The 115343-nt window shown below is 31.7% G+C and carries 125 protein-coding genes and 1 other annotated feature (2 of these 126 only partly in view); of the genes, 30 read left to right on the forward strand and 95 right to left on the reverse strand.

Features of this window, described 5'->3' with window-relative positions; genetic code table 11:
* The 8 genes from gnd to AB1282_RS19100 all read right to left on the reverse strand — a co-directional run.
* Positions 1-719, reverse strand: the 5' portion of a protein-coding gene (gene gnd, locus AB1282_RS19065; protein ID WP_429899892.1) for a phosphogluconate dehydrogenase (NAD(+)-dependent, decarboxylating). Its footprint begins 175 nt before the window's first position; only the first 719 of its 894 coding nucleotides appear in the window; it begins with the start codon at positions 717-719; the stop codon falls past the left edge of the window.
* A gap of 88 nt (positions 720-807) precedes the next feature.
* A complete protein-coding gene (gene tkt / locus AB1282_RS19070) occupies positions 808-2802 on the reverse strand; it encodes a transketolase (protein WP_156339588.1) in 1995 nt (664 codons plus the stop codon).
* Positions 2803-4314, reverse strand: a complete 1512-nt coding sequence (gene zwf, locus AB1282_RS19075) for a glucose-6-phosphate dehydrogenase (RefSeq protein WP_056465975.1) — start codon at positions 4312-4314, stop codon at positions 2803-2805.
* 392 nt (positions 4315-4706) lie between these two features.
* Complete coding sequence (locus AB1282_RS19080; protein WP_390312244.1) at positions 4707-5897, reverse strand: DUF445 domain-containing protein; 1191 nt, start codon at positions 5895-5897, stop codon at positions 4707-4709.
* A gap of 200 nt (positions 5898-6097) precedes the next feature.
* Complete coding sequence (locus AB1282_RS19085) at positions 6098-6523, reverse strand: GNAT family N-acetyltransferase (protein ID WP_429899895.1); 426 nt, start codon at positions 6521-6523, stop codon at positions 6098-6100.
* A gap of 91 nt (positions 6524-6614) precedes the next feature.
* On the reverse strand, positions 6615-7433 hold the full coding sequence (locus AB1282_RS19090; RefSeq protein ID WP_429899897.1) for an SPL family radical SAM protein: 819 nt from the start codon (positions 7431-7433) through the stop codon (positions 6615-6617).
* A 30-nt stretch (positions 7434-7463) separates the two neighbouring features.
* A complete protein-coding gene (locus AB1282_RS19095) occupies positions 7464-7976 on the reverse strand; it encodes a methylated-DNA--[protein]-cysteine S-methyltransferase (RefSeq protein WP_429899899.1) in 513 nt (170 codons plus the stop codon).
* 428 nt (positions 7977-8404) lie between these two features.
* Positions 8405-8977: a DUF1836 domain-containing protein gene (locus AB1282_RS19100; RefSeq protein WP_429899900.1), complete on the reverse strand. Its 573-nt coding sequence runs from the start codon at positions 8975-8977 to the stop codon at positions 8405-8407.
* A 141-nt stretch (positions 8978-9118) separates the two neighbouring features.
* Between AB1282_RS19100 and trhA the strand changes: the two genes are divergently transcribed.
* Entirely contained in the window at positions 9119-9766 is a 648-nt protein-coding gene (gene trhA, locus AB1282_RS19105) for a PAQR family membrane homeostasis protein TrhA (protein WP_429899901.1), read from the forward strand.
* Between the two features lie 83 nt (positions 9767-9849).
* Here trhA and AB1282_RS19110 read toward each other — a convergent pair whose 3' ends face one another.
* The 6 genes from AB1282_RS19110 to AB1282_RS19135 form a co-directional block, all read right to left on the reverse strand.
* Positions 9850-10977: a Ger(x)C family spore germination protein gene (locus AB1282_RS19110; protein WP_429899903.1), complete on the reverse strand. Its 1128-nt coding sequence runs from the start codon at positions 10975-10977 to the stop codon at positions 9850-9852.
* Positions 10967-12070 carry a GerAB/ArcD/ProY family transporter gene (locus AB1282_RS19115; protein WP_056465995.1) on the reverse strand — a complete coding sequence of 368 codons (1104 nt, stop codon included), beginning with the start codon at positions 12068-12070 and terminating at the stop codon, positions 10967-10969. The genes AB1282_RS19110 and AB1282_RS19115 overlap by 11 nt, the downstream gene beginning before the upstream one ends.
* Positions 12060-13556 carry a spore germination protein gene (locus AB1282_RS19120; protein WP_082459320.1) on the reverse strand — a complete coding sequence of 499 codons (1497 nt, stop codon included), beginning with the start codon at positions 13554-13556 and terminating at the stop codon, positions 12060-12062. The genes AB1282_RS19115 and AB1282_RS19120 overlap by 11 nt, the downstream gene beginning before the upstream one ends.
* A 177-nt stretch (positions 13557-13733) precedes the next feature.
* A complete protein-coding gene (locus AB1282_RS19125; RefSeq protein ID WP_390312237.1) occupies positions 13734-15584 on the reverse strand; it encodes a PTS fructose transporter subunit IIABC in 1851 nt (616 codons plus the stop codon).
* An 11-nt stretch (positions 15585-15595) separates the two neighbouring features.
* The gene (gene pfkB / locus AB1282_RS19130; RefSeq protein WP_056466005.1) at positions 15596-16507 is read right to left on the reverse strand and encodes a 1-phosphofructokinase; all 912 of its coding nucleotides are present in this window, start codon (positions 16505-16507) and stop codon (positions 15596-15598) included.
* The gene (locus tag AB1282_RS19135) at positions 16504-17259 is read right to left on the reverse strand and encodes a DeoR/GlpR family DNA-binding transcription regulator (RefSeq protein ID WP_335412706.1); all 756 of its coding nucleotides are present in this window, start codon (positions 17257-17259) and stop codon (positions 16504-16506) included. Before AB1282_RS19135 ends, pfkB begins: the two co-directional genes overlap by 4 nt.
* A gap of 297 nt (positions 17260-17556) precedes the next feature.
* Between AB1282_RS19135 and AB1282_RS19140 the strand changes: the two genes are divergently transcribed.
* The gene (locus AB1282_RS19140) at positions 17557-18039 is read left to right on the forward strand and encodes a DinB family protein (RefSeq protein ID WP_390312236.1); all 483 of its coding nucleotides are present in this window, start codon (positions 17557-17559) and stop codon (positions 18037-18039) included.
* A gap of 168 nt (positions 18040-18207) precedes the next feature.
* Here AB1282_RS19140 and AB1282_RS19145 read toward each other — a convergent pair whose 3' ends face one another.
* Both AB1282_RS19145 and AB1282_RS19150 read right to left on the reverse strand, forming a co-directional pair.
* Positions 18208-18999: a DUF4931 domain-containing protein gene (locus AB1282_RS19145; RefSeq protein WP_429899906.1), complete on the reverse strand. Its 792-nt coding sequence runs from the start codon at positions 18997-18999 to the stop codon at positions 18208-18210.
* A gap of 39 nt (positions 19000-19038) precedes the next feature.
* Entirely contained in the window at positions 19039-20043 is a 1005-nt protein-coding gene (locus tag AB1282_RS19150; RefSeq protein ID WP_429899908.1) for a phosphotransferase, read from the reverse strand.
* A 277-nt stretch (positions 20044-20320) separates the two neighbouring features.
* Between AB1282_RS19150 and AB1282_RS19155 the strand changes: the two genes are divergently transcribed.
* The gene (locus AB1282_RS19155; protein WP_082459321.1) at positions 20321-20473 is read left to right on the forward strand and encodes a YpzG family protein; all 153 of its coding nucleotides are present in this window, start codon (positions 20321-20323) and stop codon (positions 20471-20473) included.
* A 216-nt stretch (positions 20474-20689) separates the two neighbouring features.
* On the opposite strand, the gene AB1282_RS19160 is transcribed toward AB1282_RS19155, so the two are convergent.
* The 4 genes from AB1282_RS19160 to AB1282_RS19175 form a co-directional block, all read right to left on the reverse strand.
* Positions 20690-20821, reverse strand: coding sequence for a DUF4023 domain-containing protein (locus tag AB1282_RS19160; protein WP_056466015.1), 132 nt, complete (start codon positions 20819-20821; stop codon positions 20690-20692).
* An 82-nt stretch (positions 20822-20903) separates the two neighbouring features.
* The gene (locus AB1282_RS19165) at positions 20904-21227 is read right to left on the reverse strand and encodes a DUF2085 domain-containing protein (RefSeq protein WP_390312235.1); all 324 of its coding nucleotides are present in this window, start codon (positions 21225-21227) and stop codon (positions 20904-20906) included.
* A gap of 368 nt (positions 21228-21595) precedes the next feature.
* On the reverse strand, positions 21596-21904 hold the full coding sequence (locus tag AB1282_RS19170; protein ID WP_056466018.1) for a hypothetical protein: 309 nt from the start codon (positions 21902-21904) through the stop codon (positions 21596-21598).
* A gap of 178 nt (positions 21905-22082) precedes the next feature.
* Entirely contained in the window at positions 22083-22838 is a 756-nt protein-coding gene (locus AB1282_RS19175; RefSeq protein ID WP_429899909.1) for a sporulation protein, read from the reverse strand.
* A 200-nt stretch (positions 22839-23038) separates the two neighbouring features.
* Here AB1282_RS19175 and AB1282_RS19180 point away from each other — a divergent pair, with 200 nt between their 5' ends.
* On the forward strand, positions 23039-23479 hold the full coding sequence (locus tag AB1282_RS19180) for a cupredoxin domain-containing protein (RefSeq protein WP_429899911.1): 441 nt from the start codon (positions 23039-23041) through the stop codon (positions 23477-23479).
* Positions 23480-23605: 126 nt separating this feature from the next.
* Here the strand turns inward: AB1282_RS19180 and AB1282_RS19185 are convergent, their stop codons facing one another.
* On the reverse strand, positions 23606-23986 hold the full coding sequence (locus AB1282_RS19185) for a FixH family protein (RefSeq protein WP_056466034.1): 381 nt from the start codon (positions 23984-23986) through the stop codon (positions 23606-23608).
* Positions 23987-24183: 197 nt separating this feature from the next.
* On the opposite strand from AB1282_RS19185, the gene AB1282_RS19190 reads away from it, so the two are divergent.
* Positions 24184-24648, forward strand: a complete 465-nt coding sequence (locus AB1282_RS19190; protein ID WP_429899913.1) for a hypothetical protein — start codon at positions 24184-24186, stop codon at positions 24646-24648.
* A gap of 58 nt (positions 24649-24706) precedes the next feature.
* Here AB1282_RS19190 and AB1282_RS19195 read toward each other — a convergent pair whose 3' ends face one another.
* The 4 genes from AB1282_RS19195 to AB1282_RS19210 all read right to left on the reverse strand — a co-directional run bounded on the left by AB1282_RS19195 (position 24707) and on the right by AB1282_RS19210 (position 27012).
* The gene (locus AB1282_RS19195) at positions 24707-25330 is read right to left on the reverse strand and encodes a histidine phosphatase family protein (protein ID WP_056466046.1); all 624 of its coding nucleotides are present in this window, start codon (positions 25328-25330) and stop codon (positions 24707-24709) included.
* A gap of 24 nt (positions 25331-25354) precedes the next feature.
* Entirely contained in the window at positions 25355-25507 is a 153-nt protein-coding gene (locus tag AB1282_RS19200) for a hypothetical protein (protein ID WP_156339590.1), read from the reverse strand.
* 70 nt (positions 25508-25577) lie between these two features.
* The gene (locus tag AB1282_RS19205) at positions 25578-26429 is read right to left on the reverse strand and encodes an alpha/beta fold hydrolase (protein ID WP_429899915.1); all 852 of its coding nucleotides are present in this window, start codon (positions 26427-26429) and stop codon (positions 25578-25580) included.
* Positions 26430-26547: 118 nt separating this feature from the next.
* Positions 26548-27012: a GNAT family N-acetyltransferase gene (locus AB1282_RS19210; protein WP_429899917.1), complete on the reverse strand. Its 465-nt coding sequence runs from the start codon at positions 27010-27012 to the stop codon at positions 26548-26550.
* Positions 27013-27229: 217 nt separating this feature from the next.
* Between AB1282_RS19210 and AB1282_RS19215 the strand changes: the two genes are divergently transcribed.
* Positions 27230-28057 (forward strand): 5'-nucleotidase, lipoprotein e(P4) family, encoded by an 828-nt coding sequence (locus AB1282_RS19215; protein WP_429899919.1) that lies wholly within the window; start codon positions 27230-27232, stop codon positions 28055-28057.
* Between the two features lie 126 nt (positions 28058-28183).
* Here AB1282_RS19215 and AB1282_RS19220 read toward each other — a convergent pair whose 3' ends face one another.
* A complete protein-coding gene (locus AB1282_RS19220; RefSeq protein ID WP_056466053.1) occupies positions 28184-28672 on the reverse strand; it encodes a hypothetical protein in 489 nt (162 codons plus the stop codon).
* A gap of 104 nt (positions 28673-28776) precedes the next feature.
* The gene (locus tag AB1282_RS19225; protein ID WP_429899921.1) at positions 28777-29394 is read right to left on the reverse strand and encodes a hypothetical protein; all 618 of its coding nucleotides are present in this window, start codon (positions 29392-29394) and stop codon (positions 28777-28779) included.
* 361 nt (positions 29395-29755) lie between these two features.
* Here AB1282_RS19225 and AB1282_RS19230 point away from each other — a divergent pair, with 361 nt between their 5' ends.
* Complete coding sequence (locus AB1282_RS19230) at positions 29756-30463, forward strand: 2OG-Fe(II) oxygenase (protein ID WP_390313147.1); 708 nt, start codon at positions 29756-29758, stop codon at positions 30461-30463.
* A gap of 565 nt (positions 30464-31028) precedes the next feature.
* On the opposite strand, the gene AB1282_RS19235 is transcribed toward AB1282_RS19230, so the two are convergent.
* Together AB1282_RS19235 and AB1282_RS19240 are read right to left on the reverse strand one after the other, a co-directional pair.
* On the reverse strand, positions 31029-31898 hold the full coding sequence (locus AB1282_RS19235) for a proline iminopeptidase-family hydrolase (RefSeq protein WP_429899922.1): 870 nt from the start codon (positions 31896-31898) through the stop codon (positions 31029-31031).
* Between the two features lie 55 nt (positions 31899-31953).
* Positions 31954-32193, reverse strand: coding sequence for a hypothetical protein (locus tag AB1282_RS19240; protein WP_429899923.1), 240 nt, complete (start codon positions 32191-32193; stop codon positions 31954-31956).
* 329 nt (positions 32194-32522) lie between these two features.
* Between AB1282_RS19240 and AB1282_RS19245 the strand changes: the two genes are divergently transcribed.
* A complete protein-coding gene (locus tag AB1282_RS19245) occupies positions 32523-33383 on the forward strand; it encodes an alpha/beta fold hydrolase (protein ID WP_429899925.1) in 861 nt (286 codons plus the stop codon).
* 106 nt (positions 33384-33489) lie between these two features.
* Here AB1282_RS19245 and AB1282_RS19250 read toward each other — a convergent pair whose 3' ends face one another.
* From AB1282_RS19250 to AB1282_RS19265, 4 genes are all read right to left on the reverse strand, one after another.
* Complete coding sequence (locus AB1282_RS19250) at positions 33490-34089, reverse strand: response regulator transcription factor (protein ID WP_056466079.1); 600 nt, start codon at positions 34087-34089, stop codon at positions 33490-33492.
* Complete coding sequence (locus tag AB1282_RS19255; protein ID WP_429899927.1) at positions 34086-35222, reverse strand: sensor histidine kinase; 1137 nt, start codon at positions 35220-35222, stop codon at positions 34086-34088. Before AB1282_RS19255 ends, AB1282_RS19250 begins: the two co-directional genes overlap by 4 nt.
* A 92-nt stretch (positions 35223-35314) precedes the next feature.
* Positions 35315-36340, reverse strand: a complete 1026-nt coding sequence (locus AB1282_RS19260; RefSeq protein WP_056466082.1) for a fatty acid desaturase — start codon at positions 36338-36340, stop codon at positions 35315-35317.
* A 271-nt stretch (positions 36341-36611) separates the two neighbouring features.
* A complete protein-coding gene (locus AB1282_RS19265) occupies positions 36612-37139 on the reverse strand; it encodes a hypothetical protein (RefSeq protein WP_056466083.1) in 528 nt (175 codons plus the stop codon).
* A 332-nt stretch (positions 37140-37471) separates the two neighbouring features.
* On the opposite strand from AB1282_RS19265, the gene AB1282_RS19270 reads away from it, so the two are divergent.
* A complete protein-coding gene (locus tag AB1282_RS19270; protein WP_429901183.1) occupies positions 37472-37864 on the forward strand; it encodes an NADAR family protein in 393 nt (130 codons plus the stop codon).
* 168 nt (positions 37865-38032) lie between these two features.
* Here AB1282_RS19270 and AB1282_RS19275 read toward each other — a convergent pair whose 3' ends face one another.
* From AB1282_RS19275 to AB1282_RS19285, 3 genes are all read right to left on the reverse strand, one after another.
* Positions 38033-38722, reverse strand: coding sequence for a response regulator transcription factor (locus AB1282_RS19275; RefSeq protein WP_429899930.1), 690 nt, complete (start codon positions 38720-38722; stop codon positions 38033-38035).
* Positions 38719-39825 (reverse strand): sensor histidine kinase, encoded by a 1107-nt coding sequence (locus AB1282_RS19280; RefSeq protein ID WP_390313156.1) that lies wholly within the window; start codon positions 39823-39825, stop codon positions 38719-38721. Before AB1282_RS19280 ends, AB1282_RS19275 begins: the two co-directional genes overlap by 4 nt.
* 228 nt (positions 39826-40053) lie before the next feature.
* Positions 40054-41094: an ATP synthase subunit B gene (locus AB1282_RS19285; protein WP_056466092.1), complete on the reverse strand. Its 1041-nt coding sequence runs from the start codon at positions 41092-41094 to the stop codon at positions 40054-40056.
* A gap of 373 nt (positions 41095-41467) precedes the next feature.
* Here AB1282_RS19285 and AB1282_RS19290 point away from each other — a divergent pair, with 373 nt between their 5' ends.
* The gene (locus tag AB1282_RS19290) at positions 41468-41848 is read left to right on the forward strand and encodes a hypothetical protein (protein ID WP_056466093.1); all 381 of its coding nucleotides are present in this window, start codon (positions 41468-41470) and stop codon (positions 41846-41848) included.
* A 198-nt stretch (positions 41849-42046) separates the two neighbouring features.
* On the opposite strand, the gene AB1282_RS19295 is transcribed toward AB1282_RS19290, so the two are convergent.
* Complete coding sequence (locus AB1282_RS19295; RefSeq protein ID WP_390313157.1) at positions 42047-42583, reverse strand: GNAT family N-acetyltransferase; 537 nt, start codon at positions 42581-42583, stop codon at positions 42047-42049.
* A gap of 269 nt (positions 42584-42852) precedes the next feature.
* Positions 42853-43743 (reverse strand): DMT family transporter, encoded by an 891-nt coding sequence (locus AB1282_RS19300; protein ID WP_429899933.1) that lies wholly within the window; start codon positions 43741-43743, stop codon positions 42853-42855.
* Between the two features lie 161 nt (positions 43744-43904).
* Between AB1282_RS19300 and AB1282_RS19305 the strand changes: the two genes are divergently transcribed.
* From AB1282_RS19305 to AB1282_RS19315, 3 genes are all read left to right on the forward strand, one after another.
* Entirely contained in the window at positions 43905-44879 is a 975-nt protein-coding gene (locus tag AB1282_RS19305; protein WP_056466104.1) for a ring-cleaving dioxygenase, read from the forward strand.
* A gap of 559 nt (positions 44880-45438) precedes the next feature.
* Positions 45439-46461, forward strand: coding sequence for a hypothetical protein (locus tag AB1282_RS19310; RefSeq protein ID WP_429899935.1), 1023 nt, complete (start codon positions 45439-45441; stop codon positions 46459-46461).
* A 20-nt stretch (positions 46462-46481) separates the two neighbouring features.
* Positions 46482-46736 carry a hypothetical protein gene (locus AB1282_RS19315; RefSeq protein ID WP_056466110.1) on the forward strand — a complete coding sequence of 85 codons (255 nt, stop codon included), beginning with the start codon at positions 46482-46484 and terminating at the stop codon, positions 46734-46736.
* A gap of 78 nt (positions 46737-46814) precedes the next feature.
* On the opposite strand, the gene AB1282_RS19320 is transcribed toward AB1282_RS19315, so the two are convergent.
* The 19 genes from AB1282_RS19320 to AB1282_RS19410 all read right to left on the reverse strand — a co-directional run bounded on the left by AB1282_RS19320 (position 46815) and on the right by AB1282_RS19410 (position 65468).
* Positions 46815-46940 carry a hypothetical protein gene (locus tag AB1282_RS19320; protein ID WP_286131552.1) on the reverse strand — a complete coding sequence of 42 codons (126 nt, stop codon included), beginning with the start codon at positions 46938-46940 and terminating at the stop codon, positions 46815-46817.
* A gap of 454 nt (positions 46941-47394) precedes the next feature.
* On the reverse strand, positions 47395-48720 hold the full coding sequence (locus AB1282_RS19325; protein WP_390311790.1) for a gluconate:H+ symporter: 1326 nt from the start codon (positions 48718-48720) through the stop codon (positions 47395-47397).
* A gap of 52 nt (positions 48721-48772) precedes the next feature.
* The gene (locus AB1282_RS19330) at positions 48773-49495 is read right to left on the reverse strand and encodes a GntR family transcriptional regulator (RefSeq protein WP_056466114.1); all 723 of its coding nucleotides are present in this window, start codon (positions 49493-49495) and stop codon (positions 48773-48775) included.
* Positions 49496-49513: 18 nt separating this feature from the next.
* Positions 49514-50527 carry a sugar kinase gene (locus tag AB1282_RS19335; RefSeq protein WP_056466118.1) on the reverse strand — a complete coding sequence of 338 codons (1014 nt, stop codon included), beginning with the start codon at positions 50525-50527 and terminating at the stop codon, positions 49514-49516.
* The gene (gene dagF / locus AB1282_RS19340; protein ID WP_056466122.1) at positions 50520-51272 is read right to left on the reverse strand and encodes a 2-dehydro-3-deoxy-phosphogluconate aldolase; all 753 of its coding nucleotides are present in this window, start codon (positions 51270-51272) and stop codon (positions 50520-50522) included. The genes AB1282_RS19335 and dagF overlap by 8 nt, the downstream gene beginning before the upstream one ends.
* Positions 51269-52378: a DgaE family pyridoxal phosphate-dependent ammonia lyase gene (locus AB1282_RS19345; RefSeq protein WP_429899938.1), complete on the reverse strand. Its 1110-nt coding sequence runs from the start codon at positions 52376-52378 to the stop codon at positions 51269-51271. Before AB1282_RS19345 ends, dagF begins: the two co-directional genes overlap by 4 nt.
* Positions 52356-53459 carry an amidohydrolase/deacetylase family metallohydrolase gene (locus AB1282_RS19350; protein WP_429899940.1) on the reverse strand — a complete coding sequence of 368 codons (1104 nt, stop codon included), beginning with the start codon at positions 53457-53459 and terminating at the stop codon, positions 52356-52358. The genes AB1282_RS19345 and AB1282_RS19350 overlap by 23 nt, the downstream gene beginning before the upstream one ends.
* A gap of 336 nt (positions 53460-53795) precedes the next feature.
* Positions 53796-54236, reverse strand: coding sequence for a GNAT family N-acetyltransferase (locus AB1282_RS19355; RefSeq protein WP_429899941.1), 441 nt, complete (start codon positions 54234-54236; stop codon positions 53796-53798).
* A gap of 177 nt (positions 54237-54413) precedes the next feature.
* Positions 54414-54953 carry a hypothetical protein gene (locus AB1282_RS19360; protein WP_429899943.1) on the reverse strand — a complete coding sequence of 180 codons (540 nt, stop codon included), beginning with the start codon at positions 54951-54953 and terminating at the stop codon, positions 54414-54416.
* Positions 54954-55002: 49 nt separating this feature from the next.
* Complete coding sequence (locus AB1282_RS19365) at positions 55003-55668, reverse strand: HAD family hydrolase (protein ID WP_429899945.1); 666 nt, start codon at positions 55666-55668, stop codon at positions 55003-55005.
* Positions 55669-55811: 143 nt separating this feature from the next.
* Positions 55812-59912 carry a S8 family serine peptidase gene (locus AB1282_RS19370; protein ID WP_429899947.1) on the reverse strand — a complete coding sequence of 1367 codons (4101 nt, stop codon included), beginning with the start codon at positions 59910-59912 and terminating at the stop codon, positions 55812-55814.
* A 493-nt stretch (positions 59913-60405) separates the two neighbouring features.
* Positions 60406-60864, reverse strand: coding sequence for a tRNA (N6-threonylcarbamoyladenosine(37)-N6)-methyltransferase TrmO (gene tsaA / locus AB1282_RS19375; RefSeq protein ID WP_429899949.1), 459 nt, complete (start codon positions 60862-60864; stop codon positions 60406-60408).
* Positions 60865-60973: 109 nt separating this feature from the next.
* On the reverse strand, positions 60974-61675 hold the full coding sequence (locus AB1282_RS19380; protein WP_429899951.1) for a hypothetical protein: 702 nt from the start codon (positions 61673-61675) through the stop codon (positions 60974-60976).
* The gene (locus AB1282_RS19385; RefSeq protein ID WP_056466147.1) at positions 61672-62544 is read right to left on the reverse strand and encodes an ABC transporter ATP-binding protein; all 873 of its coding nucleotides are present in this window, start codon (positions 62542-62544) and stop codon (positions 61672-61674) included. Before AB1282_RS19385 ends, AB1282_RS19380 begins: the two co-directional genes overlap by 4 nt.
* A 12-nt stretch (positions 62545-62556) precedes the next feature.
* The gene (locus AB1282_RS19390; protein WP_390311801.1) at positions 62557-62928 is read right to left on the reverse strand and encodes a GntR family transcriptional regulator; all 372 of its coding nucleotides are present in this window, start codon (positions 62926-62928) and stop codon (positions 62557-62559) included.
* Positions 62929-63098: 170 nt separating this feature from the next.
* Complete coding sequence (locus AB1282_RS19395) at positions 63099-63548, reverse strand: S-Ena type endospore appendage (RefSeq protein WP_429899954.1); 450 nt, start codon at positions 63546-63548, stop codon at positions 63099-63101.
* 155 nt (positions 63549-63703) lie between these two features.
* Positions 63704-64615 carry a BclA C-terminal domain-containing protein gene (locus tag AB1282_RS19400; protein WP_429901185.1) on the reverse strand — a complete coding sequence of 304 codons (912 nt, stop codon included), beginning with the start codon at positions 64613-64615 and terminating at the stop codon, positions 63704-63706.
* Positions 64616-64732: 117 nt separating this feature from the next.
* Positions 64733-65068, reverse strand: a complete 336-nt coding sequence (locus AB1282_RS19405; RefSeq protein ID WP_056466157.1) for a DUF3992 domain-containing protein — start codon at positions 65066-65068, stop codon at positions 64733-64735.
* Positions 65069-65093: 25 nt separating this feature from the next.
* Positions 65094-65468, reverse strand: a complete 375-nt coding sequence (locus AB1282_RS19410; protein WP_056466160.1) for a DUF3992 domain-containing protein — start codon at positions 65466-65468, stop codon at positions 65094-65096.
* A gap of 365 nt (positions 65469-65833) precedes the next feature.
* Here AB1282_RS19410 and AB1282_RS19415 point away from each other — a divergent pair, with 365 nt between their 5' ends.
* The 3 genes from AB1282_RS19415 to AB1282_RS19425 all read left to right on the forward strand — a co-directional run bounded on the left by AB1282_RS19415 (position 65834) and on the right by AB1282_RS19425 (position 68629).
* On the forward strand, positions 65834-67429 hold the full coding sequence (locus tag AB1282_RS19415; protein ID WP_429899955.1) for a peptide chain release factor 3: 1596 nt from the start codon (positions 65834-65836) through the stop codon (positions 67427-67429).
* 563 nt (positions 67430-67992) lie between these two features.
* Positions 67993-68196, forward strand: coding sequence for a helix-turn-helix transcriptional regulator (locus AB1282_RS19420; protein ID WP_429899957.1), 204 nt, complete (start codon positions 67993-67995; stop codon positions 68194-68196).
* A 91-nt stretch (positions 68197-68287) separates the two neighbouring features.
* The gene (locus AB1282_RS19425; RefSeq protein WP_390311807.1) at positions 68288-68629 is read left to right on the forward strand and encodes a hypothetical protein; all 342 of its coding nucleotides are present in this window, start codon (positions 68288-68290) and stop codon (positions 68627-68629) included.
* A gap of 116 nt (positions 68630-68745) precedes the next feature.
* Here AB1282_RS19425 and AB1282_RS19430 read toward each other — a convergent pair whose 3' ends face one another.
* Both AB1282_RS19430 and AB1282_RS19435 read right to left on the reverse strand, forming a co-directional pair.
* Positions 68746-68979: a DUF3953 domain-containing protein gene (locus AB1282_RS19430; RefSeq protein WP_429899959.1), complete on the reverse strand. Its 234-nt coding sequence runs from the start codon at positions 68977-68979 to the stop codon at positions 68746-68748.
* 243 nt (positions 68980-69222) lie between these two features.
* Positions 69223-71145 (reverse strand): pre-peptidase C-terminal domain-containing protein, encoded by a 1923-nt coding sequence (locus tag AB1282_RS19435; protein WP_429899961.1) that lies wholly within the window; start codon positions 71143-71145, stop codon positions 69223-69225.
* Between the two features lie 238 nt (positions 71146-71383).
* On the opposite strand from AB1282_RS19435, the gene AB1282_RS19440 reads away from it, so the two are divergent.
* Positions 71384-71566, forward strand: coding sequence for a hypothetical protein (locus AB1282_RS19440; protein WP_429899962.1), 183 nt, complete (start codon positions 71384-71386; stop codon positions 71564-71566).
* A 129-nt stretch (positions 71567-71695) separates the two neighbouring features.
* Here AB1282_RS19440 and AB1282_RS19445 read toward each other — a convergent pair whose 3' ends face one another.
* The 6 genes from AB1282_RS19445 to AB1282_RS19470 form a co-directional block, all read right to left on the reverse strand.
* Positions 71696-72208: a hypothetical protein gene (locus AB1282_RS19445; RefSeq protein WP_429899963.1), complete on the reverse strand. Its 513-nt coding sequence runs from the start codon at positions 72206-72208 to the stop codon at positions 71696-71698.
* Positions 72208-72381 (reverse strand): hypothetical protein, encoded by a 174-nt coding sequence (locus AB1282_RS19450; RefSeq protein WP_429899964.1) that lies wholly within the window; start codon positions 72379-72381, stop codon positions 72208-72210. Before AB1282_RS19450 ends, AB1282_RS19445 begins: the two co-directional genes overlap by 1 nt.
* Positions 72382-72528: 147 nt before the next feature.
* Positions 72529-75612, reverse strand: a complete 3084-nt coding sequence (locus tag AB1282_RS19455; RefSeq protein ID WP_429899965.1) for an MMPL family transporter — start codon at positions 75610-75612, stop codon at positions 72529-72531.
* A 20-nt stretch (positions 75613-75632) separates the two neighbouring features.
* Positions 75633-76142 carry a MarR family winged helix-turn-helix transcriptional regulator gene (locus tag AB1282_RS19460; protein WP_056466170.1) on the reverse strand — a complete coding sequence of 170 codons (510 nt, stop codon included), beginning with the start codon at positions 76140-76142 and terminating at the stop codon, positions 75633-75635.
* Between the two features lie 205 nt (positions 76143-76347).
* Positions 76348-77259 (reverse strand): DMT family transporter, encoded by a 912-nt coding sequence (locus AB1282_RS19465; RefSeq protein ID WP_429899966.1) that lies wholly within the window; start codon positions 77257-77259, stop codon positions 76348-76350.
* A gap of 14 nt (positions 77260-77273) precedes the next feature.
* Entirely contained in the window at positions 77274-77828 is a 555-nt protein-coding gene (locus tag AB1282_RS19470) for a GNAT family N-acetyltransferase (protein WP_429899968.1), read from the reverse strand.
* A gap of 347 nt (positions 77829-78175) precedes the next feature.
* Here AB1282_RS19470 and spxA point away from each other — a divergent pair, with 347 nt between their 5' ends.
* The 3 genes from spxA to AB1282_RS19485 all read left to right on the forward strand — a co-directional run bounded on the left by spxA (position 78176) and on the right by AB1282_RS19485 (position 79542).
* Positions 78176-78571, forward strand: a complete 396-nt coding sequence (gene spxA / locus AB1282_RS19475) for a transcriptional regulator SpxA (protein ID WP_056466178.1) — start codon at positions 78176-78178, stop codon at positions 78569-78571.
* Between the two features lie 94 nt (positions 78572-78665).
* Positions 78666-79070 carry an RrF2 family transcriptional regulator gene (locus AB1282_RS19480; RefSeq protein WP_056466181.1) on the forward strand — a complete coding sequence of 135 codons (405 nt, stop codon included), beginning with the start codon at positions 78666-78668 and terminating at the stop codon, positions 79068-79070.
* A gap of 136 nt (positions 79071-79206) precedes the next feature.
* Positions 79207-79542, forward strand: a complete 336-nt coding sequence (locus AB1282_RS19485; RefSeq protein ID WP_429899970.1) for an IDEAL domain-containing protein — start codon at positions 79207-79209, stop codon at positions 79540-79542.
* Positions 79543-79767: 225 nt separating this feature from the next.
* Here AB1282_RS19485 and AB1282_RS19490 read toward each other — a convergent pair whose 3' ends face one another.
* The 5 genes from AB1282_RS19490 to AB1282_RS19510 form a co-directional block, all read right to left on the reverse strand.
* On the reverse strand, positions 79768-80676 hold the full coding sequence (locus AB1282_RS19490; RefSeq protein ID WP_429899972.1) for an SH3 domain-containing protein: 909 nt from the start codon (positions 80674-80676) through the stop codon (positions 79768-79770).
* Positions 80677-80891: 215 nt separating this feature from the next.
* Positions 80892-82367, reverse strand: a complete 1476-nt coding sequence (locus tag AB1282_RS19495) for an MDR family MFS transporter (protein ID WP_429899974.1) — start codon at positions 82365-82367, stop codon at positions 80892-80894.
* A gap of 376 nt (positions 82368-82743) precedes the next feature.
* Positions 82744-82992, reverse strand: coding sequence for a DUF3243 domain-containing protein (locus AB1282_RS19500; protein ID WP_056466188.1), 249 nt, complete (start codon positions 82990-82992; stop codon positions 82744-82746).
* Positions 82993-83147: 155 nt separating this feature from the next.
* Entirely contained in the window at positions 83148-84011 is an 864-nt protein-coding gene (locus AB1282_RS19505) for a DegV family protein (protein ID WP_056466192.1), read from the reverse strand.
* 177 nt (positions 84012-84188) lie between these two features.
* Positions 84189-84857, reverse strand: coding sequence for a DUF6944 family repetitive protein (locus AB1282_RS19510; RefSeq protein WP_056466195.1), 669 nt, complete (start codon positions 84855-84857; stop codon positions 84189-84191).
* Between the two features lie 107 nt (positions 84858-84964).
* Positions 84965-85228 (forward strand) — a binding site (T-box leader).
* Between the two features lie 77 nt (positions 85229-85305).
* Between AB1282_RS19510 and lysS the strand changes: the two genes are divergently transcribed.
* Positions 85306-86874, forward strand: a complete 1569-nt coding sequence (lysS, locus tag AB1282_RS19515) for a lysine--tRNA ligase (protein ID WP_056466198.1) — start codon at positions 85306-85308, stop codon at positions 86872-86874.
* A 67-nt stretch (positions 86875-86941) separates the two neighbouring features.
* Here the strand turns inward: lysS and AB1282_RS19520 are convergent, their stop codons facing one another.
* Positions 86942-87094, reverse strand: coding sequence for a hypothetical protein (locus AB1282_RS19520; RefSeq protein WP_165347078.1), 153 nt, complete (start codon positions 87092-87094; stop codon positions 86942-86944).
* Positions 87095-87242: 148 nt separating this feature from the next.
* On the opposite strand from AB1282_RS19520, the gene AB1282_RS19525 reads away from it, so the two are divergent.
* The gene (locus AB1282_RS19525; protein WP_056466201.1) at positions 87243-87752 is read left to right on the forward strand and encodes a hypothetical protein; all 510 of its coding nucleotides are present in this window, start codon (positions 87243-87245) and stop codon (positions 87750-87752) included.
* Positions 87753-88397: 645 nt separating this feature from the next.
* Here AB1282_RS19525 and AB1282_RS19530 read toward each other — a convergent pair.
* The 5 genes from AB1282_RS19530 to AB1282_RS19550 form a co-directional block, all read right to left on the reverse strand.
* Positions 88398-89015 carry a rhomboid family intramembrane serine protease gene (locus AB1282_RS19530; protein WP_056466203.1) on the reverse strand — a complete coding sequence of 206 codons (618 nt, stop codon included), beginning with the start codon at positions 89013-89015 and terminating at the stop codon, positions 88398-88400.
* Between the two features lie 156 nt (positions 89016-89171).
* The gene (locus AB1282_RS19535; RefSeq protein ID WP_390311823.1) at positions 89172-90107 is read right to left on the reverse strand and encodes a serine hydrolase domain-containing protein; all 936 of its coding nucleotides are present in this window, start codon (positions 90105-90107) and stop codon (positions 89172-89174) included.
* A 187-nt stretch (positions 90108-90294) separates the two neighbouring features.
* On the reverse strand, positions 90295-90912 hold the full coding sequence (locus AB1282_RS19540) for an NUDIX hydrolase (RefSeq protein WP_056466209.1): 618 nt from the start codon (positions 90910-90912) through the stop codon (positions 90295-90297).
* 299 nt (positions 90913-91211) lie between these two features.
* The gene (locus AB1282_RS19545) at positions 91212-91976 is read right to left on the reverse strand and encodes an exodeoxyribonuclease III (protein WP_056466212.1); all 765 of its coding nucleotides are present in this window, start codon (positions 91974-91976) and stop codon (positions 91212-91214) included.
* Positions 91977-92121: 145 nt separating this feature from the next.
* Positions 92122-92433, reverse strand: a complete 312-nt coding sequence (locus AB1282_RS19550; RefSeq protein ID WP_429899979.1) for a hypothetical protein — start codon at positions 92431-92433, stop codon at positions 92122-92124.
* Positions 92434-92720: 287 nt separating this feature from the next.
* Here AB1282_RS19550 and AB1282_RS19555 point away from each other — a divergent pair, with 287 nt between their 5' ends.
* Positions 92721-93458, forward strand: coding sequence for a hypothetical protein (locus tag AB1282_RS19555; RefSeq protein WP_429899981.1), 738 nt, complete (start codon positions 92721-92723; stop codon positions 93456-93458).
* Between the two features lie 212 nt (positions 93459-93670).
* Here the strand turns inward: AB1282_RS19555 and AB1282_RS19560 are convergent, their stop codons facing one another.
* Positions 93671-94297, reverse strand: coding sequence for a 3'-5' exonuclease (locus tag AB1282_RS19560; RefSeq protein ID WP_082459326.1), 627 nt, complete (start codon positions 94295-94297; stop codon positions 93671-93673).
* A gap of 161 nt (positions 94298-94458) precedes the next feature.
* Here AB1282_RS19560 and AB1282_RS19565 point away from each other — a divergent pair, with 161 nt between their 5' ends.
* Both AB1282_RS19565 and AB1282_RS19570 read left to right on the forward strand, forming a co-directional pair.
* Positions 94459-94866 carry a CidA/LrgA family protein gene (locus tag AB1282_RS19565; protein WP_429899983.1) on the forward strand — a complete coding sequence of 136 codons (408 nt, stop codon included), beginning with the start codon at positions 94459-94461 and terminating at the stop codon, positions 94864-94866.
* Positions 94853-95542 carry an LrgB family protein gene (locus AB1282_RS19570; protein ID WP_429899985.1) on the forward strand — a complete coding sequence of 230 codons (690 nt, stop codon included), beginning with the start codon at positions 94853-94855 and terminating at the stop codon, positions 95540-95542. The genes AB1282_RS19565 and AB1282_RS19570 overlap by 14 nt, the downstream gene beginning before the upstream one ends.
* Positions 95543-95671: 129 nt before the next feature.
* Here AB1282_RS19570 and AB1282_RS19575 read toward each other — a convergent pair whose 3' ends face one another.
* The 6 genes from AB1282_RS19575 to AB1282_RS19600 form a co-directional block, all read right to left on the reverse strand.
* The gene (locus AB1282_RS19575; RefSeq protein WP_056466233.1) at positions 95672-95911 is read right to left on the reverse strand and encodes a hypothetical protein; all 240 of its coding nucleotides are present in this window, start codon (positions 95909-95911) and stop codon (positions 95672-95674) included.
* Between the two features lie 121 nt (positions 95912-96032).
* On the reverse strand, positions 96033-96920 hold the full coding sequence (locus AB1282_RS19580) for a GNAT family N-acetyltransferase (RefSeq protein ID WP_429899987.1): 888 nt from the start codon (positions 96918-96920) through the stop codon (positions 96033-96035).
* A gap of 16 nt (positions 96921-96936) precedes the next feature.
* The gene (locus tag AB1282_RS19585) at positions 96937-98166 is read right to left on the reverse strand and encodes an MFS transporter (RefSeq protein WP_429899989.1); all 1230 of its coding nucleotides are present in this window, start codon (positions 98164-98166) and stop codon (positions 96937-96939) included.
* 233 nt (positions 98167-98399) lie between these two features.
* Positions 98400-99017, reverse strand: a complete 618-nt coding sequence (locus AB1282_RS19590; protein ID WP_056466241.1) for a TetR/AcrR family transcriptional regulator — start codon at positions 99015-99017, stop codon at positions 98400-98402.
* A gap of 957 nt (positions 99018-99974) precedes the next feature.
* Entirely contained in the window at positions 99975-100379 is a 405-nt protein-coding gene (locus AB1282_RS19595) for a VOC family protein (RefSeq protein WP_429899991.1), read from the reverse strand.
* A 199-nt stretch (positions 100380-100578) separates the two neighbouring features.
* Entirely contained in the window at positions 100579-101526 is a 948-nt protein-coding gene (locus AB1282_RS19600) for a helix-turn-helix transcriptional regulator (protein ID WP_429899993.1), read from the reverse strand.
* A gap of 426 nt (positions 101527-101952) precedes the next feature.
* Here AB1282_RS19600 and AB1282_RS19605 point away from each other — a divergent pair, with 426 nt between their 5' ends.
* Together AB1282_RS19605 and AB1282_RS19610 are read left to right on the forward strand one after the other, a co-directional pair.
* A complete protein-coding gene (locus AB1282_RS19605; RefSeq protein WP_429899995.1) occupies positions 101953-102339 on the forward strand; it encodes a hypothetical protein in 387 nt (128 codons plus the stop codon).
* Positions 102340-102446: 107 nt separating this feature from the next.
* Positions 102447-102608 (forward strand): hypothetical protein, encoded by a 162-nt coding sequence (locus AB1282_RS19610; protein WP_172795384.1) that lies wholly within the window; start codon positions 102447-102449, stop codon positions 102606-102608.
* Positions 102609-102742: 134 nt separating this feature from the next.
* Here AB1282_RS19610 and AB1282_RS19615 read toward each other — a convergent pair whose 3' ends face one another.
* The 7 genes from AB1282_RS19615 to AB1282_RS19645 form a co-directional block, all read right to left on the reverse strand.
* A complete protein-coding gene (locus tag AB1282_RS19615; protein WP_056466252.1) occupies positions 102743-103054 on the reverse strand; it encodes an MTH1187 family thiamine-binding protein in 312 nt (103 codons plus the stop codon).
* A gap of 262 nt (positions 103055-103316) precedes the next feature.
* Positions 103317-104246 carry a D-2-hydroxyacid dehydrogenase gene (locus AB1282_RS19620; RefSeq protein WP_429899998.1) on the reverse strand — a complete coding sequence of 310 codons (930 nt, stop codon included), beginning with the start codon at positions 104244-104246 and terminating at the stop codon, positions 103317-103319.
* Between the two features lie 596 nt (positions 104247-104842).
* Complete coding sequence (locus AB1282_RS19625; protein ID WP_056466257.1) at positions 104843-105565, reverse strand: amino acid ABC transporter ATP-binding protein; 723 nt, start codon at positions 105563-105565, stop codon at positions 104843-104845.
* Complete coding sequence (locus AB1282_RS19630) at positions 105562-106218, reverse strand: amino acid ABC transporter permease (protein ID WP_056466260.1); 657 nt, start codon at positions 106216-106218, stop codon at positions 105562-105564. The genes AB1282_RS19625 and AB1282_RS19630 overlap by 4 nt, the downstream gene beginning before the upstream one ends.
* Positions 106219-106282: 64 nt before the next feature.
* Positions 106283-107092, reverse strand: a complete 810-nt coding sequence (locus AB1282_RS19635; RefSeq protein ID WP_056466262.1) for a basic amino acid ABC transporter substrate-binding protein — start codon at positions 107090-107092, stop codon at positions 106283-106285.
* A gap of 306 nt (positions 107093-107398) precedes the next feature.
* Entirely contained in the window at positions 107399-110479 is a 3081-nt protein-coding gene (locus AB1282_RS19640; RefSeq protein ID WP_429900001.1) for an AAA family ATPase, read from the reverse strand.
* 2 nt (positions 110480-110481) lie between these two features.
* Complete coding sequence (locus AB1282_RS19645; RefSeq protein WP_056466266.1) at positions 110482-111639, reverse strand: exonuclease SbcCD subunit D; 1158 nt, start codon at positions 111637-111639, stop codon at positions 110482-110484.
* Between the two features lie 201 nt (positions 111640-111840).
* On the opposite strand from AB1282_RS19645, the gene AB1282_RS19650 reads away from it, so the two are divergent.
* Positions 111841-112158 carry a thioredoxin family protein gene (locus tag AB1282_RS19650; protein ID WP_390311862.1) on the forward strand — a complete coding sequence of 106 codons (318 nt, stop codon included), beginning with the start codon at positions 111841-111843 and terminating at the stop codon, positions 112156-112158.
* A 202-nt stretch (positions 112159-112360) separates the two neighbouring features.
* Positions 112361-112660 carry a hypothetical protein gene (locus tag AB1282_RS19655; RefSeq protein WP_156339596.1) on the forward strand — a complete coding sequence of 100 codons (300 nt, stop codon included), beginning with the start codon at positions 112361-112363 and terminating at the stop codon, positions 112658-112660.
* Between the two features lie 76 nt (positions 112661-112736).
* On the opposite strand, the gene AB1282_RS19660 is transcribed toward AB1282_RS19655, so the two are convergent.
* On the reverse strand, positions 112737-113360 hold the full coding sequence (locus AB1282_RS19660) for a phosphatase PAP2 family protein (protein WP_429900004.1): 624 nt from the start codon (positions 113358-113360) through the stop codon (positions 112737-112739).
* Positions 113361-113458: 98 nt separating this feature from the next.
* Positions 113459-113635: a YozD family protein gene (locus AB1282_RS19665; RefSeq protein ID WP_069032035.1), complete on the reverse strand. Its 177-nt coding sequence runs from the start codon at positions 113633-113635 to the stop codon at positions 113459-113461.
* A gap of 153 nt (positions 113636-113788) precedes the next feature.
* On the opposite strand from AB1282_RS19665, the gene AB1282_RS19670 reads away from it, so the two are divergent.
* Entirely contained in the window at positions 113789-113944 is a 156-nt protein-coding gene (locus AB1282_RS19670; RefSeq protein ID WP_156339597.1) for a hypothetical protein, read from the forward strand.
* A 13-nt stretch (positions 113945-113957) separates the two neighbouring features.
* Here AB1282_RS19670 and AB1282_RS19675 read toward each other — a convergent pair whose 3' ends face one another.
* The 3 genes from AB1282_RS19675 to AB1282_RS19685 all read right to left on the reverse strand — a co-directional run.
* Positions 113958-114533, reverse strand: coding sequence for a hypothetical protein (locus tag AB1282_RS19675; RefSeq protein WP_069032034.1), 576 nt, complete (start codon positions 114531-114533; stop codon positions 113958-113960).
* Between the two features lie 62 nt (positions 114534-114595).
* Entirely contained in the window at positions 114596-114727 is a 132-nt protein-coding gene (locus tag AB1282_RS19680) for a hypothetical protein (protein ID WP_390311865.1), read from the reverse strand.
* 175 nt (positions 114728-114902) lie between these two features.
* Positions 114903-115343, reverse strand: partial view of a hypothetical protein gene (locus tag AB1282_RS19685; protein WP_429900007.1) — the 3' portion only. The gene runs 141 nt beyond the window's last position; the window shows 441 of its 582 coding nt (coding positions 142-582); the start codon falls outside the window, past its right edge; its stop codon occupies positions 114903-114905.

Here is a 115343-nt window from a genome sequence, read left to right on the forward strand (position 1 = left end):
GAATGCATTACGCCTCTAATTTCATCAAGCTTAGCATCTTTTGAGAATGCATTTTCAGTTAATTCCATTAACCAAGAACGAATTACAGAACCATTATTCCATACTTTCGCAACTTTTTCATAATCATAATCAAAGTCACTTTTTTCTAATACTTCAAATCCTTCACCAATTGCAGCCATCATACCATATTCGATTCCATTATGAACCATTTTTAGGAAATGTCCACTACCAATTTTTCCAGCGTATAGGAAACCATTTTCAACTGAAGTATCTTTAAAGATTGGTTCAACGATTTCCCAAGCTTCTTGGTCTCCACCAACCATATAACAAGCACCATTACGAGCGCCTTCCATACCGCCTGAAGTACCAGCATCCATGAAGCGGATACCATGTTCTTTTAATTCATCATAACGTCTAATAGACTCTTTATAATGTGAGTTTCCTGCTTCAATGATAATATCCCCTTCTGATAAGAATGGTTTTACTTCACTAATAACAGAATCAACTACACCATGTGGTACCATAATCCAAAGAACTCTTGGAGTATTAAGATTTTTAACTAATTCTTCTAAGCTTGAAGTACCAATAGCACCTAAGCCTTTCATTTCTTCAACTGCAGCAGTATTTAAATCAAATGCTACTACTTCGTGATTATGATCCATTAAATTTTGACCTAAGTTTAGTCCCATTTTTCCTAATCCAATTAAACCAACTTTCATTACGTTATCCTCCCATATTATCTACATATTAATGTTTTTCTCTAAGTAAAAATTTTTATGATAAAAAAATAAATTAAATATTATTTAATCAAGAATTTAATAAAGTTTTACTTACGTTTACTACATTTTCAGTACTAAAACCAAATAATTCCATTACTTCATTACCTGTTCCAGATGCTCCAAAAGTCTCAATTGAGATTTTTTTACCTTTGAAACCAACAAAGCGTTCCCATCCAAGTGAAATCCCCATTTCAATTGAAACACGGTTTAATATATGTGATGGTAAAACAGACTCTTTATATTCATCTGATTGCTTATCAAATAATTCCCAACTTGGCATTGCTACTACACGAACAGATAAGTTTTCTTTTTCTAACTCATTTTTACTGTTCACTGCAAGCGATACTTCTGAACCAGTAGCGATTAAAATTAAGTCTGGTTGATCGTTCGTTTCAGTTAAAACATATCCACCTTTTGAAAGATTATCTATTCTAGATGCTGTTTCTTCAAATACTGGTAAATTTTGACGACTTAATACTAAAGCGATTGGTCCATTTGTATTTTGTAACGCATATGCCCAAGCGTTAGCTGTTTCATTTGCGTCTGATGGACGAATAACTGTTAAACCAGGGATCGCACGTAAAGCAGCTAAATGTTCAACTGGCTCATGTGTAGGACCGTCTTCACCTACTGCAATTGAGTCATGTGTGAATACATATGTTACTGGTAATTTTTGTAATGCTGCTAATCGAATTGATGGACGTAAATAATCATTAAATACGAAGAATGTACTTACGAAAGGCTTAACTCCACCATGTAATGCCATACCATTTGCAGCAGCACCCATAGCATGCTCACGTACACCAAAATAAATATTACGTCCAGCAAATGATTCTACAGCAAATTTACTTTCATCTTTAATATCTGTCATTGTTGAATGAGATAAATCTGCGCTTCCACCGAAAATTTCAGGAACTGTTTTAATGTAGTGATTAATTGCTTCTCCACTTGCAACACGTGTAGAAATTGTTTTATTTTCGTCAAAAGTTAATAATTCTTCAGTTTCGATTAAAACTTCACCTTTAATTGCTTTTTCAAGCTGAGCTGCTAATTCTGGGAAAGCTTCACGGTAAGCATTAAATAATTGGTTCCACTCAGCTTCTTTTTCACTGCCTTTTTCTTGTATATCTTTGAAATGTAACTTAACTTCTTCTGGCACAAAGAAATCTTCTTCGTAGTTCCAAGCATATGCTTTTTTCGTTTCTTTTGCTTCTTCAAGACCTAGTGGATTACCATGGGCTTTATTAGTACCAGCCACTTTTGGACTTCCGTATCCAATAATTGTTCTAACTTCAATAATTGTCGGTTGGTCTGTATTTTGTTTAGCTAATTCGATCGCTTTAGAAATTTCTACATGATCGTTTCCATCTTCAACTCTTAAATATTGCCAGTTAAATGATTCAGCTCTCTTTTTCATATCTTCTGAATAAGAAAGATTTAATGTTCCATCTAATGAAATATCGTTTGAATCGTATAATACAACTAACTTTCCAAGTTTCATATGGCCAGCAAGTGACATAGCTTCGTATGCAACACCTTCCATTAAATCGCCATCACCTACTAATGCATAAGTAAAGTGATCAATAATAGAAAGGTTATCTTTGTTAAATTTACCTGCTAAATGAGCTTCAGCCATTGCCATACCAACAGCAGTAGCAATACCTTGACCTAATGGGCCAGTCGTAGCTTCAACACCATCAGTGTGGCCAAATTCAGGATGTCCAGGTGTTTTACTATTTAGTTTACGGAAATCTTTAAGGTCTTCGATTGAAACATCGTAGCCTGCAAGGTGTAGTAAACTATATAACATACTTGAACCATGACCAGCTGATAAAACAAAACGGTCACGGTCAAACCATTTTGAACTTTTTGGATTATGCTTTAAATGATCTGCCCATAATGCATATGCCATTGGCGCTGCACCCATCGGTAAACCAGGATGACCAGAATTAGCCTTATTTATAGCATCAATAGAAAGTGTACGGATTGTATTAATTGATAATGTAGAAATCGAACTCATAATTTAAATACTCCTTTTTAGATCTGTTTTGTTGTTTTCATTTTCTTGTACAAATTCTGTATCTAACCACCATTTGAAACCATCTTCTGCTAATAATTGATCAGCAGCTTCTGGACCAAATGAACCGGATTTATAAGTGTGAAGTGGTACTAAATTTTCTTCAAATGCTTCTAAAATTGGTTGAACCCATTGCCATGACAATTCTACTTCATTCCAATGAGCAAAAAATTTCGAATCGCCTCGTAAAGCATCGTATACTAATAACTCATACGCTTCTGGACGATCTTCTTTATTTGCGAAATACTCAGCTTGTACAGGTTCAATATTGCCATCTACGTTTTTGCTATTTAAATAGAAAGAAACTCTTTCATTAGGATTAATTTCAATAACCAATAAATTTGGTCCATTATTTGTACTGTTCTTTGTTGAAAGGTTTTGAATCGGGCTTTTAAATTCAAATACGATTCGAGTCGATTTTTCTTTCATTCTTTTACCTGTACGGATATAGAATGGAATTCCCTTCCAAAAATCATTTTCGATTAAAACTCTAGCTGCTACATAAGTATCATTTTGTGATGAAAACTCAATTCCTGGTTCTTGTCTATATGCAACTACTTTCTTACCATTTTGTTCACCAGAACCATATTGACCTCGAATAACATGAGAAACTACTTCTTCTTTTGATAATGGTCGAAGAGATTCAAGAACCTTTTTCTTCTCAGCTCTAACATCACTTGCAGAATTTTGGTTAGTTAAATGCATAGCTGACATCATTAGCATTTGTAACATATGATTTTGGAACATATCTCGGATAGCTCCAGATTTATCGTAATAACCCGCTCGTTCTTCAACGCCGACTGTTTCACTTGCCGTAATTTGAACATTTGCGATATATTGATTGTTCCATAATGCTTGTAAAACTGGATTAGCAAACTCTAAAGCTTCTAAGTTTTGAACCATTGGTTTACCTAAGTAATGATCAATTCGGAAGATCTCATCTTCTTTAAAAGACTTACTTAATTTTTCATTTAAATCTCTAGCAGTCTTTAAGTCACGTCCAAAAGGTTTTTCAATGATTAGACGCTTCCAACCTTTTGTCGTACCTAGTCCACTTTCTTTAATATTTGATGCAATAACTTCAAAAAATTCTGGTGCTACTGATAAATAAAATAATCTGTTTTCAGGAATCTGTAATTCTTGTTCTCTTTCTTTAACTAAATCTAATAAATCAACGAATCCTTCTTTATTCGTGATATCTAGCTGTTGATAACGAATTGAATCTAGAAATTCTTGGACCATTTTTTGATCTTCTAAAGAACTTCTTGAAAAAGTAATTAGTGATTGCATTACTTGATTCTGAAATTCGTCATTTGAAAAATCTTTTCTACCAATTCCAATGATTGAAAAAGACTCAGGCATCTTTTGGTCAATATATAAATTATATAAAGCAGGAAAGATTTTTCGTTTTGCTAAATCGCCTGTGGCTCCGAACAAAACAAATGACATAGAATCCATTAACTTAACCTCCTCTTAGTCGAGCTTTTAAATAGTTGTTAATAAAAAATATATTTTCAAACGATCTTTAATTTTTATTTAGAGCTATAGTTAGTTCAAATAATTCATTCCAATTATTCATTCGGAAAATATTTTTTACCCAAACCTATAATACATGAAAAAAATTTTTCTTTCCAATAAAATGCTTATGTTTCTATTTATTGGATTTTTTTAAATGATTGGCGAGACCTCAGCCGAAGACAGAAAAGTAGTTGCACTTATAATTAATTCCAAAAGTTGGAAACTACGTCGTTTTTTCTTCCCTGCTGCCAATTTATCCTTTTATAATGTGAAAAAAACCTTAATTAACTTTTTACGTTAATTAAGGCTTTTGTAGGAAGTATGTTTAAATATTATGTAAAAATTAATCTTAGACTTGTCAGTACTAAACCAATAATAAATCCACAAACAGCTCCATTGACACGAATCCAAGTAATATCCTTACCAATTTTATTCTCCAATAGATCAGTTATTTCTTCAGTAGATAATTTTTCAATATTGTATCTTACTAAATCACTAATTTTATGATGATATTTTTCAACTGTATTTGTTAATAATTTCTTAAAACTTTGCTCAACAGTATCAATCCAATTAGAATTTTTAATGAAGCTGATTATTTTTTGAATTGCATTAAAAATAAACTCTTCATCATTAATTTTTGTTCTAAACATTTTAATGGCCTGATCTACAATATATTCATAGCCTTTATTTTTCCATTCATCTAATTGACGAATAATATTTTCATTCGATTTATTTTTTTCAGCTTCCAATCGAATAAACGATAAAATGAAATTCCTCCTGTCACTATTCGGGTGTTTTAATTCCGATAGTAAATCGATTAATCCGCTATGTATAAATTCTGTTATTTTCTCTTCTCCAATCATTGGGAGAAAAGCTTTAATCATAAAAAACTTTCGCTCGATAAACTGAATTACCTCTTTCCCGATTAATTCCTTAATATGTGGTAAGCTAACAGTTTCTTCGATTTTATTAATTAAAAATTCATAGGTCTTTGCATCCCATTCTTTTTCAATAACCGTATCGACAGCCTTACTTAATAAGTTCTGAGATGAAATGGACTCAATTGTCGGCTTGAAAGTTTTTAATAAATAGTTTTTGATTGTATCATCCTCAATAGATGCACCAAATTGCTTGATTGAATAAACCATTTTATTTCTTGATTCTTCATTTTCAAGCATTTTTTCAAAAGAATTTATACCTTGATTAATCCAATCACGTTCTTCTACCTTTTCAATTAAACTTTCCTTACTTAACCATTGATTATTAAGTGTAGTTAAAATCCCCTCAGTAATCTTCTTTCTATTTTTAGGCAATAAAGCTGTATGTGGGATCGGTATGCCAAGAGGATGACGAAACATTGCAGTGACAGCAAACCAATCCGCAAGACCCCCTACTAAAGCTGCCTCAAATCCACCAGAAAGGATTTGAAATAATTTAGATTGAAACGGCATTGTTGCAGCGAAACCACAAGTTGCCACTATTAGTGAAATATTGGCTAGCCGTTTTGAATTCTTTTCTTTCATTTACTAAAAGCCTCCTGTATCTATTTGAAAATAGTATATCATTCCTTTAATCTATTTCTGAAATCAAATTTAGTAAAATCTGTTTTTTTATTGGTTTACAACTCTGGCGTTTTAATACATATTTTTACAGTGGTTTTAAACTTACGAACAAAAAAAAGACTGTTTTCACAGCCTCGTATCAATTCGATCACAATGATTATTTAAAAATTCAATTGAAAATGGTGACAAGTAATAATTAACCTATTTTTAAGATAAAACCTATGAGCATCGTAACGTTGTACCCCTGAATCTAAATGGAATTGTTCACAATTATTTTGTTTTGCTTCTTTTATTAACCAATTCCACAAAAGTTGTGCATAGCCTTTTTTTCGATGATTTTCACTTGTTATTAAATCATCAACATAAAAATATTTTCCCCATGCTAATGATTCTGTTATACGATAACCTGCAACGGCTGTTACTTCTTCATTTTCGATCACAGCCACAAGATGATAATTATTTGTGTTGATTAATCTTTTAATCGTGTTAACAAATTCATCTTCACTTAAATGAGGGCGTAATTGACTTACTGTTTGAAACGTTTTCAAAATATCTGAATTACTTTCCATTGTTTTTACTTCTGCCATCTTTTATCTCTCCATTCACAAAAAACGTTCTACTATAAAAATACCATAATTTTCTATCATTTTTTATGAATCGATATTTTTAATTTTTAGTTTATGGTTCGAAACCTTTTTGACTAATGAAAAGCTGGTCATCTGAAAAATATTTTTTAAACCGTTGATAAACTAATTGATAAGCTTCTGGGCCATACCATTCTTCTAAACCTAGTTCGGTATATTTTTTTTCAATACCAAGACGCCCTGTTCGTTTCCCTCCGCTTCCATCACCCATGAAAAAATCATCGATACAGATTCTATCGACAATTTCCGATAGCTTTTTTGGGAAATCCTCGCTACTAGGCAAAATAGGAGCAATTGTAGCTTGGGCTGGTATACCCGCTTCTACAAGGTCTTTTAACGTTTTAAGTCGAGCATTAATAGGAGGTGCAATTGGTGAGAAAGCATTTCTTATTTCATCCAAGTCGGTTTCAATCGTCATGCTTACACGTACTTTCTCTTTAAATTGCTTTAAAAGATCGATATCTCTTTTTACTAGCGGACTCCGAGTTTGAACAAATAAAAAATCAGGCTGATCATGAACCATGACTTCTAATAAACTTCTAGTCAATCTTTCTTTAAATTCAATCGGTTGATATGGATCTGTGCTAGATGACATAAAAATGGTCACTTTATCTTTACTTTTTGCCCTTTTCAATTCTTTCTCTAGTATTGTAGGTGCACTTTGTTTAATATCAACCCAACTACCCCATTCTTTTTTCCGAAAAAGTGAAACAGGCATTTGTCTTACATAGCAATATGAACAGGCAAATGTGCAACCAGTATATGGATTTAAAGAGTGAGTATATCCAGATAGATAACCTGTACCTTTATTTAGAATGGTTTTTGGATTTTTATAAACTATTTCACTTTTCATCCAAACACCTCCTAATTAATATCTTCATCTTTAGTTTCTAGTTTCAATTTTTAAAAGACTTTTCTTCATATCTAATCCACCACGATAGCCAGTTAATGATCCATTCTTTCCAATTACTCGGTGACAAGGAATTATGATCAATATTGGATTTGCACCTATTGCTCTCGCAACTGCTCGAACAGATTTTGGCTTATTTAAGTGAATCGCCATGTCGGAATAAGTTTTAGTTTCTCCATAATCAATCGAGCATAGTGCATTCCAAACTGAATTTTGAAAATCAGTACCACGAAAATCAAGACTACTATTAAAATTAGTCCGCTCGCCCTCTAAAAATTCAATAATCTCTTTTTTATAATCTTCTAATATTGTTGCATCTTCTTCCATTTCAAGTCCAGGAAAGTATTTATCCTTAAATAAAAGTAATTCTTGAATGGTTCCACACTGTGAGCCTACGAAACATAGCCCTTTTATTGTTGCAGAAATATGAATCTTCCAGTCTTTATGTTCAATTAAAGTCCAATATAATGTTTCAGTTGAATGCAATTTAAATCACCCTTTGCCACTAATTTCTTCTTAGTCATATTTTAATACTATTATAGACTTAAATAAGAAAAATGGACTGTTATGAGAATGAAAGAGCAAGAATTTAAAATTATTTAAGGATGCACTATTAATATGTCCCCGAGAACTGCAAATAGATGAGTCTATTTATGCAAATAAAAGTTTTCTGCGAATAAAATCTAAAAAACTGCAATTAAAATTAGAGATTAACAAATAATACTAGCAAAAACACAATTAAATTTCAGAGAATCGCAATCAGCTAATAACTTGTAAGGAAGAGAGCAGGTTAATCAATAATCCCCTAATACCTACCTCATACAATCTATTAAACATCAGAGGGGCCAATTTATATCATTTGACCGTACAAATGAAACGGCCCCTCACTCATCGACAACGTTCAAAGATTAATTTTATTTCTGCTTCTCAATCATTTCCATTACTAATTTTTCAGCTGCATTTTTATATAAATTACTCATATTAACGAAAGAAGTAATTAAGAGCAATTGTTCAATATATTCTTTACTTTCATCATCTAACTGATTAATTTCTTTGTTTACTGTTTCACCAGATTGTTGAAGATCAGTTTTAAACTTTTCGAGGTTTAGTTCATTTAAATGTAAAAAACTTGAATAAATATCATCAATATTTATTTCATAGTTTTCAAGGATTCTTTGATTTAGTCCATTTAAAGTTTCTTTTATATCATTAATCGAAAGTGCACCTTTTAAATGATAAATTAAACTGATTAAAATGATATGATTCTTTGTGTATTTCTTATTTTTGATTGGGAAAAGCAATTTAGCTTTAGCATAATTATTAATCATTGTTTTTGTCATGACTTTTTCATTCGAATTCGATTTTGCAAATTTATTATCAAATAGTTGGATTACCTGATCCATATATAGATCAAGATTAGGAATATCATCTAATACTATTTTTTTATCTAAATCGATTTGTTCAATTAATTCATTAATCTTTTTCATTTTTCGTCCTCTTTATATAAAATTTACAGACTAATTTTATCATAAAAAAATTGTTCTTAAAACACTTGACTATATAACGTCGTTGGTGATAACTTTATATGTAGTTATCAAAACTACATAACATAGTTGGAGGAGATTATAATGGGGAACTTAATGCGTGAGCCTATTAATTCCATGACACATTTAGTTGGAGCGGTATTATCACTATTTGGGTTAATAGCAATGGTTTTTAAATCTACTTTTTCTGGTGGAAGTATCTTACAAACATCTGCAGTTATTGCATTCGGTGTAAGTATGATTCTTCTCTATTCAGCTTCAACTACCTATCATATGGCAAAAGCTAGCGATAAAATAATCGCTTTTTTAAGACGGATGGATCATTCAATGATATTTGTCTTAATCGCTGGTACATATACTCCTTTTTGTATCATTAGTCTAAAAGGTACATTAGGATGGATTATCTTTTCTATTGTTTCTTTTATTGCATTTTGTGGTGTTTTGTTCAAATTGATTTGGTTTAGTTGTCCAAGATGGTTATCTACAGCCCTTTATATAGCTTTAGGATGGGTCATTATACTTGCTTCGGCACCTTTATCTGATGCGATTAGTATGAAAGGAATGTCCGCACTAATCTTAGGTGGAATTTTCTACACAGTTGGTGGCGTGATTTATGGAATTAAGCCTAAATTTTTATCTTTTAAAAATTGGGGTTTCCATGAAATTTTTCATATTTTTATCATGCTTGGAACACTTTGTCATTTCTTCTGCGTCTATTACTTTGTAATTTAAAATACAAAAAAAACTTGTAGACAAGTAGAGAAATACCACTTTGTCTACAAACTAAAAACCATCCTCAAGTGGATGGTTTTTTATTATTTTAAGATACCTGTTCCGACAATATTTACTTCAACTTTTGGTTTAATTGTAATTTTAGCGTAGTCTTTGTTCCAATCCAGTTTTTTCCACACATCTGGATGAAATGAAATTAACTGTCTTCCTATTCCTAAAGCATCACAATTTGATTCTCGGACTGTTTTAATGATTTTTTCAGCTTTTATTGTTAATTGCTTCGAAAGTTTTTTATTTAACTTATCAATTTCTTTTTGGGAAGCTAATTCATCATGCGCGTACTCAAGTGTATCAACGTCCAGTTTTAGATTTAAATTTACGGTTATTTTATTGTCTTTAGAAACTTTAATATCCATTTTTGGCTTATTTTTTTTCACTTGAATCGTTATATACCGTTCCCTAATATCTTTTTCTTTTGGACTAACTTCTACATTAAATCTTGCATACTTCTTCATTTGATCTTTAAATAAAAGTAACATAGTAGGTTCATCACCTAAAAGATTATACCCTGTATAATTGTGGTTGTTAAATAATGCTACTCCAGAAATATCAATCAAATTATCATCATCTTTTTCAATTAGCGGTAAAAAAATATCTTCACCTGGGTCGAACATAATTGTACAAATCGTTTGGACATTTTCAATAGGAATCATCGTATGGCTTTCTGCGTTAGTTATTAGATCTAAAATTTCTTCACTTACAAGGGTTTCCTCTACTTTGCTTAATTTTAACACATCTACCGCTCGGCCCTTAGTAATAATAACTTTTGCCCCTAATGAACTTCTTGGGTCTCTATATATAACATCGAATATAGGATAAATATCCTGTTTAGACAATTCATCTCCAAGTAATAAAACCCTTGTTTTATTAGTAGCATAATCTCCCGCTACTTTTCGAGTAAATTTTATTCTTGAAGCACTTGTTGTTTTTCCGGTAGCAGTAATAATGACATTTGTTGTTTTAACTTGTGTAGGATCACTTCCACCTTGGCTATTTGTTTTAATAACTGCAGTTACTAGCATATTATTATCCTCAACTAAATCAAATCCAGCACTATAAACTAGCTTAGACTCCTTCAGTAATCTTTGATCCCAACAACTAGTTAAAGGCAAAATACAAATTAAAGAGATCAATACCATTTTATATTTCATATGAATTACCGAGTTCTTTCTTTTTTCTAATAAGCGAAACAATTAATAAAAATAAAGGTAATACAAAGATAAAAACATAACTTGTAAAATTAAGAATTGTCCCAAATTTCATTATAAATTCTTCACTATTTGGTAAAAAAGTACAGATAATCGCGATGACAATTCCTATAAAAATAGTTGATTTACTATGGCTTTTTAACTTTAAGAGTTTGCTGATTCCGAAACTAGTTAAATATAAGTAGGTCACAAATGAAGTTAAGATTGGTACAACCCAAATAGATAGAAAGACAAGGTCTAATCTTTCAATCACTTCATATGATAATGATTTTAGTAAATATAAGATTGGCTCAGGTATGATTTCAATTTCTACTTTGCTAAAACTCATATAACTTGTAATTAAAAAAAATGTATATAAAAGGCTAACAAAACTAATTGCGATCGTTCCAGCTTTTAATATTTTATTTGGCTTTCCTTTTACATACGGAAATAATACTAAAATAAATTCAAATCCCATCATGGAGATTAGTGCATCATGTGCTCCAAGAAGGATGTTTTTAACACCCGCCTGTCCAATTGGAAATAAATAGCGGTAATTTACATTATTGTAAGAACAAAATTCAAAGAAAATCAAAAATAAAATTAAAATACAAACGAAAGTAAAAAATCGTGCGATTACTTTCATATTTTCTTTTGCTAAATAAATCCCTGTACCAACTATAAATAGGATTAATACAAAAGGTGGAGTAAATGTAAGAATCCATTTTTTAAGTACAGAAATGGTGATAATCACACAAAAAATCGCAACAATAAAGAAAAATAAAATATAAAGATACGAAATTACAGTCCCAATATATTTACCAACTATTTTCGTTGTATATTCATAGATCGTATCTTTTGGAAATCTCGTACCAAGTAACCACATTATTAGTAAAAGTAAAAACACTCCTACCCCAGCAACTAATGTTGAAAACCAACCGTCGTGCCCTGCATGTTTATGGACTACATAAGGTAGTGAAAGTAATCCCACACCAATTTGAGCTTGAATGATGACGAATGTGAATTGCGTTATTGAAAGCATCTTTTCATTTTTCATCATTTTTCCATCCTCTAGAATTATTTTCTCGTTTAAAATTCTTTGGTAAAGGTGCAAACGGTCGTTTTTTCATTTTCCATGATGGCGCACGAACAACTGTATCTTTTAGGTCTGATTTTCTAAATGGAGCAAATGGCGCAAAATATGGAGACCCAAACGATTCAAGTTTACATAGATGGATTAGGATAAAACTGAGTCCAAAAACAATTCCTATTAATCCAATTAACGATGCTGCAAACATTAGTGGAAATCCAAGCAATCGGACAGAGGTTCCCATTTCATTGTCCGGTACAACAAATGATGCAATTGCAGTAAGTGAAATAACGACAATCATCGTATTTGAAACTAAATTTGCCTGTACAACAGCAGTTCCAATAACTAAACCTCCTACAACACCTATTGTTTGTGCAATTGGATTAGGTAACCGTATTGCTGATTCTCTAAGCAATTCTAACGTTATTTGCATTCCTAGAGCTTCAATTAACGGTGGGTATGGAACGTTTTCTAATGAACTTTTTACATTAAATACTAAATCTATTGGAATAATTTCAAAGTGAAAAGAAACTAATGCAATATATAAAGCAGGCAATGATATAGAAATTAAAAAACTAACCAATCTTAAAATACGTGCAAATGAAGCGACCATCCATCGGCTATTATAGTCATCTGGTGATTGATAAAAAGTGAAAAAAGTAATTGGTAAAACAAGTGCTGAAGGGCTACCATCTGTTAGGATGGCAATCTTTCCTTCCATTAAATTACCAGCTATTCGGTCAGATCTCTCAGTTGTTAATACTTGCGGAAAAGGTGAATATGGGTCATCTTCAATAAATTCCTCAAGATTACCCGGTGAATATACATAATCAACATTTATATATGAAAGTCTTCTATGGACTTCCTTAACTAACTCCTCATTTGCAATTGTATCAATATATAAGACTGCTAATCGTGTGTCAGATTCTACACCTAATGATAAAGTTTTAACAACAAGATTAGGACTACTGATTCTTCGTCTTATTTGATTAATATTTGTCAGTATACATTCTACTAATCCGTCGTGGGAGCCCCTGATTGTTTGTTCACTACTAGGCTGTTGAATTGATCTATTTTGAAATGAAGTCGTTTCTAAAATAAATACATTTTTTTCAAATTCTGTGAAAATGAGCGTGTAGCCTTTTACAATACTGAGAATACATTCATCAAATGAATCCGAACTTTTAACATCATTAATTGATACTGTATTTGGAATCGTATCTTTTGGATTATTAATAATTTGTTGAATGATTTGGACTTCAAGAGCTTCTCTACCTACAATTGTACTAATATAGACAACTACAATCTTTTTATTTTGAAACATTAAATGTCTAACCGTTAAATCACTCGTATTTATTAATGATTTCTTTACATACTCTACATTACGATCCAAATCACCACTAATTTCAATTTTTGAATTCTGATTACTTTGGGTATGTTTATTTGAACGCATTATGCATTTCACCTAATTTCCAAACTCATACAATAAATTAGATTTATTTTGTGTTAAATTAGGGTTATTATTCATTGCGAAATTCCAGTATTTGTATAAATGTTAACATTCGAATAAAAAAAGGCGAACCTAGAAGTCAAAATGTTGACTAATAGGTCGCCTTTTTATTGTTCTTGATTATTCATTTACTCTCTTTTTCCAAATTCCAAGCATGATCGCTGTAATGAATGCGCCAATTAATATTGCTAGTAAATACAATATCGGTTTATTTACTAACGGAATAACAAATATTCCACCATGCGGTGCTGGTAATGTAATACCAAATGCCATTGCAAGTCCACCTGCGATTGAAGAACCTACAACAGAACTTACAATTACCCTTACTGGGTCTGCAGCAGCAAATGGTATCGCTCCTTCTGTTATAAAAGAAATCCCCATAACATAGTTTGTAATACCTGATTTACGTTCCATTTCAGTAAACTTTGACTTGAATAGTGTAGTAGCTAATGCAATACCTAATGGAGGGACCATTCCACCTGCCATTACCGCTGCATGTGGTGCAAAATTATTTGCTGCAATTGCTGCTATACCAAATGTGAATGCAGCTTTATTTATAGGTCCACCCATATCTACTGCCATCATTCCACCAAGAATGATTCCTAATAATATAGCGTTTCCACCACTTAAACTACTTAACCAATGTGTTAAAGCTGAATTCAAATAAGTTACAGGAGGATTTACGACTACTTCCATTAAAATACCAGTAATTAATAATCCAAATACAGGATATAAGAGAACCGGCTTAATACCTTCTAATGATTTAGGTAACTTAGAAAACACTTTCTTTAATCCAAGTACAACATAACCAGCTAAGAAACCGGCAATTAAACCACCTAAGAATCCCGCGCCAGCACTTGAAGCTAAAAATCCACCAACTACCCCGGGTACAAATCCAGGTCGATCTGCAATCGAACTTGCAATAAAACCGGCTAATATCGGAACTAAATAACTAAAAGCACCAGTTCCACCAATTTTCATTAGTAATTCAGCTACTGGACCTTTTGTATGAATTCCTCCAAAAGCAAATGCTAACGCAATTAGAATTCCTCCACCTACTACAAAAGGTAACATATTACTAACACCGTTCATTAAGTGCTTGTATATACCAGATCCTTGATTAGTTGAAGAACTTCCGCCACCATTATGATTAGCATGAAAAATTGGTGCCTCTTGTTTAACGGCTCTTTCAAGTAATTCTTTTGACTTACGAATTCCATCTGCTACTGGTACTTGGATGACATGTTTTCCATCAAAACGATTTACTTCTACTTGTTTATCCGCTGCTACGATAATAGCTGATGCTCTACTAATCTCGTCTTTTGTTAATTCATTTTTTATCCCTGTTGATCCATTTGTTTCAACTTTTAAATCAATATTTAATTCCCTTGCTTTTGCTTTTAAAGCATCTGCCGCCATATAAGTATGAGCGATACCTGTTGGACATGCAGTTACTGCAAGGACTAGTGGACGTGAAGAATCTGCTATCACTGTTTCTTCATTTTCATCATTTAACGATTTTTCTTTTTGATCGATTAATTGAATAATTTCATTTGCATCTTTTGCACTTAATAAAGAGGCACGGAATTCTTCATCCATTAATAATGAAGATAATCTAGATAATGTTTCTAAATGCGCATTATTTGCTCCCTCACTAGCTGCAATCATAAAAAATAAATGAGCCGGTTGACCATCAAGTGATTCATAATCAATCCCATCTTTTGATCGACCAAATGCAATTGCAGGAGTCTTAACAGCTGCAGTCTTAGCATGTGGAATTGCAATACCTTCTCCAATTCCTGTTGTACTTTGACCTTCACGTGTTAAAATCGCTTCTTTAAATTGTTGTTTATCGTTTAATTTCCCTGCATGATCTAAAACTTGTATTAATTCATCAATTACTGACATTTTTGATGATGAATTCAAATCAATGAGAACTGTATCTATTTTTAATAATTCTGTGATTCTCATAATTCGCCCCCCTAATCCTTTACAATCTTTACTTGATTAAGTAATTCTTCAATTTTCTCTCTTTTTGTTAAATCCTCTGAAAAAGCGGTAGCACTACCTGATGCTACACCTACTTTAAAGGCAGTTTCGATATTATTTGTTTTTACATAAGTACCAATAAAACCAGCCACAAGCGAATCACCTGCACCGACTGAATTAATTACTTCTCCCTTTGGAACATTTGAAACATAAACAGAATTCTCAGTTATTAGAATCGCTCCATCTCCTGCAAACGATATTCCTACATTTTGAGCACCCATTTCAACTAACTTTTTACCGTACGGGATTGCTTGTTCAATTGATGTAATTTTGACATCAAATAAGTCACCTAATTCATGATGATTTGGTTTGATAAAAAATGGGCGATGTTTAACTACATCTAAAAGTACTTTACCACTTGCATCTACAATGATATGAATCCCATTTTCTTGTCCCCATAACGTCAATTGTTCATATAAATCAGAAGGTAATGTATTAGGGATATTACCAGCTAATACAACATAATCACCTTTTTTAATTTGTTTTAGTTTATAAAAAAATTGATCTAGTTTTTCTTCGGAAATAGCAGGGCCTTGTCCGTTTATTTCAGTTTCTAATTGAGATTTTAATTTTATGTTAATTCGTGAATCGCCTTCCACTTGAACAAAGTCAGATGACACTCTTTCATTACCCAAGACATTTTTAATAAAATCTCCAGTAAACCCTCCGACAAAACCAAGTGCTATGCTTTCAACATCTAATCTTTTTAAAACCCTAGAAACATTAATTCCTTTACCGCCAGGAAATTTATTTTCCCTTTTCATTCGATTAATTTTTCCTAACCCTATATCATCTACTTCAACGATGTAATCGATTGAAGGATTAAGTGTTACTGTATAAATCATGATTTCACTACCTTTATCAAAGATGTTTTTTCCTCAAATTGTTTAGCTAGCACATCATCTATTTCGTCCGTTAAAATAATCGCATCTTCAATTTCACCAATCTTTGCAAAACTTGTTTCGCCAAATTTACTATAATCAGCAATTATAAATACTTTCTCTGAAATAGAGATTGCTGTTTTCTTTACAAACGCCTCTTCAGGATCTGGCGTAGTATAGCCAAATTGAGGATGGATTCCATTCGCTCCAATAAAACATTTATCAAACCGATAATTCTTTAAACTTTCTGAAGCCATACTCCCAATCAACGCTTTTGTATGCCCTTTCATTTTTCCACCTATAAGATATGCGGACACTTCATTTTCGAAAAGTGCTTCAACATGCATTAATCCATTCGTAACGACTGTTACATCTAATCCCTTTAATAAAGGAATCATTTCGAAAGTAGTACTACCAGCATCTAAATATATACAATCGCCTTCATTAATTTGAGTTACTGCAAGCCCAGCGATTAATTTTTTACTTTGAACGTTTTTGGATGTTTTTTCAGTCATACTTAATTCAGTGGCTTTGCTATTGATTGAAGCTGCTCCACCATGAACTCTTTTTAAGAGATTAAGAGACTCAAGCTCAACTAAATCACGACGGATTGTTGACTCAGAAGTATTTGTAGCTTCTACGATATCCCTTAATTTCACAATACCCATTCTTTTGATCATATCGATAATGAATTGTTGTCTTTCCGGAGTTAACATAAAATTCATCCCCTTCATAAAACCAAGTATAAGACACAAAAAATAAAAAATCAATCATTTTCTTCCAAAAACATTCAAAAACAATCTTAACCATTCAAAACCGTTCAAACCCATTCAAATTTGTAAAAATTCACACCGTACATTAAACTAAAAATAAGAATTTATATTTGTTTTTTTATAGTATTTCTTATGATTACCCATAATATTTATCTAAATAAGTTGAACTCATTTAGATTCATAGAGTTGGTAAAAAGAGTTTTGGTTTACAATTATTAAATTAGAAATGGGGAATATCTTTTGAAAGAGAATATCCAAATTCGTGAAGAACTCATGGAAGTTATTGATTCATTAACAGATGAACAGTTAAATAAGAAGGTAAATAAAGAAAAATGGTCTATTATGCAAGTACTTGAACATTTATACTTAATGGAATCTAAATTAGTAAAGCTAATGACTCGTACATTTAATGAAGCACCAAGTGAAGTTATCCAAGATAAACCAATACATCTAGCAACTGATCGTACTAAAAAAGTAACCTCTCCACCTCATTTTGAACCAACTGATCAATTCATTACTAAAGTGGAAATGACTGAAAAATTGAATCAATCTAGAAAATCTTTAATTCATTTTGTTGAACTAACAAAAGGGCAAAATTTAGAAGAAAAAGGCATGCCACATCCATTATTCGGACAAATCAATTTAAAACAGTGGATCCCTTTTATTGGTATACATGAAAAACGTCATATTGAACAAATTAGAGAATTAAAAAACGAATTATGAAATATTTAACTCAATATAGAAATTTTGAAATTTTGGAATATGTATTCGATTTCCTTTTATTTTGTACAAATTGTTTTTTGATTATATTGTTTTCTGTTAAAATCTTTTTGGTTTTACTAAAAACCTCTCAACAATATAAAAAAGAGCTTACAAATTGTAAGCTCTTTTTTATATTGAAGAAATTGCCTCTAGTTCTTTTTTGTAAAGGCTTAGTATTTGATCTTTATGTACTTCTAACTGATTTGACACTTGAGTAATTGAATAGCCGATAAATAATGGAGATACAACAAACCTTGGAATAACTTTACAAATAATTTTCCCCTTCCATTTATAAAAGAATAAATTATAGCTTTGAAGTCCTTTATAAAAATGGTTAAGTAAATAATGTGTAACCGTTTGTAAGTAAACGGCCATTTCTGGAATAAATTTCTGATCATCAATTAGAATATTGAATTCTCTAAATCCCATAATTGGATGAGTAGATATGTTTAATTCATAACCATGACCCGACGAAATCGTAATCCCCTCGAAATATACATCTGTTACCTTTTTGTTGTAATCAATATTTTTTAAGCCAACTATTTGCATATGTGGATGGCTGAGTGTTCCCCCTGATAATGGGCCATGATTTTTATATAAAATAACAGATTTGAATTCCCCTGTCGATTCCATTTCATTACATTTATCAATTGCAAAGGCTAATAATTCACTCAGATGCGTTAAAGAATATTTTGAAGGGTCTCCTTCACAATCATCGCTTTCAATAATAACAGTTTGAAAAGTATCTTCTAATGTTGGAAATTTATTTTTCAAATAAATGATTGAGCCAGATGTATCAATAATATCAGTTAAGTTTTCTCGATCACAGAATGGGCATTTAACTTCTTTATTTTTAATACTATCAGGTTTTTTAACGCCAATATCCATTTTAAATTGTAAAACCTCATTTTGAATATCCATCACGGTTTCCCCTTTGAATAAAGTATATTAACAATGTCTTTAAATTAATAACGCCTCTAATTCTTTCCCTCTTTTTAAATAATAATCTAAATGGGGTTTTAAATTATTTTCATTTGTTTTGATTAAATTTGAAGTTTTTCGATAGAATCCCCAATTTATGCAACCAGATAGCCAAAGTAATGAAGAAAGTCGTTCAATATGCTCTGTTCCAATCTGAAAATGGTCACAATATTTATTCATAAATTTTTCCACTAACTGCTTTGACATGGAGATTGATGTATTCTCGCTTGTTTTTGAATACCATTTAATTAACCAAGCTAACCCCTCAATTCGATCAACATAAGTAATCGATTCAAAATCAACGATTCCTTTTATAGATAGATCCTCATTATCCCAAATAATATTTAGCGGATTCAAATCTGACTGAATGATAAATTCAAACTGTTCTGTTTGTGCATTGTTTATATGCAGTTTAGACAATTCTAAGTAATCACTTAGTAATGATTTATTTTCTTTCAAAATATCTTTTGAATTTAATTCATTAATAAGCCTATTCACAAAACCTTCGTAAGCAATTAAATGTGATTTTTTAGGAAAAGAATTACATTCAAACCCAGCAGCAGTCTCATGAAAGCTAGCAGCCATCATTCCAACTTTTTCGATTATCAAATGATTAAATTTAGTAATATGTACTCCATCTATCCATTTAAATAATATAAAACGATACGATTGATTTTCAATTAAAACGCTCAAAAAACGTTCATTCTTTCTAGATTTAACAACCTGCATAAATGGAATTCTATTTTCGACTAAAAACTCTGTGAATTTTATTTGCTCTTCAATTATTTCATCTGAAAGCTCACCAAAAAATTCATTATTTGAGCGATGGGTACTAATAAATCTAGCTGAATAAGGACAGTTGTTAACTAAAATTTTAAAGTGCTGATCGTTATGCCAATTTTGTGTGTTCAAGTCTTTTATAATTTCAATTGATTTAACTGATAATGGATATTGTTTTAGTAAATTTTTTAATAATTTTTCCATTTTTAAAATCCTTTCAATTCAAAAATGTTTATTTTGAACTTAAAAGAATTCAATAAAATATATACAAATCCTTCAAAAAATTAACTATTTTAAAATTTATTGTTTTACTATTAACAATGGTATCTTAAATAAACAATCCCTAAGTTTCAAAATACTAAATCGAAATTTAATTTAATGTTTTTAAATAGTATCTTTTTCAACTTATTTTCAAATACTAACTACGATATTCAATTGAATATCTAAAATATCCTATAAATATCTAAGAGGTGAATCAAACATGAACTCCAAAAATCATTTAGATCCACATTCTCAGAAATTTGTTCATAATTGGACAAGGGCTAAGCGTTCAGCGTCTCAAGTGAACGGTAATACGATGATGTCTCAGCCAAACCTTATCTTGAAAACTAACACAAAGGCCCACAGTCTGTAACTGAAAGGATATATTAAAATATAAGAAAGAAGACATTGTGTCTTCTTTCTTATTTAATTTTGCTGATTTAATTTATTAATGACAATAATTATATTTTATAATTTGAGCATCGTTATTATTTTTAAATAGCATTTTAAATGAACGCAAATTATTTATTATATTTAATATATTAAAAAAAGCCATGACTATAGCCACGGCTTCATGCTTTTTTAAATTTTATTTATTTGTTCCATGCTGTTTAGTAGGTAATTTTTCGTTTGGTGTTCCATTACCTTGATGTTCTTTATTTTTTTGGTCTTTTCTTTGTTTTTCGTGTAATTTTTCGACAAATTCATGTGTATCTTCCATTTTTTAATCCTCCTTAGTAAAGAATCTAAATGTTACTTTAACCAACTAGAGAGGAAAAAATTCATAATAGCAGATATAGAATTTACATAAGAATTTTTATCAAAAATAGAACAGACTTTACAATCAATATTGTTTGAGCAATTCCAAATAAGAATCCTGTTATGAAACGGAATAAATTATTACTTTCTCTCCATTTCCATTTCTGTGTATACCCATCAATTAATAACGGAATCATTAAAATCGGAATATACCACCAAAATATAAATGATGAGATCAAAAATACAAATGGAAGAAACAAATAACCCGTAAGTATGGCTGTACATCTTGCACAAAGTGGGAAAGTATAAGAGCCTATATGAAATGACCTTTCTTCCTTACGATGACATGGAATCCAATTTAAAATCAAATATAATCCCCCTGTTAGCTTGGACAATCTGGGCTACAATCACAATCTGGTGTGCAATCAGGCATGTGATGATGACAATCAGGGAGATCACAATCTGGTATAAAACCAAAATCACCGCAATCACACCAATCGAATCCCCTATTCTGTCTTCTCCGCTCATAGTAAATAATCATTATAATTCCAAAAACGATACTTGCACTAATCAATATTAGTCCTTTTACTAAAAAACCCTTTATAATTAAAACAATTCCTAGAATAAGAAGTATAAAAAAACCACTGATTAAGAAAAAGACCAATTTTACCACTCTTTCTTAAAAATAATGAAAAACTAACCTAAAGTTAGTCTTGTGCTTTTCAAAAACATAAACTTAAAAATCTGTCTGTTTTGAACGTTGTGTCGCCGCACCAATTAAAATAAAGATGGCTGATAGAATATGCATAATCATACCTAATATAGGAATCCATGCAAGACAAGAAGTAACAATCCCAAAAATATTTCCACTAGCAGAGACACCAGCTTTTTTCGCTAAAACGAGCGTAATGATATGGAGGATTAAAGCTATAAATAATGGCGTATAACCAAAGCCAATAACGATCGAACCACCTAAAACAGGTATACCGAGTAATGCTTCAAAACCACCCGAAATCCATTTCATATTTTTAACGTTAGATCCCATAAAATCTCCTTTTCAACATTAAAATGTTAATTTTTTCTAATAAATACTATTGTATTCGATATATTCTTTTACGGATAGTTTTTATTAAAAATTACAATTAAATTCAGTCTAAAGGATGAGAATTTCGGATAGTGTAAAATTTAAATAGGAAGAGACAAGAACTCTCACTTACATTTTATCAATTATATTGTTGTAAAAACGCTCTAACCGAATTTGCAATTGATTGCGCATCTTTAAGTTGCTCATTTTTAAAGCTAAGTGATGTTTTCTTTTCATCTAGTCCTAATGATTCTTGTAGTAAACCGCTTAAACCACGATGGGAACCAGCTTTATCGACTGCTACCACCATAAACAAACCATCTTTATTCGGTTCAATCATACATTCAATTTCATCAAATCGCCATTCTCTTTTAGAGCTTGGGACAAACTCCCACTCTTGATAGAATCGACCATTTTGAGCTTCTACCTCAACTTGGCGTAAACGGAAACCAAGAATTTTAAATGCTTCTACAAAGTTTGCTAATTCTTCATGTGCATGAACCTTTAAAAAATCAGTATCTGTTGGGTCTATACTTAAATCGATATCTAAATCAGTCTCAATCCAAACCTGGCCATGTCTTATTGTAATCGGTGTGTAAAATGGCAATTGGAACGAAAAAGGAATTACTTTTTGTTCATTTGCTTCAATTTTCATTTTGCCGGATACACGTTCTTCATGTAATTGGATTTTAACGTTTACTTCATCGTCTCCACTTTTCTTTTTAGCATAAGACTTCAATTTAAGCCCAATATGATTAATTTCTTGTGCAACTGAACCACCCTTAATTTCAACTACACCTTCAACAATTTTTCCTGGATATAAATCTTTAGTATGAATAATTGTATCTACCGAAGCTGCTCCAATTCCTAGTCTAGCTAGTACTTTTTTAAACATCAGATCCCCTCCAAAAAATTACTACTTTTCCATTATATGGTAGATTATCAGTCTTGAATAATCTAAATTTAGTAATTATTCCCTTCTATACATTATGAATAAAAGAAATAATTATGTAACTAGTGAAAGTTGAATTAGTAGACAAGTTATTAATAGGATAAGCATATTTTATAATATGAAATTAATTTTGGAGGTGTCTTATGCACTTTATTTTTATTAAGAAAAAATGGTTATTAATTTGCTTTCTCCTTGTTGTTATTGGATTAAGTGGTTGGTATTACTTAACACCAAATTCAGTTCAAACTGCAGTAGAGCAGCAACACGTAAAAACAATAGACATCGATATGATTACAGCAGAATTTAGTACAAAGTTAGATGATGGAACGGAAATTGAAGCCTATAGATGGGATCCAGGTACGATCGTTATTGAAAAAAACCAAAAAGTAAATTTAAAAATTCATGGAATAAACGGGAAAGAACATAGTTTTCATATCGAAGGAACGAATATCTCGGGTGTAGTGGCCAAAGGTAAAACTACTGAAGTACCTTTATTCTTTAAAAAAGAAGGTACATACCGATTAATTTGTGATACTCATTCACATGATGGAGCACCAATGATTGGTTATATTGTTGTAGATTAATTATTTAATAACTGAAGTAGATAAACAAAACTGACCTAGATGAAAAACCAATTAATTGTATGGCATGAAAAAGATAGTAAAAATAGTCTAGTTTACTAAATTTACTATCTTTTTTCTTATTCATCTTTATCTAATTGATACTTTACGTTCATTTTTACCCTTTTTTAAAGTAATTTGTTTACTCCAAGTACCTTCCATTGGGAGTTCTAAGCTCACTTCATATATACCTGTATTTATTTTCTTCATACTCGCTTCAACATGATGATTCATACTTTTCATTTCCATTTTAAAATTAACCGAATCCACATCGACTTCTTTTCCATCTGAATTTACTAAATTAACTTGATACACATGAGTCTGGTCTTTATTTGTTAATTTTTTTTCGTTAATTGATAATTGAATTTGATCTAAAAAAGGGCTCGATTTAAATTCAGCCTTCTTTCCACAGCCAGAACAAACTAGTAAAATACATAACATGGTTATGAATATGTATCGTAATTTCTTCAATAACATCACTCCTATTCAGATAAATCCTCACCCTAACTTTACTAAAAAAGGTTACATTAAATTTGTGATATAAATGATAAAACATAAATAAAAATAAATTTATTCTTATCTCATTCATACATGCTAGATTATTAAACATATAATTGAACGTTATAACTCAACATCAATGGTTCCAACATAGGGAGGAGTTTAACTTAATGTTTTTAGAATGGGCTAGCATTGTATTAACTGTTCTACTTTCATCATATGTCATCCTAATCGCAAATAGAAAAAAAGAAAAACTTTCTTGTACAGTCGGAAAAATGATCAGTATGACAAATTCAATGATGACAAGTGTCACTGTGGGTACTATCTTTGGTATTTTATTTCGGAATACAGATTTAGCGATTCCTACAATTATTTCAATGACTGTAGGCATATTAATAGGATACTTAACAGGTAAACCTTTATCATTAATGGCTATATTAGAAGGAATAACTGCGGGAATTATGGGTGGAATGATGGGAGCAATGCTTGGCATTATGCTACAGGAAACTTATTTAAACATATTAATCTATTATATTGACGTTGTTTTTGTATTAGTTACAATCCTATTAATTAAGGTGATTGATCAAGAAGTTAACAAATTCAATAAAAATGAAAAATCTTTACAATCAATTTGATCAGTAAAATGGCCTACCTATTTTAAATTAGGTAGGCTATCATATTTTAGTAAAAACATTAAATACGATCTAAATGAGTTGTATCGCAAAGTACTTTGAATTCCAACTCTTTATCTTCTTCAAAATTAATAATTGTTAAACTTGTTCCATGGACATATGGTAAATCCCATAATTTTTCATTTGGAGATTGCTTTAAATGAGCTACAATTGTTGCCAATACAACTGCATGTGTAACAATTAATATATTTCCTTCTTCATTTGAATTTAAAATATTTTGGATTACATTACCTACTCTTTCTCTTAAGTCTAGTAAACTCTCACCTTGATGTGGACTATGATCGTATAAATGTGGTGTTTTCCAAAGCGATTCGAATTCATTTTCAAAGCCCTCATCAATTTCTTGTTTCGTTTTCCCTTCCCAATCACCAAAATTAATCTCTTTTAAATCATCTTCTTCAATAATTGGAATGGCGGGATTGTTTTTTAAAATATTTGCAGTTGTTACTGCACGTTTACTCGAACTAGTATATATTTTACTAAAACTCACTTTTGCTAATTTTTCACTTAATAATTTAGCATCGCTAATCCCACTAGCAGTAAGTTCGGAATCTTTTGAGCCTTGTAATCGATTTTCGATATTCCACACCGTTTCACCATGTCTTGTTAAATAAATTGTTAACAACTTTAGTCCTCCAGCTTTTGTAAATTATTCATTAACTTGTTTTTCTTCTCTTCGTTCATATAATATACCTGCGATTAAGGCTAATAAAACATTTGTTATTAACAATGGGCTAAACCCAGCACCACAGACAAATGATAGAAATAACGCAATAATAGCGAAAAGGATTGGTAAATTCATTTTGTATTCTCCTTAAATATGAAGTTAATGATTTTTAAATACAAATATTAATAATTTATATTAAAAATCATTAAACAAGGGTTTTATTCGTAAATTGTTTTACTTCCTTATAAAACAATTCCTTCTCTTCTAAAAATGGATAATGGTTACTTTCATTTAAAATGACTAATTTTGAATTTTCAATTCCTTCAGCCATTTCTTCTGAATATTCGATTGGGCATTGTACATCATGTTTGCCACAAATGATTAAAGTTGGACAGCTTATTAATGCTAACTTTTTTGTTACATCGTAAATTTGATATTCCCTATTAAAATAATTTAGTCGAATTGCTGACATTTTTTTAGAGATAGGTAAATTAAAATATTCATGATAACGTTCAGGCTTATGTAAAGATAACTTTGTCCGCTCAATTGATAGAGCTTCTCTTTCTTCATTAGACAATGCAGTACCTTTTAGTTTTTCAATTAATTCTTGCATGTTATTAAATTGTGGATGAGCTCTGTTATAAATACAGTCTTTTGAAAATGTTGAATAGTCTCTCGCTGCAGCCCCAACAATAATATTATGATTTAAAGAATTTGAAAAATAGATCCCATAAATAATTCCAAGCATTCCACCGGTAGAATGACCAGCAAAATTCCAGGATGAATAACCAAATGTTTTCCTAATTTCTTCTAAATCAAAAATTGTTTCTAACATACTCAATTCATATGGAAAATGTGCTTTTTCAGAATTACCCGTTTCTCTTAAGTTTATTAAATATACTTTAAATAATTTAGTAAATGAATTTGCAAAATAATCTCCTGTATCATTAAACTCAGAGTAATTATGTGTGACACATAAAGGATCTCCTTCACCTTTACAAAATACTTCAAACGTACCTCGTTTTGTATTAATTAGTTTTCGTTCCCATTTCTCCATAGCGTTTAAACCCCTACTTTTTGACATACCCTACTATTTCTTGAATATAGGTACTAATTCCTATCATCTTAAAAATTGTTCACATATTATTCATACTTTAATAATACATAAAATTCAGTTATCTCTTAACGATATAATACCAAACTTCTTCTTCTCCAAAGTAGTTACCAGTCGGATTAAATTCGGATTGCTTGTATAAATTCATAGCTAATTTATTATCTTTATGAACTGTTAATCGAATCTCATTGCATTGCTGAAATTTATTTGTAATCCATTTTATCATTTCAGCAAATGCTAATTTACCATAACCTTGACCTTGAAACCGTTTATCAATTAAAAACCCATTGATCCAATAACTATTTGTCGTATGTTCTTCAAAAGCATGCATTATAAATCCGACCATTGTCTGATCATCATAAATTGCAAATGGGATATATTCCACATTTTCGCCATCTGGTTTTATATATACTTTTGCAATGGATACTGCAACAGAAGGAACAAAATGCAATTGTTCTTTATCTACTTCAAGTTTAATAGCTTCTTCCCAATTTTCTCTCGTAACGATTTTTAATTGAATAGTCATCGATAGCCTCCCTTTGCCCCTAAATTTTAATCTCTTATATCATATCACTTTCTTTACTAATTTCAGAAATTTCCGATATTTCGGTAAATGAAATTTTTAATCGAATGCGAATATTTTTTAGTCTTTAGGTAATAACAACCTTGAAAAGCAATTTTTCATATTTACTAACTAATTTTTATTTAGCTAGTACATTTAATAAATATGAAAGGAAAATATTATGAAAAAAATTGTTATTATTCTCTCTATCTTATTTGCATTTGCTTTTGGTTCCTTAGCTGGCATTGGTTTTAGTAAAGCTGAATTTGCAAGAAGCACACAAGAACATAATGTTATGTCTACTAATTGGTTTCAATCCTCTGCGGAAAACAAGGCTTTGCAAATTCAAATTTATAATCAGGCAAAAGAAGAACTTGCCGAAACAATGGTAAAAAAGAAAGCAAGTGATAAATTAAATAATAAAGCAAAACCAGCCGCAGTTGTTTTAGACATTGATGAAACTATTCTAGATAATTCCCCAGATACAGCTTGGTCAATTAAAAATAATACTTCCTACCCACAAGGCTGGGATGAATGGATCCATATGGCAAAAGCTGATTTAATCCCTGGTGCAAAAGATTTCTTGTTAGCAGCGAAAAAAATGAATGTTGATGTTTTTTATCTTACAAATCGTCCCGAAAAAACACGAGATGATACAATTAAAAATTTGAATTTACATGGATTACCGAATGTTGACTCAAAACATTTATATTTAAAAACAGATACATCTCAAAAAGGACAAAGACAAGCAGAGATCGCAAAAACTCATGAAATTGTTATGTTAATAGGTGATAATTCAAACGATTTATCAGATATTTTTTATAAAGCTGATCTGAAAACTCGAAAAGATAATGTCGATAAAATTGCAAAAGATCTAGGTATAAAGTATATCCAATTACCTAATCCAATGTATGGAGATTGGGAAGATGCAATCTATCATTACAAAATGTCAAAAACTGCTGATGAAAAAGCAGTCGATCGATATAAGGCTTTACATCCAATGAAATAGATACTAAGGTTAGATGAGTTAATTTTGACTTATCTGACCTTTTTATTTTATAAGTTGATTTGAAAAAATTGGCCATCTAATTAGCATCCCTTGAACATATTCTATAAATTATTAGTAATATTTAAGTTAAATTTCTTCATTATAAAGGTTTAAATCCTTCCACCCTTCAAATGCATTTCTAAATATTCTCGAAATATTTTCATCTTTACTAATTAATAAATTATAGGATGAGTCCCAAAATACTATTTCAAATAAAGCCTTTGGATGTTGCGTTTTCGGATTTGGTACCCAAAAACTTGGGTTACCATCTGCAAATGGAATGATTTCTAAATTACTTAGTTCAATCTTTTCATTTTTAGGGAAAGCTGAAAATACACCCCAAGATAAACTAAAATATTTATGTTCAGTAATCTTTGAAATGTTTTTATGTGGTATCCAATATATTTCTAAAATGTCATTGTCACTATTTTTTATTCGATAGTTCTCAATAGTTTCACTAAATTCTTCAAAATAAAAATCTGTATCAGATATTAGCCAGTTATATTCATTGTGAAGTCCACTGAGTGCTTGAAAAACTTCGAATGGAGAATAAAACACTTCTGTTATTGTATTCATTTATTTCCCCCGTATAGTATGTTTAATTAGCTTTATCCTGTTAGTATTTATGCAAGTTTAAGTCATTAAAACTGAATATCCGATTTTAGTTAACTTTACTAAATCTACAACATTTGATTTGCGATATTAATGATATATTGTTTATTCTTTTCAGTGTTTTCAATAGTTGAAACATAATTAAGTTCATAATAAATACCTTTTTTATTGAAAACAAGCGTATTTTCTTCTGTATTAAAATCTTCTTTATTGTTATCAAGTTTATATGATACACCTACAGTAGAATTTCCTGTATAAGTTCCACGTACCCCACCCTTCAATTCAACTATTTCATTCGATTCATTTTCTTCTATTTCAAGTTCAGGTTTATAATTATGAACTGTAACAATTACTATAAATAGGGTCGACTTATCAATATGAGAAAGACTATATCGTACATCTAATTTCTTTCCTTTATGATCGATATCATTTATAGATAATGTTTTAATAGGATCGACTTCAAGTGGTAAATTATTAGGAATCTTCAATTTAAAAGGAAGTGCATCTAAACCTTCTTCGATCGAAGAGGATTCATAAGTAATTGGTAATATTTTTCTTTGTTCTTTTGTAAGTTCTGGTTGTTCAAACTTTTTTAATTTTGAAGTATCTAGCGATGGATTTTTTTCATTTTCACAACCAAATGGTATTAATAATGACGTTAGACCAATTAATAATATTTTTTTCATTTTCATGCTCCATTAGATAAGTTTAATAGGATAATATTTTCATATTATTAAATTATATCATTTCTAGTTTTATTTAACTTAAACATCTCCTCCTTATTATCCATCCGATGGGTTTTCAACACATGAAAATCGTCAAAACTCCCGATTTACCACTATTTAAATGCTCTAAAATTTATTTTCGAAATTTTCTTTAAACATTGGTCTGATAGGCATTGATTTATGCAGGAAAATGACTTCACAATGAGGAATTTATTCTAAAAACAAATTTTTTGTCTTCGGGTATTGTAGCCTTGACTTAAAAAATATAATTTTCAGGTGTTTCTTTTCTACAAAAATGATTTTACGAAATTTATTCAAATCAATGATCTCACCAATTTTTCCTAGGGTTTGTATTAATGAATATACAAGGAGATGTGACAAAATGTTAGAAGTAGGAAATTTAAAGGAAACTGAACAAACCATTTTTAATCACACTGGTCCGTTTATCCAAACTATTGATCGCGATATTGAGATTCTAACTCGACAAGAGGAACCATTAGTTGTCTTACTGGATAATGTTTTAAGTGATGATGAATGTGACGAGCTAATAACCCATGCGAAATTGCGCATGAAACGATCAAAAATTGGGTTATCTCGTGAAGAAAATGAGATGCGAACAAGTAGTGGTATGTTTTTTGAGGAAAGTGAAACGGAGCTTATCAAACGTATTGAAAAACGAATCGAAACGATCATGAATATTCCAATCGAACATGCAGAACCATTACAAGTTCTTCATTACGAGCCAGGACAGCAGTATAAACCGCATTTTGATTACTTTTCCAATCACCGGACAAATAATAATAGGATTAGTACACTCATTCTCTATTTAAATGATGTAGAAGAAGGCGGCGAAACGATTTTCCCTACACTTAATTACTCTTTTGCCGCCAAAAAAGGTACTGGTTTATACTTTGAATATTTTTATCAGGATGAAGCAATCAATGAATTAACGATTCATGCAGGTAGCCCTGTAATTAGCGGAGAAAAATGGGTTGCGACGCAGTGGATGAGACGACAACGTATTCGGTAGTATTCAACGAAATAAAAATATATTTAATATAATATTTTGCATAATTAGGACTAAATATTTCAGATAATTCCAATAATATTTGGTCCCATTTTATTTAAGATGGTTTCATTATTGCTTTTTAAGTTACTCATGAACCCTTTATGTATGTCTAAATCTCTCTTTTTTCCTTTATTCCTTACTCATGGACCCCCTAAGAGTAACCAAATCTTACTCTTTTCCTTTTTAACTTACTCATGAACCCTCTATGAGTTACCAAATCTCTCTTTTTTCCTTTTTAACTTACTCATGAACACCATATGAGTTACTACAATTCTATTTTTTCCTTTTTAACTTACTCATGAACCCTCTATGAGTTACCAAATCTCTCTTTTTTCCTTTTTAACTTACTCATGAACCCTCTATGAGTTACTACAAATCTATTTTTTCCTTTTTAACTTACTCATGAACACCCTATAAGTTACTAAAACTCATTCCCCCCCTAATTCCCTTCCTCATAAACCCTCAACGAAATCCATCATCAAAAAAAAACGCAAGGTAACAACCTTGCGCTTCACAATTTAATAGTTTATTCAACTTCCTTCAAAAAGCTTTCCACCACTCGTATATACTCTTCTGGCTCTTCTATGTACGGCATATGTGCGCTTTGCTCAAATACGTGGAATTTTCCATTAGGTGTTAGCTCGCTGAAATATTCTGTTGATTTAGGTGTTGCTTCATCATATCGACCGCAAGTATACATTGTAGGGACTTGGATGTCTTTTAATTTTGAAGTGCAGTCAAAATCCTTTAAGTTTCCTGTTACATGAAACTCGGAAGGTCCCCACATAATATTGTATACTTCTGGATTTCTGTTATGTTTACCTTTTTTTAGGAATTCTGGATATGGGTCTAATCTGCAAACAAAATGGTTGTTAAATACAGCGTTTGCATTTTTGTATTCCTCTGAATCTGTTGTTCCATTTTCCTCGCATTTTATTAATGTTTCTTGGACATCAAGCGGGAGTAGTTTTCGATTTCGATCTTGATCCTCAGCCCATAATGGAGCGCTTAAACAAGGACTTGAAAAGATTATACTCTTCACTCCAACTGGTCTCGATAAATAATAAGCTGCAGCAAGTGTTGTTCCCCATGAGTGACCTAGAATGTGAAACTCATCAAGCGAAAGCGCCTCTCGGATTTGTGCTAATTCTTCAACAAATCGATCAATATTCCATAAAGTGGTATTTGTTGGACGGTCTGACTTTCCACAGCCTAACTGATCATAAAAAATAACTGGACGATCTTCAGCTAATACGTGAAGACCTTGCATGGAATAATGCGATGATCCAGGTCCTCCATGTAAAACAATAACAGGGATTTTAGATGAATTCTTATTATGGACTTGATACCACACCTTACCGCCTGTTACTTCAATAAATCCCTCAATCACATTCATTTATTTCTCTCCTTTTCATTCAAGAACAGTATATTTTTAAGAAAATAACTAACAATCATACATTGGTTTTTTTGATGAAATAAGCTAGTACAAAAGGAATCGTTGGTAGAAAAACAACCAATTTAATCCAGCTCTCTGCACCACCAAAATATAGTGTTGGTATTATTAATGCAACTCCGCTCACTATTAATGTTTTCCATGATTTTTTCCATTGACCCCAAACTAATAGAATGAATCCAGAACAAATTAACAACCAAAAAATTAACCCTATCCAATAGAATCCAGCATCTTCCATTAATTCACACCTTAGTCAGATTTATGTATTACAGGAAATCTCTTCAGTTAACAATCCTTCAATAAACGATAGGTCTTCTTTATTTCTTTTGTATGCTTGGATAATTTCTATATTTATCTGAATTTTACCACATTTTTATTTTAAATAGAAAAACATTATGAATTTACAAGATAATCCTTACCTCTACAGTTTCATTCTATGATTGTAAGTTAAGTCAGGTATTTTTCTTAAACAGCTTTATTCAAAGAAGTTGTGAATAGTCATGAATTATTATGAGATGAAATAATATAGGAAAGAAAGACATTTAAAAGCCAATGGGGGCGATTAAATTGGCATATGTAGAACTTGATTCTCATACAAAGCTCTATTATGAGGATCACGGAGAAGGTCAAACAGTTATTTTTGTTCATGGAGTTATGATGAGTAGTAGGTTTTTTCATAAACAAGTTCCGTATTTTAGTAAAAATTATCGTGTTATTACTTTAGACTTACGAGCACATGGAAAGTCCTCAAAAGTTCAATCTGGGCATACTATAGCACAGTACGCTCGTGATTTAAAATGCTTTATAGAAAAATTAGATTTAAAGGATGTAATTTTAGTAGGCTGGTCAATGGGAGCTTTTGTATTGTGGGATTATGTTAATCAATTTGGCAGTAAAAATATTAAGGCGCTAACAGTTGTTGATCAATCTGCATCCGATTATATATGGCCAGATTGGGAGTTTGGAGCATTTGATTTTACGATTTTAAAAAATGTAATGCAGTCTATCCAAGAAGATCAAAACAAATTTAATAGCGATTTTATATATGGTATGTATATGGATCAACCAGATCCAAAAGAACATAAATGGATTTTAAAAGAAATGAATAAGTTACCTGCAGCGATTGCAAGTACAATAGTATTTAATCAAACTGCTGTAGATTATCGGGATACTCTTTGTAATGTCGATATTCCAACATTAATTTGTTTTGGTAGCCATGGATTTTTTCCATTAGCTGCTGGTGAGTTTATTCAAAAAAATATAAAAGGTTCAAAATTTGTTCCATTTTATAATAGTAGTCATCTTTTGTTTTTGGAAGAAACAGATAAGTTCAATCAGGAGTTAGACGAATTTTTTAAAGAAGTACAAAAATCCAGAAAAGGAAAAACAAAATCTAGAAAAAAAGAAAAAAGAAAAGCGGGAAACTAAATGGTGAACAAGGATTGCAGGATTTAGGTGTTAAAGGATTGAAAAACTTTGTTTTCAACTCTTGCACTACCTGCTTTTCTTGTTTTCATGCTTCCTGCCATTAACCTCACTTAAACCAACCTTTTTCTTTTGATTGTTTTATAGCTTCGATTCTATTTTTAACTTCTAATTTGTCCAAAATCATAGATATATAATTTCTCACTGTTCCTGTTTTTAGACTCAATTCATCCGCAATTTCTTGTGTGTTCTTACCATCGGCTACTAGCTCTAAAACTTCTTTTTCTCGGTCAGTTAATGGATTTTCCTCGGCGTATACATCATCCATTAGTTCCGGAGCATAGATTCTCTTCCCGGCAATAATACTTCTTATTGAGCTTGCTAACTCATCACTTGGGCTATCCTTTAATAAATATCCTTTTACACCAGCTTTTAATGCTCTTTGAAAATATCCAGATCTAGCGAAAGTTGTTAAAATAATCACTTTACAATCGAAAGCCTTTAGTTCTTCTGCAGCCTCAAGTCCAGTTTTACCAGGCATTTCAATATCCATTATACAAATGTCAGGTTGTAATTGCTTGACTAGTTTAACTGCTTCTTCTCCGTTTGATGCTTGACCAACAACTTCCATATCATCTTCTAGATTAAGCAAAGAACCAAGAGCACCTAATAGCATTCGTTGGTCTTCAGCAATTACGATCCTAATCATACTAGTTCCTCCACTTCAATTTGTTTTACATCGATTGGAACTTTCATAATTAAAGTCATTCCATGTTCACAGTTTACCTCTAACGTTCCATTCACAAATTCGAGTCGTTCCTTCATGCCAATTAACCCATAACCGGTTGTGAATTTTTCCAAATTACAACCAACTCCATTATCGATAACCGAAAAAAATATTTCATTTTTCATTTGTTTAATTGATATTCTACATAAAGTGGCATTACTATGTTTTACAACATTTGTTACGGCTTCCTTTAAACACATACTCACAATATTTTCTGTCAGTAAGGATACATTTGTAAGTTGAAAGTTATCGTTACAATCGACTGTAATTTCAGCCGCATGCAAAATTTGCTTGATTCTTATTAGTTCATCTTTAATTCGAATCCCTCTCATTTGAGAAACTATTTTTCGAACCTCATTTAAAGCTGTTCTGGCCGTTTGTTGTACATCTTTTAATTCATTTTGAGCAAGATCTGGATCCTTTGTGATTAACTTTCTAGCTAAATCACTTTTTAAGCCAATCAGTGAAAGTTTTTGACCGAGCGTATCATGTAAATCACGAGCAATTCGTTGACGCTCTTCTAGTTTTACAAGATCCGAAATACGTTTATTAGCATCTACTAGCTTTTCTTCTAATTGCCCTCTTTCATTTCGACTGTAAAGACTAAATGGTAACAAAATAACGCTAATCCAAGTAATGATAATAAATGGAAGCTGCCTAATGATTAATTCTTCTTGAAGGATAATCGTGATGTTGATTGAAATTGTAGTAATAACTAAATGAAGGATATATAAAGTTAAAAATGTAACTCGATTTTTTCTCTTTCCAATCATATAGGCTATAAAAAAAGCAAAATATACATAACTAAAAAGTATATTCATTGAAGTAGAAATGATGATTAATATGGATGACCATAGAAAAATTGACCATCCTTTTGATATGTACGCCAATCGATAGATTATAAAAAATGATATTGTTAGTAAAATTCCTATTATGATTCTTAAAGTGGAGTGTGCAGAAAGAAAAATAAAATAAAATGGCGAAATTCCTAAAACTGTCCAAATATATGGAGAGATTCCTGTACTTTTTAGGAAACCTAAATATCTTTTAAACATAAATTTACCTCATTATTCAAACATTTTGTGACCTTCTTTAACAATCTTATCATATTTTAGCAAAGTTATTCTTTATAAAATACATCGAAAGTTCAGACAGTGTCTGAACTTTCGCGATTTACTTTATAGATTGATTTTATATCTTTAAATCCTACAAATTGCTTTGTTTCTTCATCCCATAATTTGAATTTTAAAGATGTTAAACTTGTTTTTAGTGTAATCGTTGGTACATTTTGTAATGGAAGCGTATTATTATGAACAGACTCTAAATTATAATTCGGTACCCTTGGACTTAAATGATGAACATGGTGGTATCCAATATTACCTGTTATCCATTGCAATAATTTTGGAAGTTTATAAAAAGAGCTTCCTTCAACCGCTGCTTTTACATATTCCCAATTCGTATCTTCTTCAAAATAAGTGTCTTCAAATTGATGCTGTACATAGAACAGCCAAATTCCTAATACTGCCGAAATGAAAAAGATCGGACCTTCTACTAATAAATATTTTTCCCAACCTATTGTGTAGCAAAATAAAGCTGAAACCCCAACAATTAAAAGATTAGTTAAATAAGTGTTTAATCTTTCTTTTAATTTTGCATTTTTCGTATTGAATCGATTTGAAATTAACACGATATAAATTGGTCCTAAACCAAACATGATTAATGGATTACGGTATAGACGATATTGTACTTTTGTCCAGAACGGTGCTGCAACGTACTCTTCAACAGTTAAAACCCACATATCTCCAATTCCGCGCTTATCTAAGTTACCACTTGTCGCATGGTGGATTGAATGACTGTGCTTCCACTGGCTGAATGGGAATAAAGTAACAACGCCTGTAATTGTCCCAAGAACTTTATTTGCTGTTTTATTCTTAAAAAATGATTGATGACAACAATCATGGAAGATGATAAATATCCTTATTAAGAATAGTGCTGCAACAATATCAATAAAGATCGTTAATACTACTGAAATAGAACTACTTTTATAGGCTAAATACCACAAAAAGATAAATGGGATAAACGTATTGATCATTTGCCAAATACTAGCTTTTAAATTTGATTTTTCATAAGGAATAATTTGCTTTCGTAAACTCTTTTGATTTTCTTTTGACATTTAGAAGTTCCTTCCTAATGTTGTAACATTTCATTGTTATATTATCCTAATTATATAAGTTAATTTTCACTGTGGTAGTAGCAGGCGTCATATGAAAAAGATGACAAATGTCATATTAAATAAAACGTTTACTTTAATCATTGAATCTATAAAAACACATTTATTAGAATGTTTAATTTTTTGGTAAATATGAAAGTTTTTTCATAAAAAAAAAGTAATACTCAAATAGTATTACTTCTTATCAGTTAGAACTCCATAATTTTAATGATTTTTATCGTGTTGCTACTTTTTTATTCTTTTTTATTTTACCAAAAGGTTTAAAATACGTAATGAATGTCATGAATGCTAAGCAACTTAAGTTAAATATTCCAGTTATAATAATTGAAAGCCAAGTTGATTCAAATTTATTTTCATTAAGTGCACTTACCCCTAATCCTTCAGCGGTTTTTACTAAATACGCGAACCAATCATTAATCAAAATGATTCCAATCAAAATAATTAAAACTGTTAGTACGAGTTTAATAACAACCCAATAATACTTTACTAATCCCCACTGAGTCCAAATTGAAAGTAAAATTCCTGTAATTAAAGTTGCAAGTGCAGGATATTTTAGTAAATTTTCATCAATGATATGCATACTCGATAATGTATAAATAAGCTGCTCTGAGTTTTGCGCATTTTTCAAATATAATCCTAATATTATTAAACTTAATGTACCTCCGAACCAAGCACATACTGCTAAAACATGTACACTAACTAATATATTTTTTTTCGTTAAATTTATTTTCTTTTTAGCCACAATTCTATTCCCTCCGTTTTTATGAATTTCATACGTTTCATCATAGTGGCTAGATATAAATCTACTATTATCAATTTCTTAAATAATTCTTAAATTATCTCTGCGATTAATTGCTTGTTGATTTACGGCCAGGTTCTTTTCTTTGCTTCTTTGTTCAATCAAACTTACCTGTTCCTTATAAAGATGATACAATTTATACATTAATTAACAGAAACAACAAGATAAGGAAAGGATTTGTATGAATATGAGGATAACTGACAAATTTCTGTTTTTTTAGGGTAACGATGATATTTACTCAAACTTTTATTACTTCCCTTTAAAAACATCAAGGAATAGAATTCAAATGGTCAGAACAAGCAATTATGTATCGAAAAGCAAATTTATTTGGTGCTAATAATATAGCTGATCGAATACTAAAAGCCCAGACACCTAAGCAATGTAAAGATTTAGGGAGAAGCAACGAAATACCGTTCGATGAAAAAGTTTGGATAGCAAATCGTGAAATAATTTATGGGGACGTTTTATTTGATAAATTTTCTAACACCTTACTAAAATCTGAATTACTAGCGACGAGTGATAAAATTTTAGTTGAAGCTAGTCCTTTTGATAAGATTTGGGGTATTGGTATAGGCGAAAATGATAAACGTGCAGAAAATCCTAAACAGTGGAAAGGGCTAAATCTACTTGGGAAAGTTTTAATGGAAGTACAAAGCAAATTAAAATAATGTAACAAAATTCAATTATAAACCGTGATAAACCATCTAATTTGATGGTTTATTATTTTTTGTCTAATGGCTTTAAAATGCAATAACTCAATTAAATAAAAAAGAGCCATCCATTAAGTCAGCACAACTAACTTACTAGATCACCCTTAAATTAATTAATGATTGAGTTTAATCTTTAAACCGATATCCCACTCCCCATATTGTCTCAATATAATTTGGGTTGGATGGGTCAACTTCTATTTTTTCACGGATTTTACGGATATGAACTGTTACAGTAGAAATATCTCCGACAGTTTCAAATCCCCAAATACGATCAAATAATAATTCTTTACTAAATACTTTATTTGGATTTGAAGCAAGAAAGGAAAGTAAGTTAAACTCCTTCGCTGTGAATATTTTTTCTTCACCATTAACAAGTACTTTTCTAGAGTCCTTTTGAATCGTAAGTCCCCTTACTTGAAGTTCTTCTTCATTTATTTGATTTTTACTTGCTAAACGTTGATACCTTGAAAGATGAGCTTTGACTCTAGCGATTAATTCACTTGGGCTAAATGGTTTCATGATATAATCATCTGCCCCTAGACCAAATCCTCTAATTTTATCAATATCTTCTGTTTTAGCTGAAACAATTAAGATTGGAATGTCTTTACTCTCTCGAATTTTTTTACATATTTCAAAACCATTTAATTCTGGCAACATTAAGTCGAGTATGATTAAGTCATATTCCTTTGATAAAGCTTTTTGAAGTCCGCTTTTTCCATTAGATTCTATTTCAACTTCAAAATCATTTATTTCTAAATAATCTCTTTGTAATAATGCGATACTTTGATCATCTTCAATAATTAAAACCTTTTTCATTTCGTCACCTTTGTTATTGATATCTTATTTAATGAAAGGAAAATGTTTGTATATTCACCAATTTGACTTTCTGCCCACACTTCTCCATCGTGCTCTTCTATAATTCTTTTTGCAATTGCCAGTCCTAAACCTGACCCACCTGTTGATACATTTCTTGATGGATCAGCCCGGTAAAAACGATCAAAAATAAACGGAAGCGCCTCTCTGGAAATTCCCTTACCGTTATCATGAAATTTTATCGTTATGTTTTCTTTGTCATCTATTAATTTTATGCTAATTCGTTTTTCAGCTTTATCCATGTATTTCAAACTATTTTGGATGATATTTGTCATTACACGTTTGAATTGTTCCCGGTCTATCAGAACAATACTATTTTCGCGATTCACATTCTCACTATAAGTAATACTTACATTTATCGGTTCTAAATCAAATTTTAACTCCTCGATACGATCGACTAAATAATCATGAATATTTACTTCTTCAAAATGAAAAGGTACACGTTTTAAATCTAACTTCGAATAAAGGAATAGTTCATTAATCAATTGATCCATATCCAAGGTTTTCAGATAAATTGTTTCAATATACCGATCCATTTTTTCAGGTGTATTCGCTACGCCATCTTTAATTCCTTCAATATAGCCCTTTATTGATGTAATTGGTGTCTTCAAATCATGTGAAATATTCGCAATTAATTCCTTACGATTTTCTTCGTATTTTTTCTGTATTTCAGCTGACTCTTTTAAATTTCTCCTCATTAATTCAAAGCTAATCGCTAATTGACCAAGTTCATCTTTGTTTATTGGTTTAACTTCAAAATCTAAATTTCCTTCACTGATATGTTTAGCAGCATTTGATAGATTTTTTACCGGCCTTAGTATGCTTCTTGAAACAAAATATGATAGCACCCCATTTGTAATTGCAAAAATAGGTACAATGATTCCGAAACGGAAAAAATAAAATGAATGTGGTGGATGACCATTAAATTTAGGTTCAAAAACTTTATAGTAAAACACACCGAGCATAATCTCAATAAGGATAAAAGAAATGATTGGAATAACAATCATAGCAATATTAGATAAGATTAATCGTTTTCGAATCGACAAAATATATTCCAACTTTCAGGCGAATGATGAACAATTACTTTATTACATTTTAGTTATTTGTTTGTGGGAAAGTATAATTCAGAAATATTAATTACCTATTATTAAATTCTTAAATAATCCTTAAATTTTATACTAACATCTTCGAAGAAAACAATATTTAAGTAAAATATAAAAAAAGTGTGACACATCCAAGCGTCACACTCTTCATTATACAGATGTTTTACTTTTCTACAGGCTACCAATAAAATTCATTTTATCTACTTCCATCGTATCGAAAGCACCATCGATTAGTTTTCGAACATCTTGTAGGGTATTTTGTAATTTAACAGATGCCCCTGGACCTGTGAATTCTTCTGCTACGAAAAATGGTTGAGTTAAATATGCTTCTAATAATTCACCACGTTTATATGTCAATTTTTCAGTTTCAGGTAATGAATCAATTCCATGTACTGCTACTAGTGACCTTAACTCTCGATATCTACGTAGTAATTTCTGAGCTGCTTTTTGTACTTGGTTGTGGGTTTGGTCTGGTTGATTATCTTCTAAAACTGTAGATGTTGAATGAATAGGATTAATTGCAGGATATTTATGTCTGAAAGCTAAGTCTGCATCAAATTGCCATAATGTTTCTAATGGTCCGTAAGGGAAATCTTCGTCAACCGCTTCTCCTTTTAAATCAACTAAAAAAGTTGTTACATCTTCAATACCGATATCTGCTAATTTTTGTTGGAGACGGTTAATATCACCGGTAATGACGTTTGAACGATCCGCTGCAAAAGCAAACTCTACGTTTTTTCCTGCTTTTGCGATTGCTTCATATACTTCATCAATCGAATGACATACTAAATTTACATCAGCTAAAATATCATCGATTTCTGGATGCTCACCTTCTGGTTTTAATAAAATCGTAAAATATGAATCATTCTTTAATTTATAGAACATTTCTGCTAATACTACTAGTTGACCCATGCCTGGTCTTGCAACCAAGCCAACTGTACCACCTTTTACTAATGGAGCAAATAAATCAAGCGTTTTTATTCCTGTTTCAATCATCTCAATCTTCTCCCCTCTAATGATCAGTTCATCCAATGTACATTCTGCTAATGCAGCTAATGCGACTAGTGTTCTTACTTCTGAGCGACCAATTGGAATTTTTCCAGTACATAAGTTTGAAACAGTTGCTGGTCGAAGTCCAACAGTTTTCGCAGAAGTAGTCAAATTCGGTACTCTACGACGTAATAATGCGACATTCAAGCGTAAATTTTCCATCTTTCTCCTCCTTTAAGTTTAATTTATTCGAATTTACAGAATTAAGCAAGTATTTTTTACTTTTAAAAGTAATTTTTTTACCCTATAAAGTAAAAATAGGCATTTTTCACTAAAAATGTTTTCGTTCCAGAAAAATCACCAGACATTTTTAACGATTAGGATAAGTAGAATTCCCTAACGATGAACATAAAAAAAAGAGAAGTGGCTCAGTCTTCTCTTTTTTTTTATGTTCATACTCAAAACCTACATAATAATAATCTTATTTCCATACTGCAAACACCCCTAGTCTGTATGGATATTTAACTAACAGCCCAAACAAAAAACATACATTTTCATACTTTAATAAGGATTAAACTAAAAAGGAGTTGATAAAATGAACTTTTTCCCTCAATATCGGACATTTCCAGGATTTCCAGGACAACCAGGCGGATTCCCAGGGCAACCAGGTGGATTTCCAGGATTTCCGGGACAACCGGGTGGCGGAGGTCAAGGTCAATCTCAAGGTCAACCGACTGCACCACCACCTTCATTCACACCACAAATGTCGCAAGCTACTGCATTTGCAGTAGATCCAGGTGCAATCGCTGGTTGTCGATTTAGAAATACTTATGTATGGTTGAATAATGGCGAACAATTTTGGTACTTTCCTACTTTCGTCGGCAGAACCTCAGTTGCAGGTTGGAGATGGATTGGCTGGAGATGGATATTTTTTGGAATCGATACCCATCGAATTAGATCGTTTACGTGCTTCTAAAAACTATAGTAAAAAAGCCTTGTGATTAGATATCACAAGGCTTTTTTAACATAAGACATTTCCAAATTACTAAATATACGTTTACTTGATTTCTACCATTCATTTTAGCCAAGTACAGAGCTTTGTCTGCAAAATTTAAGCCATCTACTAGGTTAGTTGATTCAATTGGCACGAAATTTAAACTTGATATTTTCAGTTCTATTTAATAAATAAGCCCATCATTAAAGTATTACAGTATTTTCCATCTATATAAGTATCTTCTTTCATTACCCCTTCAATTTCAAATCCTAAATTTTTATACAATTGAATGGCTTTAAGATTATCTTCATTCGTAACTAATTGAATTTTTCTAGTTAGATCATTTTGTTTAGCCCAATCAATTAATGATTGCATCAATAACTTCCCTAAACTTAATCCCCAATATTCTTTTTTAATTACAATGCCAAGCGTACCAACATGCTTTGTACGTTCCTTTTGACTGGAATTGATCGAACCGATACTTATTATTTGATCATTGATCGTACCTAATAATATAACTGAATTTTTTTCATTGAAGGTATCTTCTAAAAATGTCTGGTATTCTGCTTCATTTCTTTTGAACTCGTTTCCTCCAAATGATAAAAAGTTCGTTTCCCCACCTACGATGTTATAAAAATCTATAATTGATTTAGCATCAGTTCCAATTGCTTGACGAACTTTTACTATTTCTCCATTTTTTAATTTTAATTCAAACATTCTATTACTCCTTTACAAATTAAAAATAGCTGCATAAGCAGCCATTTCAGACTGTTGCCAAACGCTCGCTTTCTTCGTTGCTTCGCCTGTTGAGCGGTGCTCATTACCGTCTAAGGTAACTCCGCGCCTCGAAAGACAAGCGCTTGCAATCAGTCTGAAACCCAAGTTTTTTGTACTTTGTCTACACACTGAAATAGCTGCATAAGCAGCTATTTTTACATTTAAATATTATTAAACTAATATGCTAGATACATTTTATCATATAACATTTAAAAATCCATTTTATTCTCAACAATCTTTCTTTTCACACTAGTAAGAACAACTAAAAGCGCTCCACCTAGAACAATAGTCCCACCTACCACTTGAAGTAAGCTCATATTTTCATGAAATAGAATGGTTGAAAATGTGATTGTCACTACTGGCTCAACCATACTTAGTACTGCCCCTTTTGTCGGTCCTATTCGTTTTACGCCAGCAAAAAATGCACCCATCGATATAACACTTGATATAATTGAAATACCCAAAATTGAAATCCAACCAATCAATTTAAAATGAATGTGAATCGTGCTTGTCGATACGCCAACTAGTAAAAATGAAATGCTTGCAAATAATGAAATATATGCACTTGTTACTAATGGAGGAACATGCATCGAAACTCTCCCACCAACAATTATGTATATTGAGTAAACGATTGCTGCTGCTAAAGCTAATATGATTCCGAATGGATTTATATTTGCTGCAGGAGCCCCCAACACGAGTACTATTCCGATCAACGATAATAATATTGATATCGTTATATTTTTTGTTAATTGCTCTTTGTTTACTAAAAATGATAGAATTGCTACAAAAATGGGATATAAATATAGAATTAATGCTGCTAATGAAGCAGGAATGTATTTTACTGAGCTGAAATAAAAACTTGATTGAAGCATATACAATACTCCACCTAGTAAAACAAACAATACTAATTGTTTTTTCGAAATTTTAACTAATTTTTTACTAACCACTAAGTAACTAAAAAACATAATTGTCGCAAATGTAAATCTTAAAAATAATAATGTATTAACACTTACATTTTGATCATAAGCATAAAGCGCAAAAATAGGCATTAATCCAAAGGCCATTGCAGATATTAAAATTAATATGTAACCGAAATACAAACTATTTTCCCCCTTTCTATTTTACTTGTCAGAATATTATAATTTATTATTAGATAACAGTTTAACATAAAACTCTACCTCAATCTCTAACCATTTTCAATGTGTACATATTAATTATGAAGTTTAATTGCTTCATTAATAATTTTAAAGGAGTGATGAAAGTGGAATTATTGGGAATTCATCATGTTTCACTACTAACTACAAAAGCTGAAAAAAATTACGAGTTTTACACGAAGGTTTTAGGAATGAGACTTGTTAAGAAAACTGTTAATCAAGATAACACTTCCAGTTATCACTTATTTTATGGTGATGCAAAAGCAAATCCTGGTACAGAAATTACATTTTTCGATATCCCTAATCTTGGAAATACATACCCGGGTCACTCGATCATATCTTCGACTTCCTTAAGAGTGGCCTCAACTGAGTCACTACATTATTGGAAGAATCGCTTTAAAGAACTTAATATTTCACATGATGACATACTTAAAAGAGCAAATCGAGATACTCTCGCTTTTCAAGATTATGAAGGTACAAGATTAATTTTAGTAGCTGATAATGGAGAAATAGGTGTTTCACCGGGTACGCCTTGGAATAAATCAGATATCCCAACCGAACATGGAATTCTTGGCTTAGGTCCAGTGACTCTAACTGTAAAAGATTCGATTCCTACTAGTAAAACTTTAACGGATGTTTTAGGTTTTAGACTTGTTGGCACTTACCCTTCTACAGCAGGAGATTTTGCAAGTATAGAAGTTTATGAAACCGGATTAGGTGGTGCTGGAGCAGAAGTTCACTTAGAAGTAAGACCAGACTTACCGAGAGCTAGACCTGGACGAGGAAGTGTACACCATGTTGCTTTTAGAGTACCAAACGAAGAAGAATATAATAAATGGGCCGACAAAATAAATTCACTTGGGATTACGAATTCAGGAAAAGTAGAACGGTACTATTTTAAAGCGCTCTATTTTAGAGAACCAAATCATATTTTATTCGAATTATCAACTGATACCCCTGGATTTGATGTTGATGAAAATATTGATAAACTAGGTGAACGTTTAGCACTACCTCCATTTTTAGAGCCTAAACGTGCTGAAATCGAAGCAAGTTTACGTCCATTAGACTTTAATGAAAATTAATTTGATACATTGGCTTAATTATTTTATATAAGTACTTAAATTAGGTGGGTTTCCCCGCAATGATATTATCCCCTTATAGTAGACAGTTAAAAGAAAGGTGTTTGTACTGTCTACTATAGGGGGAATTTTTTATGGGGAAAATTAGAAAGACATATGATAATCTGGATAATGCATGCATTGTAAGCTTCTTCAGTCATTTTTAAACCGAGTGTTTTTACCGCTATCAGTTTAATGATCAGAACCAAGTTGAACATGCGGTAAAGCGATATATATATGGTATTACAAAAATAAAAGATTTCAAGAGAAATTAAAAACCTTACCCCTATTGAATACAGGGCTAGGGCTGCTTAAAATACCTTTTTTTTAGTGTCTACTTGACAAGGATAAGTCTATTACTGGAAAGGTCCTTTTTACTTGGAGTTTTCATGAATCATATTCAAAAAGCACTGCAACAACACTTAATTCTATCATGTATTAAACAAAAAAGACTTTCCTTATTTGAAATATCGTATTTCAAATAAGGACTAACACTTAACTCTACTAATATAGTAAAATTTCATTGGATTATATATCCAATAAATATTACAAGGCGGAGGTATTACATGAAAAATTATTTAAACAAACTACTGTTACTGCAAAAGTAAACACTCAATCTAGTTTCCCTGCACCTCCCATTATTCAAGGTAGAGCAGTAAATGATAAGTATCCCCAAATGCCAGCACCAACAGTTGAGGCATTTTCTAATGATGATGGCACTGATACAGGTTACATAGACGTTTCTTGGGAGCCGGTTGAGGATGTAATTAAATATCAAGTAATTTTATTTAACGGTTCTATCCATAGCTACTGGGATTTCCCAGCAGAAGAAACCTCTTGGACAACTAAAGACAAGGGTATGTTCCCTACAATTGAACAAATAGAAAATGGTCAAGTTAATTTTAGAAGAGATGGGAAAGCAACTGATTTTCCCATTGATCCAACAACACTTTATAAAAAAGCAAATGAGGTTAATAGTAGTAGTCTAAATTATTCTGAGAGTCTTGATTATTATGTTCGTGTAACAGCTGTTTTTGATGATGGTTCCAGTCCGATTTCATATTCAGCTATTACCCAGATTCCATTAGAGTCATTACCGCAGTTTTCAAAAGATGAGATAGAGCTTATTGAATCAGAGTTAATAGAAAGCAATATCTCTGAAGATATTATTTTTAATAATATTTATCAAGAATTGTTAACTTTACCTGAATTTCAAAATTACTTAAATGCCCCTTCAACAGACGGGGCAAAGTCAAAAGCTGCAAAAATAGCAGCACAACAAATGTTAAAGACTTTAAAAAGAATAGGGCAAGTTTCTTGGGATAGGAGTATCTCTACTGCTATCAACAAACTACCTATTACATCAAACGCAAAAACTTTAATTAAGAAATATTTAAAATATCAAGCAGTAATGTCAACATTGAATATAGTAATAGATTTTAGTGGTACAATCGAAGATGGATTAACTTCTGCGTTCAAGAAGATGGGTTTATCAGCAGCATTAAGTGGAATAGCTGCTAGAGCTGTTATATTTGTTCTTATATAAATTTTAAGGTTGGATGTATAATGAGTACTTTAATTCCTTGGTATCTTCGTGATAAATTTATATGGGCTGTTTGTATAATATTACCGCCCCTTGCTTATATAATTTTACTACTTAATAAAAAAAAGTTAAATCATAAAAAGTATGTAGAAAACTTAACAATAGCGACAATAATTGTTGGTATTTGGGTTTTAAAATTTTTACCTGGTAAACTTTATCCATCGTTTATCTTTACAGTATTAATCGGATATTATTTACGAAAATATTTTTATAAGTAAAAGAAATAGAGAATCTATGTACGTAAATAAATAATAAGCTACTAGTTTAGTAGCTTATTATTTTTAACTTAATACATCTTACTCCAATTCTTCTCTTCGACCACCTTTTTTATTTTCTACATCTCTATAAATACTCTCACCAATTCCTGTGATTTTAAAATTCTTAGGATTTCGAATACTATGTGTACCATCTTTTCTCCACAATAAGTGATCCTCTTTTTATAACGGTAAATAAGAGTGGAAGGTGAAATACTGGAAAAGAAGAGTGGACTGCAAATAAAATTAGCAAATCTGCATTTAAATATCGAGAATCGCAAATAAAACTTCCAAAACTGCAATTAAATTCAAGTGTATCGTAAATAAAATTGATAATTACCTATACCAGTAAGGGTATTTAAAGCTAAAAATTGTACAATTGTAGAAAATGAAATTGAAAATATACATACAAAATCGTATAAAAATATTCTAATAATCATAAATAAAGACCAATTATATTAACTACAGATGAAGATACTATTGAGATACCTCCACTATTTAGATCAAAATAGCCCCTCAGGTATAAATCTTTGATGTTCCCTAATCGGTCGTATAACAAATAAAAAAAGAGGCGCCTTTCATGTCAGTTGCCTGAGTTTTGAAACAGCCTCTTCCTTTATTCTTAAATAAAAATATCTAATACTAATGTAAGTCCAAACGCTACAAACGACAGAAGCGTTTCCATTACTGTCCATGTTTTGAATGTTTCCTTAACTGTTAATCCTAGGTATTCTTTTACTAACCAGAAACCTGCATCATTTACATGTGAAAACATTAGTGAACCTGCGCCAGTCGCAATAACAAGTAATTCTAGGTTTACACCTGTCATATGTGCCACTACTGGAGAAACAATTCCAGCTGCTGTTGTTAAAGCAACTGTAGCTGAACCAGTAGCTATTCTTATTAAACCTGCTACTAAGAATGCAAGCACAATCGGTGATAGTGACATTTGCTCAGCCATTGTTGCAATAGCAGTACCTACACCGCTTTCAATTAGGATTTGCTTAAATGCTCCACCTGCACCAATGATTAATATAATTGAAGCTAAAGGTGTTAAACATTCATCAGTTAATTTTTTAATTAAAGTTTTGTCCATTCCTTGGCGATACCCTAATAAATAATAAGCTGCAAAACAAGAGATTAATAGAGCAATTACAGGGCTACCGATTAAAATTAAGAATTTAGCAATTGCACTTGGTAGAGATAAGTATGGTGTAATTACCGTTAACACCATTAGTAAAACTGGAAGTAAAATGATGAAAAATGATACACCCGTACTTGGTAAAGCATTTGACTTCGTTTCAACTCGAATTAACTCTGGTTCACCAATTGGTGTTACACGTTTGTGAATCCATTTTGAAAAGATCGGACCTGCAATGATTGCAGTTGGAAAAGCAATGATTAATGAATAAAGTAGGACTCGTCCTAAGTTTGCATTATAAATACCAATCGCTGTCATTGCCCCAGGATGTGGTGGCACTAAACCATGTACAATCGATAAACCGGCAAGTACTGGGATACCAATTAATAGAATATTTGAATTGGTAGATTTACGAATTGATATAACAAGAGGTAACAAGATTACTAGACCGACCTCGAAAAAAACTGGAATTCCAATAATAAAACCTGAAAGCAACATTGCCCATGGTAGGTTTTTTACGCCGAATTTTTTAATAAAGAAATCGGCTACTTGCATCCCTGCACCAGAATCTGACATCATTTTTCCTAAAATCGTACCTAAAGCTAAAATCCCAACAAGATGACCGAGAACGGCGCCGACTCCTGTTTCATAAGCAGTTACAATTTTATCCATTGATACGCCAGAAAAAACGGCTAGGAAAAGGCCAGCTACAGATAAACTGATAAATGCATGCCATTTCCACCACGATACTCCTAAAATAACGATAACGATTGCTACTAATGTAATTCCTATCAAATATAAATCCATTATTGCACACTCTCCCTTAGTAATCGCTTACATTTTATACAATGAAGATACATTACTGCGTTGAATCATTGTAGGTTACAACGTAATTTTGTTTGGCCGTATTATAGTAACCTTCACTGATTTCTAGAATATTTCCATCTTCATCACTAGAACGACGTATTCTTTTTAATGTGGTTGTGCCTTTTTCTAAATTTAAAATCTCACAAACATGATCCGGAGCAACAGCTACTGCAAATTCATCTCGGAAAGATTCTAATCGAATATTATTTTCTTCTAAGAAACGATATAGGGAACTGATCTGTATGTCTTCTATCTCTTCTTCTGTTACTTCAATTGAAATATAGTGTGTAAAGTGAATATACGGTTCATTTTCCAGTAAATAAATTCGCTCAATTTGGACATATTTATCACCAAATACAGAATAAGGGATAGAATCCGCTGTTACTTCTGGCTTTTTTATGCTCAGCACTTTTTTAGTAATATGACGTCCTTCTTCAACTAATATTTCTGTAAAACGCTTCCCTTTTGAAAGTTTTGCGCTCGTAACATTCGCAATAACCTTTGTTCCTTTACCACTTTTCTTTTCTAAGTATCCTTCTTGAACAAGTTCTTTTATGGCATTTCTAATCGTAATTTTACTCACACTAAACTCTTCTTCTAATTGAGGTTCGGAGGGAATATTTGTGTGAATTGGATAAACTCCATGTAAAATTCGATCCTTTATCATCTCTTTAATTTGTAAATACAACGGTCCTTTTTTACGATTCACACTCATTCCCTTACCTCTCCTTTTTTAGCGCTTAATATCATCAATTGTTCCAGCCATAGCTGATAAAATTTCTGCCTCTGTTGACATCGGAGTATCTCCAACGATCGTACATGCTAACATTCCCGCTGTTTGAGCAAAGAGAACAGTTTTTTCTGGTGAAAAATCAGTTATCACCCCATGTAGGATACCGCTAGTATAAGCATCTCCAGCGCCAATTCGATCGTATACGGAAAAAGAAGTATTTTCCGAAAAGTGAAACTCTCCATTTGTGAATAGATATCCACGTAATGAATGTGAATTGTCACTATTAATTGCTCGGTGCGTTCCAGCAACAGTTTGTATGTTATATTGCTTTGCAACTTTAGGAATCAGGTCTTTCAGTTGTGCTTCCCTAGAAGTCCCTTCTGTCTCCATTCCTAAAACATACATCGCATCTTTCTCGTTCATCATGACGATATCAGCTAATGCTAGCATATCTTCATAATGAGGTTTTGCTTTACTATATCCTCCCTCCCATAAAGAAGGTCGGTAATTACAATCAAAACAAACTAATCCACCATTTTGTTTTACTTTTTTCGCAAGAATTTTCATTGTTTCTCTAACATCATCTGTCATCGCTAGTGTAATACCGCAAAAATGGATAACATCTGCTTGTTTTGCAATTTGATCAAGATCATAATCGCTATAAGATGCCGTATTAAAGCTACTTTCTAAACGATTAGTATATGTCACACGACTAGAGCGCTGTCCAAAACCATTTTCTAAAAAATACAGTCCAAGATATTTTCCGCCTCTAGTTATATAATTTCGATTAATTCCTAGTCGTTGCAAGAAAGCAATCGCAGCATCTCCTAATGGATTGTTCGGCAATTTTGATACTAGAAAGCCATCATGACCAAGCTTAGTCATCGCGGACGCAACGTTTACACCAGTTCCTGAGAAAGAATATTGTAATGCGTTTGCTTGTGCCAGTAGTTCATACCCTGGCACTTGCAATCGCATCATTACTTCTCCGAAAGCAACAATTTGTTTACGCATATTTTTCAACCAAACTTTTTGTGATTGCTAATAATTTTCTTACATCTTCAGGATTAGTTTTTCCAGTTTCTTCATTAATAATTGAAGAATATACGTGTGGGATAATTTTAGGTACTTTTTCTTCCAATGCAATTTCTAAAATCTCTTCAAAATTCTCTAAATCAATACCACCAGTAGGTTCTAAAGCAAAACCTTCTTCACCACATGCTTTTGCTACAGCACGAAACTCTTCAACGTGTTTTAGCCCTTTCATTGGGAAGTATTTTAATGCATTTCCACCCATATCACGAACTAACGCAATTGCAGATTTGATTGGTACAATCGCTGTTTCACTAGCTGCACTTACAGGTCCAGTAGAGATATTTACATAGCCAACTTTTCCAGTTGGAGATACTAGAGAATTGATCCAGCTATCTTTTTCACCTAAGTTAGCGCGTGTTGCACCTACTGCAGGAAATACTTGATTGATATGACTTCCTGGATAATGTTTGGCGATTTCTGCTACAACTGCTGCTTGTCTATTATCACCAGCACCAAGACCAATCGATACCGCTTCATCAATTGCTGCACCGTATTCTTTCATAGCTGATACAGCAGCCTCTACAGTTGGGTAGTCTTTTGAAAGAACACCTACTAATACATGACCTTCTGCAGCTTCAAAAACTTCAACTGCATTTTCAATACTATTTGCTAAAACATTTAATGCTACTCGGTTGTTATAAAAACGTTTTTCAATATTTGTCATTGTTCAGTTCCTCCTAATATTGCTCGCACTTGAGCTTCAATTACGTAAATATCATCTGATTGTAGTGGTCGTGGATCAATATCGAAAAAGCCTTGACGAACACCGTAATCACGAGTGTAGATCGCAATATCACCATTCTTTAATTGATCATTTACATCCTTCGCCGTCGTTTTCGTTACAACAGGATCAATTTGGATTCGCGCTCTAAAAATAGCTCGTCCCGCTTCATCTTGTACGATTGTTACTTTTATACCATCGATTGAATCTAGTGATTTTAAAACTTCTAAACTAGCTTTTTCATTTTCACTATTGTCTTTCTTGACAAAATATTCATCCAAAGCTTGCAACAGGCCAAAAGTGGTTTCTTTACCAACTTTCATACTTCTACCGATACAATGTAATTGTACTTTTAACCAATCGATATATTTTTGCTTGCCGGCAACAATACCTGAAGTAGGTCCTTCAATCGCTTTCGAACCACTATATATTGCTAAATCTGAGACTTTGACATATTTTTGTAAATCTTCTTCAGCGGCAGCATCGATAATTAAAGGTACATTATTTGCTTGAGCTACTTCCCAAGCTTCTTCAACTGAAATCATATTTTTTTGAACAGCATGATGAGATTTTACATATAAAATTGCTGCTGTTTTTTCACTAATCGCATCTGCAATATGTTCTACTTTCCCTTCATTTGCATAACCGACTTCGACTAATTTACCTCCACCAAGGAAAATCATCGTTTCTACTGGAGCACCATACTGTACGTTGTGTCCCTTTAACATAATGATTTCATTTTTTTGGATTGATTCTTGGTGTAATCTTTCGCTTTTACGTCTGTTTCCTTCAGTCACAATTGCAGCTACTGAAAGGGCAATTCCACTTGAAGCTGAGTTAACAACTACAGCCGCCTCTGATTGAAGAAGACCCGCAATATGATTTCCAGCCTTATCAACTAAGTCCGAAATTTCAACATAATTTTGACCACCAATTTTCATTGCTTCCATGACAGTGTCCGTTGGAGCGGAAACACCTAATATACTCATTCTACCGCTTGCGTTAATTACTCTTTTCAAACCATATTTAGCATTCAATGTGTTCTCCATTAATAACCACTCCTTTTACTACGATTTTTTGTTCAGCTTTACGCTCGTCCCCTTCAGAGTCTAGTAAGGTTGTCGCTTCATCTTCAACAGTAAATAAAGTGAGGTTTGCAAAATCTCCTACCGAAATTCTTCCAAGTTCTGGTTTATTAAGCCACTTAGCCGCATTAACTGTAACAGCATCAATAATTACTTCTAGTGAATAACCTAAGTATAAAAATTTTGATAAAACATGAGACATACTATATACTGGGCCATTCAATCGATTTTTCCGATAAATATCAGTGCTAATCGTATCAAATTTAATTCCATGTTCTTTAGCTTGCAAAGCTGTTTTGAACGAAAAACTTGCATTTCCGTGCCCAACATCTAAATGAACACCTCGATTAATTGCCTCTAGAAATTTTGGAAGAGGTCTTCCCATCTCATCAAATAAATTATTTGCTTTACCATTTAAGTAGTGCGTAATTATATCTTTATTTTCAAGTAAGTCTAGAACGTCATTAATATCTGGCGGTCCTGAACCAATATGAACCATAAGTGGTAAGTCGGTTTCGTTTGAGAACTTACGAGCTATTTTTAAAGGTTCTACCCCATTTTCACCTACTACACTTTTGCTAATCCTTGCCTTCAGTCCGATAATAAAATCTTTATGTTCTGCAATTGTATTTTTGAGTTGCTCCTCGTCTAACCAAGATAAATCAGATAACTCGTCAATTCGTTTTAAACCAATTCGCGAAATATTTAAAAATGCGAAAACATTTGTTTTTGATTTTTTACAGCTACTTACCAATTTGGACATGTTATCGGCGCCAGTGCTACCCGCATCAACAATTGTAGTAACACCTGTTTTATAACCAATCTCGTCGACATCATCACCATATGGCTCAAATTCTGCATATGCATGGACATGCAGATCAATCCAACCACTAGAAACAAATACATTGTGCTTGTAATCTACCTTTTGCTCACCATTACCGGTTCCAGCAGCTACAATGTCTTTAATCTTTTTATTTTCTACTATGATATCAACAGAACTTCCGTCTATCATTTTTACATTCTGTAGTACGAAATGATCCTTCATTTCCCCTCATCCTTTTCAGTAAATCATCTAAATTGATTAATGTATTCGTTTACATCTTCTTGTTTATTATTCCAATGTAGAATAACATCTAATTTCTCATTAGTCAATATAACGTTATAATGTTTAAATATTTTTTTATTATATTCCCATAAACCTTTTACGAATAAAAGGCGTCAGATGGTTCTAATCTTGACTTACACCCTACTTTATATTTGCCTTTTAAATTTTTTTATTATACAAAAAAAGCTTGTAAACATGGAGGAAACTCCAATTGTCTACAAGCTAAATGGAAAGTGAACTTACCGCATAAGTGGCATAAGCATTAAATATTATCTTTTAGTTTACAATTAATTCTTTCTTAAATACTTTTTGTGCTTTTGTGTTTTCGAAACCAATCTTTTTATAAAAAATAAGTGTCTCTACTCTAGTTTCATTTGTCCGTACCCTTATTTCTTTAAATCCCAATAATTGTGACCATTCTTCGCATCTTTCCACTAGAAACTTACCAATTTTTTGCCCCCTATATGTACTGTCAACAATCAAAACACCAATTTCAACATATGGCGGAGACTCAATCAAATATCGTCCGTGAGCATGAATCCAACCAATAAGTTTACCTTCAATTTCTGCTACAAATACAACATGATCTTTCTGATCTACTATTTTATTTAATCGTTCAATAACTTGATTTTTTTCGACATTGTAACCCAATTGACCCGATAATCTAGCAATTTCTGAACTATCAGTTGTTGAGGCAATTCTATATCTAATATCCATCCTACACCTCACATTTAAACTTGTATTTACAAATTGTTACTTGTACTTCATTTACTAGGAATGTGTTGATTGAATAATCATACTATTAATTACCAACTATAAAAAAGAGTAGAATGATACAAATTTACCTACTCTTTACTTTTTTAAGTAAAAATTATAATTTTACCCTTTTAACGTCTAATATTTAGCAATTACATTTCCATTTTCATCATACGCTGTTCCAGACATATCCCAATCTTGATATACTGTCGTTTCCTTCTCAAAGAATGACTTATCCGGATATCCAATAAACATATTATTTTTTACTGGTATATCCACTTTAATCTGTTCATTTGGGGATTTAATATTTTTGTATATAACAGTTACTTTCGTTATTTTTTTATCTGTTTTTAATGCTCCCCAGATTACATTTCCTACATTTTCAACATCAATTGTCCGAATTAAGAATGGAATTCCTGCCTCCGAATCAAAAGTAACTCCATCTTCGTATTTTGTTGAATAGTTGAACTTACCATTCTTTTTCTGAAAAGTACTAAATACATACTGTTTATCCTTTTTACCTTCTGTAAAAATCAAAGTTTGTTTCTTGTTTTCTACATATCCGATTTTAACTGTGTCGTTATTTTTATGTTTTGAGTGGACCGCCTCAGTCAAAGTATTATACGAACAACCTGTAAGTAGTATAACTATACTTATAAACAACAGTAGATATCTCACTTTATCCTTCTCCCTTATACACCGTAGAATATAAGTACTATTTTACTAATTATTTCTCCTGCAAAACTAGGTTTAGCAATTCTCCCAAATCATCAATTGACTGTTCAATTGTATATGGCTCACTCCAAAATGGATCTTTTTTCCATACAGCATTCATTCCAACATTTTGAGCACCAATTACATCATTTTCTGGATGATCTCCTACATATAAACTTTCTTCTGGATTAACGCCTAATTTCTCTAATGCCCTTAAAAATATTTCGGCATGAGGCTTTTTAATCCCTTCTTGCTCTGATATTAATATGGTATCTATGTAGTTATGAATTCCTAATGCTTTTAGATTTAGAGATTGTAATATAGTAAATCCGTTGGTAATCATACCTAATCGTATTCCTCTGTTTTTAAGTTCTTTTAGTACATACTCCATATTTTGAAAAGGGATACAGCTATACTGGAATGAATTTATGTAATCTTCTAGTAGCTGTTCCCAAGTTAAACTAGAAATAGAGAATTCTTGAAGTAATTGTTGATATACCTTATCTTTCCAAACATATCCCTTATTATCTAATTCAATGAAACGTTCGATATAATGCTTCTCAGGTATATGTTTTAATTCGCGAAAGTACTTTTTATACTGAGTTTTAATAAATAGCTTCAAGGATCTATCCCGATCTAATAAAGTTCCATCTAAATCAAAAATGACAGCTTTAATCATATCACATTCTCCTTTTTCCAGTTTTACTGTAAAAAAGTTTATACTCTCTAATAAATTCGACAAAATATACATAACTCCTATTTAAGAATAGGTCATAAGAATATCAACACAAAAAACCTATCCAATTGGATAGGTTCAAAAATTTAATTGATGCCTAAAGACTTCTTAATGGAATCAATTGTTTTTCCATTATACTCTTTAACAGCAGTAGGAGTATCTAATAAATAATCATTCTCTTTTAAATAATTAGCTTCTAGTAACTTGAAATCCAATGAGTCTACTTTACCATCAAAATTAATATCAGCATTACGGTTATTCGTTCCCCAATTTTGTTCGAGAAGTATGACATCATAAATATCAATTACATTATCTTTATTCAGATCTCCAGCATTTTCTCTTACAGTAGGATAAGTAATATTTTCACCTATAAAAACATCCCGATTATTTCGGCCAATTTCCATTGGTGTGTATGTGGTAAAATGACCTGGAATATCTATGATGACTGTATATAATTGTTCTGTAATAGGAAGTTTATTGAATACGATATTTCCATTTTTTTGAATTTCACCATTATAAATTTGACCTTTGGAGTCTTTCGCTTTTGCTTGTGCACCTATTGTTGTGTAGTCTATTCCAAAATTAAAACTGCCATTTGCATTTAACAATCCAGCAGCGTTGATTTTTGCTGTTGCAGTTGAGTAGGCTGGATAGCTAGGTAAATAACCGACCTGAGTATATGGGTTTACAGTTTTACCATTAAGATCTTTATAACTGGATGAATTGATATAGAAAAATGTAGTATTAGGATTAACAAATTCATTTGCGTTCGTTTCTACTTGTATATCAAATAAAGGTAGATCCCCTGTTAAACCATCTCCTGGTACTTTTATATTAATTGTATTTGATTTGCTAGAAGTTCCCGTTGAAGTAACTGTAAATTGAGTATCATCAGATAAAGCCTTATTTTTATTAAATTCTACTGAATTAAAAAATCTTGATGTGTAATCAAATTTAAGTGTTAGATCTTTTGCATTTTGCAAACCATGAGCATAGAACGTATAAGTTAATTGATCACCCATTGTAAATGATTCTTTATTTGGTTTGGCATAAATATATTGCGCCCCTGGTTTCATATAGTACACGACTTTTGCCATTGTTGAATTACCAGCTCTGTCCGACGCTACAAATTGGAGCATATTCACTGGATTTGAAGAATCAACAGATATTTCTTTCGTAAACTTGCCATTCGCATCAGCAGCAATACCAATGGCTGGAGAGTTAGGACCATACCAGGCATTATTATTTGCTTGTGTTACATTCATCCCGCTATTTTCCATTACCTTTGCTTCATCATCTATAATGCTACCAGATAAAGTAACTGTTTTTTGCCCAGGTGCTAATTCAACAAATGGCAGATCACCTTTAGGTATTGCGTTTGTGTCATCTAGTATGAATGTTGGACGGTTATTATCAATATATACTTGGTCTGTCTTTGTATACTGTTTGCCGCCTAAATTTGTACCAATAACTTTCATTTTGTATAATCCTGGTGTTGCTAGGATCGATGTGTAGCCAACCGGTTTCTTCGCATTACCCGTAAATGGAAAATATCTACCTGTAAATGCTTTTTGAATGTAGAGATCCTTATCAACTCCTGCACTTGAAACATCAATCGTACCGATTAATCCTAAATCTTTATTTGTTTTTGAATCTACTAAAATAAAATCTAATGTTTTCATTGGCGAATTTAATTTAAAATCTAAATCAGACGCCTTAACACTATATGGTGCAGTTTCACGAGTTGTAGAGATACTTGGAGAATGAACCTTGAAATATTCAAAGCCTTCTTCTACTAAACGGAAGCCAAATGGAATTTGATAATGATCATCTGGATCTTTATCATTCACAACATGAATATAACCTTCATATGTTCCTTTACTAGCAGTTGTTGGTATTGTAAGTGTTGCAGGAATCATCTCCTGGCTATTCTTTTTCATTTTCAAGTCATTAGGTACTGTTATTTTAACACCGTTTGCTTTTGCATCTAAAGATCCACGAGTGCCGATATTATACTCAACAGAAATATTATATTTTTGCATTTTATCAGTATGATTAGTGATTAATATATTTGTATTTTTCGAAATAGCATTTTTGTCTACTGAAATAAAACCATAGCTTAGTCCACCAGTTTGCTCATCAATATTTACTTTTTCATTATTTTTAATAAACGGCGTAGTATCCTGAACTCCTAGTTCGATGCGTGAATAAATCGCTTCATAAGGATCTACTCTTCCTGCTCCAACTTCAAACACACTGTATTTGCTTCTTAAAGGATCAGCTGTATTCATTAATACAGTTTTTATATCCGCAGGAGTATAATTAGGATGCGCTTGTAAAAGTAATGCAGTAATCCCAGTGACATGTGGTGTCGCCATTGAAGTTCCAGACATTCGCATATATGCAGATGAATAATCTGTTGCGTCATTTTTATTATTGATATATGCAGGAACAGTTGATAAAACATCTACACCCGGAGCTGTAACCTCAGGTTTAATATCATATAGCGTTCCTGATGGACCTCTAGAACTAAAGCTAGCTAGATCATCACCAGGAATGTCAGACACACCAGTTTTCCCTAGTGTTACTGAAGGAATTCCCTTGCTAAATAGATCATTTACCGCTAAACCATCTTTATTCGTCATTGAAAATACCGGTATATTATTATTGCTTTCTCCCAAATAATACGGAATTTGTCCTTCTGTTGCATTATTGTTATAAATAATTACTCCAATAGCTCCATTTTGTTTTGCATAGTTCATTTTATCAACAAGTGCATATGTACCACGTGCAACAAATGCAATTTTACCTTGAACATTTTTTCCTGAATAATCTGCTGCTCCACCTTCTCCAACATATACAATCTCAAAAGTTTTTCCTGACAAATTAGTAAAATCATCTGTCCACTTTTTAGTCATCAATTGTAAAGTACTATCCGTACCTTGACCGTTTACTAAAAATTTACTTCCGAAAGTAGTAACTTTAGTAGGAACAGAACTCGCACCAACTGTTAATGCAAGTGCCGCTGCACCTGGAGAGCCTAATGTGTACATACTATCTCCAGAATTTCCTGCTGCAACGACAGCGGTAACTCCATTTAAAACAGCATTATCAATTGCTAAGCTAGTTGCTTCTAGTGGATCGTTTATCGAGGATCCTAGCGATAGATTAATTACATTCATTCCATCGGCAACCGAACGGTCAATACCTGCAATTACTGCAGAGTTCGAACCCGAACCATAAGGCCCCAATACGCGGTATACATATAAATCTGAATCAGGCGCTACTCCAGTTACTTTATAATCAGAGTTATTTTTCCCTCGACCAGCAATCGTACCAGAAACATGCGTACCGTGATCAGTATAATATGAGCTCCCATTTAGAAATTCTGTTTTTTTAGAAGCTTTCCATTGATCATATGTAGTTTCCATCGGGTCATTATCATTATCTACGAAATCATAACCACCTTTATATGCATCTTTCAAATCAGGATGGTTATAGTCAATTCCAGTATCAATTACACCTATTTTAATATTTTTACCTGTAAAACCTTCCTCATGTAATTTATCAATCTTTAAAAATGGTAAACTATCAACCTTAGTTTGATCCTTCTCTTGGACTGGTTCAACAGGTGGCTTAATTTGAATTGTTGAATCACTATACACTGCTTTAACTGTATCCAAATCTAATAAATCTTTAATTTGATTTGCTGGAAGTGACAATGAAACCCCGTTAAACGCATTCTGATATGTATATTTAATTTGAACTTCTTCATTACTAGATTTCTCTTTCTTAGCTATTTTTTCTTGTAATTCTTGTTTAAAGTGTGCATGAGACTTTGTTACATTTTCTTTCGCCTTTTCTAATGAAATAGACTCACCTTCTGCAGCTTTCTCTAACTGTGCTACTTTAGCTGGAAGTTCTTTAAACTCAACAATTACCGATACTTCTTTATCACTCGATAAGTCGATATCATCAGATAATTGCAAACCAGTTTTTGAACCTGCAACTTCTAATTGACTCAAAGCCTCCCTTTGTTCCGGTGTAAGTGATTGAAGAATGCTTTCTACGTTATTTGAGTTCGCATAAGCCGGCTTTTTAATCATCATAGTCGATCCCAAAATTGTACTGCTAGCTAAAACAAGTACAGATGTGGTTTGAAAAAATTTACTACTTAACCCCTTCATTCTAATTACCTCCAACTTTTTCTAAAAATAAAGATTGTACAACAAGCAATAACATGTGATTTTTCAGAAAAATCACTTAACTTAAATTATAGCTAGAGTTTTTCTTTAAAAGTATTGGGGGAATTTTCATTAAACGAGAACTTTATAAATCAAATTAAATGTCGGTTTAAGTAAAAGTGAGTAAAAAGATAAGGTATTTTATTTACTTGAATGTAGATTTTTGTAATTTGATGTAAAATTTTATAAAATAATTTGGGGGAATTTCACTTTATTTACCTTTTATAATTGTTCTAACTAAGTTTAAAATTAAAAATTTTTAATTATTTGTAGAATTTAAGCTGGATCATGGCATGGGCGAATTGAGTGGCATCTCAACAATTGCTTTAATAATGAAATAACCAAAATTCAATTTAGCTGTTAATAATATAAAAGAAAAAAAGAGTTTCCCAAATAAAACATTTGAGACAACTCTTTTTTTATTTTTAAACCTTTATCACCAATATTTTTCCATCAAAGCCTTTGACCATTCTGCTTGCTTGATCTCCCCTTTGGGAAGAAATTCTTTCATAATTGGTTTAATATCGATGACTGGTGTACCATCGATCGCATCTAACCCTTTAACTGTAAGACTACGGCCACTGTGATTTACAAGTTCTACAGTTGTTAACCCTAATTTATTTGGCCGGTTTTTACCTCTTTGAGCAAAAATTCCAACCTTAGGATAATCAATATTATTTCTAGGATATCTAGCACTATATTGGATCATTTCATCAGTCACTTTATCAAAATAAAAAATAATCTCTAGATGTGAAAAATCACTTATGCCACTTAATGCTTCTTCATTGAACTCCTCTACTAACTCGATTTCAGAGATAATCGAACCCCAGTGATCGTCTTTCATTTCTTTTCTTGAATTTTTAACAAAAGCAATCGGATTAATTGTAAATGGCATCATTTAATCTCCTAACTTATTGTATTTTATCTATATTATACAGAATTTTTTATTATAAAATAAAAGAAAAAGTATGCAATAAATCCACATACTTTTTCTCGAATCGTTTTTAATTTCTACCTTTCATTTTTAAAGGTGCATTTAGCATCATCGGAAATGTTAATAATTGAAGTACGATTCCGATCAATCCAATTAAAGTAAACAAATTGAGCGGTTTACTATTTAAAATAAAAGAAAATAAGTCTGAACTTATACCATTTATAGATAAAAAAGTCATTAAAATACTAACTAAAACTAGTGTCATTAGAAAATAAAGTATCCCCAATCTTCTAACTAATATAGCAATAAAAGAAGAAAGTCCTAGGATCATAAATCCAACCATTAGGTCGACCCAATAATACGTAAAGAAATGATATTCAGATGAGACTAACTGAGCAGGATGGTAAAAGTGAAAACTATTTATTCCTTTGTCTAATAATATATTCATAATGTAATAAAGAATATTTAAGTAAGTTATACTTGTAATTACCATTAATAATGACATCACAATATACGATTTTAAAAACTGTCTTCTTGTACTACCTAATCCAATTGCAACTTGAAAAGGAATCACCAATCCTGCAACCGCAAATGTACTAATCCCACCATAAGTCGGCCCAAACAGAGCTGCACCACTTTGTAAAGGAATTTTAAATATTATACTAACCAGTACATACACAACAGATAATAACAAAGTAATTAAAGAAAATATTTTGAAATACCATTTTAATTCATCAAAAACTAGTTGATAAGTGCCTCTTATAGAGTTCATCTTTTCACCTCTTTATTTTTTGTTTTATTTATTAAATAGTCTTGTAGAGTTGCTTTTTCAATTGTAAGATGATGTTCTTCTGCGATTTTTTTCCAATCATTTGAATATAATTCATCGAGCATTACTTTTTGTGTCGAACTGATTTTGGAGGATTCAAGTATAGAAATATTTTTAGTTACTTCTTCGATTGAATCTATATTTCCAGAAAGAATAACTCCTTTCTCTCGCATTACTTCCATTTGTTCATGAAATAGTACTTTTCCATCATTTACTACAACAATCGTTTCACATAATGGTTGAATTTCTTCGATATGATGTGTTGAAAGTAAAATGAGTCTTGGATTTTCTTCGTAACTTTCCATTAAGGCATCGTAAAACTGTTTTCTTTTAACTGCATCTAACCCATTAGTAGGCTCATCGAGAACTGTTATTTTTGCGTTGCTAGCTAATCCTAATATGATTTGCACTGCCGTTTTCATACCTTTTGAAAACTTAGTGATTTTTTTATTCTTTGGCAATTCAAAAACTTGAACTAAATGTTCTGCAAATTGTTGATCCCAGTTAGGATGAAAGTACCTTCCGTATTTTAACAAGTCATTTATTCTCCAATTATGACCAAAAGGATGGTTTTCTTGGATATAACAAATATTCTCTAGTACATTTAAATTATTATAAGGTTCTTCTCCTAAGACTTTTATTGAACCTTCGTTTGGTTTATAATGGCCAGCAACTAAACTCATCAAAGTTGTTTTACCTGTACCATTTCTCCCCCATAATGCAATAATACTCGGTTCTGTTTCAATTAAATTGAAATCAGTTAAAACTGGTGTATGCTTATAGCCATATGTCAAATTTTTAATTTCGATCAATTTATACCCCTCCTAATTAGAGTCGTTTTTTCTCTTTATTAATTCAATTACCATTTCTTCATCTAAATGAATTCTCTTTGCTTCTTTAAGTAATGGTGCAACATAATCCACATAAAACTGCTGTTTACGCTCTAAAAGCAACTTATCTTTCGCACCCGTTGAAACAAACATACCTACACCTCTTTGTTTAAAAATTATTTCCTTATCAACTAAAGCTTGAAGACCTTTCCTTGCAGTTGCTGGATTAATATTAAAAAAGCGAGATAATTCATTTGTCGAAGGCACTTGTTCACCCTCTTTAATTCTTCCATCTATAATTTCGTCCATAATCATAACCGCAATTTGTTGAAAAATTGGCTGTGATTCATCTAATGTCGGTTTCATTAGCACCTTCCTCTCTTAGTTAGTTATTTAGTTAGTTACTCATGTAACTAACCATACTACTCTTTAAATCATATGTAAAGTGTTTTATTTAAGTACGCCTATTTTTAAGGAAATAAAAAAAAGCTTAATGCGATTATGCAATAAGCTCCTGTTTTTATAGTATGTGTTTATTATTTATCAATAATTTTACCAGCAATACAATATTTACCTTCTAAATAGATTGGAGTTTGACCTGATTGTAGTATGGTCACAGATTTTATATTTTGACTAGTATAACTACTCGTATTGCCTGGCAACACGGTAATTATATGACAATTATTGCTATTTACTTCGATTGATATCGGTCCAGTACTACTCTCGCTATTGTAGACTGAAATCGTTGCATAAGCAGTTACATTTTCACCTAAACTCCATATTTCAACTGGTTTTTCAAGATTATCTTGAATCAAAATATTTCCACATAGATCAATGGGAATACAAGGATCACATTTTGTTGTAGTTTGTATTGGTGTTGGTGGGGTAGGTGGTGTTGGCGGAGGTACTGGTGGTAAAAGAGTTGGAGAAGAAACTGGTAATTTAATACTTGGTAAGTTTGGTATATCCGGTCTTTTTTGTTTCAATTTTTATCCCTCACTTATAAGAATTAATTTCCTATGTATTAAAAATACTGAAAAGCTATTATTTTTAGTATTATATAAATCTTAAAAAGAAAAGTGACCACTATTAATCTTACTCATATAACTTGTAGTCACTTGTTGAATTAAAATAATATTAATTAACCTACTCTAACAATCGAAATTGTCGCAGCGGTCGTACCTGCTGCTAACGATACTGTAGCCGCTAATGTAGCAGACACCATCACTTGAATCGTGTCACCTGCATTTATATTAATAATCACTTGATTGCTGACTAAACTTAATCCTATTGCAGCAGAAATATTTGTGCCTGCAACTCCAGCCCCAGTACGAAATAACTGAAAAGTCGTTAATAAAGATAGTGTAGGATACACTTGATAAGTTATTAAATATCTACCACTTGTATTAATTGTAAAAATGGTGGCTGTTGGGTTGTTCACTGTTATATCTGCTGATAAATTTTGTGCGTTCGGAAACGGTATTGGTGAAGGACCTAAAAGTGTAATCGCAATTGTTGCGCCAGAAGTATTTGCTGCCGAGCCTGAAGTATTAAAACTTGCGCCGGTTGGGCCGGTTATTCCTGTTGATCCGGTTGATCCCGTTATTCCTGTTGACCCTGTTACTCCAGTCGTTCCCGTTATTCCTGTTGGACCTGTTATTCCTGTTGATCCCGTTATTCCGGTTATTCCTGTTGCTCCGGTAGCTCCTGTTATTCCGGTTACTCCGGTCGTTCCCGTTGGACCTGTTGATCCCGTTGCTCCGGTCGTTCCTGTTATTCCGGTTTGGCCAGTTACCCCGGTCGTCCCCGTTGTTCCAGTTTGACCGGTTGATCCGGTTGGGCCAGTTACTCCTGTTAATCCCGTTTGGCCAGTTACACCGGTCGTTCCCGTTATTCCTGTTTCCCCAGTAATTCCCGTCGCTCCAGTAGGACCTGTTGCTCCAGTTATCCCAGTTACACCTGTTGGTCCAATTTTTTTAACTCCATTACAAGAAAAACTATTACAACAACTACATTTATTCGGATTGGAATCTATCCCTTTTACGTAAGGAATTGTTTTCCCATTCTCATCTTTATTATTCAAAAAGGAACACATAATCCTTCCTCATTTCATTACATAGGGTTGTTCAAAAAAAGATTAAGAACTACACTATTTAGATAAAATGATCTATTACATTGAATATCGGACAGTTATACAAAACTCACCTTCAACTACCCCAGTTAAACCAGTAGTATCAATTTGAATTCCATCGAATAACTTTTCTGAGAAAGCAACACTACTTTGAGGTGGGACAGTTAGAGTATCAATTACATTTCCTCCCCTTAAAAAATTAACTACGATATTATCAGTTCCAGTATCATTTTTAACATAGCCTGTTGCAGAAATAATCGGAGCGATATTATTTGTAAAGATTGTGATAATACCAGGTGTATTCACTTGCCAGCTTGTACAAACCTTATCTTGAAATATATTTTTGGTTGAACAACAACTTAAACCATTATTCATTTGCTTTTCCCCTCATTTTCTTCAATTAAACAGAATATCGTGTCGTAATACAGAACTCACCTTGAAATAATATACCTGCTCCAATAGGTATAACAGCTTGTATTACATCAAATCTTCTAATTGTAAATGCTAAACTCGAACCTAATGTTACGACCTCAGAATTGATTGTGCCTCCTGCAGAGTTAAAAAATTCAATTTGTATCGGTGCTGTAGAAGAACCTACTTCATACTTAACAAAACCAGTTCCTATAATACTTTGGTTAAAATTATTTTGAAAAAGTGGAATTGTTATAGTAGTTGTATCTCCAACTGCTTGCCATGGTGTACAAACTTGGTCCTGAACAAAAATTTTTTCGGGACAACAAGTTAATGCTGATGTTGAACAATTACATGATGCCATTTATGGTTACTTCCTTTCTATAAAAGAAAATGAATCATTATCTACATATAGTAATCAAAGTGTCATGTATATGCTTGTACATTTGTCATAAATAAAAGAATCTATCACGCATAACTGAGTGATAGATTCGCTTTTAAAATATTAATTTTTAATACTTCATAAATATTACATGTTGAAAAATTAGTGAATGATTTATGTAAAATTACAAAATAAACGATAAAAAAGGAAATTCTTATTTCATAACTTGGAAATACTTTGTATATAACTTAATTACTAAATGTTTCATCAAACGCTGAATTCTAGTATAATAGATAAGATGTGAAAATTTGATTATGATCTTTGATTTAGAAAGGACTTTATAATAGATGGCAAATAAAGAATTAATGAATCAAGTTGCTAAACGCCGTATCTTTGGGATTATCTCTCACCCGGATGCTGGTAAAACAACTTTAACTGAAAAATTACTACTTCATGGTGGAGCTATTCGTGAAGCTGGTACTGTAAAAGCTCAAAAAAATTCTAAATATGCAAAATCTGACTGGATGGAAATCGAGAAGCAACGTGGAATTTCTGTTACTTCTTCTGTTATGCAGTTTGAATATGATGAAAAAATGGTATCAATTATGGATACTCCTGGTCATAATGATTTTGGTGAAGATACATATCGTGTACTAACTTCTGTTGACTCTGCAGTCATGGTAATTGATGCTGCAAAAGGTATTGAAGCACAAACTAAGAAACTTTTCCAAGTTTGTCGTTTACGTGGTATCCCTATTTTTACCTTTATGAATAAATTAGATCGCCAAGCTAAAGATCCATTAGAACTAATGGAAGAATTAGAAGAAGTTCTTGGTATGCCTTCTGTTGCAGTTACTTGGCCAATCGGTAGTGGAATGCAATTTGAAGGGGTTTATGATCGATTAGAAAATGAAGTTCATCTTTTCCGTAAAGATGAAGTGATTAAACTTGGTCAAGATGGTGTACACGGTCCTGAATTAGAAGGACATTTAGAAGCTTCAAATTTAGAAAATTTACGTGATGAAGTTGATCTTTTAGAAGGAGCAGGAAATGAATTCAATTTAGACTTAGTTCAAGCCGGTGAACTTACTCCTGTTTTCTTCGGAACAGCATTAGTTGATTTTGGTGTAACACCATTTTTAAATCATTTCTTAGATATGTCGCCTGCACCAGGGCCTCGTAAAACAATTAATGGTGAAGTTAATCCTACTGATGAAGTATTTAGTGGTTTTATATTTAAGATTCAAGCTAATATGAATCCTGCTCACCGTGACCGTATTGCATTCTTGCGAATTTGTTCTGGCGTATTTGAACGAGGAATGAACGTAATGCTTTCTCGTACAGGTAAACAAATTAAATTAAGTCAATCGACTCAATTGATGGCTAATGAACGTGAAACGATTGACCGAGCATATGCTGGTGACGTAATTGGTATTTACGATTCAGGTACTTATCAAATCGGAGATACGATTACATCTAGCAAACAAAAATTATTCTTTGAACCATTACCAACTTTCCCACCTGAGTTATTCTTGCGAGTAAGCCCAGTTAACTCATTGAAATCTAAGCATTTCCATAAAGGTGTTGAGCAATTAGCTCAAGAAGGTGCAATTCAAGTTTATAAAAATGAATTTAATGAGGTCATTTTAGGTGCTGTAGGTCAACTTCAATTTGAAGTATTTGAATACCGCTTAAAAAATGAATATGGATCTGATATCCGTAAAGATCATGTTGATTACAATATTGCTAGATGGGTTAAAACAGATGATGTAAAAGGACTTAAGAAATATCAAGATATGCGTAATATGCTAGTATATGACCGTTTCGAACGACCGTTGTTCTTATTTGCAAATGAATTTACTTTCAACCGTTTTAAAGAACGTCATGAGGAATTAGAATTAGTTGAAGCTCTTGATGTGAATAATGAAATACAAGTTGATTAATTTTCGTAGGAGACCGATTTTTTCGGTCTTTTTTTGTTGTTTTTTGACGAGGTTCTTCTCGATTATTTTATCAGAATATGCTTCGCGGAAATTATACAAGGATAGCCCGGTGAATGCTAGTATATTTACCGCCATATTTACGGAGAAACCGCACCATTAAAACAAAAAAAGAGACGCTACCAGTTAAGGTGACGCAAATTATCCCTCGATTGATTTCGGAAGTTTTTTTAATTCCGCTTGAACCTCATCATCGCTCAAATACGTAGAAATTCGACGAACTTCAGTCGTTTCAGTCTTCGTAACTTTGCGTCCTATAAGTCGAGCCCTTTCGTATAGCCCTTCTCGATTAACTCGATAAGTATTTTATCAACCTTACTTCGGTAAGATTTAGATGCATTTATACCACCTCCGATAAGTTTAACAATTGATTATCGTTTGATTAGCGAGATTAGCAATTGCAGAAACTACTATACTAACGTCCGACAAATTTCTTGCCTGTACTTCCAAAAATTTTTAAAGGGATTCAAAAAGATTTGAAAAATTTATATATTGAGGTGAGAATTTTGAAGAATAAACTAAAGATAATTTTCGCAGAAAGAAAGATAAAACAAACTGAATTCGCCGAAAAAGTTGGCATTAATAATAGTACTTTGAGTTTAATTATTTCTAAAGACGATCATTCGCCAACGTTAAAAGTAGCGATGAGAATAGCAAGAACTTTGAATTTAAAAGTCGAAGATATATGGGAATTGGACGACGAAAATTAAGTTGGACCTGCATTTTTTCGCGAAACGGCGCATATTCTGTTAGTGTGAACACGGTAACAGTACTTGTCCTATTACTGCGGAGGTGTGCTGGATGCAAGATCGGGTAAATTACTATATCAAACGATTAGAAAGAATTCATCGGGAGGTTTACGATGAAGAGCGTAAAATGGTAGAACTTCAAAAGGAATTAACTTTATTGAAAGTCGCTAATGAAATGCGTATAAGTGAATTATTTATGACCGGAAAGATTGACGGCAGTAACGAGCAAATGAGAAAAGCTCAAGTAATAAACCATACGCAAGAAATGCACGGAGATATCGCTATTTACGAAAATTTGTACGCTGAGCAACGAGCAATTTATAACGCTAAAAAACGGGAAGCTGACGATTTACAATTTATCGTAAGATTAATAGAAACTACGAGCCGACAATGAGATCGGTTCTTTTTTATTTTATGGCTCTGTTAATATAAATGTTGATTTTTATACTAATAAAGAGGTTGTCTAATTAGTAGACAACCTCTAGTAACTCTTATCAACTAACGCATACGTTAATTCAACAGGAACCCCTTTATTGATGCACTAAACAAAAATAAGGAAACAATAAAGTTAGAATAAGCAGTTCCTTTTCGTTTTAATTGAAATTCTGTGATTCCTATAACTACAAACATTGCGCCTAATAAAAATATCATATATGGCATTATCACAAATCTACCAGTAATTAGAGCATATACTGCTATACCTATTGAAAGTAGACCAAAAACACTCTTTAATATTTTTAACAAAGAACTACCTCCCTTACTAATAACTAATATGTAATCTCTAAAATTCTACCATATTATTCCATGTAATTGCATTTATCCTTTAATATTGTGCAATAAAAAAAAGACTGCCGAAGCTTTTGTTCTTTGTGCAAAATCAACAATCTACTTTAACAGTGCCTATATTTAAATGAGCTTTACTTCTGTACATAAAAACATAAAAAAGACTGTTATCAAATTTGATAACAGTCTTTTCGTATTTGTTATTTAATTTTTATAAGATACGATGGAAGAAAAGTAACTATATATTTTTTGTCCGTTAACTGTACGGTAAGTTCGAACCTTGTAATAATAAGTTTTTCCTTTTAATAATGATTTGTTTGTAATGCTAGATGAATTTCCATTTGTTACAGTACCTGTTAAACTATAGGTTCCTGTTTTTGAAGTCGAGCGGTATACTTGGTATCCGGTTCCTCCTTCAACTTTTACCCAAGATAAAGTCATTGATGATGAGTTTATCTTTTTGGTAACAAGACCAGTAGGAGTTGCTGGGATAGGTTTAGCACTCGTATTTTTTGTAAATGAAGTATAGATATACGTTCCGTTTACTATACGATAAGCTTTTACCTTATAATAATACATCTTACCAGTAGTTAAACCGCTGTTTGTAAAATTTAAAGTATTTCCATTTTGAATGTTTCCAACCCAACTGTATATACCTGTACTTGAAGTGCTTTGGAATATTTCATAACCACTCGCTCCTGGTACATTGTTCCAACTTACTTTTATTTTATTGTAGGAACTAGATACTGCATTAATAGTGGAATCAATGACCTTTGTAGATTTCGTTGCACTTGTATTACCAGTGGAATTAACAGTATATACATTGATAACCGTTCCTACTTTTTGAGGTGGTATGGTGATGTTATACTTTCCATTTTTTGCAACAGTTTCTCCAATTTTTTTAGTTCCTACCCATGCAAATACTTTTGTATCAGATGGAGCTTCTCCTTTTACTACCGTATCAATATCTAAAACTGATTCCACACTAGGTGTAAAATCGGAAAAAGTTGCCTTTACTCGATAAGAGGAACTTGTTAATCCTTCATATTTACCTGTAACAATACGAAGGTAGTAAGTACCTTTAGGTAGGTTTATGTTAAGGGTTATCTTATCACCAGATTTTTCAGTGTACCCATGCGCAGAGGAAAATGGAAACCCACGGCTATCATAGAGCCACATTGCAAATTGACCAACTGTGTTATCCAGTACAACATTTACATTTCCATCTTTACTTGTAGTAAGCTGATAAAAATCCCTATCTATCAGTGTATAACAATCTGATGAATAATATTGATTCGATATCATTGGTACACTTGTGTCATCTGTATCGTTTGGTTCAAGAGTTGTTTTATCTCTTGTAAATGCAGATGAAAAAGTTGCCTTTATTCGATACGAAGCAGTTTTTACTTCAGGTGAATAGTATGGCTGAACTATAAGATAGTAGGTCCCTTTCGGAAGTTTTTCAGTTTCTATAAAAGCTAGACCTTCAGGAGCAGCTCGGTGAGGGTGGTCTACATAGTTGCCGGAACTATCATACAGATAAAAGTTAAAATTACCAACGATTTTATCAATCACGATATAAGAATCGCCTACTTTATCTGTAGTAAATTGATAGACATCTCTATCTTGGTAATGGTCTGCAGTTGATGTAATAAATTCACCGTTTTTCAGTGGCATGCTTGTTTGCATCGTGTCATTCGGTTCATAGGTGGTTAAATTTCTTGTGAAACTTGAAGCGTATGTTGCTTTTAATCTATATGAACCAGTTTGAATATGGTCACCTGAATCCATTAATTCAACTTGAATAGAATAGCTACCTTTCTGGATTTTTCCATATAAACTTCCAATTGAATTTGTTGAAGGTCTATATCCTGTAGTAATTTCTTTTCCGTTAGCGTCAAAAAGGGTGATTTTATAATTACCAATTGCGTTATCGAGTGTAACATATACTTCGCCATCATCGGTTGTCGTAAATGTGTATATATTTTTTTCTCCTTCTGTTATCTGAGCGGAAATTGGGATACCATTTTGGATGTTCGAATCTTCCGCGAAACTATGTCCGCTTAATGGGATGGTCATCATCATAAACATCAAACACAAACTAAAAATACTAAAAACTTTTTTCACTCGCTATTTGCACTCCTTTGTTAAAAATAGTTATGTACTTCATCTGTTAATTATAGCATGGACTACTGAGCTAGGAATCTTGTTAATTTAGTAAGATTACTTATACTCATTGATTTTTAGTTGATTTAAAATTTATAGGTTAAAAAAAGGTGCAATTCACACCTTTTTCTACCTTACTCAGTCTCTTTTTTAACGAATTTATAAATTAAGCAATGTTTTTTTTCGCATACTAATTCCTTTGGTAATTCAAAGTAATCTAACTCGCACTTATCTAAAACGTAAGATGCTAGTAATTGACCGTTTCGAACGTCCACTATTCTTATTTGCAAATGAATTTACTTTCAACCGTTTTAAAGAACGTCATGAGGAATTAGAATTAGTTGAAGCCCTTGATGTGAATAATGAAATACAAGTTGATTAATAAAAAAGTGGATGTTTTTAGCATCCACTTTTTTTGCGCAATTAATGGTAATTTATTTTTGGAGCAAGTTTCACTGTTTTCATGCAAAGCTCCTATGATTAGTTTTATCGTTTCACCTTAAAAATTCTATTAAAAATAATATTCAAGTAAGTAAAGTTTTTTCTCCTTTGGATTTAGAATAAAAATTGCATATTGATCTTGTTTTTCTTTATCGCGTTTTACGTAGTAATAGCAATTATCGTTAAAAACAACAGGATTTTCCAATAGGTTTTGTCTACTTTTCATTGAATGTACTGGATATTTCAAAATTGAATTATTATATTCAGTTACTTTTTGAGTGAGATTTTTAATATTATTGTTTGATATTTTAATCCAATACTCTTTCTTTTTTAGTTTTTTTATTGTTTTTTTATTGTATGTAAATTGGGTATATACTGGTCCATCAACACTCATAGGAGCTGTTTCATCTAAAATTATTTTTGAATGCGTAGGTTGTTCAATATCAACATGCCAATTAAATCGAACAATCCCCCGATCGCTAAAATAATGTTGAAAGATTTCATACCAGCCTGCAAAGCCAATTATGATTGAAAATATGATTAAAAAAGGGAAGTAAAATTTTCTACTAATTTGATTTCTCATTAATACACAACCTTACAACCTAAACCATCTTTAAAACATGATTCACGAATGGCTTCATAAGTAGATTCAAGTGGGCTTGACGAATCAGGATAAAGTTTATCTTTTAAAGAGTAAAGTAGTTTTTCTTGTTCTTTTAGAGATAATTTCGTAATGTCTTTTAAATTGTCATTCATATAAAAGCTCCTTCGAACAGATTCTATTTATCTATTATACATTTTTTTCCAAAAGGGAAACAATGAATACGAAAAAAGCAAAAAAAAGCCGAACCTACTATTATTTGGATAGCAGGTCGGCACTTTTCAATTCAATCTATTATTCTATTAAATTACATGTTTTTCTGTATCAACATTAGCTCCCTTGTTTCTTGAAAATAAATTAGCTAATGCTTCTGGCAACGCAATCATTGCTGGTAAAAAGATTGGCAGTAATATAAAGCAAAGTACTACTAGACCAGTAATTACCGCAATTGCTAATTCAAACAATAAAAGGATTCCAGATGGCATGAGTGTAGCAAATGTACCTCCAAGTATGATTACCGCTGAAATAATTACTCCACCAGTATGCTTAGAAGCTAATACGATCGCCTCTTTCGGTGACAAATGAGTATATTCCTTAAATCTCATCATTAGGAAAATACTATAATCTACTCCTAAAGCTACTATAATTATGAAAGAGAAGAATGGAACAAAGGATGAAATTCCTTCATATCCAAGCAAATCTATGAAAATATAGTTAATCATAAACATTGCACAGTAGTATGCTCCTAAAAGTGATGCAGTGATAAATACTGGTGTCCAGAATGATCTTATCACTAGGAATAATACAAGTAATACCCCAATTATAACGATTGTTGTTGTTTTATTTAAGTCACTACTCAAAATATTGTTCATATCATTTGTTGTAGCACTTGGACCCGAAACACCTGACTTTGCATTTGAAAGTTCTGTGCCTTTAAGTCCATTTTTAACAGCTGAATTTATTTTATTGATTGTATTTAAAGATTCTTTTGAATATGGATCATTCGCCAAAACAATTGTTAGTTTTGTAATCTTTTTATCTTTTGACATAAACATGTCTATTGATTTTTTAAAGTTCTCATCAGCCAACGCTTCTTTTGGAATAAAGAAAGTTTTATTAGAATTAAACTGAGTTAAGAAATCATTTGTTTTTCCTAAACCGTCAGAAATTTTCTCTAAACCACCGTTTACATCAGAAAGCTTTTCCCCGAAAGTACTAAATCCATTAATGCCAGCTACTAACTGTTGCTGACCTGTTTTCATTTGACCAAGTCCATCTGATACTTTATTCATATTTGTTACAATTTTTCCAATTCCTGACGATGCTTGGTTTAAACCACTTTCAAGTTTTTTCAATCCATCTGCCATTTGATTTAAACCATTACTCATACTAGATAGATTACTGTTTGCGGTAGCAAAACCTGCAGTTACAGCATTATAATTAGCATTTAAAGTCTTGATTCCTTCTGGAGTAATTTGATTTAAAGAAGCAACTGTTTGATCAATTGTTTGCTTTAATGATTGGTAATTCACATCATCTTTTGAATTCGTATAACTACTACCTAGTGCTGTCACCATTGATTGCATTTGATAAATTGCACCTTTAAGGCCAAGCAGCGCTTGTGCTGATTCTTGGTAATGAGTTCCTAATTCTTTATAACCCGATTGCATTTTCTCATAATTTTTTGATAATAATGATACACCACTACTCATTTTTCTTAGATTCGTTTCGATGGTTGCTATACCACTAGAGATCGTTTGAGAATTACTAGAACCATTACCAATTCCTGCTTGAATTTGTTTTAAACCACCACTTAACGCTGTTACACCATTTTTTAAATCTGTTGTTCCATCTACCATTTGGCTAACTTTTGAAAAATCCGCTGATCCTAGTTTATCTTGGGCTAAACTTAATCCGTCATGTATTTCGTTAACACCATCCTGTGTTTTTGAAATACCATCAGTTACTGTACCCATTTGGCTATCAACATAAAAACTTTCAATTTGTTTACTTTCAGGTTGTGTTACTGAAGATACTTGCTTAACACCCTTTATCATCTTAAGTCTTTCAGTAACATTATCAATTACTGCTAGTGATTGATTATTATCAAGCGCTTTGTCATTTTCAATAACGACTGTTGCAGGCATTGCCTGACCTTTACCAAAATGATCTGAAACGATATTAAAACCTTTTGATGAAGGATATTTATTTCCAAGTTCACCAATTGTATCAAAGTTCAGCTTCTCTTGATGGAAATACACCATTGGAGATAAAATCAATAAGATGACAACAATTGTGATGATTGGTTTTTTGATCGCAAAAGCTGACGAACTACCAAAAAACTTGTTTTCTTTGTGTCCACCAACATTTTTAGATGGCCAGAAAAGTTTTTTCCCTAAAACTTTCATAATAAACGGTGTTAACGTTAATATTTCAAGTAATAATATACATACCCCAATAACAACAACTACACCTGATTTATAAATTGGAGATTCAGCAAATACAAGTGCAAGGAACGCAATAAACACAGTTAAAATACTATAGGCAATTGTTTTACCAGCTGTTTTATATGTGTTTACAATTGATTCATCAACTGAATGTCCAAGTGAAAGTTCCTCTTTGAAACGATTAAAAAGGAGTATATTATAATCTGTACCAATCCCAAAAAGAATAAGAATTAGTAGCATTTGAGTAAGACTAGTAATCGGAAATCCAGCTTTATCGATTAATTGAGCAGCTATTCCCATTGAACAGAGATAAGAAAATGCAACCGCAATCAATGATATAAATGGTGTAACGATTGACCTAAACGCAATAATAAGCACTACTAAAATAAAAATAACTGTCAGCGCAGCACTTTTTTCGACTCCCGCTTGCGAAGCCTTTAAATAATCGTTATTGATAAAATCTTCTCCACTTAAATAATATTTAACTGGTACTTTACTTAGCTTATTATCAATTTGTTTTTTAATATCATCTATTTCTCTTCCGTTCTTATCTAACTTATAACTCACCATTAGTGTAGTGCCGTCTTTTGATACTAATGAACTTTTTGCATTTGGAATACTAAAAGGATCAATAATTTCCGAAATTCTAAGTTCTTTACTGCTATCACGAATTCCTTTAACAGCATCACCAATTTTGTCCATTTCATCATTCGAAATTTTGTTTTTATCATAAAAAACAATCAGATTATTCGTTCCTTTAGCAGTATCCATTTTTTTGAGGATATGGTCTGCCATTACAGAAGGTGAATCGCTATTCGCTCCTTCCTGCCCCTTATTCCGCAGAATTGCATTTATGTCAGGCTGAAGAACAGTTAACAATACTGTTGCAACTAGCCAAATTGAAAATATAATCCAACGGCCCTTAATGATTTTGTTCACTTAATCCCCTCCTCGTTAATTTATTTTTCTTTTTTTCCTTTTTCTTCAAGAAAATACAATACATCAAAGAATTCATAATTATCCATTCCATCTGTCTCCATCTTCTTCTTTACAGCTGTAACTAATAATCTCATTCCTTGTTCTACAATCTCCTGTTCATGTGAATCTAAAAAAGTTAACGCACTATTTAATGATTTATTTGCAATTTCAGTAATGCTACCATTTATTTCATCCGAAATATTTTCTGGTAATGAAATTTCCACGAATCGTTTATCTTTAGGGCTAGGTGTTTTCAACAAAAGCCCCTTTGTAGTAAGACGCTCAACGATATCTGATACGGTACTTTGCGTCATTTTTAGATTTTTAGAAAGTTGTTTTATGCTCATTGTTTTATGTGCATACACTTCTCCAATCACTCTTGCTTGTGGAATTGTTACGCCATGTTCTTCTGAATGCTTTTGAAGACTTTTCATTAAAAATCGTTGTAAAAAATCGATTGATTCACTTATAAATTCGGCTCGTTCTACCATTTAATCCCTCCGACACACAATACTTCCTGTACGATACATCTTATACGATGTATCGTACAAGATTTATAATATTTGTCTGAACTGCATTTGTCAATTTAAATAATAAATCCCTAAAAAATTAGTTACTCCTATTGTTAAAATTCAACTATTTAGGAAAAATATCCAATAAAAAAAGCAGTTGATACTTCAACCACTTTTTTGTAAATTATGCTTTTTTTGAGTTATATTGGTACATTGTTTTTTGCTTCGGTTCTTTTAACGATAAATACACAGCTACAACAATTAGAATACTTCCTATGAAAAAAGAAGGATTAATTTCTTCATTTAATAAAAAATACCCAAATATCGTACCAATTAATGGCTGTAAAAAGAAAAATAAAGACCCTGTGGAAGTATCGATATATTCAAATCCTTTGTTCCAAAGATAAAACGCTCCTGCTGTTGAAATCGTGCCTAAAAATATGACTCCTATCCAAATCCAACTATTTGATGGTAAGTCAGTTATGTGATTACTTTGTTCTATTATAGTAAATGGTAATGTAAAAATTACACCAAATACTGTTGCCCAAGTCGTTACGGTTAATGATGAGTATTTATTAGTCTGAACTTTACTTAGAACTGTATACAATGCCCAAGTTATTGCAGCACCTACTAAAATGAGATTTCCAAAATACGCTCCTAAATTTGATCCACCTTTTGGAAATCCAATTACAACAATTACTCCAATAGTAGCTAAAATTAACGATACAATTTTACGGTTATTAATCTTTTCTTTTAAAATTAAAAATGCAAATAATGAAATTAACGCCGGAGAAGCTGAAGTAATTAAAGAACCCATTGCTGCTCCTGAAAGCTTCGTACCAATAAATTGAAAACCAATTGAGCCAGTATAGCCTACTAAAGCTATTAGCGCGATTGGAAATAAATCTTTCTTACTAATTTTCCAGCTTTTTTGGAAGAAACAAATGATCCCTAAAGTTAGTAATGCTAAAAGAAATCTCATTTCAAGTAATAACCATGGAGAAATACTATCTAATACTACTTTACTAACAACATAGGTCATCCCCCAAATGCTAGCGGCCAACGATAAACACAATGCTCCTTTAAAGAAATTCATTTAAAACTCATCCCCTACTTTTTATTCCAATCCTTTTTCGAAAGTTCAAACATAATTTCGGTTACATATTGGTTTTTAAAATAAGAATTTTCTATTATTTTTATCTGTTGAAATCCTAACTTCCTTAATAATTTAATTGAGGATGAATTTTGCTCATCGGCAATTGCGCTTATTTTTTCTTTGTTTAATTCATTGAATAAATACTCAAAAATTCCTTGTAATGCTTCAAAAGCAAATCCTTTATTTTGATACAATGGTTCCAATGTAAAGCCGACTTCAACTTGATTTGCAGGATCTAATAAGGTATGTACGCCTATATCCCCTATTAGTTGACCATCCATTTTATGTTCAATCGCTACTTGAACCCATGAATCAGGAATATTCATTTCAGCTGTTTTTTGTTTTTCTATAAAATTAATCGCTTGTTCGTATGTATAATTCTCCCAACCTTGATAAATCGCTACATCTGGATTTGAACGATATTTATAAAAGTTGCTAACATCTTCATCTTTAAACCTTCGAAGTTTTAATCGACTAGTCTCTATTTCAAAAAATTCTAGTTTGCTCATATTCCACCTCTAAAATTTCACTTTATATCGTAATTGTACATTCTATTATACTTAGAAATTTCAAAATATACATAACTTTTTGCACTTTGCTGTTTTAATCCGAACTTTCTTAAATCCATAGTAGAATTCTTTTTAGAATTTCGTACAAGAATTAAACGCACCACATAATTTAAACTCTAAAAATATAGTTGACACTTTTAACTGTAAATAATAAAATTACAGTATACTCATTTAAATCGAGTATGGTAGTCAACCTAATTTATTTTCTTAGATACTATATTAGTACTCGATTTTTATCCCAACTGTAATATTTTTTATTACATTTAAAATATAAGGAGTGTAAATGAATGGTGAATCTATATGTAACATCAAGTTGTACATCTTGTCGCAAAGCAAAAGCTTGGCTAGAGGAACATGATATAGACTATAATGTGAAAAATATTATGAATGAATCACTTACACTTGAAGAGATTAAATCTATACTTCGCATGACAGAAACTGGTACTGAAGAGATTATATCGAAAAAATCAAAAACGTTTCAGGAATTAAATATAAATATTGATTCGCTCCCATTAAATGAATTATATAAATTAATTATAAATAATCCCAAAATGTTGCGCCTACCAATAATCCTAGACGAAAAAAGATTACAGGTTGGTTATAACGAAGAAGAAATTCGTAGTTTTCTTCCTCGTAAGCTACGAACATTCTCATACATTAAATCACAAAAAGTAGCTAATTAATAATAAAAAATTTCAATTTTCAACACATTTTATTACAGTACTAAATTAAATCTCGGAATATATAAAGAAATTAACGATTTTTAGGAGGCAGACCATGAATAGTGATTTCACTCTTGCCATTCATAGTTTAACTTATCTTGCGCTGCAGCCGGATCGGATGTCTACAAGTGATGCAATATCAGAGAGTGCCTGTGTCCATCCAGTTCGTATTCGTAAAGTGCTTAGTTTGTTAAAAAAGCATGGATTTATAAAATCGAAGGAAGGAACTGGTGGTGGATTTATTTTTGCTATAGATTTAAATGAAGTTAATTTATGGGATATTTATAGGATCACCTCTGAGGGGGCATTGCAGCCTAAGTGCCCAGAATCAAATGAAAAGTGTGTTGTTGGGGCAAATATGCAAAATGTTCTTTTTAATATTTTCTGTGGTGCCGAAAAACATCTTGGAGGATATTTAAAGCAATATACGATTAAGGACATTGTCGATCATATCAGATGATAAGTAAACAGCTACTAAAGTGAAGGCTATGCCTTCTTTTATCTGAAATGTAATAAAAAAAGTTACAGTTCATACTAAGTACTGTTACGATCACAAATTTTTAAATTGCAACTCTAAATAAGAAGGTGGAAAAAAAATGAACACAAATAATAATTCTATTTTAAAAACAGGTGACTGGGTTAAAGGTATATCAATGGGTGGTGAATTAGTTATAGGTTATGTTGAATCATTTAAAATTCATGATGAAATAGTAACTGTAAATGTAATAACTTCAGATAACAAAACGACTGTTGGGAAAACCATTCACATGCTAAATAAAAACGTTATGAAAATGCCCGATTCAAAAGTGACAAACAAAGAACAGATTCGCTTTCTAATTGACGTAGCCCTCTCAACGGGGGATGAGGTTTGGTTTAATGAGCTATCTTCACAGTTAAACTCTATGAGAGAACTTGTTAATGGCGTAAAATAAAGTTTTATTATACTAAAGTAAGGTTTAAATTAATAAGCATTTCTAAAGGTTGTCTATTTAGACAGCCTTTTTTTAGTTCAAAAATCAACATTTTAATTTAACAAAACCTTTAATTAACTTAAAAAACTTCCGATTTGACAGCCTTTCATTTATTAGAGACAAGCACCTTTTACAAGTTTTAAACATAAAAAAACTGATCAAATCATCGACCAGTTTCAAATCATATTAATATTGAGTTAATTTATTCAATGGTGTTTGAATAATTAATGGTTTTTTTGCAGGATCTAACCATTTTAAAATGGATACTACATTTGTTTTAGATGTAGCCGTGCAGCCTGCAGTATATCCTGAAGTTCCAGCTATGTGAAAAAATATTGCACTACCTTTACCTGGGGTTCTCACAGTATTATAGTTAATAACAAATCCATAATCATATTGAGAAATATTCATTTTTTCAGCAGTTTTCCATCTACCGTTATTTTCTGATGCCAATTGCCAAGTATTATATAATTTACTATTTGAATCATCTACAAAAACATCATTTGAAGTAATTTTACGATATGACATTTTCGTACCTGGATTTGAATATCTACCGAAAGCTGTTGTAATTGTATATTTCCCTTCAGGTGTTTCATAATCACCTTCATGTTTACTACTAATCATGCCGTTTTTACCGATCACGCCTGAATATGTATGAAGTTTTTTCCAACTAGTACCGCTTTTTTCAAATGTTTCAATTAAAACATTTCTTGTACTTTCATTTTCTGCTGACACAATGATTAATTGCTTTGAAGTACCTAAAGTTTTCATTTTATTTACGGTCGTTGCAGACACTGTAGTTGGGGCTTTTTTTATATATTTAGTAGAAACCCATCCAGTTTTTGTTCCACTTTTTATTTTATACCAAGATCCACTTGTGCTTGTAATCGTAACTTTCGCACCCTTTTTAAGTGTCCCAACTACTTTATAACTAGTACTAGGACCACTTCTTACATTTAAAACGGATGCAGTTACTGTACCACTTATCGTTGCAGCTTCCACAGTCTTAATTGAACTCGGAGTAGTATTTCCATAGAATAAACCTCCAGTTAAAATTGATAGTGCTAAAGTCGTTTTGCAAATACTTTTAATCATTAAATCAGCTCCATTGTAAAGTAAAACTATATTCGAGCCTTAATTATACATAACTAACCTTACATAATAAGGACATTTTTATTACAATTCAATTAGTTTTATAACATTTTTCTTAAAATTATAGAAATTATTAAAATTTTTTCGATACTATTTAAATTATAATCAATAATGACAAAAAAAGAAGCCAATTTTGAATTTGGCTTCTTTTTTATCTATTAATGTCCTACCATCATTGAAGATTTTGACTCGTCAAGATCTGCTTTTGAGGCATCTGTATTTTGCACTTTTGGTTTACGTAAGATAATTGCTAACAACGCTCCTACTAATGCGATTCCTGCTGCTAGTAAGAAAGTATCACCAAATGCTGAAATCATAGCATTTAATGGATTCGTTGTTTTTGTCATATAATCCTTTGTACTTGAAGTTAAAAATCCAGCCATACCTGCTACTGCAAATGATACCATTACTTGCTGTGCAGCTGCAGTTAAAGGAGTTACACGACTTACTAAATGTCTTGGTGCAGATTGTAATACATGTGTATTAATCGGCATCATTGATAATCCCATTCCAGCACCCATCATAGCAAGTGTTAACATAATAAATGTATTTGATGAGTCTACTGAGATTTTAGAGAAAATGAAAAGTGCAGATGTGATAATTGTTAAACCAACTAACGCCATCGGTCTAGCACCAACTTTATCATACATTTTACCACCAATTGGCATCATTAAAGCCGATGCTAATGCTTGAGGTAACATAATTAAGCCCGTTTCAAATGCCCCATATTGTTTAACTGTTTGTAAAAATAATGGAACAATTAGGAAAGAACCGAATAAAGCAATTTGCATAATCCATGTAATTAAAATACTTCTAACAAAATCAGATGATTTAAATACTCGTAACTCAAGTAAAGGTTGCTTTTGGCGAAGTTCAACAAAGATGAAGAGTAATAATGCTACTCCACCAACAATTAAGCCTGTTAATGTTCCTTTTGAAGTCCAGCTTGTTGAACTTTGACTAACACCGTATGCTAACATTGAAAAAGCAATTGGAGCAATAATAATTCCTAATCCATCTAAAGCAGGAACTGATTTTGTTTCGAAATTAGGTAAGAATTTAGCGCCAATTATCATTGCAATAATACCGATTGGTAAATTAATTAGGAAGATCCAATGCCAAGTAGAATACTCTACAAACCATCCTGAAATAACTGGTCCTAATGCAGGTGCTAGTAACATTGGAATTCCAAGCATCCCCATAATTGACCCGATTTTTTCTGGTGGAGCTAATCTAAAGATAATCGCCATACCGATTGGTGCAACCATTCCTCCACCAACCCCTTGAATTACACGGAATAAAATTAATTGTTCAGGTGTTTGTGCAACTGAACAAAGCACTGAGCCGATTGTGAAAAACAAAATCGTAAATAAGAAAATTCTTTTTGCACCAAATCGATCAGACATCCAACCTGCAAGTGGTATTACAGCTGATAATGCTAATGTATATCCTGTAATCGTCCACTGCATTTTTGTTAAATCAGATTTAAAATATTCGGTAATGCCCGGTAATGCTACGTTTACTACCGTACTATCTAAAATAACCATGATCATACCTACGATTACTGCCATCATTGGACCAATAATCGTTTTTACGCTAAACGGCGTTTCAGCCGAATTTTGCTGATTATTCATATATTATCCCCATTCTTCTATATATTTTTTAAAAGCTGTATTGAAATTCGTTCAAATATTCTATTCTATTTATTAGTGCAAAAATCCATTTTATGATAAAAGTGAAATTTGAACAGAAAGTCTATCATACAAAAAAACAAATAAAATGTAAATAGTAATTGTCCTTATTCCAAAAACAGTACTCACAATAAGTACAGTATATGTGAATTATATGTCCATTTCAAGTTTAATTTTTATTATTTTTATTGAATTTTTTGTAAACCCATTTTGTTTTCTACAACCAGAAAGTTTAAGTTTTCATTCTTTAAATTAAACAAATTAAAAATAGCCCTTATGATTCTATTCACAGGGCTATTTTTTAATCACATTATTTTAATTATTTATTTTTAACATACTTCATCATTAGATGTGCAATTGTATGTTGCTCTTGTTCATCTGCAACTTCCCAAAGGTCTTTTAAAATTTGTTCTTCTGCATTTTTTGGTTCAACTTCATTTGCTAGATAATTACCTAAGCGATATGCCATTTCAGAAATAGCACCTTCACCAACACCTTTTTCACCTGTTGCATCTAAACGATCACCTAAAAAATCTTTCCATTGATCCCAGTTATCTAAAATTGACATCGTTTTCACCTCATAAAATTAATTGTTGAAGATTACATAAATACTATTTGCATTTTATGAAGTAATTATGTATGAATTATTATCCGGGTAATATTATCAGAAAATTAAAATAAAAGAGCTGATTTCATTTTGTGAAATTAGCCCTTTTATTTATTTTATTTTTTATTATCGTTCATAAAAAATATCGCTAAAGTACCAGGTCCTGCATGAGCACCTATAGCAGACCCAATTGAATTAATGACAAATTCCTTACATCCAAATGTCTCTGCCAAAGCATTTTTAATTTCGATTGCTTTATCTAGATCGTCACCGTGAGAAATACCAATTAATTGAGTTGATAAATTTGTCCCACGAGATTCCATAATTTCAAGAATTCTTTTTATCAATTTTTTAGAACCTCTTATTTTTTCAAGTGGAATTAACTTTCCATCTTCAACGTGTAATATAGGTTTAATATTTAATAAATTGCCTACAAAACCAGCCACTTTACTCAAGCGACCTCCACGCACCAAATATTGAAGGTCATCTACTGTAAAAATATGTTCAATATGTTGAATGCTATGTATTATCTTATTAACAACCTCTTCTTTTGTAACTCCATTCATCGCAAGTTTTGCAGCATTAACAGCTATTAGCCCTTGTCCGATTGATGCACTTTTTGTATCAAATATCTCTAAATCAAAATCAGGAAATTCCTCGTCAAACTCATTTTTTACCATTACTGCTGATTGATATGTACCTGAAAGTTCAGAAGAAAAAGCAATATAAATACATGGTATATTTTCCTTTGCATATTTAACGAAAGTATTATAAATATACTCATACGAAGGAAGAGACGTTTTAAATACTTTTCCATTACGCATTTCATTAAATAACGTCTTTGAATCCAATGTTAAACCATCAAAATATTCTTTTTCATCTTCTGAATAAACTCGTAATGGAATGACATCAATATTATATTGTTCAATAATATCTTTTGGTAAATCTGCCGCACTATCAGTAATTATTTTTAAATTCATCTAATCATACCTCTATTTCAAAAAATTGGTTTATTCTATTTAAATTGATAAACTCTATTTTCTCACAAAATGCTTAACAAAAAAAACAAAATGTTTTAATTTAATTTTAATAATAATATTTGCCATTAACAAATTTATACCTTCTTTTTTTCGTATTCTTCACAAAAAATTAGTAATTTACCATTCGAACTTTTTATTTGGATAATAGCCATATCGATATTCTAACTGTTCTTTTTCATATTCGCTTCTTTTATTGCGCAGTGCATAAATAATTAAAATTGCTCCGAATACTTGCACCCAGCTACCAACAAGTAATAAATCTTCACCTAAAATAATTTTATCACGTAGTAATGCCGCATTTGCAATGCCGTCTATTAACGCGCCTAAACCGATTAATTGATTGCCATATGCCTCAATTTTATCTAGTTGCGTCCCCTCGCTATATGCTGCAGTTGTTTCAATTTGAGCACCAATTGATTGAATGACACCTCCGAGAGCGTTTAATCTAAAACCTTCTCTTTCCATTCCTTCAATTTCTAAATGTGTTGCAAATGTATTTGTACCATTTCCAATTGCTTGAATCCAAGCACCAATCATCATCATTAATTCAAATTCTATTTCTTTTTCATTTTCATTTTCTTCTTTTGCTCTCTTATATAATTTTTCTCTTCCAATAGCTTGAATGGAGTTCCCAAATGCTTCGATTGCATTACCTTTAGCGAATAAACTTCTACCAAAGTTTTCACTTACGATTTTTGTACTTGAAATACCAACAGCCGCCGTTGATGTACCAAATAATAAAAAATAAGCACCGATTAGGGGTAAATCATCAACTATATCCCTCAATTTGGCACCTCCATTCAAACAGTATTTAAATTAGTTTATTCAACTTTTGATTTAATTGACAATTAATATTGTTTTGATTAATATAATAACAATTAATATTTCGAAATTTAAAAGCTATGAAGAGAAAAGTAGTAAAGCTAAAATTATTTACAGAGAGCTCCTGAATGCTGAAAAAGGAGTAATAATCAACTTTATGAAAAAAGACTTGGAGCTTCGTATGGAACTAAAGTTCACTTTAGAGATGGTACGACGGGTTCTCCCGTTATAGAGATAGGGTATAAGCATTCGTGCCGTACCTAAATAAGGTTGGTATGGTAACATATCAATAAACTGGGGTGGTACCACGAAGTTAACAAACTCTCGTCCTCAAGATGATTAAATCTTGGGGGTGGGAGTTTTTTTATTTGTAATTAAAAGGTTAAAAAACAAATAATTTCGAGGTGATAACATGCATTGGGCATATAAAATCGCAAATCAATTAATTGAAAAATATCCAAATAAAGAAACTTATGTATGTGCATCTGGTATAAGCCCATCTGGGTCTGTTCATATTGGAAATTTTCGTGAGATCATTACAACTTATTTTGTTGTAAAAGCTTTAAATAATTTAGGTAAAAAAACAAGATTTATCTTTTCTTGGGATGATTTTGATCGTTTTAGGAAGGTCCCGAATAATATCGATCCAACTTTTCATCATTTTATTGGTAAAGCCTATTCAAATATCCCTGACCCATTTGGCTGTCACTCAACATTCGCTGAACACTTTGAAAAGGAATTTGAACATTCCTTATCTGAACTAGGAATTGAAGTTGAGTTTATTTATCAAAGTCAAGAATACAAATCAGGTAGATACAATGTTGACATTATACACGCTCTTGAAAAAAGAAAAGAAATTTATGATATTTTAATTAAGTTCAAAACAAGTGTTCCAAATGAACGAGAACGTAATGATTTTTACCCGATTACTCTATATTGTGAAAGCTGCAAAAAAGATGATACTACAATTACCCGCTACAATGAGGAACTAAAAATTTTAGATTATCAATGTAAATGTGGATTTTCAAATCAATTATCTGTAGAAGTTGCAAACAATATTAAACTAAACTGGAAGATTGATTGGGCTATGAGATGGATGAAAGAAGACGTTGTATTTGAACCTGGTGGAAGAGATCATTCATCTGAAACAGGAAGTTACAATGTTTCAAAAGAAATTGCTAAGGCCATATTTGACTATGACGCACCTCATTATACACCTTATGAGTTTATAGGAATAAAAGGTCAAAATCAAAAAATGTCTAGCTCCTCTGGAAATTTAATAACCCCAGCTGAGTTATTAGAAATCTATTTACCAGAAGTTATTCTCTTTATGTTTGCTAAATATAAACCAACTGCAGCATTTAATATTGGTCTAGATGAAGATGTGATTAAAAACTATTCAGAATTTGAACGGTATCAATCAAATTATATTGACAAATCTTTACAAGATCTAGATATTTGTCAATCGGTCGAATTTGCACATTTTGGCATAATTAATAAAAAACATCCAAAGTTTAATCATGTTGCTAGCATACTACCACTCGTTAATTACAATGTAGATCTATTACAAGACATATTTGTTCATAATGGAGAAAACTACTCAGCAAAAGAAATAGAGAAAATTAGTCAGATGGCTGAATACTGGATTAAAAATTACTATCCACAAAAAAATATCATTGTAAACGACAAACAAGCTATTGAGTTTTATCATTCTTTAACTGAAGAACAGCAATATTGGTTGAAAAATTTATGTGACTATCTATTAAATAACAAGCACCAAGATCAAACTGAATTAATGACAGAATTATATTCGATTTGTTATCATGACGACAAAAAAGTGATGAAAGCAAACCAAAAAACTTTTTTCACAATGATCTATCAGCTCGTTTTAAATAGAACAAGTGGACCACCTATTCCATTGTTGTTTCAAGCAGTGAATAAAATTCAACTAATCAACTTATTAAACTTCAACGAAGGTTAATCTATAAGGTAGTAAAAATAAAAATGGACTCAGGTATATACAATCTGAGTCCCATTTTAATAAATTATTATTGAATGCGATTTTTAAATGCTTCTTCTGTCACAATATAATCTTCTTCTCGATCTTCATGTTTACGGTCTTCAGGGGCGACTAGTGATCCTTTTGGATGAGTTGGTTCATGACCTTTTTTCTTATGATTAAAGCTTTTACCTCTTGCCATTATAAAAACCTCCTTAGTTAAATCATCATTAATAATATGAGTATTTCAACTTTAACTTATAGATGGTAGATTATTACAAGGAAGAATTTTATTAAGTTGTTTTTTGATGATATGATAATAAAAAGGACTTAATAAGTTGAGGTAAATGATGAAAAAAGAAATTGCAATCAGTATTTCAAATCAGATTAAAAATTGGATGGTTTCAAATAATTCTTTATTTAATATTGAGGAAATACCAACAACTTTAAATACGTTACAAAATTTTCAACAATGGACAAACGGTAAACCTATTGTTTTTGCCTTTCACTTAAGTAAAGTAGAAGAAGAAAGCTATTATTTACTATTAATCGACTGGCATCGCAATGAAAATTTTTATTTAGTCATATATGTTGAAAATAAATCTACAACCGCTGCAGAAATAAGAGAAATTCGTGAGCAAGATGGTCAATTATTTTTAGTTTGGAAATACAATCCATTAAAACGGGATGGTAAAAACGCTGAACGAAAAGCTTATTTTAAACAAGTATTTGGTTCACTTCAAGTAGAAATACCAATTCCGAGTACTTCTGTTGAAGTTGAACGATTTTTTAATGATCTCTACAAATTATGTAGAAACCGTCAAACAGCTGACCGAATTATCGATCTATATGATTTTTAAATTAAAATTTTGATTTTTGAACTAAAAAATGAGGTTGTCTAATTAGACAACCTTTAAGAAACTTATTCAACTCGGATTTCAGTACTATATAAAGAAAAAGCCCCTGATTTCCAAAATTGATAGATAGAGTCCCTAACTTCCTGTTCCTCTACAACTTGAGAATCCTTTTAAAATTTTCCGTCCAGATACATATAATCTAAATATTGTTCAGTTGTCCCTTCTTTCATATGTAAGATTATATCGTCCACTAGTCATTTAAAACTCTTGTTTCACTAACTCTAATTTTTTCTTTCTTTCATTAATGATGCGAAAAGTATAGATCAAGCTAAATACAATTAATAAGATTACTACTACTGCTATAAAAAAATATAAATTCTTCATCTCTATTCCCTTTGTATTGGCTGATGATTTTGAAGTATTTTTATTAATTATACATATGTGGTTAATCTTTGTAACTTGGTGGAATTTGCACTTTTTATTTTGGAACCCAGACAATCTCAACGTCAAAAAAATGGAAATTAAGTATAACTAACGTTCATTCTCAACCGAAAGATAACCAAAACAACCCTAGTCCAATTTGAACTAGGTTTGTTTTGAAAATATTATATCGTTATAACAAAATTATTTTTTTCTCTTATATGTACTCTAAACATTAACGGAGTTTTGAAACCTAGCACCTTTTTTTAATAAAAGAGGAGTTATCATAAAACCGATAATCATACCTGCCAGGTGACCAGTCAAACTTGTCGACGGGATAATTAACGAAGATAGTAATCCAATTCCTAAAAATGTTATGACAAACTTACGATCATCTGAAAAGAGCATCTTTTTTCTAAATAATGTAATAAACAAATACATTCCTAAAAAAGCATAGCCAACACCTGATGCACCTGTCTCAACTGTATTAGGTGTATAGTTAAAATTAATAATAAGGCCTGTAAGAATAACCGATAATAAATAAAATAGTAAAAATTTAACTGAACCTAACGCTCTTTCTAATGGTCTTCCTAAAATAATCATAAAGGTCATATTCATAAAAAAATGAGCGTAGCTTCCGTGCATAAATGCATAAGTAAAAAGTCTCCATATTTCACCTTGTTTTACTAGTTCGTGCTCATACCCACCTAAATTGATGATATTTTCGATTGTATATCCACCTAAAAATGTCGTAATGATCGCTAATATAGTACATAAACCAACCATAATAGTTGTGATTGGATATTTCCTAATAAACGTTTTGAAGTCTTCTGTCACCAAAAACATCAATCTTCATCCCTTCTTGGAGCTATTATCAAGTTGTTATTTATATTTTCTATTACTTAATTCGACATTTTTCTGTAAATTCCTATTCTCAAATTAAAAAAACATACAAAATTTAGAGAATAGAAATTACAGGATAAAGGTTTGATCTTTTCGGCCCTATTCATTTGTTAATATTAAAGGAAGGTATTTTTGAATGATTTTTAATGGGGTAGAAGTATTAATATATTTTGCACTTGTAAAAACTGCTACTAATTGATTTTTTGGCGAAATAATGATAAATTGCCCTCCATAACCCATGGCAAAATAAATCGTTGAATCAAGTTCCATTAACTCTTTATTTTCAAGCACCCACCAATGGTATGCATATGAACCAACATGCGGATATGTATGGTACTTCGCTTTTGTTGATTTTTCAATCCACTCACTTGAAATAATCTGTCTATTATTCCATTTTCCTTTTTGCATCATTAAAATCCCAAGCTTTAGTAGATCATCTGTCGTTAAACTTAAACCAAATCCACCAATATTTATTCCTTTTGAATCTTCATGCCAAATAAACTCTTTTATTCCTAACGGATCAAATAACATACTTTTTGCGAAAGAAGATAGTTTTTCATTTGTTACCAACTGAATAATTGCACTTAATACTTGTGATGCTCCAGAATCATAAATCATTTTTTCACCTGGATTATTAACCATTTCTTTTTCAAGTACATATTGTATCCAGTCTTTACTATTAATCATTGGAAATGGACGCCCACCCCATTCGCCCCACTCTTGCCAATCATATCCAGGTGTCATTGTTAGCAAATGTTCGATCGTAATTTCTCGTTTTTTCTCTTCGATATTTGGAAAGTATTTAGAAATTGGTACATCTACACTTTCTATAAATCCTTTATCTATTGCAATTCCTATTAACATCGATAAAACACTTTTCGTAACGGAATTAATTTTGAATAATTTTGTTTCGCTTTTTAAATTTTTATAAAAATGATATTTAATTTCTCCATTTTGATAAATAAGGCAAGTAGAAATGCGTTCTTTTGTTAATTCATTTTCGAATTTTACATAATTCATAGAATTTGTTTTCAAATCATTTCTCCTTTAAAATTGATTTATTAATTTCCTTCTATTTTAATCATTAATTCTAAATATGTATATTTTTCATAACTTCAATTCAATTTTATAAACTTAGTACCCTTTAAAACAAAATCGAGCTGCGATCGCAACTCTGAAATGATTTATTTAATATCTTTTATATTTTCTTTTTAATTGATCTTTAATCAAAACATGTTTCTTTTTTAGGATTTTGATAATATTCAAACATTAATTCTAATTGAGCAGCAGTATTTCGATTGAGGGAAAGGTCTGGTAAGTACTCTTGATCAAAGAAACCAATATCACTTGTTTCTGTTCCAGTAGAGGCATTACCCCCAACAATTTCACATTGTATAAATAATTTGTAGTAGTGATATGAATGTGGTGGATGGTCATGCTTTGTCATGTCTAAAACTGCTAGTAGTTTCTTCACTTTAACCTCATAGCCTGATTCTTCATAAATTTCTTTAACTACATTTTCCGAAGCTGATAATCCAACGTCACAAAAACCACCTGGTAAAGACCATTTATTTTCTAGCTTTTCTTTTACTAATAATATTTTGCCATTTTTAAATACGACACCTCTAACATCAAGCTTTGGTGTTGGATACCCCCGTTCATTACGAAACAATCCCTCGATTTCTTCAATTTGTAATTCTGAATAATGATTTAAAATATCAGCACTTATATGTCTTAGTTCTTCATACCTTTCTTTATCAAAAACATCTTTCGTAAAGGTCAATCCTGCTTGAGAAATTGCTTGGATTCTCTGTGCCCATTCTAGCCATTTTATACTAATAGGAATCCACTTCCTTTTCTACTAATAGGTAGTCTTATTAACAATCTATACTTTGTCCTAACTTTAGTTTACGCATAATTGCTTCTCTTTGACTTACTAAATGCCTATATAAAAAAAGAAAGCTCTAAAACCTTAGAGCTTTCAGACTGCCCGCCAAACGTTCGCTTTCTTCGTTGCTTCTACTGTTAAGCGGTGCTCAATACCGCAAAGTGTAACTCCGCTCCTCACCAGGCTTCGCGCCTCGAAAGACAAGCGCTTGCAATCAGTCTGAAAATCAAATTTTTGTACTTTGTCTATATTTAAATGATTGAATCTTCCATCGTTAAAACAACGGGACAATGGTCACTACCCATAATGTGGGAGTGAATTTCTGAATTTATTAGCTCATTTTGAAGTCTATTTGAAATAATAAAATAATCAATACGCCATCCAATATTTCGTTCACGGACTTTTGCCATATAAGACCACCAACTATATGAACCTTCTTTAGTTGGATTTAAAAATCGAAAGCTGTCAGTAAAGCCACTTTCTAATATTGCTGTCATTTTACCACGTTCTTCTTCCGTAAAGCCAGAATTCGTACGATTTGATTTTGGATTTGCCAAATCGATTTCATTATGTGCGACATTTAAGTCCCCGCATAAAATGACAGGTTTTTGTTCATCGAGCTTATTTAAGTAGTTTTTAAAATCATCTTCCCATTTTAATCTTATTGGTAATCTGGCTAAATCTCGCTGAGAATTAGGCGTATAAACATTTACCATATAAAATTTCTCGAATTCTAAGGTTAATACCCTTCCTTCTTGATCTTCTTCTTTACCGTTAAATCCAAAACTTACATTTAAAGGTTTATGTTTCGTAAAAATTGCAGTACCTGAATAACCCTTTCGTACTGCAGAATGCCAAAATTGATAATAACCCGCTAATTCCAACGTTATTTGATCTTCTTGGCACTTCGTTTCTTGTATACAAAATAGATCCGCTTTTTGTTCATTAAAATAATCTAAAAATCCCTTTTGCACACATGCTCTTATTCCGTTTACATTCCAAGATATTAATTTCATACTTTTTTCTCCAATTTAGGTTTAGGTTTCGGTTTTACTAATGACGGCAACTAAAAAAGCAATAACAAATCACAACTTGTCTATCATATTTTTATATTCATCCGATACTGATTTAAAATTATCCATTATATCAAGCAATGCATCTTTAACGGATGTTTTGCTTAGGTAGTAATTTATCGAAGTTGAATTCAATATCTAAATCCTCATTGTCAATCTTGATAAATTCAACAAACGATAATACATCTTCAATACTAAATACTTCCTGATTAGACGATTTATTAATATGATTAATTGTTTCAATTAGTTTACTAATCTCTGCTTTAATCTTCACAACGTCATATGAAAGTAAATCTGTTTCAAGCTTACTGCGTTCGTCTTCTAGTTGTTCAATCTTCCTTGAGATAACCTTCTTGACCTGTTCTGACGATTCAAAAAGTTGTTGGATAAGTGTATCCACATTCGCCTCTATCTCAGTTATTCGAGTTCTCAAATCCTGTTTATTTTTATCTAATCGATTTAACCTGTCCTCTAGTAGACTAATAGAATAACCAATCCATTTGATTAAATCGGTTTTCCTACTATTAAGTATTTTATGCAGTTCTCCTTCACAATACAATACCTTTTATGTAGATCATTCCAATATTGAAACGCGAAGTTTTTTTTTAGAAACCCTACCACTTTTTTATTTGTTATACACTCTAATTATAGTAAATAATACCATAATAATTTTTTGGAGGCATACACATGAAAAAGTTATTTGTTACTTTGCTCTCGTTATCACTTGTGATAACAATTTTCATTCCATTTTTACACAATACAAATAAGCAGGTTTCTGCTGAAGAAAATAACACTTCAATTAAAACGGAAACTCTCCCAGCACAAGAGTTATTTACTGATGAAGAGGCTTTGAAGTCAGTTAATGAAGGATTGGTAAATAAGGTTACTTTTGAAATTGGCAGCGAAGTCATAGTTTCAAAAGAAGAGCCTGGAGTTGAAATTGGGGTTACAGAGATTGGTGACTTACAAATTAATGTTTCAAACGAAGAAGTTTTAAATGATTTAATCGAAAATGGTGCTATCGAACCAGTAGAAGGTGAAAATGTCCTTGGTTATACAGTTGTTATTAAAGAAGACCAAATTGACGCCTATCTCGATCAGGAAGTGGCTCCTATTGTAATTAAACCTATGTGGGGAAATGGGCTTTACGTTAAAAGCAAAGGAACTTCTTACGGTAATGGAGAAATCATACGAATGAGTACTTACAAAGGTAAGAGTAAAGCTACAATGACTATCTCTGAGTCTCGGGATGTTGAAGTTTCTGGAACTGCGGGTTTACCTATCAAAACTATTGCTACTGAATTAGGAATTACATATAAAAAAAGCTATACTATTTCTGACTCTTACGAAATAAACGTACCATCAGGTAAAACTTATCGTATCACTGCTAAAGACTATTTGAAAATATATTCATTTGAAGTCTGAAATGATCCTTGGATTGGGTATGACACAAAAGAATCCAGTGGTAAATATAAGCGACCAGTTGGGATTTCTTTTACCTATTCTAGTATTTAAAAAATAATAAAACTAATTCTGTTCCCAATTAAGGATGGATATAGGGTTAGTTTTATATTATTAAAAATTGTATATTATTTCGTAGAGTGCAGTAATAAAAAAGACAGAAAAGGAATTCAATCCTAATCTGTCTTTATTTTTGTTTTTTTATTGCTTTTCTTCGGTTTCACTAATGATGAACGATAATCAAACTGGTGTATTTGCCCATGATAAATTGAAGTTTTCTCATATAACTCTTCAAATGATGAGATCTCATATTCATTCGTTAAATGAAGAAATATTTTCGCACACGCTTCAGCATCCGCTAATGCATGGTGATGATGGTCTAATAAAACACCGAATTGAGTTGATAAAGTATCTAATGAATATCGGGATTGTTTTGGTAATACCTTCTTTGCAAGCTGCAGTGAACATAGTAAATTATTTAAAGCTGAAGGTATACCATATCTTGATAAATTATCTTTTAATGCATATCCATCAAATGGTAGATTATGTGCTACTAATGTTTTCCCTTCAATTTTATCTTTAATCGTTTCATAAAATTCTGGGAAAAGAGGTGCATCTTGTACATCTCTTGGTCTAATTCCGTGAACAGAAATATTCATCGAATAAAATTCTTCTTCGGGATTAATTAAAGAGTAAACTTGGTCAACAATTACTCCCTCTTCAACAAATACAAAACCGGCAGCACAAATGCTATGTCGATTATAATTTGCCGTTTCAAAATCAAACGCTACAAATGATTTCATATTATATAACTTCCTCTATTTAATGATAAATCTATTATAAGCTTTTTTATAAAAAGATGCATTTTTATAATAACGAGAAAAGTTCACATTTTCGCCATAATTTATTGTACAATAATAAGATTAATAGTCTATTAGTTAGTAAGAATCAAAGGGTGTTGAAAATGAATTTTGTAAAATTGATAGTTCAAATAAGCTTTCTTTACTTATTATTTTTTATTGGAAATATAATTCAGCAACAATTTCATCTGATTATTCCGGGAAGTATTATTGGTATGTCGTTATTATTTTGCTTACTTTTTATACCAGTCTTTAACGAAAAATGGATTCGAAATGGTAGTAATTTTTTAAGTAAACACTTAACGCTTTTGTTTATTCCAGCTACTGTAGGAATAATGAATTATTCTTCCATATTAAATTTTCACGGTTTAATTTCTATTATAATTGTATTAATTAGTACAGCAGTTGTATTTACTATTACTGCAAGCATTAGTTCGTATCTTACTTCGAGAGCCCATAAAAAACAAACAAATGATTTATTAATTGGGAGGGATACGAATGAAGGACATTAAAAGTTTGCTATTTATCCTCTTAACCATTTTATGTTATATTCTTGCAAAAAAAATGTACGCTAAATTCACTTACTCGTTAATGATTCCAATCGTTACCTCTACTACAGTTATTATCATCATTCTTGTAAATCTTCATATTACTTATGAATCGTATATGCTTGGAGGAAAATGGATTAATTTACTTTTAGGCCCTGCTGTTGTTTCTTTTGCCTATCCACTATACGAGCATCGGTCAACATTAAAGAAACATTGTCTTTCAATAATAGTTAGTGTATTTGCAGGAACAGTTGTCGGTCTACTTTCAGGTGTATACTTTTCACTATGGCTCGGATTAAAAAAGATCATCCTGCTTTCTTTGGCAGCAAAATCAGTTACTACTCCTTTAGCAATGGGGATTACTTCAATTATTGGTGGGATTCCTTCTTTAACTGTAGTCTATGTAATGGTTGCTGGTATTTCAGGATCGATGTTTGGCCCTTTTATTCTATCAAAGCTTAAAATAGATCACCCTGTTGCGATTGGAGCTTCATATGGAATCGCATCGCACGGAGTAGGTACAGCCAAAGCATCAGAATATGGTAAAATTGAACAAGCAATAAGTTCAATTGCAATGACGCTTAGTGCGATATTCGCCTCTATTCTTATTCCATTTTTCATAAAATTAATACTAAAATAAGACTTCCCACAAGGTATTATTTTCCTTGTGGGATATTTTTTGATTTTTACAGAAAAGTATTTTTCAAAACAAAAAAGTGTCTCAAAAGTACGATAACTTATGAGACACCTAATTCAATAGTTTTTTAATTTACCAAGGTCTTCCCCAACCCCATGGACGGCCCCAGCCCCACGGACGATGAAACCCCCATGGTCTTCCCCATCCCCACGGACGTCCCCAACCCCATGGTCTTCCCCATCCCCATGGGCCAAATGCTGCTGCACCAAATAAAAACGGAAAAAAGAATGGGAAAAACCTTTCATCCTCTTGTTGCGGTACTCCGGAATATGGATAATATGGTTGCTCAATTTGCTGACGATAATCATACATTCTATATCACCTCCATACTATCTAATGTACGGAGATTAGCTCATTTAGGAGCAAGGTCATGTATATAGGCAAAAGTACAAAATTCTCAAGTGATGAGTACTGTCACTCTTTCCTTCTTATCCTAGATCATTTTGTACATTTCATATTGAGCAATTTTTTCTTTCTTAAAATCTAGTTTTTGCAAGAAACCTTCAAGGCTATTGTTATTTGGTATGGATGTTGAGAAAGATTTTAAATTTAGTTCATTAGCCGCAGATTTTAATAAGGTAGTTGCTATTTTTCGATTACGGTAAACTTTATCAGTGATCAGGATGCTTATTCTACCATTTTCATTCACTGCTAAACCACTTACATTTTCATCGTTAACACTTGCTAGATAATAACTAAAATTAGTTAGTTTTTCTAAATAATCAATGTCATTTTGCCAGTTTATATGAAAATCCCAATTTGTAATTGTTTCTTTGAAAGTATTAAATTCAACTTTATTTACTTCTGTACTAGATTCTAATTGTATTTTTTGTAAACTTGTTAAATCTGATTTAGAAAAATAAGAAAGGTCATAAATCTTTTCATATCCTAGTTTCTTATAAAAATTAATTGCTCGATCATTTCCAACAATTACTTCAAGGAATAGTTGTTTACATCCGTTTTTCTCTGCTTCTTCTTTATGCAGTTCAAATAATTTTTGGCTAACACCTAATCCCCTATAATCTGGACTAATAGCCAAAGTTCCACATCGCATTGTTTTAATTGTTTCATACATTTTAATACCGCCTAAAATCACACCTACCGCTTCATTTTCATAAATTGCCACGAAAGAATGCTCAGGTTTGTTACCTTCTGGACCAAAAAACAAATTGACAAACTGCTCCTTAGAATAATTGAATTTAACGATATAATCTGAAAAACCGATTGAAAATGCTTGATAAGCTAATTCAACGTCTACTTCGCTACATCTGAAATAATTTATTTTTTCAACTTCTATACTTTTTTTCAATTTTGATTCCATAAATTCACGTCCTTTTTTATTTAGAAATGATGAGTTCATTTTCATTTTGTTGATTTTGATCATAGTTAAAAGTAATTTTTTTGTTAAATAGTAAGTAGCTTGTTACACATAAAATCATAATGATTAGACTTCCATGAAACAACCAAACAAGATGTGGCATTGATAAAAATGATAATAATGGTGATGCAGCTACAAAACCAATCGTAAAACCAACCCTATTTAACAAATTTGCGACTCCGAAGATTCTACCTCTTATGGAATTATCGGTTTTTTGAATCATTGTTGAAAAATAAGTACCTGCAGCATTATCAAAAAAGCCTGTAAAAAATGCAAAGAAGAATACTACCCATAAAATGTGATTCGATAAAAATAAAATGAAGCCGATTGATGTTAAAACTGAAGTTCCGTAATACATAAATAGATAATGTTGTTTTAACCAAGAGACCTTCGGAATTAACCAAGTTGAAAGGATTCCGCCAATACCCCAAGTTCCCCAAATGAGCCCTTGATAAAATGTTGCATGTTCCGAGCTAATTTTTTCTGCTAATATTGGTACTCCGACATTATGAGAGCTTGCTGAGAATGTTTGAAATAGAAATATAATGAATACAAATACTAATAGAGGTTTGATAAGCACATACGTTTTTACTTCTTTTAAATCATAAAATAATTGTTTCCATTGATTGTTAACACCTTTTTTAACCGTATTTTCCCATTTATAAAAGATTAGGACATATGCAGATAAGAAATAGGAAAGAGCATCTATTCCAATGATTACTCGAAAATCTACAATGGTTGATAAAAATGCTGAACCTAAAAATCCAATAACCATACTAATTGCAGCAAGTCGCGAAATAAAAGCATTTATTTTTAAAATATTTTCTTCTCCAAATATTTGGGGTAAATCCGCACTAAAACTAACTGAAAAAAAGCTTCCTAATGCGCCAATGATAAATGCTACAATCGCAAACATTAAAGGTGAAGGGAAAATACATAAAAGTAGTATACTCAATCCTCTAGTAAAATCGCTGAATATCATTAGCTTTCTTCGATTATATCGATCTGCAATTACACCAGAAAATAAACTTGTTAAAATCCCTCCACAAACGCGAAGGGCTAAAACCGCTGCCAGCCATGATGTACTTTTCGTCATCGAGTAGATGACCGCATTCATAACAACCAATTCCATCATACTACCTATATCCGAGAACGCCTTTGTATATAAAAAATAGACTTTCTTTCCCATTAAAATCCCTTCATTCTACCAAAATTAAAAACTACACCCCTATTAATACATAGACAAACAAATAATTCTAATTTGGACTGAATTCATCGTAATTCCTCCTTTCCAATTAAAACTGACTATTAAGTTTATTTTATTCTATGATTAGTGTATGTTGTTTGCATTATTTTTAACATAAAAAATTTTCTGAATTTAAATTTTAGGTAGAAAAGTATTTACCCTCTCTACCCAAAATTTTAATTTTCAATGACTATATAAGACATAATCATTTCTTCGGCGGCTTTAAATTGTGCTTTGTAAATTTCATCTTCTTCTACAACTGAATAATGTAAGCAAATTCCATCGATATTAGCCCAAAACAAACTAGAAATAATATCAGGATCGATTGTTTTCTTAAATTCACCAGATTCGATTCCTTGTTTAATAATTTCACTTAAAAATAAACGATATTGATTTTTATACCTTTCGATCATTATGGCTTGTAGATTTTCATGCCTTGCTGAATTAATCCAAAACTCCATATGCACTCTAATCATATTTCGCCATAATTCTGTTAAAGAAATTTCACTATACATTTGAAATAACTCTTTTAACTTATCTTTTGATGAACTAAAGTTTTGAAAACGTTGATTAATTTTTTCAAATGTTTGAACTGTTCTTTCTTGCATTAAAGTTAAATAAAGTTCTTCCTTACTTTTAAAATAATTATAAATTAGGCCTTTACTCGTTTTGGAATATGCAACAATATCATCCATTGTTGTCGTATGATATCCTTTTTCTCCAAAACATTTTAAAGCACTTTCAAGAAGACTCTCCCTTTTGCGTTCTTTGTAATCATCTGAGACTTTTGGCATTGAACACATTCCTTTACTCATTAAATATATTTAAACTGACTGTTTAGTTTAGTTTATCAACTAAACTATGGAATTTCAATAAAACATTCAAAATAATCACACGATTTTTTTAAAATTTATAGGCTCTATTAAAGTAGAGTGTTGATTTTCTTATTCAACAAAATGGCAGTTTAATTGAATAAGGATGAACCGAAATTCTTTGAACAAAAAGGTTAAATTCCCCCAAATTATCTAAGTCGAATGAAGTGTATAATTAACTAAGGAATTATAAAAATGGAGGAATTGTAGTGCGTTGGGTAATAAATATTTTATTTGTTTTATTACTGTGTGGTTATTTTATATTAGATAAGAAAGGTGTCCGACAAAATAAAAAGTTAACCAGAGTCATTTGGATATTAATAGCACATATTTCAATCGCCCTATTGGTGATTAATAATCTAGATTACTAAAACAAATTATATTGAACTTTCAGGTACACCAAAGGCAAATCCTTCATCTACTTCCGAAGGCTCCAAATATTTAACCCAACCTTCATATAGGTATGAAATAAAGTTTGACAAAAATCCCTTTCAAATCCTCATATTAGTCAAAATAAGAGAATCCATTTCGAAAAATGATTGATCAAAATGGATTCTTCTCTAACAAATTTCAATTTCGTTTTTATAAAAAAGTTTGATCATTTTTTTCCAATGTTGTTCAACAATCGGTTTTGGTTGAAGACTCGATTTCAATATAATTTTATTATTATTCGAGCGATACGGCAACGATTTCTGTTTTATGGGGCCATTTTAAACCAGCCGATAATACTTCAAAAGCTTCTTAATGAATCAATGCCATACCAGGAAAAACGATGTTATCACCGGAGAAATGTTATCGGCACATTCGGCTACAATAGTCATTTACTTTACGAATCGTTGCCACTCCCCAAATTGAGGCCACACTCACTTCAACAGTCCGTCAACCCCTACCGCTAAACCGTTTGATCGCTTCCTCGGTCACCGGCTCGAAGAGGTTAACTAGGTTGCCATCGGGATCACGGAACAGCATTGCACGGTTCCCCCACGGCATCGTGGTCGGTTCTTTTACCCACTCGTCGACAAACGGCTTCAAGCGCTCGTATTTTGCATCGACATCGTGGACGCGGAACTCGATGATGACAGTGTGATTATCGGCTGCCACTGCGGAACCAGTGCCGAACAGTGGCACCGTCTGGGTGTGGCCGATCGCCAGGGTACACGAAGGCACAACGAGTTCGGCAAAAACAGGTGCGAGGCGTTCCGCCGAAACCTCCAAGACTTTCTCATAGAACTCGACGAGGCGATCCACGTCGTCAGTAATGATGCGTACAGAAGCAAAATTCATAAGATATCATCCTTCCTAAAATAAATCTGATTTAATCAGTAACTGAACCATTTGGTCCAACGGTCATCCTCCACGCCTGATTGCTGCTCGATTGATCCATAGTGTCCTCCAACCGATGCAAGACAACCTTCGCATTAATCTCTCACTCCTTTACGTTTACTTACTCTGATTATAAGAAAACGCTACTGACAACAGTATGTCAGTAGCGTTTTAACGTTTTTTCGGCTTCCTCACGAATCCGATTTCGGAATGATTCAGGCTCCAATACAATCACACCCGCTCCCCAGCCAAGCACCCATTGAAGCAATTCTTCCAGTTGACGAACACGTAACACCACGTACAATCCATCTTGATGTTCTTCCATATCCTCTATGTAATGATAGTTCGATTCCTTCACCCTATCTGAGATGTCAGGGTTAAATTGAAGGCGAACTTGTAAGTGTCGATCATCCGGAGGGGTATAATCCCTTAAATTAAAATATGCCGGCAGTTCAAATCGTTCTTCCAGATCAATAAGTTTCGTCATTCGGGACAAGCGAAAATGGCGAATGTCTTGACGCAGATCACAGCGGGCCACGAGCATCCACGATCCTTGAATGAGCACCAATCCATAGGGAGCAACGGTGCGAACACTATGGCGATTCCCTTCAAAATCTGCCAGTCTTTTTGCATAATGAAAGCCGATTTTTCGCTCGTTTAATATCGCTCGACGGATCGTTTCTAGATATTTCTTTTCTTTTGACGGCTTGACCTGTTTATCAGAAATGAGCAAACGCATAGACTTGCGTGTACGAGATGCTTCGTTGCGAACGCTCTCCGATAGAATGGCCTCGATTTTACCGCGAGCGGCTTGAGCCCTGACACGATAATCATCATCAAATTGTTGTTCGATAAAGTCTGTTCCAATCAACAAGCTCACGGCTTCTTGTACATTGAAACTGATCGGCGGCAGGAAATAGCCTTCCATCAAGGAATATCCTGTCCCAGGGGCTCCTATGATCGGCACGCCCGCTTCACTCAGCGCCTGTATGTCGCGATAGATGGTCCGTACGCTAGTTTCAAATAGGGTCGCCAAATCTTCGGCCCGTACTATTTCTTTACGTTCTAGCTCCAGCACGATGGCTAACAAACGGTCTGTTTTGTTCATTGGTTGCCCCCTTGAAAGTTTATTACAAAAGTAATAGTATCACATCTTAATGGAGAAGATGATTTAACGAATCTGGATAAAAGAGGTATTTAAATGTCTGTCTCAAATTTATCTTAACCAAGGTACTCATCCTTTTTTTGTTGTTAATTACAACAACGATTGTATCATTATTTATAAAACTCGAATACCAACAATAGTAGGATTTACTAATGCAACTATCCTCCAAATACATAAATAAAAAAGCAGCCAATGGCTGCTTTTAATCTTCAACTATTGCATGCGTTAGTTCAATAACGATCGGCTGCTTCGGCGGTCGTTTTTTTTATTCAACAAAATGGAAGTATAGTTCAATAAGAAAAGGAATATATGAGTGGAAAATTGAATTAATATAGTATTGTTTGAGAGGTAAATTAGGAGGAACATTTTGTGAGAAGATTATTCTTGTCCATTTGTTTATTAGTTATTGTAGTAGTTTTAACATCCTGTCAAAAAAAAGAAGACGGAATGACTTTTGAGTCTATTTATACAGATAAAGAAATAACTAAAATCGTATACGGAAAAAATGGGAACTTTAAAGAATTAACTGACCTTGAGAATATTAATATGTGGGTGAATAATGTCAGGAAGATTAAGTTTATTCGTGACGAAAATCAAGAAGACCGCGCTGTCCTTTTACTATTTGACGACGGATACTCAGTAAAGGCTTATCATAAAGATAAAGAAATTGGAGACTTTAAACTACTAAAATTAAAGGGCGAATACTACAAGAGAAATACTCAATTTAATGAACAAGTAAAAACTTTATGCAAATAGAATTTTGAACTTCCTTATGTAACTAAACGCTAGCGTTAGTTCTATAACAGAATTAGAAGAATAAAGAGTAATTAGAGTATTTACAAGTTGGATTTTTGGAGGTTGCTATGAAAATTAAAAAGAATCCAGTTGAAAACCTCAATGATGCAGTTAACAATTCAATGTCTGGTGACTTAAATGGAATATCAAAAATAGGATGCTTTCCTATGATTATATTAGTGGTTATTCTATTCTTTATATACCTTTTGATAAGATTAACAGGTAATTAATAACCATTTATTCTTTATTTAACTAACGCAGCGTTAGTTAAATAAGAAACTCTAAAGGCTGCCTAAACAGACAACCTATTCATAAAAAAAGTGACTAAAAAGTCGTTAAACTCTAGTCACTTTATAAAGCATAATTAGTTTTGTTCAAGTTTTGCTTGAACAGAAGCTAACTTACCTTCCATTGTGCTTTTCTTGTCTCGACGATCATCAATTCGAATAGTCGTTGCAACTCTTGAAATGCCATTTTCAAATGGTACCTCATGCATTTCTTGTACAACTTTTAATAATAACGGTAATTCGCCTTCAATAATTGTATTCATAGGTGTAAGCTGGAATTTTACTTCGCCATTATACTTTTCTAAAACTTTATGTATATTTGCTACATACGCACTCACACTAGGTGTATCTGTGCCAATTGGTACGATTGAAACGTCAATAATTGCCATTTTTTGTATTCTCCTTTTATATCAATTTGTTACATGTATATCCTAACATGTTTATGATAATAAAGAAAACTCGACGATTGGCGAGCTTTAAGGCGAAGACAGAGGCGTAGTTGCACTTATACTTAATTCCTAAAATTTGCAGGCAACGTCGAGTCCCCTTCATAGCTGCAAATTGATAATTTCTTAATGTGAAATGAAAAATTTAACGATCATTTATCTGCTGGCAAACATTAAACAAAAAATAGCTTTATACATCAAAAAATTAATACCCCTTTTCAATCTTCACTATATTTCTTAGTTTTTCGTTATTTTCTAATGTTGAAAGTGTATTGACAAAACACTTAACACCATCATTTGGTAAAGTAACTGCCGAAATATGTGGTGTTATTTTTACATTAGGCATTTGCCATAATTCAGAATCGGCTGGAAGTGGTTCAACAGCAAAAACATCTAAAATAGCTTTTCTAATATACCCATTTTTCAAAGCTTCCTTTAAAGAGTCCTCACATACAGTTGCTCCTCTCCCAACATTTATAAAACCTACATTATTTAAATGTTTAAATGTATTCATATCTATTATATTTATCGTTTCATTCGTAGATGGAAGAACACTAATAATCCAATCTGCATGATCTAAAATTGTAGATGCTTCTTCGAACGGAACTACTTTTTCAAAATTTGGTTTTTGACTACCACTCATAGAAACTCCATATACTTTCATTCCTAAGCTTGATAAAACCTTTCCGATATAGCCTCCAATTTCACCTGTACCATAAATGACTACTTTTTGGTCTTCTAAAGATTTTGGGATATGAAACTCCCACTTATTTTCATTCTGTAAATTTGAAAATTGTTCATGTAATTGTGAATCCTGGAGAATGTAACTTAAACAATATTGACTCATTTTCGAACCAAAAACATCGATTGTTCGCGTTAAAAGTACGTCATTCTTCCATTTAATTTTCATAAAACTATCTACGCCCGCTGCTAATGAATGAACCCACTTTATGTTTCCAAATTCAAAATTTGGTGTTGGACGAAAACCAACATATGTATCAGCCCACTCATAATCCTCTTTTGTTACTTCATCTTCAGGTAAAAAACGAAACTCTTTTGATAGATTATATGATTCAATTATATCCTTAAGCTTATGTTGAATTCGGCTAGTTACTAATACTCTTTGAATTTCCATGTCCTACACTCCTTTTTTTGTCTTAAATAAATTTTAGCATAATATTTCGAAAAGAATGAAAAGAAAACACTTCGCTTATAAAATAGGAGTCACGACCCTTTCGTTCCATTCGATCGGGGGTATCTCTACAGTGCATAGCTTTTTTAGATGACCTATTGAATCTTTTCAATTGGTCATTAGCTGATTTAAATCAACTTTTTAAGGGATATTGAAAGAATAAGAGCATATTTGCTAGTTTTCCATTTAAAATGTCTACTATTGTATAGTTTTTTATGTCATAATACCCTAACTGGTAAGGGTAATTTTTAATCTTATTTGCGATCCTTAAGGATTTAATTGCCGTTTTGCTGATTTTAATTGCTGTTTTGTCATTTTTATTTACGATTCTCAAAATTTATTTGCAGTTAGTCCTTATTTTGCAACTTTTTATCTTTTATTTGCACTGATGTACTCCTTATTTGCGATTCACATAGAATTAATTGCAGCTCAGTCTTAATTTCACTAGATTCATTTTTGTTTAATTTTCAAATCTTATTTTACAAAAAAAAGAGGTTCCCTAAAAAAATTGGGGCACCCTCATCTGTTTAATATCTTCCTTATAATACTTTACTTAAGAAGCTTTTCGTGCGCTCGTGTTTTGGGAAATCAAATATTTGCACTGGACTGTTTTCTTCTACTATGAAGCCTTGATCCATAAAAATTACGCGATCACCAACTTCACGAGCAAAGCCCATTTCATGTGTAACAATGACCATTGTCATTCCTTCTTTAGCTAGTTGCTTCATAACTTCTAAAACTTCTCCGACCATTTCAGGATCTAGAGCGGAAGTAGGTTCGTCGAATAACATAATTTTTGGTTCCATTGCAAGTGCTCTTGCGATCGCAACACGTTGTTTTTGTCCACCAGATAGCGAGTCAGGATATACATTAGCTTTATCTGAAAGCCCAACTTTTTTTAATAGTTCAAGTGCTTTCGTTTTAGCAAAGTCATTCGGTCGATTTCTTACTTTTTTAGGTGCTAGAGTAATATTTTCTAAAACTGTTAAATGTGGAAATAGATTAAAATGTTGGAATACCATACCTACTTCAGTACGAATTTTATTTATATTTGTTTTTTTATCTGTAAGATCGACGTTTTCGATATAAACTTTTCCAGCTGTAATTGTTTCTAACATATTTAAACATCGAAGTAAGGTTGATTTACCTGAACCAGAAGGACCGATCACAACGCATACTTCACGTGGTTGAATTGTAATGTTGATATCTTTTAATACTTCTAGTGAACCAAATGATTTTTTTAGTTTTTCTACTTTAATCATCCCGTAGTCAACCTTCTTTCAATGCGATTTAAAACAAAGCTTAATGTTAAAGTTAGGACTAGATAGATTACCGCTGCAGAAATATACGGCTCCCACACTTTATAATATTGCCCTTGCATTGCTCTACTCCAATACATAAGTTCAGGTGCAGCAATAATAGCTGCAATTGAAGATTCCTTTATTAAGACAATAAATTCATTTCCAAGTGGAGGGATCATACGTTTAATAGCTTGAGGTAAAATAACATGTTTCATAGCTTGTACATGCGTCATTCCTAAGGAGCGAGAAGCCTCCATTTGCCCCTTATCAATTGATTGAATTCCAGCACGAAAGATTTCAGCAATATATGCTGCTGCATTTAATGATAGTGCAATGATTGCTGCTGCTATTGCATTTGTTTCTCCTATAAAATACGGAACTACCCCAAAGTGAATTAATAAAATTTGTACAAATAACGGTGTTCCTCTAAAGAAATTGATGTACCAAACAAAAGGTAGAGCTAACCATTTATTTGATTGCATTTTACCTAATCCAATAAATAATCCGATTATTGTCCCTAAGAAAATTCCTGCTAAAGATAAGCCAATTGTTAATCCAGTTCCTTTAAGGAAAAACGGTATGTATTCTTTTATAATTCCAAAATCAAATCCCATTTCTTTTCCCCCATTTAGATAAAATTGCGTAACACAAGTGCCCTGTTACGCAATTTTTAATTTCCTATTTATTTTCTTCTGCTTTTAATGTTTCAAGATCTGGCTCTGATCCAAAATGCTCTTTATAAATTTTTTCATAAGTACCATTGTTTACTACTTCTTTAATTGCTTTATCAAGTTTACCTTTTAATTTACTTCCATCTTGAAGTAATAGACCGTAATATTCAGGTTCAAAGCTATCTTTATCATCAATAACAACTAGCTTTTTATCTGGATTATTTTTTGCATACGCTTCAAGAACACCATTGTCCGCAACTACTGCATCCGCTCCTCCACTAAGAAGCTCTAAAATTGCTAAATTGTTATTTTCGAATTTTTTAAGATTTTTATTGTTTTTACCAAACATTTTTTCAACAGCTTCTTGACCTGTTGTACCATTTTGCACCGCTACAACTTTACCCTTCAAATCTGCGGCCGATTTAATACTACTACCTTCTGGAACTAGAATTTTATTAATCGATAGAAAATAAGGTGTGGTAAAATCATATGTTTTCTCACGATCTGCATTGATTGAAATTGAAGACATACCAATATCAGCAGTTTTACCACCAATTTCAGCAAATAATGGGTCCCATCCAGTATTCACAATTTTGATTTTTACCCCAGCTTCTTTCGCAACTGCATTAGTAAAATCAACATCGAATCCTACTATTTTACCGTTATCAAGATATTCAAATGGTGCATAGGCAGCATCAGTAACAACTCTTAACGGTTTATCTGCTGATCCGCTTGTTTTCGCATCCTTACCACACCCCGATAAAATTAGAGCTGTCGTTACAGCAAATGCAAACGATAGTTTTTTAACCTTTTTCATTTCAATACCCCCAATTATTTTTGATTTATGTAAGTAAATTTCTGATTAGAATAAATTTATTGAAAATTTGGTATATTTAGATTTTTAATTATTATATCTATTCTTGTTTAAATATGCAATACTATGTCAATTATTGCCAAATCCCTCCATTAAGCAGGTTGATTGAAAGGATTTATAAAAGTAAATTTTTATATTACTAATGTATCTATAGATAAATATATTTCATTCAAAAAATTCTAGTCAAAATCTTTTTAGTAAAAATAAAAAACCGGAAACTTTCGCTTAGTTTCCGGCACACTTTCATCTTTATTTAATTAAAATTGATAACTCAGAATATCCCTTGTTTGTTTTATGAACTTCAATTACTGCAGGCATTGCATCCTTCACATCTTGCACATGTGAAATAACGCCAATTAAACGGCCAGATTTTTGAAGCTGAATAAGGGTATCAATTGCTTTTGATAACAACTCATCATCTAACGATCCAAATCCCTCATCTATAAACAACGTATCAATTGATACACCACCTTTATGTGCTTGAATAATATCTGCCATACCTAGCGCTAAGCAAAGTGATGCATTAAACTGCTCTCCACCAGATAATGTTTTTACATCCCTAGCAAGACCTGTATAGGAGTCATAAACTTCCAATCCTAAACCACTTTGTTTCCTTCCTTTTTCAACTGCATCTTTCCGTTGCAATTGAAATTGACCATTTGATAAATGATCAAGTCGAATATTTGCCGATTCAATAATTTGTTCAAAATAATCCAATAAGACATATCGCTCAAACGAAATCATTTTATCATTATCGCCTTTTGTAACTTTATATAAATCCGTTAATCCTGCTAACTTTTGTTCAGCTTTTACAAATTCCTCTTGATAATTTTGCAGATCAATTTTCAATTGACTTAATCGTTTAATTAATTCTTGGATCCGAATCATCTCGTTAACAATAGCGTCTAACTGCTGAGTAATTTCTTGTACCTTCATTTTAAGTTCACTTACATCAATTTTTTTCATCGATTGAACTTGTTTTTCAAGCAACTCTTTTTCAGTACTTAATCTTTGAAGATTCTCTTCGAACAATGATAAATCATTTCGATATTGATCAACCATTCGTATATGATCAATTGTACTAATAAACTCAGATTCTCCATTAAACTCGTACTCGGATAATTTATCATGATAAAGAATCGTTGTTTTTCGAATCTCTTCATTTAATTTTATAACTTCATTCTCAAGATGAGTGCGAGTAGTTTCTTTAATCGTCTTCTGTTCAGTTAGGCTTCTAAATTCTTCTTCAATTTTTGAAATTTTAGCTTTTAATATTGAAATACTTTTTTCAATTTCATTTTTTTCCATTTGCCATTTTTCAAGAGTTCTTAAAGGTTCTGGTAATTTTGATTCAATTTGTACGATCTGAATTTTTAATTCATTTAGTTCATTCGTAAACTTATTCATTGCCTCAGTCTTCTCAGTAACTTTTAAACTTATGTCCCTAATTAATTCTTCTTTTGTTTTTATTAAATGATTAATTTTTTCGAAAGCAGCTTTCTTCTCAGTCAGATTAGTTAAGTTTGATTTATTCTCATTAAACTCATCAGCTAGAGCTTTAAGCCCTTCATTTGTAAAATCAAATTGTCCATGCTCATCAAAAAATGATTCTTCATCAATTTTTAATGAGTTTTCTTTACTTTTAATTTCACCCTGAATTGTTGCTAGTTCAGTCTGAAATTGATTTACTTGCATTTTTAATTTTTCTGCTACTTCTTCATTGACAGTCCCATTAAATTTAGCAAGCGATGGGTGATGGGTACTTCCACAAACTGGACATTGCTCTTGATCTTTTAAATCTTTCGCTAAAAAAGCAGCTTTTTGCTGATGCATTTCAATTTCAATTCTATCCAATTCATTTTTTAATTTTAGATGATCTAAATTTTTTAGTTGATATTCATTTAGTTTTTGCTCTAATTCTTTTTTTGCAAAAAAGATTCGTTTAGCAAACCCACCTTTTAATGAGATTTCCTTGTTTAATAAGGACAATTTCGCCCATTGATCATGAATACCTTCTAAGTCATGTAGTTGCTGCTTTAATTGAATTAATTCTTCGTTCTCTTTCTTTAAACCATCTTGTAATGTCTTTTCTTCATTTTCGTATAATAGAATCTGTTTCGATTTATTATGAAACGCTACCTTATGATTTTGAAAATGTTCTACATCTTCTTTTAAAGCTAATAAATTACTCAATTGGCTTTCTAGGCTACCTAATTTTTTTTGCTCCTCAGGTAAAGTAGCAACTTCCGCAGAAATTTTTTCAATTTTAATAAGTGTTTCTTTTAAACTCTCTATTTCGAATAATAATTTATCGTTTGTAACTTGTAGTGAATTTTTTAGTTTCTCAAGTTCAGTTTTTATAGGCAATACTTTTTCAGCATTTGTGGCTAATTTTATTTTTATTTTTTTATCTTCTATTTCTAACTCTTGACCTTTTAACATCGTTAATAATTCAATTACTTCATTTAATCGATCAATATTTTTATTATGAGCTTCTGCTGAAAATAACTTTTGCTGGCTAGTTTCTAATTGTGATTTTTGTATTTTCTCATTTTCTTCAAGTCTTTTTAAATCTTCTATTATACTTGATATATGTTCAGTCAATATCTCATTAACAAGATGAAGATTAATTTGAGAATCGTCGGAAATTTGAATTCCTTTTTCGCTTAACAATTTTTCAATTACTTCTAATTTAATAACGATTTTCTGCTTTAAATTAGTAAATTTACTTTCCATGGTTCTTCTAGCTAAATTCAGAGTTTCAGTTACTTTTTCAAATAGTTCAGTTCTGAAAATTTTTCGCAAAATTTCTTCCTTTTCCTTTGTATCCGAAACTAATAATTTTCTAAATTCACCTTGAGGAAGTAATACGATTTGTTTAAATTGATCTGCATTGATCCCTAATAATTCTTCTACTTTTTTATTGACGATTGAAGTTTTATTAAATTCCTGACAATAAGGTACTTTTTCCTCATTCTCAATTTTATAAAACTCTATTTTATCGCCTGTAATACTTTTATTTTGTTTCTTTTGATGTCCTTTTTGTCTAAAAATATTATAATGGTTTCCTTTTAATTCAAATGTCAATTCAACACTGGTATATAGATCATCATCTGCAAAATGACTTCGAAGTAATGTTTGGTCATTCCTATTTTCACCGCTCGCTTCTCCAAAAAGAGCAAAACAAATTCCATCAAATATTGTTGTTTTACCTGCACCAGTTGGACCAGTTATTGCAAATAATCCTTTTTCATTTAGTCGACTAAAGTCAACATGTACCTTATCCTTATAAGGTCCAAATGCATGAAGTACTACTTTTAACGGCTTCAAATCTATTCCTCCCTTACAAAGATTTCGTGAATAATCTCTTTCATATATTGTTCATCTTCAATTTTCAAATCTTCATTCTTCATTTCTTTATAAAAAGATTGGAACAACTCAAGTTGATTTTTTGATTGTTTTTCCACTAAACTCAGTTGATTTGTTTGTTCTGTTTGTAATGTCGTTCGCTTTCGACTAACATGCATTGCATTTGGATAAACTGTTCTGATTTGTTCCATCGGATGTACTACCATATGCTCATCAGTTAATTTAACAAATACATAATCATCATTCACAGAATGCTGTCTGATTTCCTCAATCGTTCCTTCGATCGATCTTAAATCTCGATTTGGATGAAAATCTTTTTTAACTATTGATAGCTCACCGTCAGCTTTTAATTCAACAATTAAGCAACCTTTTTTATGGTTTTCTTCAGAAAGTGAGTATTTTAATGGTGATCCAGAATATCGAATTGATTGATTTCCTACAAAATGTGCCCGATGTAAATGTCCTAGGGCTGTATAGTTAAAATGTTTAAAATTATGATGTGATACGTATTCAGCACCACCAATAGAGAGTGTTCGTTCTCCCTCTGTCTCTTCATCTGAAGGCTCACCATTATTTGTAACGAATGCATGTCCAACAAATACATTTCGGACTGTTGGGTCTAATTCTTCATCTCTTATTTTATTGATGATTGCTTTCATAGCGTCATCATGTGAATGAATATCATCGTTTTGTAAGATATAACGTACAATACTTGGTTCGGCATACGGAATTAAATAAAAATGAACTTCACCCTCATCATCATTTAAAATTACTTTCTTAAATGGAGTTTGAAATTTCCCTACTAAATATAAGCCTTCTTTTTCCATAAAACGGCTACCAAATTCAATGCGTTCAGCGCTATCATGATTTCCAGCAATCGCAAGAATAGGCGTATTGCATTCAATTACAATTTTATGGAATACTTCATTTAATAGTTCAATCGCCTCAGTTGGAGAGATACTTTTATCATATAAATCGCCTGCTATAACAACTGCATCTGGCTTTTCTTGTTTAATTATTGAAATGAATTCATCTAATAATAAATATCGTTGGTCTTCTGTCATATGTACACCATGTACAATTTTACCAAGGTGCCAATCTGCTGTATGAATAAACTTCATTAAATACACCTCATCATTTTATTTACTATCATTGTTACTAATTTTTAGTACAACTTTTCTATCTTATATTTTACATCAACATACGAACATTTGTATCCTTTTTAATCACATTAATTCTAAAAATGCATTATTAAGTTAAAATAATTGAAATACTAATAAATATGATTCAAAATAAACTTATCAAAGCTTTAGGAGGCAATTATGGAAAGAATAGAAGAAGTAAAAAAATATGAGGAAATAATTAAAAGTGAAAAGCCAATCGTGGTGAAATTTTATGCAACTTGGTGTCCTGATTGTACACGTTTAGATGCTTTTATCGGAGACGTTATTGAAGAGCACCCATCATTTACTTGGTACACAATGGATCGCGATGAATTCCCAGAAATCGCTAGTGAACAACAAGTAATGGGAATTCCGAGTTTACTTGTATTTAAAGATGGCGAAAAAATTGGCCACTTACATAGCGCAAATGCAAAAACGCCAGAATCAGTTGAAGAATTTTTATCAACTTTTGAATAATATAAACTTAGTTAAATCTTGATGTGAATGGGAATATCCCTAAACTCTAAATAAAATAAATTAAACCACAAGGTAATCCTTGTGGTTTTTCGTATGGTTTAACTTTTTTGTACATACCTTTTTTCCTGGCCTACATGACTTTAACAATTACTTGATTTAAATCATATACATCTCATGAGGTAATTTATTGTGCTTAATTTAATTGAAGATGTTGTTCGCTTTCCTTAAAGCACTAACAGGTGGAAGAACGGTTTCACGATTATTTAGAACATATCCTTTTAAAGTGTTACATGCAAGTAGTGTTTTAAATGGAATCGATTATGGTTTTTCTGATCAAGAAGGTATGTTTTTTAGAACAACGATTGATACAAGTACTAAAATCATTTCCCCTTATGAAGTAGTTGTCAATATAACATATGGCTTTCGCTCTAGAGAATTCGATAAACGTACTGATGCTACAATAAAATATACATTATTTTTATATCAAGTGTATTGGCCTTAATTTCTCTCGTAACAAATAGTACTCAAAAAGAACACCTATATCATCTCGATTATAGGTGTAATTTTTTCCTATTAAATTAAAGCTGTTTTCTTTCATGTAAATTAATAAATACATTTTTACAAATACTGTACCATGCATATCCTACTAACCATCCTGCAATAATATCTGAGAAATGATGTACATGCAGGTAAATTCTGCTCATTGATATTAAAAATATCATGAAAAGAACGATAAATTGAATCAATTTTTTGTGTTTCATCATTGCAGGTTGAATGACTATTAAAATAAAGCCTAATGTTAGAAAGAAGGATGTTGCCATAACTGCATGTCCACTCGGGAAACTAAATCCACTTTCCACATAGTACATTGAACTTGGTCGTGGTCTTTCATATAGATCTTTTAAAAATGAAACAACCACTCTAGCTGTCAATAAAGTAATAATTAATGATATACCAGTCCAAATACGCTTACGTATAATTGCATAAACTAAAACAATGACTGCAAATGTTAAATACATTTTTGAAGATCCAAAATCTCTTAAAAAATAACAAAATGAATCTAGTGCATCTGTTCGAATGAATTCAAAGAATTTAAACGCTGAATTGTCCAAACTCCGAATTATGTTCGAATCATAAATAAGTCCTAAAATAACAAATAGAAAAATAGAAGTAAAAATTAGTATCCAATTATTTTTTTTCATATAATCCTCCAATATAAATTCCAGATCATGCAGTTAAATGCTTGTACTTTCGATACACAAAAGAAAAACGACGAGAGCTCCCGTCGCCACTTTCATGACTATTCTTCTTCCTCATCAATTTCATCAATCATACATTTTTCCAGTAAGTACTCAAAAGTAATATCCGCTAGTTCTTCAATTTCCTCTTCCTCAGGAACATATCCTCGCTGAATGAGCTGTTGATAGAAAAATTCTGCTATTTCTTCCGTATCAATAACTACCTCAATTTCTTTCACTAGCATCACCCCTTACTAGTTAATATGTGAAAAATGAGAAAATATGAAAAAAACCTTACTAAGCACAAAAAAATATTAATATGTAACCTTTAGCATAATACAACATTGACAAGCATATATTCAATTAAAACATGTTAAAGGAGCGAGATTCCAATGATAAAAATGGACAAGCTAGCTAATTTAAAAGAAATTATGGTTAATGATGAAAAGTTTGAAGAAGCCGTTGAAAAACTGACGACAATTGCATTTTTTATTTTAATAGGGATAGGCATACCTTTTATGATTCATATAATTCTACAATTATTGTAGAATATCCTCTCTCTCAATTTGTTTTCTTCTCTGAGAATTTATTTAAATTTTTAAGCACTAGATCCATCACAATTTTATATTCTTCGTCTTGGAAGATTGAATATAAAACAGCGTAATCATTATATATATCTAATAAACCGTCAATTATTTCTTGTTTTGTTGTTTTATTTCTGTTTTTATTAAAATCATTCATTGAGCGAAGTTTTTCTAAATCTAATTTTGTAATGCCATTTTTATCATTTCTTAGTTTTTTTAGAATTGCATTTGCAGTTTGCGCTGATGCAATAAGAGTTAAATCTGTTTCATCGGCTTCTAACCATTCTCCATCAGTAATACGCGCTAGTTCGTAAATTGTATCTTCCCACGCGTCATTTTTATATCGCCAAACCTCAGTTCGGTACCCAACAATTCTAAAAATTTCTTTTTCATAACCATTTACTTGAACAAGATCCCCGAAAGAAAATGAATAATTTACTTCTATCCATTCTTTTTCAAGTTTTTTCCCATCATATTCGTTGAGAAGCTGAAGAGTATTCTCAACATAAAGTCCGTCATGATTATTGACTTCATAAACAAAAACGCCATCCATCAGTTTAATATTTATTAACTTTCTATTTTTATTGGCTAATAAGACAAAAATACCACTCAAGTTTAAGTGAGTGGCTTATCAGATGTCTTTATTTTTATCTCGTCATTTTTTATTTTTAAAGTTAATTTTAGTAATGCTTCTGCAGCTAGCTTTGCATTTAATGTTCCAATTTCTTCATATTTAAACTGATCCATGAAGAAACACCCCTCTATAGACTATTCAAAGGTCTAGTCTATAGTTCTCTTAAGTAGGAATTGTAATCTATAAGAAAATCAGAAAAGACATAAAAAAAACAACTCTTCTGATTTAAATGAGTTGTTTTGAGTGTGAAGACAAAGACTGTTTATCATTAGCTAATTGCATTTTTCCTTATTTATTAACAGATGTAAACATTTTAAAGCTATCCTCAATACGATGGTTAAAGCTTGTATGTGCTGTTCTTAAATATTCCAAGTAATGTTCATTTAATGATGACCATACTCGATTTCTTTCCTTTAAACTCTCTATGTAGTATTTTCCAGTTTGTTCATATTGTTCTTCTAGCTTTTCCATTAACTCAACTGAGGCTTTGTACGGTGTAAATAGGAACTCACCAAATTTATTTACCGTTTCTTCAAATAGATTCACACTTGATTGAATTTCTTGGGCTGCATTTGGATTTGCAATTTTAATATTTGATGAATTTACTCTTAAATGATTATTAAAGGACTTTACTTCTCCAAATAAACCATTTACTGCATTACGATATTCCTCATTAAATTTCCTTGTTTCTTTTAACACTTTAACAAACGAATTTAACTTTTGTTCTCT

This window comes from Gottfriedia sp. S16(2024) (genome assembly GCF_050473765.1).
Taxonomy (GTDB): domain Bacteria; phylum Bacillota; class Bacilli; order Bacillales; family Bacillaceae_G; genus Gottfriedia.

Bases quoted from the DNA above. Each gene is read 5' to 3' on its own strand.
- zwf (WP_056465975.1), bottom strand. From the start codon at position 4,314: ATGGATTCTATGTCATTTGTTTTGTTCGGAGCCACAGGCGATTTAGCA.
- AB1282_RS19080 (WP_390312244.1), bottom strand. From the start codon at position 5,897: ATGAAAGAAAAGAATTCAAAACGGCTAGCCAATATTTCACTAATAGTG.
- AB1282_RS19085 (WP_429899895.1), bottom strand. From the start codon at position 6,523: ATGGCAGAAGTAAAAACAATGGAAAGTAATTCAGATATTTTGAAAACG.
- AB1282_RS19090 (WP_429899897.1), bottom strand. From the start codon at position 7,433: ATGAAAAGTGAAATAGTTTATAAAAATCCAAAAACCATTCTAAATAAA.
- AB1282_RS19100 (WP_429899900.1), bottom strand. From the start codon at position 8,977: ATGAAAAAGATTAATGAATTAATTGAACAAATCGATTTAGATAAAAAA.
- trhA (WP_429899901.1), top strand. From the start codon at position 9,119: ATGGGGAACTTAATGCGTGAGCCTATTAATTCCATGACACATTTAGTT.
- AB1282_RS19110 (WP_429899903.1), bottom strand. From the start codon at position 10,977: ATGAAATATAAAATGGTATTGATCTCTTTAATTTGTATTTTGCCTTTA.
- AB1282_RS19115 (WP_056465995.1), bottom strand. From the start codon at position 12,070: ATGAAAAATGAAAAGATGCTTTCAATAACGCAATTCACATTCGTCATC.
- AB1282_RS19120 (WP_082459320.1), bottom strand. From the start codon at position 13,556: ATGCGTTCAAATAAACATACCCAAAGTAATCAGAATTCAAAAATTGAA.
- AB1282_RS19125 (WP_390312237.1), bottom strand. From the start codon at position 15,584: ATGAGAATCACAGAATTATTAAAAATAGATACAGTTCTCATTGATTTG.
- pfkB (WP_056466005.1), bottom strand. From the start codon at position 16,507: ATGATTTATACAGTAACACTTAATCCTTCAATCGATTACATCGTTGAA.
- AB1282_RS19135 (WP_335412706.1), bottom strand. From the start codon at position 17,259: ATGTTAACTCCGGAAAGACAACAATTCATTATCGATATGATCAAAAGA.
- AB1282_RS19145 (WP_429899906.1), bottom strand. From the start codon at position 18,999: ATGGATATTCAAAATGAGGTTTTACAATTTAAAATGGATATTGGCGTT.
- AB1282_RS19150 (WP_429899908.1), bottom strand. From the start codon at position 20,043: ATGGAAAAATTATTAAAAAATTTACTAAAACAATATCCATTATCAGTT.
- AB1282_RS19155 (WP_082459321.1), top strand. From the start codon at position 20,321: ATGAACTCCAAAAATCATTTAGATCCACATTCTCAGAAATTTGTTCAT.
- AB1282_RS19160 (WP_056466015.1), bottom strand. From the start codon at position 20,821: ATGGAAGATACACATGAATTTGTCGAAAAATTACACGAAAAACAAAGA.
- AB1282_RS19170 (WP_056466018.1), bottom strand. From the start codon at position 21,904: ATGGGATCTAACGTTAAAAATATGAAATGGATTTCGGGTGGTTTTGAA.
- AB1282_RS19175 (WP_429899909.1), bottom strand. From the start codon at position 22,838: ATGTTTAAAAAAGTACTAGCTAGACTAGGAATTGGAGCAGCTTCGGTA.
- AB1282_RS19180 (WP_429899911.1), top strand. From the start codon at position 23,039: ATGCACTTTATTTTTATTAAGAAAAAATGGTTATTAATTTGCTTTCTC.
- AB1282_RS19190 (WP_429899913.1), top strand. From the start codon at position 24,184: ATGTTTTTAGAATGGGCTAGCATTGTATTAACTGTTCTACTTTCATCA.
- AB1282_RS19200 (WP_156339590.1), bottom strand. From the start codon at position 25,507: ATGAATTTACCAATCCTTTTCGCTATTATTGCGTTATTTCTATCATTT.
- AB1282_RS19205 (WP_429899915.1), bottom strand. From the start codon at position 26,429: ATGGAGAAATGGGAACGAAAACTAATTAATACAAAACGAGGTACGTTT.
- AB1282_RS19210 (WP_429899917.1), bottom strand. From the start codon at position 27,012: ATGACTATTCAATTAAAAATCGTTACGAGAGAAAATTGGGAAGAAGCT.
- AB1282_RS19215 (WP_429899919.1), top strand. From the start codon at position 27,230: ATGAAAAAAATTGTTATTATTCTCTCTATCTTATTTGCATTTGCTTTT.
- AB1282_RS19220 (WP_056466053.1), bottom strand. From the start codon at position 28,672: ATGAATACAATAACAGAAGTGTTTTATTCTCCATTCGAAGTTTTTCAA.
- AB1282_RS19225 (WP_429899921.1), bottom strand. From the start codon at position 29,394: ATGAAAAAAATATTATTAATTGGTCTAACGTCATTATTAATACCATTT.
- AB1282_RS19230 (WP_390313147.1), top strand. From the start codon at position 29,756: ATGATCTCACCAATTTTTCCTAGGGTTTGTATTAATGAATATACAAGG.
- AB1282_RS19235 (WP_429899922.1), bottom strand. From the start codon at position 31,898: ATGAATGTGATTGAGGGATTTATTGAAGTAACAGGCGGTAAGGTGTGG.
- AB1282_RS19240 (WP_429899923.1), bottom strand. From the start codon at position 32,193: ATGGAAGATGCTGGATTCTATTGGATAGGGTTAATTTTTTGGTTGTTA.
- AB1282_RS19250 (WP_056466079.1), bottom strand. From the start codon at position 34,089: ATGATTAGGATCGTAATTGCTGAAGACCAACGAATGCTATTAGGTGCT.
- AB1282_RS19255 (WP_429899927.1), bottom strand. From the start codon at position 35,222: ATGTTTAAAAGATATTTAGGTTTCCTAAAAAGTACAGGAATCTCTCCA.
- AB1282_RS19260 (WP_056466082.1), bottom strand. From the start codon at position 36,340: ATGTCAAAAGAAAATCAAAAGAGTTTACGAAAGCAAATTATTCCTTAT.
- AB1282_RS19275 (WP_429899930.1), bottom strand. From the start codon at position 38,722: ATGAAAAAGGTTTTAATTATTGAAGATGATCAAAGTATCGCATTATTA.
- AB1282_RS19285 (WP_056466092.1), bottom strand. From the start codon at position 41,094: ATGGAAAATTTACGCTTGAATGTCGCATTATTACGTCGTAGAGTACCG.
- AB1282_RS19290 (WP_056466093.1), top strand. From the start codon at position 41,468: ATGAACTTTTTCCCTCAATATCGGACATTTCCAGGATTTCCAGGACAA.
- AB1282_RS19295 (WP_390313157.1), bottom strand. From the start codon at position 42,583: ATGTTTGAATTAAAATTAAAAAATGGAGAAATAGTAAAAGTTCGTCAA.
- AB1282_RS19315 (WP_056466110.1), top strand. From the start codon at position 46,482: ATGAGTACTTTAATTCCTTGGTATCTTCGTGATAAATTTATATGGGCT.
- AB1282_RS19325 (WP_390311790.1), bottom strand. From the start codon at position 48,720: ATGGATTTATATTTGATAGGAATTACATTAGTAGCAATCGTTATCGTT.
- AB1282_RS19330 (WP_056466114.1), bottom strand. From the start codon at position 49,495: ATGAGTGTGAATCGTAAAAAAGGACCGTTGTATTTACAAATTAAAGAG.
- AB1282_RS19335 (WP_056466118.1), bottom strand. From the start codon at position 50,527: ATGCGTAAACAAATTGTTGCTTTCGGAGAAGTAATGATGCGATTGCAA.
- dagF (WP_056466122.1), bottom strand. From the start codon at position 51,272: ATGACAAATATTGAAAAACGTTTTTATAACAACCGAGTAGCATTAAAT.
- AB1282_RS19345 (WP_429899938.1), bottom strand. From the start codon at position 52,378: ATGGAGAACACATTGAATGCTAAATATGGTTTGAAAAGAGTAATTAAC.
- AB1282_RS19350 (WP_429899940.1), bottom strand. From the start codon at position 53,459: ATGAAGGATCATTTCGTACTACAGAATGTAAAAATGATAGACGGAAGT.
- AB1282_RS19355 (WP_429899941.1), bottom strand. From the start codon at position 54,236: ATGGATATTAGATATAGAATTGCCTCAACAACTGATAGTTCAGAAATT.
- AB1282_RS19365 (WP_429899945.1), bottom strand. From the start codon at position 55,668: ATGATTAAAGCTGTCATTTTTGATTTAGATGGAACTTTATTAGATCGG.
- AB1282_RS19370 (WP_429899947.1), bottom strand. From the start codon at position 59,912: ATGAAGGGGTTAAGTAGTAAATTTTTTCAAACCACATCTGTACTTGTT.
- tsaA (WP_429899949.1), bottom strand. From the start codon at position 60,864: ATGCCATTTACAATTAATCCGATTGCTTTTGTTAAAAATTCAAGAAAA.
- AB1282_RS19380 (WP_429899951.1), bottom strand. From the start codon at position 61,675: ATGAACTCTATAAGAGGCACTTATCAACTAGTTTTTGATGAATTAAAA.
- AB1282_RS19390 (WP_390311801.1), bottom strand. From the start codon at position 62,928: ATGAAACCGACATTAGATGAATCACAGCCAATTTTTCAACAAATTGCG.
- AB1282_RS19405 (WP_056466157.1), bottom strand. From the start codon at position 65,068: ATGAATAATGGTTTAAGTTGTTGTTCAACCAAAAATATATTTCAAGAT.
- AB1282_RS19410 (WP_056466160.1), bottom strand. From the start codon at position 65,468: ATGGCATCATGTAATTGTTCAACATCAGCATTAACTTGTTGTCCCGAA.
- AB1282_RS19415 (WP_429899955.1), top strand. From the start codon at position 65,834: ATGGCAAATAAAGAATTAATGAATCAAGTTGCTAAACGCCGTATCTTT.
- AB1282_RS19425 (WP_390311807.1), top strand. From the start codon at position 68,288: ATGCAAGATCGGGTAAATTACTATATCAAACGATTAGAAAGAATTCAT.
- AB1282_RS19445 (WP_429899963.1), bottom strand. From the start codon at position 72,208: ATGAGAAATCAAATTAGTAGAAAATTTTACTTCCCTTTTTTAATCATA.
- AB1282_RS19450 (WP_429899964.1), bottom strand. From the start codon at position 72,381: ATGAATGACAATTTAAAAGACATTACGAAATTATCTCTAAAAGAACAA.
- AB1282_RS19460 (WP_056466170.1), bottom strand. From the start codon at position 76,142: ATGGTAGAACGAGCCGAATTTATAAGTGAATCAATCGATTTTTTACAA.
- AB1282_RS19465 (WP_429899966.1), bottom strand. From the start codon at position 77,259: ATGAATTTCTTTAAAGGAGCATTGTGTTTATCGTTGGCCGCTAGCATT.
- AB1282_RS19470 (WP_429899968.1), bottom strand. From the start codon at position 77,828: ATGAGCAAACTAGAATTTTTTGAAATAGAGACTAGTCGATTAAAACTT.
- spxA (WP_056466178.1), top strand. From the start codon at position 78,176: ATGGTGAATCTATATGTAACATCAAGTTGTACATCTTGTCGCAAAGCA.
- AB1282_RS19480 (WP_056466181.1), top strand. From the start codon at position 78,666: ATGAATAGTGATTTCACTCTTGCCATTCATAGTTTAACTTATCTTGCG.
- AB1282_RS19485 (WP_429899970.1), top strand. From the start codon at position 79,207: ATGAACACAAATAATAATTCTATTTTAAAAACAGGTGACTGGGTTAAA.
- AB1282_RS19490 (WP_429899972.1), bottom strand. From the start codon at position 80,676: ATGATTAAAAGTATTTGCAAAACGACTTTAGCACTATCAATTTTAACT.
- AB1282_RS19495 (WP_429899974.1), bottom strand. From the start codon at position 82,367: ATGAATAATCAGCAAAATTCGGCTGAAACGCCGTTTAGCGTAAAAACG.
- AB1282_RS19500 (WP_056466188.1), bottom strand. From the start codon at position 82,992: ATGTCAATTTTAGATAACTGGGATCAATGGAAAGATTTTTTAGGTGAT.
- AB1282_RS19505 (WP_056466192.1), bottom strand. From the start codon at position 84,011: ATGAATTTAAAAATAATTACTGATAGTGCGGCAGATTTACCAAAAGAT.
- lysS (WP_056466198.1), top strand. From the start codon at position 85,306: ATGCATTGGGCATATAAAATCGCAAATCAATTAATTGAAAAATATCCA.
- AB1282_RS19520 (WP_165347078.1), bottom strand. From the start codon at position 87,094: ATGGCAAGAGGTAAAAGCTTTAATCATAAGAAAAAAGGTCATGAACCA.
- AB1282_RS19525 (WP_056466201.1), top strand. From the start codon at position 87,243: ATGAAAAAAGAAATTGCAATCAGTATTTCAAATCAGATTAAAAATTGG.
- AB1282_RS19530 (WP_056466203.1), bottom strand. From the start codon at position 89,015: ATGTTTTTGGTGACAGAAGACTTCAAAACGTTTATTAGGAAATATCCA.
- AB1282_RS19545 (WP_056466212.1), bottom strand. From the start codon at position 91,976: ATGAAATTAATATCTTGGAATGTAAACGGAATAAGAGCATGTGTGCAA.
- AB1282_RS19555 (WP_429899981.1), top strand. From the start codon at position 92,721: ATGAAAAAGTTATTTGTTACTTTGCTCTCGTTATCACTTGTGATAACA.
- AB1282_RS19560 (WP_082459326.1), bottom strand. From the start codon at position 94,297: ATGAAATCATTTGTAGCGTTTGATTTTGAAACGGCAAATTATAATCGA.
- AB1282_RS19565 (WP_429899983.1), top strand. From the start codon at position 94,459: ATGAATTTTGTAAAATTGATAGTTCAAATAAGCTTTCTTTACTTATTA.
- AB1282_RS19570 (WP_429899985.1), top strand. From the start codon at position 94,853: ATGAAGGACATTAAAAGTTTGCTATTTATCCTCTTAACCATTTTATGT.
- AB1282_RS19575 (WP_056466233.1), bottom strand. From the start codon at position 95,911: ATGTATGATTATCGTCAGCAAATTGAGCAACCATATTATCCATATTCC.
- AB1282_RS19580 (WP_429899987.1), bottom strand. From the start codon at position 96,920: ATGGAATCAAAATTGAAAAAAAGTATAGAAGTTGAAAAAATAAATTAT.
- AB1282_RS19585 (WP_429899989.1), bottom strand. From the start codon at position 98,166: ATGGGAAAGAAAGTCTATTTTTTATATACAAAGGCGTTCTCGGATATA.
- AB1282_RS19590 (WP_056466241.1), bottom strand. From the start codon at position 99,017: ATGCCAAAAGTCTCAGATGATTACAAAGAACGCAAAAGGGAGAGTCTT.
- AB1282_RS19595 (WP_429899991.1), bottom strand. From the start codon at position 100,379: ATGAATTTTGCTTCTGTACGCATCATTACTGACGACGTGGATCGCCTC.
- AB1282_RS19600 (WP_429899993.1), bottom strand. From the start codon at position 101,526: ATGAACAAAACAGACCGTTTGTTAGCCATCGTGCTGGAGCTAGAACGT.
- AB1282_RS19610 (WP_172795384.1), top strand. From the start codon at position 102,447: ATGAAAATTAAAAAGAATCCAGTTGAAAACCTCAATGATGCAGTTAAC.
- AB1282_RS19615 (WP_056466252.1), bottom strand. From the start codon at position 103,054: ATGGCAATTATTGACGTTTCAATCGTACCAATTGGCACAGATACACCT.
- AB1282_RS19620 (WP_429899998.1), bottom strand. From the start codon at position 104,246: ATGGAAATTCAAAGAGTATTAGTAACTAGCCGAATTCAACATAAGCTT.
- AB1282_RS19625 (WP_056466257.1), bottom strand. From the start codon at position 105,565: ATGATTAAAGTAGAAAAACTAAAAAAATCATTTGGTTCACTAGAAGTA.
- AB1282_RS19630 (WP_056466260.1), bottom strand. From the start codon at position 106,218: ATGGGATTTGATTTTGGAATTATAAAAGAATACATACCGTTTTTCCTT.
- AB1282_RS19635 (WP_056466262.1), bottom strand. From the start codon at position 107,092: ATGAAAAAGGTTAAAAAACTATCGTTTGCATTTGCTGTAACGACAGCT.
- AB1282_RS19645 (WP_056466266.1), bottom strand. From the start codon at position 111,639: ATGAAGTTTATTCATACAGCAGATTGGCACCTTGGTAAAATTGTACAT.
- AB1282_RS19650 (WP_390311862.1), top strand. From the start codon at position 111,841: ATGGAAAGAATAGAAGAAGTAAAAAAATATGAGGAAATAATTAAAAGT.
- AB1282_RS19660 (WP_429900004.1), bottom strand. From the start codon at position 113,360: ATGAAAAAAAATAATTGGATACTAATTTTTACTTCTATTTTTCTATTT.
- AB1282_RS19670 (WP_156339597.1), top strand. From the start codon at position 113,789: ATGATAAAAATGGACAAGCTAGCTAATTTAAAAGAAATTATGGTTAAT.
- AB1282_RS19675 (WP_069032034.1), bottom strand. From the start codon at position 114,533: ATGGATGGCGTTTTTGTTTATGAAGTCAATAATCATGACGGACTTTAT.
- AB1282_RS19680 (WP_390311865.1), bottom strand. From the start codon at position 114,727: ATGGATCAGTTTAAATATGAAGAAATTGGAACATTAAATGCAAAGCTA.